This is a genomic window from Cellulomonas sp. ES6 (assembly GCF_030053835.1).
Taxonomy (GTDB): Bacteria; Actinomycetota; Actinomycetes; order Actinomycetales; family Cellulomonadaceae; genus Cellulomonas.
The window spans coordinates 1593118-1707683 of record NZ_CP125655.1 but is presented as its reverse complement, the minus strand read 5'-3'; the positions used below and the strand labels follow the sequence as shown (position 1 = coordinate 1707683).

Here is a 114566-nt window from a genome sequence, read left to right as displayed (position 1 = left end):
GCGTGCGCGAGCCAGCGGGTGCGGCCGCTGGTCAGCACCAGCTGCTCCTCCTCGAGCTTGAACAGCAGCAGCTCGAGCAGTCGGCGCTCGGTCCACAGGACGTCGGACAGCTCGCTCAGGGCCATGGCCGTGAGCCCCCCCTTTCCGTGTGGTGGTGCGTCGCCGGTCGCCGCGGCGGTCGCCGGGCGGCACCTCCCTCCTATCGGGACGGCGGGTGAGGACCTGAGCGAAATCGGACAGGCGTGTGCCGGCCCGCGTGAGGCCCCAGGTCAGCGCGTGCGGAACGTGCGCCATACAGGTTGTCGGCGCCGCAGAGGGTGCGTTCGATGTGATCTGTGTCACACCTGGGACCAACGTCGCGGAGCTATGGGGGTCCATGTCCGGTTTGTCGGTCCGGAACGTCCGAAATGGCCGCCCAAGTCGGATAAATCGGATACCCAGGAACTTTCTGGGAATCGCTCAAGCCCGGATTCAGCGGGGCCGAGAACCGGTCCGTGAACAGCTCCGCAGCCGCCCCCGCCGCCGACGACCTCGTCGTCGCGCACATGCCGATCGTCGGCTACCACGTCAGCGAGGTCCTGGCCCGGGTCCCCGCCACGGTCAGCCGCGAGGACCTCGTGTCCGCCGGCCACCTCGCCCTCGTGCTCGCCGCCCGCGCGTACGACCCGGAGACCGGGGTGCCGTTCGCCCGGTACGCCGCGCTGCGCATCCGCGGCGCCCTCATCGACGAGCTGCGCTCGATGGACTGGGCGTCGCGCGGCGCCCGGCACCGTGCCCGCGAGCTGTCCGCCGCGAGCGACCGGCTCACCGCCGCGCTCGGCCGCACCCCCTCGCGCGAGGAGCTCGCGTCGGCGCTCGGCACCGACCTCGCCGCGGTCGACCAGGCCCGGCAGGACGCCGAGCGGCGCGTGCTGTCCATCGACGCGACCGTGCACCCGGTGGCCGAGCTCGTCCGCGACGAGGCGCCCGGCCCGGAGGAGAACGTGCTGACCGGGGAGCGGCTGCGCTACCTGCGCGCCGCGGTCGAGACGCTGCCCGACCGGCTGCGCACCGTGATCGAGGGCCTGTTCCTGCAGGACCGGTCCGTCGCGGAGCTGGCCGACGAGCTCGGCGTCACGCAGTCCCGCATCAGCCAGCTGCGCACCGAGGGCCTCGCGCTCATGCGGGACGGCCTCAACGCGAGCCTCGACCCCGACCTGGTGCCCGCGGCCGAGCGCCCCGACGGCGTGGCGGAGCGCCGCCGCCGGACGTACTTCGCCGCCGTGGCGTCCCGCGCCGCGATGACCGCCGCCAGCCACCAGGCGGACGTCGTGCGGGCCGTCCCCACGCCGTACGAGGACGACGCCCGCCGGACCGCGGCGGTCTGACGGACGCCACCGGAGCAGCTCACACGGCGCAGGGCGCCGGCCGCACACCCGCGGCCGGCGCCCTGCGTCGTCCCCGGCGCACGCGCGCGGCTGCGGCGGACGGGCGCGGGGCGGCGGCGGACGGGTGCCCACCCGGACGGGTGAACCGGCGCGAATCCCTCAGGCCGCCCCGTCGGCGGTCGAAGGTCAGGGGTGAGCCCACGGATGGGCCACTTCGACCCGAATCAAGGAGGAAGAGAACCATGGGTCTCTCCGTCAACACCAACATCGCGGCGCTGAACGCGTACCGCAACCTGTCCAGCACCCAGAACGACCTGAGCAAGTCCCTCGAGAAGCTCTCGAGCGGCCTGCGCATCAACCGGGCTGCGGACGACGCTGCTGGTCTGGCGATCTCCGAGGGTCTGCGCGCCCAGATCGGCGGCACCACCCAGGCCGTGCGCAACGCCCAGGACGGCATCTCGGTCGTCCAGACCGCTGAAGGTGCGCTCACCGAGACGCACTCGATCCTGCAGCGCATGCGGACCCTGTCCGTCCAGGCGTCCAACGACGGTGGTCTGTCCTCCACCGCCAAGGGCAACATCCAGGACGAGATCGGCGAGCTCAAGAAGGAGCTCACCCGCATCTCGGACACCACGCAGTTCAACGGCAAGACGCTGCTGAACGGCTCCTACGAGGGCGTGTTCCAGGTCGGCGCCAACACCTCGAGCGCCGACTCGATCACGGTCGACCTGACCGCGAAGTCCATGAGCGCGGCCGGCCTCGGCGTCGACAACATCGACGTCACCTCCGGTGGCTCGACCTGGACCTTCGGCCCGGGCACGGTGGACTACGCGGGTGCGGCCCCGGCCGCCGACCTGTCGTTCGCCTTCGGCGGCAAGACCTACACGGTCGACGCCGCGTCGATCACCTGGGCCGGTGGCGGTACCGCCAACGCCACCCAGGCGGAGGCCAACCGCAACGCGCTGCAGTCCGCCGTCGACTCCGCGCTGTCGGGCTCCGGCCTGTCGGTGAAGTTCGGCGCCTACGGCGACGTCACGGTCCAGGGCCCGGAGAAGAACGCGGCCGGTAACGCGATCGTCACCGGTGACCTGGTGGCGGACGTGGACGGCGCCGCCGGTGCCGACACCGCCACGTTCAACAACATCGCGTCCAACGCGGGTGCGACCTCGGCGATCGACGCCATCGACGCGGCCATCCAGTCCGTGTCGAAGGTCCGCTCGCAGCTCGGTGCGGTCCAGAACCGCTTCGACCACACCATCAACAACCTGAACGTCGCGGTGGAGAACCTCTCCGCGTCGGACAGCCGGATCCGTGACACGGACATGGCCTCGGAGATGGTGTCGTACACGCGGGCGTCGATCCTGTCGCAGGCCGGCACCGCGATGCTCGCCCAGGCCAAGTCGCTGCCGCAGAGCGTGCTCCAGCTCCTGCAGTGACCTGACCGCCGCCCGTCCCCGTGACGGGTGGCACCGCACGACCGGCCAGGCGGTGGGTGGACGACCGTCCGCCCACCGCCTGGCCGCATCACCACGACCGCCGACCAGCACAGCGAGGGACTGCAGACGATGGCGAGCAGCATCGGGATCGACGGCCTGATCTCCGGCCTGGACACCACCGCGATCATCGACAAGCTGATGGCGGTCGAGGCGAACCAGCAGAAGCTGCTGGCGAGCAAGAAGTCCGGCCTGCAGTCGGTGGTCTCCGCGCTGCAGTCGCTGAACACCAAGGTGTCCTCGCTCGGCACGGCCGCCGGCGCCGCCGCGAAGACGGAGTCCTGGCAGGCGGCGAAGGCGACCTCCTCGTCGACCGCCGTCACCGCCGTCACCTCGACCGGTGCGCAGCCGTCGTCGCTCGCGTTCACCGTCGACGCGGTCGCGGCCTCGCAGTCCACGCTCTACACGCTGCCCGCGCAGTACACGGACCTGCAGCCGTCGTTCACGCTGACGCGCGGCGGCGAGACCACGACCATCACGGCCCTGAGCTCGAACATCGGGGACGTCGTCGCCGCCTTCAACGCGGAGGGCACCGGCGTCACCGCGACCGCGGTCAACGTGGGCACCGCGGCCGCCCCCGTCTACAAGCTGCAGCTCACGGGCACCGAGACGGGCACCGCCAACGGGTTCACCGTCGCCGTCGGGAACCCGGCGGCGGGCCAGACCCTCACGTCGCAGCAGCTGCGCGCGGCGTCGGACGCGTCCATCACGCTCTGGCCCGACACCGCCGGCGCGACGACGGTCACCTCCGCGAGCAACACGTTCGAGGGGCTGCTCACCGGCGTCGACGTCACCGTCTCGGCCACCACCGAGGAGCCGGTCACGCTCACGGTGGCCCGGGACGCCAAGGCGATGAGCACGCTGGCGCAGAACCTCGTGACCAACCTCAACCTGGTGCTCAGCGAGATCACCAGCCGCACCACCTCGGGCACCGGCACCGCCGCCGACGGCAGCTCGATCATCACCGCCGGCCTGCTGTCCGGCGACACCACCATCCGGCTCCTGCAGCAGCAGCTGCTCGCCGCGGGTTCGACCGCGGCCGACGGCACCGACGTGGCCAGCACCGGCATCGTGCTCGGCAAGGACGGCACGTTCAGCTTCGACGCGGAGAAGTTCGCCGCGGCGTACACCGCCGACCCCACGGCGGTGCAGGACGTCGTCCAGAAGATCGCCGCCTCGCTCGAGACGGCCGCGAAGGACGCCTCCGACGCGACGGACGGCACGCTGACGACCTCCATCAAGGTCCGCGAGGACGAGGTCAAGGACCTCACCGACCGGATCGCGAGCTGGGACGACCGGCTGGCCACGCGCCGCGCCGCGCTGGTCAAGACCTACGCCGCCATGGAGGTCGCCATGTCGCAGATGCAGTCGACCTCGAACTTCCTGACCCAGCAGCTCGCGCAGCTCAACGCGAACAACTCGGCGAGCTGAGCCGCCCGATCCCGAACGGAGGGCCGTCGTGTACGACGTCCGGACCCGGTACCTCGCCGACGCGGTCGCCACCGCGGGCCCCGCGAAGCTCCTCACCATGCTCTACGACCGGCTGCTGCTCGACATGGACCGCGCCGAGGAGCGGTTCCGCGCGGGCGACCGCGTCGGCGGCACCACCCAGCTCGGCCACGCGCAGGAGATCGTCGCGGAGCTGATGGCGAACCTCGACGTCGACGCGTGGGACGGCGCGGAGCGGCTGCTGTCGGTGTACACGTTCCTGCTGTCCGAGCTGATCGGCGCCGCCACCTCCGGCGACGCCGACCGGGTCGCGGCCTGCCGCGGCGTCGTCGCGCCGCTCGCCGAGACGTGGCGGGAGGCCGCCGCGGTGGTCGCGCAGGACGTGCCCGCCCCGCGGCCGGCGTCCCCGTTCGACACCGCCCCCGGCGGCCCGGCCGGCTCCGGGGTGCTCGGTGTCGGCTGAGGCGCCCGCGGTCGGTGCCGTGACGGCGCTGACCGAGGGCTCCGCGGTCGACGGGTACGCCGACCCCGGCACGGGCGCCGGTGGCGGCCACCGCGGGCAGGACGAGCGGGAGGCGGCCTGGGCGCGCGCACTGGCCGAGATGGAGTCGGTCGCGGACCGGGCCGAGGCGCTGCTGCGCGCCGCCCGGTCGCCCGAGGTCGCCGCCGGGCTGGACGTCGCGGTGACGGAGCCGTGGCGCACGCCCCGCGGGCTCGGCCCCCTGCCGCTGGACCTCGCCCCCCGTGCCGCCGCCCTGGTGGAGCGGCAGCGCGACCTGGTGCGCCGCACCGCCGAGCAGCTCGGCGAGCACCGCCGCAGCCTGCGCCTCGCCGAGTCGATGCGCACCCGTCCCGCCGCGGTCCCGGTCTACCTCGACGCCGAGGCCTGACCGCCGGTCGGGCGACCCCCGGAACCCCCTCGCACCCCGCGCGGCTGGGGACGGGAGCGGGCGAAGCGGACAGACCGCGCGTATCGGCTCCCTCGCGCGGGTGACGTGGCAAGAAGTCCGCCCCGGAGCCTCAGCGTGGTCCCGTCGCCGCCGATGGGGGCAGTGAGCAGGGATCGCTCGCGCAGCAGGCCACGGACAGGCCGATCAGGACCAACCTCGGTGAGGGTGACCCTGCCATGGGCATGTTCGACTCCGTGAGCTACGTCGCGCTGAACAGCGCGCTGGACGGGCTGGCCCTGCGCCAGCGCGCGATCGCCGAGAACGTGGCGAACATCCAGACGCCCGGCTACCAGGCCAAGAAGGTCCAGTTCGAGGACGCCCTGGCCCGCGCGGTCGAGGGCGGTTCCGGGGCGGCCTCCGCCACCGTCGCCCGGTCGCTCGAGCCCACCCGCACCGACGGCAACAACGTCAACCTCGACGAGGAGACGCTGCTCAACGTCGACACGAACCTGCGCTACCAGCTCGCGACCCAGGCCGTCGACGGCACGTTCTCCGGCGTGCGCGCCGCGATGCGGACCTCCTGATGACGACCTTCGGGGCGATCGGGGTCGCCAGCACCGGCATGACCGTCTACCGCAAGTGGATCGACGCGGTCAGCGACAACCTCGCGAACATGAACAACGCGACCTCTACCACGGAGGCCGCGTACCAGGCCAAGTACGTCGTGGCGAGCGAGATCCCCACGGAGAACGGCGGCGGTGCGCAGGTCTCCGGCATCGCGCTGGGGTCCGCCGAGGGCCGCGTCGTGTACGAGCCCACCAACCCGCTGGCCGACGAGGACGGGTACGTGCGCTACCCCGACGTCGACATGGCCAGCCAGATGACCCAGCTCATCATGGCGCAGCGCGGCTACCAGGCGAACGCGGCGGTCGTGGACCGCGCGCGGGCGTCCTACGAGGCCGCGCTGCAGATCGGACGGACCTCGTGAGCATCCAGCCCGTCGGCGGCGTCTCCGGCGTCAGCCCCACCACCTACCTGTCGGCGCTGTCCGACCTGTCGGGCGCCTCCGCCACGCCGGGGGCGTCCGCCACCGGCGCCGCCGGGCTCGACGGCGGGTTCGCCGCCGCCCTCGGCGCGGTCGACCAGGTCCAGCAGCTCCAGTCCACCAGCCAGGCGCTCGCGGTCCAGGCCGTCACCGGCGACCTCGACGACGTCCACGACTACACGGTGGCGTCGTCCGAGGCGAAGCTCGCGCTCGAGCTCACCGCCGCCGTGCGCAACAAGGCCGTCGACGCGTTCACCGAGATCATGAGGATGCAGGCCTGATGCCCGCCCAGGTGAAGTCCCTGTTCGGCCGCATGAGCGGGGCCGTCAAGCAGTTCTCGCTGCCCCAGAAGACCTTCGCGGTCATCGCGGTCGCCGCGATCCTGCTCGGCGGGTTCGCCGTGTACTCGTGGGCCAGCAAGCCGACGCTCGCGCCGCTGTTCTCCGGCCTGTCCGCCACCGACGCCTCGGCCGTGGTCGACCAGCTCTCCGCGGAGGGCGTGTCCTACGAGCTCACCGACGGCGGCAGCACCGTCATGGTCCCGCAGGACAAGCTGTACGCGATGCGGCTCAAGCTCGCCGCCGCCGGGCTGCCGGCCAACGCGGAGGGCGACGGCTACTCGCTGCTCGACGGCATGTCCATGACGTCCAGCGAGTTCCAGCAGCAGACCACCTACCAGCGCGCGCTGGAGGGCGAGCTCGCCAAGACCATCGGCGCGATGTCCGGCGTCGAGGCGGCCTCCGTCAAGCTCGCGCTCCCGCAGGAGACCGTGTTCGTCTCCGAGAAGCAGGACCCGACGGCGTCGGTGTTCGTGCGCACCCGCACCGGCACCGAGCTGACCACCGACCAGGTCGAGGCGATCGTGCACCTGGTGTCCGCCGGCATCGAGGGCATGAAGGCCACGGACGTCGCGGTCGTCGACTCCACGGGCAAGGTGCTCTCCGAGGTCGGCACGGGCATCACCGCCGGCTCCGGCGACGAGGCGACGTCGGCCTACGAGCAGCGCGTCACCGGAGCGGTGCAGGCGCTGCTCGACCAGGTGGTCGGCGCCGGCAAGTCGGCCGTGACCGTCACGGCCGAGCTGAACCAGGACCAGACGCAGCGCACGACGGAGGAGTTCTCCATCGCGGAGGACGTCCCGCCGCTGGTGTCCTCCACCACCGAGGAGACCTACACCGGCGCCGGGTCCGGCAACGCCACGGGCGTGCTCGGCCCCGACAACATCGCGGTGCCGAACGGCTCCGACGGCACCGGCGAGTACTCCAAGACCACCGAGGACGTCAGCAACGCCGTCAACAAGGTCACCGAGGTGACGAGCGTCGCCCCCGGCACGGTCCAGCGCCAGTCGCTCGCCGTCCTGGTGGACCAGACGGCCGCCGCCGGGATCGACCTCAACCAGCTCACGGCGACGCTGACCGCCGCCGCCGGCATCGACACCGAGCGGGGCGACACGATCGCGGTCCAGGCCATGGCCTTCGACACGACGAGCGCGGACGCCGCCGCCGACGCGCTCGCCGCGGCCGACGCGCAGGCCGCCGCCGACCAGCGGGCGAGCCTGCTCCGGCAGGCCGTCGTCGCCGGCGCCCTGCTGCTGCTGGTGGTCGTGATCGCGATCGTGCTGGCTCGCCGGTCCCGGCGCAGCCGGCGCGAGGCGCTCGACATCGGCGAGCTGCCGCTCGTCGACGGGCCGTCCGAGGCCGCCGAGCTCGAGGCCCCGGCGGACATCCCGCCGGCGCTGCCGGGCCCCGCCGAGGTGGACCCCGTCGCCGCGTCGCTCGCGGTCAAGCGCGCCGAGATCGCGGCGCTCGCGGACGAGCAGCCCGACGAGGTCGCGGACCTCCTGCGCGGCTGGCTGACCCCGGCCGGACGGCGCTGATGGCCGCCACGACGCTCACCGGCACGCAGAAGGCCGCCATGCTGCTGCTGCAGCTCGGCCGCGAGCGCGCCGCCCGGGTGATGGCGCAGCTCGACGTCGCGGAGATCGAGGAGCTCACGGCCGAGATCATGCGGCTGGAGCGCGTCGACCAGACGATGGCCGACGAGGTCGTCGAGGAGTTCTACTCCGCGTCGATGATCGGCCCCGGCGTCAACGGCGGCCTCGGGCTGGCGACCCAGCTCCTCGAGGGCGCCCTCGGGCGCGACCAGGCGGCCGGCGTCATCGAGCGGCTGCAGACCTCCATGGCGGGGCAGCCGTTCGAGTTCCTCCAGAACGCCGACGCCCGGCAGGTGCTGTCGCTGCTGAACGGCGAGCACCCGCAGGCCGTGGCGCTCGTGCTCGCGCACCTGCGCCCCGAGCACGCCTCCGCGATCATGGCGGGCCTGCCCCCGGAGCAGCAGTCCGAGGTCGCGCACCGCATCGCGCTCATGGAGCGGGCCTCGCCGGACGTCGTGCAGGTGATCGCCGAGTCGATGCAGCGCAAGGCCTCGACGGTCCTGACGCCCAACGAGCTGTCCGCCGTCGGCGGCGTGCAGCCGCTGGTCGAGATCATCAACCGGGCCGACCCGACCACCGAGAAGCTCATCCTCGAGGGCCTGCAGAGCCGCGACGAGGCCCTGGCCGACGAGGTGCGCAGCCGGATGTTCGTGTTCGGCGACATCGTGCTGCTCGAGGACCGCGCGATGCAGCTCGTCCTGCGCCAGGTCGAGACCAACGAGCTGTCCGTGGCGCTCAAGGGCGCGACGCCCGAGGTGCGCGACAAGACGCTGCGCAACCTGTCCGAGCGCGCCCGCGAGAACCTCGAGGAGGAGATCGAGCTGCTCGGCCCGGTGCGCCTCTCGCAGGTCGAGGAGGCCCGCGCCGGCATCGTCCAGGTGATCCGCCGCCTCGAGGAGTCCGGCCAGATCGTGATCCGGCGCGAGGGGGAGGACGAGTATGTCTCCTGAGCACCGGTTCACCCAGGTGTTCGGCGGCGCCGCCGTCGCCGAGCCGTCGTCCCGCGCGGAGGGCTACGCCGCGGGGTACGCGGCCGGCTACGCCGCGGGCGCCCGCGAGGCCGCCCGCGCCGCCGAGGTCGAGGCCGCCCGCGTGCAGCGCGAGCGCGCCGAGGCCGACGCCCGTCGCGCCGCCGAGCACGCCGACGCCCTCGCCGTGCTCGCGGCCGCCGCCCGCGCCGCCGCCGAGCGCACCGCCCCCGTGCTCGCCGCGTCCGAGGCGGCCCTGCACGCCGCGGCGCTCGAGCTCGCGGCCGTCGTGCTCGGGCAGGAGGTCGCCGACGCGCCCACCGCGGCGCGCGCCGCGCTGCGCCGGCTGCGCGAGCAGGACCCGCGCCGCGAGGTGCACACCGTCCGGCTGCACCCGCGCGACCTCGCGACCGTGCGGGCCGCGCTCGCGGCGCCGGCCGCGGCCGGCGACGTGCCGGCCGGTGACGTGCTCGGCGGGCTGCCGGACCTCACGGGCGTCGAGCTCGTGGCCGACCCGGCGCTCGAGCCCGGCGACGCCGTCGGCGAGCTGCCGGACGGCTACCTCGACGCGCGCATCGGCGCGGCGCTGGACCGCGCCCGGGCGGCGCTCGCCGCGTCCGCGCAGGCGGATGGTGCGGCGTGACCGCGACGACGACGGGCCTGCTGCCGACGCCGCGCACGGGCGTCGCCGGGAGCACGGGCGCCGGGGCACCGGGTGCCGCGGGGGCTGCCGGCGACGGCACGCACCCCGGCGGTCCGGCGTGGGCCGCGGCCCTGACCGCCGCCCGCCCGGAGCGCGTCGGCCAGGTGCGCGGCGTCGTCGGCCTGACGGTCGAGGTCGCCGGCACGGGCGCGGCCGTGGGCGAGCTCGTCACCATCGAGACCGCCGACGGCCTGGTCCCCGCCGAGGTGGTCGCCACCGGCCGGGGCTCGGCCCACGCCATGCCGCTCGGGCCGACGCACGGCCTGCGCGCCGGGATGCGCGTCCGCCCGCGCGGGTCCGCGCTGACGGCCCCGGTCGGCCCCGGGCTGCTCGGGCGGGTGCTCGACGGCCTCGGGCGCCCCATCGACGGCCTCGGCCCGCTCACCGGCGTCGGCCGCGTCGAGGTCACCGGCCAGGCGCCGCACCCGCTGGCGCGCGCCCGCGTCGAGCGGCCGCTGGACCTCGGGGTCCGCGTGCTCGACACGCTCGTCACCGCCGGCCGCGGCCAGCGCCTCGGCCTCTTCGCCGGCTCCGGCGTCGGCAAGTCGAGCCTGCTGTCGATGATCGCGCGCGGCACGGACGCGCAGGTCTCCGTCATCGCCCTGGTCGGCGAGCGCGGGCGCGAGGTCCGGGAGTTCCTCGAGGACGACCTGGGGCCCGAGGGCCTCGCGCGGTCCGTCGTCGTGGTCGCGACCTCCGACGAGCCGCCGCTGGTGCGGCTGCGCTCCGCGTTCGTCGCCACCCGCATCGCGGAGTGGTTCCGCGACCGCGGGGACGACGTCGTGCTGATGATGGACTCGCTCACCCGCGTCGCGATGGCGCAGCGCGAGATCGGGCTGTCCGTCGGCGAGCCGCCCGCCACCCGCGGCTACCCGCCGAGCACGTTCGCGCTGCTCGCCCAGCTCCTCGAGCGCGCCGGCACCGGCGCGACCGGCTCCGTCACCGGCCTCTACACCGTGCTGGTGGACGGCGACGACCACAACGAGCCGATCGCCGACGCCGCGCGCTCGATCCTCGACGGGCACGTGGTGCTGGACCGCAGGCTCGCCGTGGCCGGTCACTTCCCGTCCGTCGACGCGCTCGGGTCCATCTCCCGCGTCGCGTCGCGCGTCCTGCGCCCCGAGCAGAAGGACCTCGCCACCCGGCTGCGCCGCGTCATGGCGGCGCGGCGGCAGGCGCAGGACCTGCTCGACGTGGGCGCCTACGTCACGGGGTCGAACCCCCTGGTCGACGCCGCCGTCACGCACGGCACGGCCATCGACGCCTTCCTGCGGCAGGGCATGGACGAGCGCGCGCCCGCCGCCGACTCCTGGGGCCGGCTCGCCGCCCTCGTCGCCGCGATGGGGGACCTGCCGTGAGCCGCGCCTTCCGCCTGGCCGGGCTGCTGCGGCTGCGCACCCTCGCCGAGGAGCAGGCCGCCGCCCGCCTCGGCGACGCCACCCGCACCCGCGACGCCGCCGCCGCCCGCCGCGACGCCACCCAGGCCGCGCTCGGGGACGCCCGGTTCCCGTCCGGCACGGACGCGCTCGGCATGCAGGCGGTCGTCGCCAGCCGCATGGCGCTGTCCGCGCTGCTGGTCGACCAGCGCGTCGCGGCCACCGCCGCGCAGGACGTCGTCGAGGCCGCGGACGCCGCCTGGTCGCAGGCCCGCACCCGCACCCGCACGCTCGAGAAGCTCCAGGAGAAGCACGACGAGACGGTGCGGGTCGAGGACCAGCGCGCCGAGCAGGTCGTCCTGGACGAGGTCGCGGGGCGCCGCAGCGTCGCGCCGTCGCCGGGGGAGCTCCGGTGACCGGCGCGGTGGCCGCGGTGCAGGCGCGCATCGCGCAGATCCAGCAGTCCGTCGTGCCCGTCGCCACCCCGGTGCTCGGCAGCGTCGGCGCGGTCGGGGGGACGACGTCCGGCGCGTCCGCCGCGGGGGCGTCGTCCGCCGCGGGGGCGTCGTCCGCGAGCGACGCGACGTTCGCGGCGGCGCTCGCGGAGCTCACCGGCACCGGGTCCGCCGTCGGAGCCTCCGACGCGGGCGCGGTGGTGGCCGGCGCCGGGGGCGCCGGTGCGGCCACCGGGGAGGACCTCGTCGCCGCCGCCCGCCAGTACCTCGGCGTGCCGTACGTGTGGGGCGGGGAGTCCCTCGACGAGGGCGGCCTCGACTGCTCCGGGCTGGTGCTGCGCTCGCTCGCCGACCTCGGCGTCACGGGCGTCCCGCGCGTCGCCCGGGACCAGGCGACCCTCGGCACGGAGGTCCCGTCGCTCGACCAGGCGCTCCCGGGCGACCTCGTCGTGCTGTCCGGCGGCTCGCACATCGGCATCTACGTGGGCGACGGGAAGATGATCGACGCCCCGAAGCCCGGCGCGAGCGTGACCGTGCGCGACGTCTACGCCGAGCCGACCACCATCCGGCGGGTCCTGCCGCAGTCCGGGGCACCCTCCGCCACGACCGCGCTCACCGGCGCGCTCGCCTCCTCCAGCGCCGGGCGCACCGCCCTCACGCTGCTCGCGGGCTCCGGCTCGACCTCGTCCCTGACCTCGTCCCTGTGGGGGGCTGCCTCGTGACCACGACCACCCTGACCGCCCTGCCCGCGCGCGCGACCGCCACCGCCGGCGGCACGGGCGCGGGCTCCGGATCCCGGACCGCCGCGAGCGGGTTCGACGCCGTGCTCGCCGGCGCGATCGCGGAGTCGCCGCAGGAGCGCGCCACCGGCCGGACGGCCGACCGGACGGCCGACCGGACGGCCGACCGGGCCGCCGACCGGGCTGCTGCCGCGCGCGCCGACGACCGCGGGCGTGCGGACGCCCGGGCCGCCGACCGGGCCGCCGACCGCGCGCGCGCCGATCGTGCGCGGGCCGACCGCCGCGACCGCGCCGCGGGGACGGACCGCCCCGACCGCGCCGACCGGACGGACCGCGCCGAGCGCACCGGCCGGACGGAGCGCACCGACCGCGCCGACCGCACCGACGGGGCGCAGGCGCGCGATCGCGCCGACGCCACCCCCGGCGCGGACGGCCCCGACGCGACGCCCGCCACGCAGGCGCCCGCGGACGCGCCCGCAGCGACGACGACCGACCCGGCGGCGGCGACCGAACCCGCGGCGACCCCGGCGCCTGCCACGCCCGCGCCGACCGTGACCGTCGCAGCGGCCGTCGCGGCACCGGCCGTCGCGGTCCCGGGCGCCCCGGGCGCCTCGTCCGTCGACCCGGCCGCGGTCGCCGCCGTGGACGCCGCCGCGCCGGCCGCGACCGCCCCGGCCCCGGCCGCCGCCGGCGCACCGGCCGCTGCCGCCCCCTCGACGACGGCGCCGGCCGCCCCGGCCGCCGGGGAGGCCGCCACCACGCCCGCCCCCGCGGGTGCCGGCACCGTCCCCGCCGGGACGACGGCCCCCGCCACCACGCAGGCCGGCCCGGCCGGGCCGCCGCCCGCCGCCGCGTCCGTCGCGGTGGAGCCCGCCGGCCCGGGCGCCGCGCCCACCGCCGCCACGACCACGCCCGCCGGCGGTGCCGCTCCCGCGCCGACCGCGCTCACGGGCGCGGCGCAGCCGTCCGCCGGCTCCGCGGCGCCGGGCACGGCCGCCGCGGCCACCGACCCGGCGGGCGACGCGGCGGCCCCCGCGCCGGCACCGACCGCTCCCGCCGCGCTGCAGGTCGGCAGCGTGCAGCACCGCGCCCCCGTCGCCGCCGCGCCGGCCGCAGGGGTGCCGCTGTCCGACCAGATCGCCGCGAAGCTCGGCGAGCAGCTGCCGGCCCTGCGGTCGCTCGGCGGAGGCTCCCACGTGCTGACGCTCCGGGTGGACCCGGAGCACTTCGGGCCCGTGACCGTCGTCGCGCACATCTCGCCCGAGTCCGTGCGGGTCGAGCTCGTCGGCGCGACCGACTCCGCACGCGACGCGCTGCGGCAGTCGCTGCCCGACCTGCGGCGGGACCTCGCCTCCACCGGGCTGTCGTCCGACGTCAGCCTCGGCGGGGGTGACGCCTCGGGCGCCACCGGCGGCGAGACCCGGCGCGACTCCCTCGCGGCGGCCCTGCCCCTGGGCGCCGCACCCGCCGGCACCGCACCCGGACCGGCCACCGACCTGCCCGCCGCCCGTCCGTCGACCGCCGCCGGCGGCCTCGACCTGCTCGTCTGAGGAGACCCGCGTGTCCATCGACGTCTCGTACATCACCAACCAGAGCGCCGCCGCGACCGAGAGCACGTCCACGCCGAGCAAGACCCTCGACAAGGACACGTTCCTCAAGCTGCTGGTGGCCCAGCTGTCCAACCAGGACCCGAGCAGCCCCATGGACACCAGCGACATGATGGCGCAGACCACGCAGCTGTCGATGATGGAGTCCCTCTCCGAGATCCAGGCGTCCGCCCGCGAGCAGTTCGCCCTGCAGATGCGCATGGCCTCCGCGGACCTCGTCGGCAAGCAGGTCACCTGGACCGACGCCGACGGCACGACGCAGACCGGCGTGGTCGGCTCGGTCGACTACTCCGCCACCGTCCCCGTGCTCCAGGTCGGCGAGACGAAGCTCCCGCTCGACGCCGTCGCGGGCATCAGCCCCGTGCCCGCCACCACCCCCACGACCACCGCCTGACCGCGGTCCGGCTCCACCACCCCGAAGGGATCCACCATGCTCCGCTCCCTCTTCTCCGGCATCAGCGGTCTGCGCAGCCACCAGACGATGCTCGACGTCACGGGCAACAACATCGCCAACGTCAACACCACCGGCTTCAAGGCGTCCCAGATCCAGTTCCAGGACACGCTCAGCCAGATGCTCAACGCCGCCTCGGGCGCGCAGGACGGCGTCGGCGGCCAGAACCCCGCGCAGGTCGGCCTCGGCGTGCAGGTCGCCGGCATCACGACCAACTTCAAGCAGGGCGCCGCGCAGCTCACGGGCCGCAGCACCGACATGATGATCTCCGGCGACGGGTTCTTCGTCGTCCGCCAGGGGAACCAGCAGTTCTACACGCGCGCCGGGTCCTTCGACTTCGACTCGACCGGCCAGATGGTCCTGCCGGGTGCGGGCGCCATGGTGCAGGGCTGGGCCGCCGTCAACGGCGTCATCGACACCACCAAGCCGGTCGGCGACATCAAGGTCGCCGTCGGCACCGTGATGCCGGCGCGCGCCACCACGAACGCCCCGTTCGCCGGCAACCTCAAGGCCGACGCCGAGGACGGCACGGTCCAGACCGTCACCACCAAGGCGTACGACGCGCTCGGCAACGAGCGGGAGCTCTCGCTGACCTTCACCAAGACCGCCACCGGCTGGACGATGGCCGCCTCGGACGGCATCAGCACCGTCGCGGCGGCGCCGCTGACGTTCGACGGGTCCGGCAACCTCACGGGCGCCGGCACCTTCACGCTCGGCGGCGTGAACGTCGACATCTCCGGCCTCACGAGCATGGCCGGCGTCGACACCGTCGCGGCGGGCAAGCAGGACGGCTACGCGGCCGGCATCCTGCAGTCCTTCACGCTCGGGTCCGACGGCACCATCAACGGCGCGTTCTCGAACGGCCTCAAGCAGGACCTCGGGCGCATCGCGATGGCGTCGTTCACCAACCCCGCGGGTCTGTCGAAGGCCGGTGGCTCGCTGTTCACCACCACGGTGAACTCCGGCGACGCGCAGATCGGCGCCGCGGGCGTCGGCGGCCGCGGGACGCTGTCCTCCGGCTCGCTCGAGATGAGCAACGTGGACCTGTCCACGGAGTTCACGCAGCTGATCATCGCCCAGCGCGGGTTCCAGGCGAACTCCCGCGTCATCACGACGTCCGACGAGGTGCTCCAGGAGCTGGTCAACCTCAAGCGCTGACCCACGCCGGTCGAGAGGCCAGCACCCGGGCACCCGTCCCCACCGGGACGCCCGGGTGCTGGCCTCTCGCGCACGCGCGGCGGGAGCGGGCGCGGCGGGCGCGGGGTCAGGGGTGCGGGAGGGCGCGCTCGTCGTCGACCAGGGCCCAGCGGCCGTCGCGGCGGTGCGCGATCCCCGCGCGCTCCAGCCGCGCGAGGTACGCCGCCATGCCGCGCTCGCCCCGGCGCCGGAACAGCCGCATCAGCCGGGGCAGGGCGTTCGGCACGAGCATCGCGGTCTTCACGAGCACCGCCTCGGACGGCCGCGGGTAGCGCTCGAGCGCGGGCCGGTCGAGCATCCGCATCATCGTGCGCGCGACGACCTCGGGCGGCTGCGGCGGGTCCTGGAACTGCAGGGAGTTGCCGCCCTCGACGGCCTCCCGGCGCAGCATCCGGGTGTCCGTCGCGGACGGCAGCACGGAGCCGGCGGTGATGCCCTTCGCCCGCAGGTCCAGCCCGATGGCCAGCATCGCGCCGCGCAGCCCGAACTTCGACGCCGTGTAGATGGGCGTCTCGCCGAGCGGGAAGATCCCGCCGAGCGACACCGTCGTGACGACGCGCGGGTCCGGCGCGGCGCGCAGCAGCGGCACGGCGAGCCGGGTCAGCACCAGCGGGGACAGCAGGTTGACCTCCAGCTCGGTGCGGATGGACTCGACGCTGCGCTCGTCGAACCGGTCGGCGCTGGTCATCCCGACGTTGTTCACGAGCACGTCGATCCGCCCGTGCTCCGCGCCGACCCGCGTCAGCAGCGCCTCGACCTGCGCCTGGTCCGTCAGGTCGCAGCCGTACCCCGCGTGCCCGGCGCCGGGCAGGGCGGCGGCGGTGCGCTCGGCCGCCTCGGTCCGGATGTCGACCACCGCGCACGTCGCGCCCAGCGACGCCACCGGGCCCAGGAACGCGCGCGCGATGCCGCCGGCCCCGCCGGTCACCAGGACGACCTTGCCCCGGTAGTCGTACGTCACGCCCGCACCGCCGCCGTCGCGGACGACCCCCGCGCCCTCGCCGCGCGCGGCGGGTCGGACTCCAGCCGCCAGCCCAGCGTCCGGCCGACCCTGCGCAGGTACGCCACGTAGGCGTCCGAGTCGACGTAGCCGCGGTGCCGGGGCGAGGAGTCGAACCGCAGGCCGTTCGACAGGTCCGGCCGGTCGGTCGCGATCATCCGCGTGAACCGCTCGGCGGACGGGCTGTGCGTCTCCAGCGCGTCCAGGTACGCCGCGAGCAGGTGCGCCTGCTGGTCGAACAGCCCGTACGCCCCGCTGTTGGTCTCGACGTACCCGACGCCGAACAGCCCGGGGTGCTCGCGGGACACGAAGTTCAGGTACAGGTCGGGGTGCTGCTCGTCGCCGACGTACTGCTGCGCGACCGGGACGCGGTGCCGGTAGCCGGTGGCGAGCAGCACCAGGTCGAACTCGTCGGAGGTGCCGTCGGTGAACGTCACGGTCCGGCCCGCGGTGTCCCGGACGCCCGGCCGGGCGGTGATGTCGCCGTGCTGCAGGTGGTGCAGCAGCATCGAGTTGACGATCGGGTGCGTCTCGAACAGCTTGTGGTCCGGCTTCGGCAGGCCCAGCCGGCGCAGGTCCCCGACGAGGAGGCGCAGCAGCGGCTGGATGAGTGCCCGCTCGGCGCGCTTCGGCAGGAACGACCCGGCCCCGCCGACCACGTCGGACGGCACCCCGAACACGTGCTTCGGGATGAACCAGTACCCGCGCCGCGTGCTGATGACGGCGTGGTCGGCGCTGCGGGCGGCGTCGCACGCGATGTCGCAGCCCGAGTTGCCCGCCCCGACGACGAGCACCCGCTTGCCGGCGAGCTCGCCCGGGCTGCGGTACGTGCTGCTGTGCCGGACCTCCCCGGTGAACGACCCGGGCAGCGCGGGCTCGTTGGGGAACCACTGCGAGCCGGTCGCGACGACGACCGCCGCGTGCCGGGACGCCGTGCCGTCCGCGCGGGTCACCAGCCAGCCGTCGCCGTCGCGGCGGACCTCGGTGACCTCGACGCCGGTCTCGACGTGCTCCGTCAGCCCGTACGCGTCGGCGAACGCCCGCAGGTACGCGAGCACCTGCCGGTGGCCGGGGTAGTCCGGGTAGTCGTCCGGCATCGGGAACCCGCTGAACCCCGACCGCGTGCGGCTCGAGATGAGGTGCGCCGACTCGTACATCGGTCCGCCCGGGTTGTCGATGTCCCAGGCCCCGCCGACGCCGGTGTGCCGCTCCAGGTGCACGTACTCGAGGCTGCGTTCCCGCAGCGCACGCGCCACCGCCAGGCCGGCCGGGCCGGCCCCGATCACGCAGACGTCCGCGGTCACGGCTCACGCTCCTTCGCGCTCGGTGCCAGCGATGCTAAGCAGCCGCACCCCCGCGGCGGCGGACCCGGCGAGCCGACTTCCCGGACCCGACAGGCCACCCGCCGCGGCCCCCCGGCGCCCGCCCCGCCGCCCCGCCCACCCGCTCTGCCGTCCCGCCCACTCGCTCTGCCGCCCCGCCCACCCGCTCTGCCGTCGAGGTCGTCATGTCCGGCCGAGGTCGTCCTTCCCACCTGACGACCTCGGCCGGACCTGACGACCTCGCGCCCGGAGCGGCGGCCTCGCGCCCGCGACCGGCACCGACGGCGCGGCCGGCGCGGCGGGCGCGGCGCCGGCGCGGCGTCAGGGGGCGCGGCGGAGGGCGGCGGGGGAGCGGCCGTACCAGCGGTGGACCGACCGGCGCAGGGAGCGCTCGTCGGTGTAGCCGACGCGGGTCGCGACCTCCGCGAGCGGGACGTCGCCGTGCCGCACGAGACGCCCCACCAGCCGCCGCCGCACCTCGTCGACCACGTCGGAGTACGTCGTCGCGACGTCCGCGAGCCGCCGTCGCAGCGTCCGCTCGCTCATCGCGAGCGCCCGCGCGTGCGCGGCGAGCGGCAGCACCTCGGGCAGCGCGGCCTCGACCCGGGCGGACAGCAGCGCCACGAGCTCCTGCCGGTCGACGACCTCGGCCGTCTGCTCGTCCAGCAGCCCCCGCACCAGCGCGAGCGTCCACCGGTCCGCCGTCGGGACGGGCCGGCGCCACTGCTCGGGCGCGAGCACCCAGGCGTTGCGCGCCGAGCCGAACGCGACGTCGGGCCCGAACACCGACGTCCACGGCCCCGGGTCCGACGGTGCCGGCCGGGCGAGCTCCACCCGGTGCGGCCGGAACTCCGCGCCGGCGGCGTCGCGCGCCGACCGGGTGATGCTCGCGAACCCCTCGTCCACCAGGAACTCGTCGACGCGCCCGGAGTCCCCGTGCACCTGGGCGACGACCGTCAGCAGGTCGCCGTCCCGCTCCGCGGCCCAGTGCACCATCGACCCCGCGAGGCGCTGGTACCGCACGCCCAGCGCCACGCCGTCGGCGACCGTCGGGGACGTCAGCCACCCCAGCCCGAGCACGCCCGCGGACGTGATCGGCTGCCGCGACCCCACCACCAGCCCGAGCGCCGGCATCCCGAGCGCGTCGACCGCCGCCTCGATGACCGCCCGCCCCTGCCGGAACGACACCCGCAGCGCCGGGGCCTCCACCGCCTCCCGCGTGAGCCCGCCGGCGCGCAGCGCGTCGTCGAACGGCACACCGCGTTCGTCCGCCACGAGCATGAGGTACCGCACGAGGTGCGGGGCCACGGTCGCGGAGGTCCCGCCCGCGGCGGCGTGTGCCGGCACGGGGCCACGGTAGGGTGCGCGCACCGCGCGTGGTCAAGGCCGACCGGGCGCTCGGGGCCCCGGAGGGATCATGGCGACGGCGGATGGGGAGCGGGCGGCGGTGAGGTCAGGCAGTCCGTTCGAGGCCTTGATGGCGCAGGTGGGTCCGCCGGAGGTCGAGCTCGAGCCCGGAGGGACGGAGGAGCACGTCGTCCGCTGGGACGTCTACTCGCGCGCACTCGCCGCCGGCCGCTACGCCGGTGTCCTCCGGGCGCTGGCGGACGAGCCCGACGCGTTCCTCGCCCGCGCGGTCGCGTGGGAGCTGGTGGAGCGACCGGAGCACCGCACCGCGGCGATCGACGCCCTGGTGCCCGGACCTCACCGGGACGAGGTCGTGCGGCACGCGGCGGACGCGGGGCTGCGGGACCTCGTCGTCGAGGGCGGTGAGCTGTCCGACGTCCCGGTCGCGGACATGAGCGCGTGGTTGCAGGCGCAGTGCATCGCGTCGACGTCGAGCGAGGCGTTCCTCACGCGGCTCGCACAGGAGGGGGCCCGCAGGAACCGGCACGCGGCGCGCGAACGGCTCCGGCAGGTCACTGGTGAGACCGGTCGCCAGCAGGGGTCCACCTCGTGGGTGGTCCGAGGCGTGGGCGCGGCGATCGGCCCCGGATGGGACGGGGCGCCGGAGGTGAGGGGATGACGCCGGGTCGTGCGCTCGGTGCTGCGCAGGTCGTGGGGCGGGTGTCCGCATCTGCGGAGCCGTGTGCGACGCCAACGGGCGTCCTGGCTCGGGTATAGCGTGCGCGACGTGGCGCTTCTCTCCACCGCGTCGGCCCGCAGGGTCCTCATCAAGGAGCTGGGGGCGCGTCTCGTCGAGGTCGGCTGCGTGCGGTTCGCCGGAAGGCGGATCGGGTGGGGTCTGCCTGACGCTGCGCGTCCGAATGCAGGAACAGGCGTGTGGCTCCAGATCGCGGGTTGGAGCCGAGCTTACGACCTTGAAGGAGTTCCGGCGACCATGGCATCCGCCGTTCGCTGCCAGGTCGGACGCGGTGACTTTGCTCCGGACATGTACGAGCAGATCGTCACTAGGCCCGGATCTATGCCGTCGATCCTCCACATCGTCGAGGGGTCCGCCCGTCGTGCGCTTGCGGAGCATGCGTGGAGCGTGTCTTTCGCCAGGGTGTACGGCCGTGATATCCGGAGCGAAGTGGACTGGCTCTTCACGCAATGGGTGGAGGCCGATGACGCGTTCTTCCCGCTCTCTGACCCGAGCGATGTGGAGTTCTGGGTGGACTCCGTCTGGCCCGATCTCCGGGACTACCGGGTGGACATGCCCGGGCGATCTCCCGTGGTCGGGCCCTAGGGTGGCGAGCGTGAGTCAGCTGTCGACGGCCGTCGCTCGCCGGATACTCGTCAAGTCGCTGGGGAGCCGCCTGGTGGGCGTGGGGTTCGCGCGGTTCGCGGGGAGTCGGATCGGGTGGGGGCTGCCCGATGCCGCGCGTCCGCATGCGGGAACGGGCGTGTGGCTCCAGGTCGAGGGGTGGAGCCGGGCCTACGGGATAGAAGGGGTTCCCGCGACTGCAGCGTCCACGGTCCGTTGCGAGGTCGGACGCGGCGACTTTGCGCCCGACATGTACGACCGGATCGCCACTCGGCCTGGATCGATGCCGACGCTTCTGAACATCGTCGACGGGTCGACTCGCGCAGCGCTTGCGAAGCATGCGTGGAACGTGTCGTTCGCCAGAGTCTTCGGCCGTGATATCCGGGGTGAGGCGGACTGGTATCTCACTCAGCAGGTCGAGGCTGACGACGGGTTCTTCCCGCTCTCTGACCCGAGCGACGTGGAGTTCTGGGTGGACTCCGTCTGGCCTGATCTCCGGGACTACCTGCGGTCCCTGGACGCCTCCGCCTGAGCTCCGTCTGATGAGGGGCTGTTCTCGGTCTCCGCGAGGAACGTGGGCGTGCCGGCGCACCCCGGCCCGCGCCGACCGGGCGAAGTCCCGCAAACGCCTCAGCCCCTCCGGGCCGCGTCCGATGGGCTGGGGTGAGCGGCACACGGACGGGCCGCCGCGGCGCACTCCGCCGCAGACGCACCACCAGGGACGGGAACCGCTGTGATCATCGTGACGCGCCTGAACGGGGCCCAGTTCGGGGTCAACCCGGACCTGCTCCAGCGCGTCGACAGCGCTCCCGACACCATCCTGACCCTCATCGACGGGACGAAGTACATCGTCCGGGAGTCGATGGCCGAGGTCATCGCGCGGGTCAACGAGCACCGCGCGCAGCTCCTGGCCCGCGCCCAGGAGATCCAGGCCGCGCCGTCGCCGGCGGTCGAGCTGGTCCGGGACGCCGACGAGGCGCCGGCCGGTGACGACCCGGGTGACGAGGGCGACGGCCCGCTCGCCGACCCTGTCCCCCTGAGACCCAGGAGCCGCTGATGGATCCCGCCGGCTTCATCGGGCTGGTCGTCGCCTTCGGTGCGATCTTCGGCGCCCTCATCATGGAGGGCGCCGACCCGATGTCGATCTTCCTTCCCGCACCGCTGCTGCTGGTGTGGGTCGGCACGATCGGCGTCGGCATCGCCGGGCACACGGTCAAGGACGTCATCGAGTCGTACAAGGCGGTGCCCCGGGCGCTGATGAGCAAGGTCCCGGACCCGACGACGACGGTCGACACGCTGGTGGAGCTGGCGGACCGGGCGCGGCGCGAGGGCCTGCTGGCGCTGGAGGACGCGGCGAAGGACATCGACGACCCGTTCCTGCGCGGCGGCCTGCAGGCCGCGATCGACGGCACGGACCCGGACGACCTGCGGATGATCCTCGAGGACAAGATCGCGACCAAGCGGACCCGCGAGAAGACGCACGCGAAGTACTTCCAGGACATGGGCGGCTACGCCCCGACGATCGGCATCATCGGCACGGTCATCTCCCTGGTGCACGTGCTGGAGAACCTGTCCGACCCGTCGTCGCTGGGCCACTCCATCGCCGCGGCGTTCGTCGCGACCCTGTGGGGCATCCTGTCCGCGAACGTCGTCTGGCTGCCGCTCGGCACCCGCATCAAGCGGTTCTCCGACCTGGAGTGCGCGCAGATGGAGGTGACCCTCGAGGGCCTGCTGGCCGTGCAGGCCGGCGCCAACCCGCGCCTGGTCGGCGAGCGCCTCCGCAGCCTGCTGCCGGACACGCCCGCCGCGAAGGAGGCGGCGTGAGCGGCCACGGCGGGCGCGGCCGGAGCCGGCGCGGCGGGGGGCACGACGAGGAGCACGTGAACCACGAGCGCTGGCTCGTGTCGTACTCCGACATGATCACCGTGCTCATGGCGCTGTTCATCGTGCTGTTCGCGATCAGCCAGGTGGACCAGCAGAAGTACGTGCAGCTGCGGGCGTCCCTCGCGGCGGGGTTCGGCGACGGCTCGGTGAACCAGTCGGTGCTGGACGGCAGCGACGGCACGATGGACGGCCTGACGCCCGCCACGGAGCAGCAGCCGGACACGAGCACGGCCGGCATCGTGAGCGCCGACGAGGGCCTCGGCCTGCAGGCGTCCGACCCGTCCCCGGAGGCGGTGAAGGACCCCGCGCAGGTCGACGCGTCCACCCTGGCGGCGGCGCAGGCGGAGGCCGCGCACCTCGACGAGGTGAAGCAGCACATCCTCGCCGCGCTCGGCTCGGCGGGCCTGCAGGACGCCGTGCGGTTCCGGATGGACGAGCGCGGGCTGGTGCTGGGCCTGGTGGCCGACGACGTGTTCTTCGCGCAGGGGTCGGCGCAGCTCACCGCCACCGCGATGCAGGTGCTGGACCTCGCGGCCCCGACCCTCGTGGGCCTGCAGGAGCAGATCTCGGTCGAGGGGCACGCGAACACCGTGCCCATCTCCGGCCGGTACGCGACCAACTGGGAGCTGTCCTCGGACCGCGCCACCCAGGTGCTGCGGCACCTCGTGGAGAGCGACGGCATGCCGGGCAACCGCATCCAGGCGGTCGGCTACGGCGACACCCGCCCCCTGGTGCAGGGGAGCGGCGACGACGCGATGACCGCCAACCGGCGGGTCGACATGGTGATCCTGAGCGCGGCCCCGGAGGCGGTCCGCGCCCTGCTGCCCGCGGTGGCAGCCGGAAGTGCGACGGGAGGGTGAGGACGAGATGCCCATCGAGCAGCGTGTGATCGGCGGCGGCCAGAAGATCGGCGGCGGTCAGAAGATCGGCGGGTCCAAGGACGCCCCGGCGCCCGAGCCGGAGGAGCCGAAGAAGAAGAGCAAGAAGATGCTGGTCGTGATCATCGCCCTCGTGCTGGTGGTCGGCGGCGGTGCGGCGTACTTCTTCCTGTTCGCCAAGGGCGGCGGCGACGCGGAGCCGGCGGCAGAGCCGGAGCCGGTGCCGGGCGCCGTCGTGGCCGTCGAGCCGATCAGCCTGAACCTGGCCGACGGGCACTACCTGCGCCTCGGCTTCGACCTGCAGCTGACCGAGGAGGTCGGCGAGGAGGCTCCCGACACGGGCAAGGCGGTGGACGCCGCGATCGCGCTGTTCTCCGGCCGGTCCGTGTCGGAGGTCAGCGACCCGGAGAAGCGCGAGGAGCTCAAGAAGAAGCTCCTGCACCAGGTCGAGGAGCTCTACGAGGGGGAGGTGATGGACCTCTACCTGACGAACTACGTCACGCAGTGAGGGGGAGCGCGGCGACGCGCCTCCCTCCGGCCGGGACCCGGGCCAGCAGCGTCCGGGGCCGGTGAACCACGGCGCCACGGAGGGCGCCACATCGCTCCGCAGCACGACGGCCCACGACGGGCCGAGGGCGGAGGAAGTTCCGGGCACGACCCCTCACATCACCCGTTCGCGCGCCGATGAGGGTGGGCGTGACGGTCCACACCCAGGGTCAGCCCCCTGCGCGCTCGCGGCGGCGGACGCACGTGCCCGAGCCCTACGACTTCCGGCGCCCGATGACGATGGCGCGTGAGCACGCCCGCGTCCTCGAGATGGCGTTCGAGACCTTCGCCCGGCAGTGGGGCAACCAGCTCACCGCCCGGCTCCGCGCGATGGCGCAGGTCACGCTCGACGGGCTGAGCCTGACGTCGTACGACGAGTACGTCCGCACCCTGCCCGGCACCACGGCGATGATGCTGTGCACGATCGAGCAGACCCGGCAGACCGCCGTCGTGCAGGTGCCGGTGAGCACCACGATGGTCTGGATCGACTTCCTGCTCGGCGGCCCCGGCAGCGGCGACCCCCGCGAGGACCGCGAGCTGACCGAGATCGAGCTCACCCTGCTGCGCGGCGTCATGCAGGCCGCGCTCGGCGACCTCGGCTACGCGTTCTCCGCGCTGGCCCCGCTGGACGTCACGTTCCGGTCCGTGCAGTACAACCCGCAGTTCGTGCAGGCCGTGCCGGCCTCCGACGCGGTGCTCGTCGCGACGTTCCAGATGCGCGTCGGTGAGCGCGAGGACCTCGCGACCGTGATGTTCCCGGCGGAGCTGCTGCTGGCGGCCGTCCGCCAGGCCGACGGCTCCACCGGCCGGTCGCTGGAGGACCAGCGCGCCCACGAGGTCGCGCTGGCCGACCTGGAGGCCGCCGTCGAGGAGGTCCCCGTGGAGGTGGCCGTGCGGTTCGCGCCGGTCGTCGTCCGCCCCCGTGACGTGGTCGACCTGGCGGTCGGCGACGTCGTGCCCCTGTCCCACCCGTCGTCCCAGCCGCTCGACGTGGTGGTGGACGGCGTCGTGCTCGCCCGAGCCGCCGCCGGGAACAACGGCTCCCGCCTGGCCTGCATGGTCGTCACCGTCGAGGAGAAGCCCTGATGAACGCCCCCACCGCCGAGACCACGGACGCCGCGGTCGCGCTCGCCGCGGCCACCGCCGCCGCCCGGCTGCTGCCCGCCGCCGCGCCCCTCGTGCCCGCGCCCGCCCCGGCGGGTGCCCGCCCCGACCCGGCCGCCCTCGCGGTCGTCGCGTCGTTCGTCGGCCCGAACAGCGCGGACCTCGTGCTCGTCGCCGACGCGGCCGTCAGCGAGGCGCTCGCCGCCGGTGCGCCCGACGGCAGCCCGCTGGACCTCGCCGCCGCCCTGCGCCCCGCGCTGGAGGCCGCTGTCGCCGAGCTCGGCGCCGGCGTGCTCGAGGCCGCCCGCACCGAGCCGGTCGCGACCGCGCTGCCCGCGGACGCCCACCTGGTGGCGCTCACCACGGACGACGGCGTGCAGGCCTGGTTCGCGCTGCGGCTGCGCACCGAGCCGACGCCCCGCACGCCCGGCGTCCCGACGCAGCGCGCCAGCCTGCAGGTGCTCTACGACGTGGAGATGACCCTGACCGCCGAGCTCGGCCGCACCAAGCTGCCGGTCCGCCAGGTGCTGGAGCTGACCCCGGGCGCCGTGCTCGAGCTGGACCGCGCCGCCGGCAGCCCCGCCGACGTCATGGTCAACGGCCGCCTCATCGCCCGCGGCGAGGTCGTCGTGATCGACGAGGAGTTCGGCATCCGCATCACCGAGATCGCCCGGGGCGAGGACGGCGCCCTCTGATGGACTCCGTCGTCCTGGGGCTGCGCGTCCTCCTGGCGCTGGCGTGCGTGATCGGGCTCATCTGGGTCCTCGCGCGCCGCGCCGGGTGGGGTGCGCGCCGCCGTCCCGCGGGCCCGGCGGTCGAGGTGGTGGGGCGCCAGGCGCTCGGCCGCCACGCCGGCGTCGCGGTGGTGGCCGTCGGCAACCGCCGGCTGCTCCTCGGGTACGGCGAGCAGAACGTCACGATGCTGACCGAGCTGGCGCCCGCCCCGGCCGAGGCCCCCGCCTCCCCGGCGACGACCGCGCCGACCGCCGCGGACCGCGCGCCGGTCACGCTCGGCTCGCTCGCCGCGGCCGTGCTGCCGACGCCCCGGCGTGCGCGGGCCGCCCGGCCCTCGGCGACCTCGCCCGCGGTGCCGGCGTCGCCCGCGGTGCCGCCCGCGCCCGCGTCCGCCGCCCCGCAGGTGCCGTCCGCACAGCCCGCCGCCGGGTCGGCCGAGCAGCGCGAGCGCGTGTTCGCCCAGGCCCTGGCCACCGCGAGCAGCGCCCCCGCGCCGACCGCACCGACCGCGCCGACCGCGCCGACGACCCCCGGCTCCGTCTCCGGCCCCGCGCGCGACGCCGCCGCTGCCTCCGCCGCGTCGGCCGCCGCCGCCCTCGCCGCCGCCGCGGCGATCCCCGTCGAGCCCGTCGGCAGCGAGCCGGTGCCCGGCCTCGCCGGCCTGGAGGTCGCCGAGGTCGACGCCGCGCGGCTGGAGCTCGCCGCCCACCCGGCGGAGGCCACCGGTGCCCTGCACGGCTCCGTGCTGGCCCCGTCCACGTGGAAGCAGGCCGTCGCGGCGCTGCGCGAGCGGACGGTGCGCCGGTGACCACCGACCTGCGGGTGCGTCCCGCCGCCGTGCGGCCGGCCCTGACCGCCGCCCCCACCACTCCCCGCGCCCCCCGCCGCACCTGGCCGCTCGTGCTGGCCGCCGTGCTGGCGCTCGCCGTCGTCCTCGTCGTGCTCGGCTCGGGCGTCGCGCACGCCGCGCCGGTCCCGCCGGACGGCCCCGCCGCCCCCACCGGCCCGGCCGACCCCTCGGGCGGCGGCGAGGTGTCCGTCGCGATCAACGGCGTCAACGGCTCGCCGAGCAGCTCGATCGTCGTGCTCATCGGCATCACGCTGCTGTCCGTCGCGCCGGCGCTGCTGCTGATGATGACGGGCTTCACCAAGATCTTCGTGGTGCTGTCCCTGACCCGGAACGCCCTGGGCCTGACGACGGTGCCGCCGAACCAGGTCATCGCGGGCCTCGCCCTGTTCCTCAGCCTGTTCGTCATGGCGCCGGTGCTGTCGGACGTCAACCAGGACGCGGTGCAGCCGTACCTGGACGGCAGCATGGACTTCCAGACCGCGCTCGACGCCGGGTCGGCGCCGATGCGCGACTACATGCTGGGACACACCCGGGAGGCCGACCTCGCCCTGCTGACGCGGGCCGCGGACCAGCCGAACCCCGAGGACCCGGCGTCCGTGCCGATGCTCACGCTCATCCCGGCGTTCATGCTCTCGGAGCTGCGCTCGGCGTTCATCATCGGGTTCGTCATCTTCGTGCCGTTCCTCGTCATCGACCTGGTCGTGTCCTCGGTCCTGATGAGCATGGGCATGATGATGCTGCCGCCGGTCATGGTGTCCCTGCCGTTCAAGCTGCTGCTGTTCGTGCTGGTGGACGGCTGGGGCCTCATCGTCACCGCCCTCGTGGGCGCGGCGTCGGCGGGGGGTGGCTGATGGACACCGCGGCCGTCCTCGACATCGGGCTGGACGCCCTGATCCTCACCGCGAAGCTCGCGGCGCCGGTGCTCGTCACCGCGCTGGTCGTCGGGTTCGCCGTGTCCCTCGTGCAGTCCGTGACGCAGATCCAGGAGGTCACGCTGTCGTTCGTCCCCAAGGCGATCGCGGCGGCCGTGGCGCTGCTGGTGTGCGGGAACTGGATGATCTCGGAGCTCGTGTCGTTCACGCAGGAGCTCTTCGAGCGCATCCCCAGCCTGCTCGGGGGCTGACCCGGGATGGACGTCACGCTCTCCCTGGCGGCCGTGCAGACCGCGATGCTCGCGGGCGTCCGGTTCGCGGCGTTCTTCGTGGTCGCGCCGCCGTTCGCGCACCGCGGCATCCCGGGGACGGTCAAGGCGATGCTGTCGGTCGGCCTCGCGCTGGCCGTCCTGCCGCGGCTCGACGTCGTCGCCACCACGTCGACGGGGGAGTTCGTCGGGGCCCTGGTGCTGGAGGCCGTCGTCGGCGCCGCGCTCGGGTTCCTGGTGTCGCTGGTGTTCGCGGCCGTGCAGGCGGCGGGCAACCTCATCGACCTGTTCGGCGGGTTCCAGCTCGCGCAGGCGTTCGACCCGCAGAACATGACGTCCGGCGCCCAGTTCGCCCGCCTGTACAACTGGACGTGCCTGGTGCTGCTGTTCGTCTCGGGCGCCTACCAGGTGCTCATCGGAGGGCTGGCCCGGTCGTTCGACGCCGTGCCGCCGGGGGCGGGCCTGGACCTCGCCGCGCTCGCGTCGGTGGCGACCACCGGGCTGACGCAGATGTTCCTGGCGGCGCTGCAGATCGGCGGACCGCTGCTGGTCGTGCTGTTCCTCACCGACGTCGGCCTGGGGCTGCTCACCCGCGTGTCGCCCGCGCTGAACGCCTTCGCGATGGGCTTCCCGCTGAAGATCTTGATGACCGTGACGTTCGCCGGCTTCGCGTACCTCGCGATGCCCGGCGTCATCGACGACCTGGCGGGCCGCGCGCTCGAGGCGATGCTGGGGGTCGCGTCGTGAGCGGCGGCGGGGACAGCGGGGAGAAGTCCGAGAAGGCCACAGCCCAGCGGATGAAGCAGGTCCACCGGGACGGGAAGCTCTCCCGGTCCCAGGACCTCACCGCCTGGGTCGGGCTGGCTGCCGCGGCGATCATGCTGCCCGGCACCGCGAGCCGGGCGGCCGACGCGGCGTTCGAGCAGCTCGGGTCGGTGCGCGAGGCCATCGCGTCGCCCGACGCCGGCACCGTCACGCAGCTGCTCGGGGACGGCCTCTGGTCGGTCGTCGGCACGATCGGCCCGATGCTCGCGGTCGTCGCGGGCGTCGTGATCGCGGTCGCGGTCGCGCAGGGCGGCGTGCACGTCAAGAAGTTCAAGCCGAACGTGCAGCAGTTCAACCCGGTGTCGGGCGTGAAGCGGCTTTTCGGGGCGCACGCGTGGTGGGAGGGCGCCAAGACGCTGCTCAAGACCGCCGTCGTCGGCACCGTGCTGTACCTCGCGGTGCAGGCCCTCGTGCCGCAGCTCATGGGCACCGGCCGCATCCCGCTCGCGCACATGCTCGGCGTGGCCGGGTCCGGCGTGAAGCAGCTCCTGGTGTGGGGCGTCTCCGCGGGCGTGCTGCTCGCGGCGGTCGACCTGCTCGTCGTCATCCGCCGCAACCGGAAGCAGACGCGCATGTCCCGCCAGGAGATCAAGGAGGAGAACAAGCGCACCGAGGGCGACCCGCTGGTCAAGGGGCAGATCCGGTCCAAGCAGATGGCGATGAGCCGCAACCGCATGATGGCGGCCGTCGCCGACGCGGACGTCGTGATCGTCAACCCCACCCACGTCGCCGTCGCCCTGAAGTACGTGCCGGGCACCGGCGCGCCCCGCCTCGTCGCGAAGGGCGCCGGCGCCGTCGCGGCCCGCATCCGCGCGCAGGCGACCGAGCACCGGGTCCCGATGGTCGAGGACGTCCCCCTGGCGCGGGCGCTGCACGCGGCCTGCGCCGTCGACCAGGAGATCCCCGCGTACCTGTTCACCGCGGTGGCCCGCGTGCTGGCGTTCGTCATGCAGCTCAAGCGCCGCGGCGCCGCGATGGGCCGCCACACCATGCCCGGCGGCTCCGTCGCCCCGGACGACGTCCCGACCACCGTCGCCGCCGCCCGCCGGCGGATGCGTGCGGAGAAGGCCGCATGACCCGGCCCCGCCTGCCGATGACCAAGGGAGGGGACCGCCGTGCGCCGTGCCCTGCCGATCGTGTCCGCCCCGCCGACCGACCCGACACCCCCGAGGACCTGTGATGAAGAACCGGCAGATCTCGCAGCTCGCCGTCCCGGTCGGCGTCGTCGGCATCGTCCTGCTGCTCGTCGTGCCGCTGCCCGCGGCGATGCTCGACGTGCTCATCGCCGTCAACATCACGGCGTCGCTCGTCATCCTGCTCACCAGCATGTACGTGCAGCGGCCGCTGGACTTCAGCGTCTTCCCGTCGCTGATCCTCGTGTTCACGCTGTTCCGGCTGGGCCTCAACGTCGCGTCCACCCGCCTGGTGCTGCGCGACGGCTACGCCGGGGCCGTCATCGACGCGTTCGGGCACTTCGTGGTCGGCGGCTCGCTGGTCATCGGGCTCGTGATCTTCCTGATCCTCGTGGTCATCCAGTTCGTCGTCATCACCAACGGCGCCGGGCGCGTCGCGGAGGTCGGGGCCCGGTTCACCCTCGACGCGATGCCCGGCAAGCAGATGGCGATCGACGCGGACCTGAACTCCGGCCTCATCGACGAGGACACGGCCCGCAAGCGCCGCGCGGACGTGGCGGCCGAGGCGGACTTCTACGGCGCGATGGACGGCGGGTCGAAGTTCGTCAAGGGCGACGCCATCGCCGGCATCATCATCACGCTCATCAACCTCATCGGCGGGTTCGTCATCGGCATGGTCCAGATGGGCCTGTCGATGCCGGAGGCGCTCGAGCGCTTCAGCCTGCTGACCATCGGCGACGGGCTGGTCACGCAGATCCCCGCCCTGCTGCTGTCGGTGTCCACCGGCATCGTCGTGACCCGCGCGACCGCCGAGGGCGACATGGGCACGGCCGCCTCCAAGCAGCTGCTGCAGTCCCGCACGGCCCTGATGATCGCCGGCTCCGGCGCCCTCGCGCTCGCGCTGCTGCCCGGCATGCCGAAGCTGCCGTTCGTCCTGGTCGGCGCCGGCCTGCTGGTGGTCGGGCAGCGCCTCAAGGCCACGCAGGCCCGGGAGGCCGCCGCCGCCGAGCTCGCCGCCGCGTCCACCGCGACCGCCGCACCCACGAGCAACGACACGCCCGAGGCGCTCATCGAGCAGATGCGCGTCCACACCCTGGAGATCCTGCTGGCGCCCGACCTGGTCGACATGGTCGGCAACGGCCCGGACCAGGACCTGCTGCACCGCGTCCGGGGCCTGCGCCGCAAGATCGCGATGGAGCTCGGCATCGTCGTGCCCCCGGTCCGCACCCGCGACTCCGTCGACCTGCCGCGGTCCACCTACGTCGTGCGGATCGCCGGCGTGGAGGTCGGCCGCGGCGAGGTCCCGCCCGGGCGCATCCTGGCGCTCGGCGACGACCTGGCCGCCCTCCCCGGGCAGGCGGTCGTCGAGCCCGTCTTCGGCCTGCCCGGCAAGTGGGTGGCCGCCGAGCTGCGGCACGCCGCCGAGATGGCCGGGGCCACCGTGGTCGACCGGGTGTCCGTGCTCATCACGCACCTCGGCGCGATCATCACCGCGAACGCCCCGCGCCTGCTGGGCCGGGAGGACGTCCGGGTGCTCACCGAGGGCGTCAAGCAGGTCAACCCGTCCGTGGTCGAGGAGCTCGTGCCCGGGCTGCTGTCGCTCGGTGAGGTGCAGCGCGTGCTCCAGGGGCTGCTCGCGGAGGAGGTGCCGATCCGCGACCTCGGCCGCATCTACGAGGCGCTGACGCTGCGCGCGAAGGTCAGCACCGACCCGGAGGGCCTCGTCGAGGCCGCCCGCGGCGCGCTCGGCCCGGCGCTGTGCGCGCAGCACGTGCAGGACGGCGTCCTGCGCGTGCTCACCCTCGACCCGGTGTTCGAGCAGTCGCTCGTCGAGTCGCTGCGCCCGTCGGACAGCGGCACGCAGGTCGTCACCGACCCGAGCCGGCTGGAGGCCATGCTCGAGCGGCTGCGCGTGGCCGTCACGGACGCCGAGGCGACCGGCCGGTCCGTGGTGCTGGTCTGCGCGCCCGCGCTGCGGCCCGCCCTGCGCAAGGTGGTCGTGCTGGGCCTGGAGCGGCTCCCGGTGCTGTCCTACGCCGAGGTGACCGGCGGAGGGGTGCGCATCGAGACCGTCGGGGTGGTGAGCGGTGCCCACGCGATTGCTGCTTGAGGGTGCCGACCTCGCCGAGCTGATGGTGCACGTGCGGGAGGAGTTCGGCCCCACCGCGCGCATCGTCCGCGCCGAGCGGGTGCGCAGCGGCGGCATCGCGGGGTTCTTCGCGCGCGAGCGGTACGAGCTGACGATCGACGTGCCCGACGCGGCGCCGGTGCCCACCGCCGGGCTGCCGCGGCGCCGTGGGGCCGGGCAGGTGGTGACCGCCGGGGGCATCGACGCGCTGCTCGCGGCGGCGGACGCCGGGGACGCCGCCCCCGACGGCACGCTGGTGCCGTCGCCCGCCGTCCCCGCCGGGCTCCCCGAGCAGCGCGCGCCGCGGGTGTCGACCGGCGAGCAGGCGTTCGCGTCCGTGCTCGAGCAGATGCGAGCCATGACGGGCCTGCCGCCGGAGCACCACCTGGAGGTGGCGCCCGAGCCGGTGGCCGCGGCCGAGCGGACGTTCGAGCCGCTGGGCGTGCCCGCCGCGTCGGTGGCGCCCGCTGCGGCGCCGGCGGTGACGGGCGCGTCGTCGCCGGCGGGTGCGGCCGGGCCCGCGCCGGCCGGCGGGGCGCCCGGTGGCTCCGCGCCCGACGCCACCCCCGAGGCGGCGACCCCCGTGGCACCCGGCGTGCCGCGCGCCGTGCTCGCCGAGCTCGGCGTCCCGGCCGAGATGCTCACCGGCGACGGCCCCGTCGAGCTGTCCCGCCTGCTCGCGGCCGTGCCCCCGCCCCACCTCTGCCGCGCGACCCCGGCACCGTGGTCGTCGTGGCGGGCCCCCGGCGGACGCCACGCGCGTCGCGGACCTGCTCGCCCTGCGCACCGGCAGCACGACGGTCGTGGCGGCCGGCGACGCCGAGCCCGTCGGCGGCGGACGCCGGCTGACCACCGCGACCGCCGCGCAGCGCTGGCGCGCCGAGCACCACGACCCCGACGGCGTGACCGTCGTCGCGCTCGGCGTGCGCCCGGGCCGCGTGCGCGAGGAGTCGGCGGCCGAGCTGCTCGCGGCCCTCGCGCCCGACCAGGCCTGGGGCGTCGTCGACGCGCGCAGCAAGCGCCGCGACTGCACCCGGTGGATCGCCGCGGTCGGCGCGCGGCGGCCCCTCGACGCGCTCGCGGTCGGCGGGCTGTTCGACACCAGCGAGCCCGGGACGGTGCTCGGGCTCGGCGTCCCGGTGGCGTGGATCGACGGCGTGCCGGCGTCTCGCGTCGCGTGGGCGGCCGCCCTCGCCGAGCACCTCCCCGAGGGCACGACCTGGGCCTGACCCGGGGCTCCGCGTCCGGGCAGCGGCGACGGCCGGCGCGGGGACGGCGGCGCGGTCGGCGTGGTCGGCGGGTTGACGGCGTTGGGATGGCGGCGCGGTCGGCGCGGGCCGGTGGGGTGGCGGGCGCGGGGACGGCGGCGCGGTCGGCGCGGGCCGGCGGGGTGGCGGGCGCGGGGATGGCGGCGCGGCCGGAGTGTGCACCACGGCGCGGTCGGCGTGTGCACCGCGGCGCGCGCGGGACGGCGGGCCGGCCGGCCGGCCGGTGGCGCACTGCGGGTAGGCGGTCGGCGGGCGTGGGCGGGGTGGCACCGCCCGGGTCGCGACGTCGCCGTCGACGACGTGCCGCGCGCGGGTGCCGGGCGCTTGCGTGCGGCGGGTAGGGTCGGCGCCATGCTGGTGCTGAGCAGGCGGGTCGGGGAGCGACTCGTGATCGGGGACGACATCGTCGTGACCGTGATCGAGGTGCGCAGCGACGGCGTCCGCCTGGGCATCGACGCCCCGCGCTCCGTGTCCGTGCACCGCGCGGAGGTCCTCGAGGCCGTCACCGCAGCCAACGTCGCCGCGACCGACGCCGGCGACGACGCCGTCGAGTCGCTCCGCGGCCTCATCCCGCCCACCCCGGAGGACCCGGAGCAAGGCCCCCGCCGCCCCCGCTGACCGTCCCGCCCCCGCGCTTCGCGCCCGGCCGGCTGCGCCGGCCAGCCGCGCCGCGGGTCGCGCCCGCCGGCCGCGCCGAGAGGCCAGGACACGCCGGCGCCGGACCGGGATCCCGGGCGTGTCCTGGACTCTCGGCGGGTCTGTGCTCGCGCGGGAGCGCAGAGCTGCGTTCGCGCGCGGCCTCGTCCGTGCCGGCTCCCGGGCGGTGAGAAGCCAGGACACGCGGGCGGCGGGCCGAGATCCCGGGCATGTCCTGGACTCTCGGCGGGGTGGTGAGCCACGGGGGCTGCCGGGGGAGTCCTGGGGCTGCGCGTGAGTCCTGGGGTCGCGTGAGCCCTGGGGCTGCGGGGGAGTCGTGGGCTGCGCGTGAGCCGTGGGGCTGCGCGTGAATCGTGGGGCTGCGCGTGAGAGAGGGGCTGCGGGGAGTCGCGGGCTGCGCGGGAGTCGTGGGGCTGTGCGGGAGGTCGTGGGGTTGTGCGGGACGGGTGAGGGGGAGTTCACCCCGTCCGACGGGGGTCGCGTGGCGGAATGCCTCACGCAGCGGTGCTCGCCGCCGATCCTCACGTCAGACGGTGCACCCGCGAGGAGGCTGCAGTGGAGGACATGGACGACATCGTCCGCGAGTTCCTGGTCGAGAGCCACGAGAACCTCGACCAGCTCGACCAGGACCTGGTCGCGCTCGAGAGCGAACCCGGATCCCGGGCGCTCATCGCGAGCGTGTTCCGGACGATCCACACGATCAAGGGGACCAGCGGGTTCCTCGCGTTCTCCCACCTGGAGCGCGTGGCGCACGCCGGCGAGAACCTGCTCGTCGAGCTGCGCGACGGTCGCCGCTCGATGGACCAGGCGACGACGGACGTGCTGCTGCGGCTCGTGGACACGATCCGCGAGATCCTGCGCGCCATCGAGGCCGAGGGCGGTGAGGGCGCGGTGGAGATCGACGCGGTGATCGCGGCGATCGAGGCCATCCAGGCGACCGACCCGTCCGCCGCCCCGGCGCCCGTCGCCGAGACGCCGGCCGCGCCCGCGGCAGCGGTCGAGCCCGCGGAGCCCCGCGCCCGCCGCGCCCGGGCCCGTGCCCGCCGCGGAGGCCGCCGCCCCGCAGCCCGGGCCCGCTGCGCCCGCGACGCCGTCCGAGCCGGCCGCGCCCGCGGCGCGTGCCATCGGCGAGTCGCCGTCGGCCCCGTCCACCCCGTCCGCCGTGGCGCCGACCCCGGTGCCGGAGCCCGCCCCCGCGGCCCCGGCACCGGCCCCCGCGGCCCCGGCACCGGCCGCCGCCACCCCGGCACCGGCCGCCGCGACCCCGGCGCCGCCCGCCGCGGCAGCCGCCGAGGGTCGGCACCCTCCGGGGCGGCGCCGCCGACGCGTCGATCCGCGTGGACGTCGACCTGCTCGACGCCCTCATGCGGCAGGTGGGCGAGCTGGTGCTGGCCCGCAACCAGATCAGCCGCCTGGCCACCGGCACGGACGACGTGGACCTCGCGCGGTCCGCGCAGCGCCTCAACCTCATCGCCGGTGAGCTGCAGGAGGGGGTCATGAAGACCCGCATGCAGCCCATCGAGCACCTGTGGTCGAAGATGCCGCGGATGGTGCGTGACGTCGCGGCGGCGTGCCACCGCGAGGTGCAGCTGGAGCTGTCCGGCGGCGACACCGAGCTGGACCGCAGCCTGCTGGAGGCCGTGAAGGACCCGCTGACGCACCTGGTGCGCAACGCCGTCGACCACGGCATCGAGTCGGCCGCTGACCGTGCCGCCGCCGGCAAGCCCGCGAAGGGCGTCCTGGCGCTGCGCGCGTACCACGCGAGCGGTCAGGTCGTCGTGGAGGTGGCCGACGACGGCCGCGGCATCGACCCCGACAAGATCGGCGCGAAGGCGGTCCAGAAGGGCCTGCGCACCGCGGACCAGGTCGCCGTCATGAGCGCGGCGGACCTGCTGCAGCTGCTGTTCCTGCCGGGGTTCTCCACGGCGGAGGTCGTCTCGAACGTCTCCGGCCGCGGTGTCGGCATGGACGTCGTGCGGACCAAGATCGAGTCGATCGGCGGCGCGGTGGACGTGGAGTCCGTCGTCGGCCGGGGCACGACGTGGCGGCTGCGCATCCCGCTGACGCTGGCGATCATGCCGGCGCTGACGGTGGAGTGCTCCGGGGACCTGTACGCGATCCCGCAGGTGAACCTGCTGGAGCTCGTCGCGCTGGACTCGCAGCGCTCGGAGTCGGGCATCGAGCACATCCACGAGGCGCCGGTGTACCGGTTGCGCGGGAGCTGCTGCCGCTGGTGTCGCTGTCCTCCGTGCTGGAGGTCGGCGGGGAGCGCCCGGACAACGCGGTCATCGCGGTGGTGCAGTCCGACCACCAGCGGTTCGGGCTGCTGGTCGACCGGGTGCTGAACACCGAGGAGATCGTGGTCAAGCCGCTGTCGGCCCGTCTCAAGGCGATCGGCGCGTACGCCGGCGCGACGGTGCTGGGTGACGGGCACGTCGCGCTGATCCTCGACGTGCAGGCGATCGCCCGCCGCGCGCTGGCCGGGGAGCTGGACGCCGCCGCGCGTGACGCGCACAGCAGCAACGCCGCCGGGCTGGCCCACGAGGTGCAGCAGGTGCTCGTCGTCGGGATCGGCGGCGGCCGGCGGCAGGTCGCGATGCCGCTGGCGTCCGTGGCCCGCCTGGAGCACGTGCAGGCCGAGCAGGTCGAGTACGTCGGCGGCCGCGAGGTCGTGCAGTACCGCGGCACGATCCTGCCGCTGGCGCGCCTGGACCGGATCCTCGGCGCGTACGGCGAGGAGGACAGCTCCGAGCTGCTGCTGGTGGTCTACAGCCGTGCGGGACGCAGCGTCGGCCTGGTGGTCCGGGAGATCGTCGACATCGTCGACGACGACTCGGCGCGGCACTCCGACATCGAGGACGCCGGCCTGGTCGGCTCGACGGTGCTCGGCGACCGCGTGACGGAGCTGCTGGACGTGCGGCGCGCGATCCTCGCCGCCGACGCGGCGTTCTACGACGAGCGGAGCGAGCACCGCTCCACGTTCGACGACGTCCCGACGCAGGTCGCCGGGACCGAGCTGGTGGGAGCCCTGCGATGAGCCAGTACGTCACGTTCTCCCTGGGCGGCAGCCTGTACGGGGTCGACGTCACGCGGGTGCAGGAGGCGCTGCGGTCGCACGTGCGCACCCGCGTGCCCCTCGCCCCGCCGGGGGTCGCCGGGCTGGTGAACCTGCGCGGTCAGGTCGTGCTGACGGTCGACCTGCGCCCGCGCCTGGGCCTGGAGGCGCTGGGCGAGGACGCCGAGCCGATGATGGTGGTCGTGCAGGTGGCCGGGGAGCCGGTGAGCCTGCTGGTCGACGAGATCGGCGACGTGATGGAGGTCGGTCCGGAGACGTTCGAGGCGCCGCCGGAGACGCTCGACGCCGCGCTGCGCCCGCTGATCCTCGGGGCGCACAAGCTCGACGGCCGGCTGCTGCTCGTGCTCGACGTGGACCAGGCCACCGCGGCCTGACGGTCCGCCGCACCGCGCCGCGGGGCGCCCCACCCGGTCCGCCGGGAGGGGCGCCCCGCGCGCGTTCCCCGGCTGACGAACCGGTTCACCCGGCCGGGCGATCACACGGACGGCCAGGTGGTCGATGAGGCGTCAGGAACCCCCGGTCCGTCCTGCGAGGAGATCAGCATGTCCCAGCCGTCCGCCGCCACCACTCGTCCCCGGCGGGGCTGAGGTCGTCGATCGCCGCGAAGGTGCTCGGCCTGCTGGCCGCGGCCGGCCTCGTGGCCGTGCTCGTCGTGCTGGCCGCCGCCGTGAGCCTGGGGCAGCTCCGGGGCGACGTGCAGGCGTCCGCGGCCAACGTGGCGCAGCTCGGGCAGGTGAGCGACCTGCAGCGCGCCCTGCAGGCCGGGCGCGCGCGGATGGTGGAGTACCCGGCCGCGGCGGACGACGTGCGCGCCGACCTGCGCACCCAGCTCGACGAGTACGAGGCGAGCATCGCCGAGCAGCAGGCCGCCTACGACGACCTCGCGGTGGACGCGCAGGCGTGGGCGGACTTCGACTCGGGCTGGTCCGAGATGGTGCGCCTCGCGGAGGAGGAGCTGTTCCCGCTCGCGGACTCCGGTGACGTCACCGGCGCGGCGGCGCTCTACCGGGAGCAGATCCTGCCGCAGACGACGGTCGCGGCCGAGGCGATCGTCCAGGAGAACGCCGCGGTCGCCGCCGTGGCCGCCGCGAACGCCGAGGACTCCGAGGCGACGGTGTCCCGCACCCTGCTGATCGTGGTGGGCCTGGTCGTGGTGGGGCTGGCCGTGGTGCTGGTGGTGGGCCTGCGGGTCGCGCGCCGGCTGTCGCGGGACGCCCGGGAGGTGCAGCAGGCGCTCGAGGCGATGGCCGAGGGCGACCTGACGGTCCGCGCGGACGTGCACAGCGTGGACGAGCTGGGCGCGATGGCGCGGTCGCTCGACACCGCCCAGGACAGCCTGCGCGGCGTCGTGTCGGGCGTCGCCGAGACCGCGCACACGGTCGCCGCGGCGGCCGAGGAGCTGTCGGCGGCCTCCACGCAGGTGGTCGCGGGCTCGGACGAGACCTCGGCGCAGGCGGGTGTGGTCGCCGCGGCGGCCGAGCAGGTGTCGCGCAACGTGCAGACCGTCGCCGCGGGCGCGGAGCAGATGGGCGCCAGCATCCGCGAGATCGCCCAGAACGCGTCGCAGGCGGCGAAGGTCGCGGCGCAGGCCACGGGCGTCGCGCAGGCGACCAACGAGCAGGTGTCGCGGCTCGGCGTCTCGAGCCAGGAGATCGGCAACGTCGTCAAGGTCATCACGTCGATCGCGGAGCAGACGAACCTGCTGGCGCTGAACGCGACCATCGAGGCGGCGCGGGCCGGTGAGGCCGGCAAGGGCTTCGCGGTCGTGGCGGGCGAGGTCAAGGAGCTGGCCCAGGAGACCGCCAAGGCGACGGAGGACATCGCCCGGCGCGTCGAGGCGATCCAGACCGACACCGGGTCGGCTGTGACCGCGATCGGGGAGATCTCGGAGATCATCGCGTCGATCAACGACTACCAGCTCACGATCGCGTCGGCGGTCGAGGAGCAGACGGCGACGACCACGGAGATGTCCCGGTCGGTGGCGGAGGCGGCCACCGGCTCCGGCGAGATCGCGTCGAACATCACCGGCGTCGCGTCCGCGACCGCCACCTCCTCGCAGACGCTCGGCCAGATGGGCGGGGCGGTCGCCGAGCTCGCGCGGCTGTCGGAGGACCTGCGCGGCCGGGTGTCCCGCTTCACGTACTGACCGCACCGACGACGCGCCGCGCGGCCCCGGGGGTGGGGCGGCGCGGCGCGTCGTCGTGCGTCAATCACCCGCTGCCGGGCTCAGGGGGTGGCGCGTGCGGACGATCGGTGGGGCAGCAGGGGACGGACAGGAAGGACCCACCATGAGCGTCACCACGACGACGGTGTCGACGCCCACGCGGGTGCCGACGGTCGACCGGGTGCCCACCCAGCGCGGCCACGGCGAGCCGCCTGCGTCCGGGCACCGTCCTCGCGGCACCCGCCGCGGCACCGCCTGGTTCGCGAACCGCGGCGTGCGCACCAAGATCATGCAGCTGCTCGCGCTGGTGGTCGTGATGGTCGCGGCCACCGGCACCTTCGCCGTGATGCGGCTGGACGACCTCGCGGCGAGCACCGCGACCGTGCAGGAGGTCAACGCGGACGTCGTGACCCCGCTCGCCGTGGTGCACCAGGAGGAGCTCAAGGCGCGGATGCTCGTCGCCCAGGCGGGCGCGAGCCTGACCGAGACCGAGGAGCAGCGGCAGGCGGCGCTGGACGCCATCGCCGCGACGGACGCCGACCTGCAGGCCGCCGCGGACGCGTTCGAGCAGGGCATCGGTGAGAACGTCGTCGAGGGCTGGGACGACTTCGTCACCGGCTGGGCCGCGTGGACGCAGATCCGCGACGACCAGCTGGTGCCCGCCGCCCTGGACAACGACCAGGTGACGTTCGGCGAGGTGACGCAGGGCGAGGCCAAGGCGGCGCTCGACGGCATGATCGCCGGGCTGGAGACCGCCGAGAAGACGGTCGCCGCGTACCTCGAGTCCGTGGCGGACCAGGCGCACGCCGAGGCGCGCGGTCGAGCACCGTCGTGCTGGTCGTCGTGCTCGTCGCCGGCGTGGCGCTGGTCTCCGCCGTCGGCATGGTGATCGCCGGCATGATCCGGCGCCAGGTGACCGAGGTGCAGCGCGCGGTCGAGGCGCTCGCGGACGGCGACCTGACGGTCACCCCGCAGGTGGACTCCGACGACGAGCTCGGGCGCATGGCCCGGGCGCTCACCCGGGCGCAGGGGAACCTGCGTGGCGCGATCTCCGGCGTGGTGGAGACGGCGCAGACGGTGGCGGCCGCGGCCGAGGAGCTGTCGGCGGCGTCGAACCAGGTGGTGGCCGGCTCCGACGAGACGTCCGCGCAGGCGGGTGTGGTGGCGGCGGCCGCGGAGCAGGTGTCGCGCAACGTCCAGACGGTCGCGGCGGGTGCCGAGCAGATGGGCGCCAGCATCCGGGAGATCGCGCAGAACTCCTCCCAGGCGGCGAAGGTCGCCGGGCAGGCCACCGAGGTCGCGGCGAGCACCAACGACCAGGTGTCGCGGCTCGGCGTCTCCAGCCAGGAGATCGGGAACGTGGTCAAGGTGATCACGTCGATCGCGGAGCAGACCAACCTGCTGGCGCTGAACGCGACGATCGAGGCGGCCCGGGCCGGTGAGGCGGGCAAGGGCTTCGCGGTCGTGGCGGGCGAGGTGAAGGAGCTGGCGCAGGAGACCGCCAAGGCGACCGAGGACATCGCCCGGCGGGTCGAGGCGATCCAGGGCGACACCACGGGTGCGGTGGCGGCGATCGGGGAGATCTCCCAGATCATCGCGAGCATCAACGACTACCAGCTCACCATCGCGAGCGCGGTGGAGGAGCAGACGGCGACCACGAACGAGATGTCCCGCTCGGTCGCCGAGGCCGCCACGGGGTCGGGGGAGATCGCCACGAACATCACCGGCGTCGCCTCCGCGGCCTCCGAGGCCAGCCAGACGCTCAACCAGATGGGCGGGGCCATCGCCGAGCTCGCCCGGATGTCGGAGGACCTGCGCGCGCAGGTCAGCGGGTTCCGCCTCTAGGCCCGTGCGACGAGCGCCCCGGGGAGCCTGCTCCCCGGGGCGCTCGTCGTGCTCCCGCCGCGCTCGTCGACGGCCCGGCACCCGCGCACCGTGCGGCGGAAAGCGCTTCGGTCCCGCCGTGCGCCGCCGATAGGTGGGGCGACCGACTCCGTACCGAAGGGCGACCCGACCACGATGAGCGCGCAGCACGACGCCACCCCCGCAGGCTCTGGGCCGACCGGCCCGTCCTCGTCAAGATCATGACCGCCGTCGCCGTGATGGCGGCCATGACCGCCGTCGTGACGGCCGTCGCGGTCGGCTCGCTGCGGACCGTGCGGGCGGACGCCGCCGAGATGTACGCGGGCAACGTCGTCCCGCTCCAGCAGCTCACGGAGATCCAGCGGTCCTACCAGGGCGACCGCGCCCGCGTGATCCAGTACGGCATCGCCGACGACGAGACCCGCGCGACCCTGCTGCAGGAGCTGACCGAGCGCCAGCAGGACCTGGACGCCCAGCTCGACGAGTACCGGGCGGGCGCCGTCGACGGGGCGCAGGTCGACGCGATCGTCGCCGCGCTGGACGCGTACTACGCGGCCGCGCAGGACACGCTGTTCCCGCTGGCCGACGAGGGGGACGACGCCGGGTTCGCGGCGTACTTCGACGCGACGATCCGGCCGCTGACCACCGCGGTCATGGACGCCCTCCAGGTCGAGACCGCGGCCCAGGGCGAGCAGGCGGAGGCGCTGGCCGCCGAGACCGACGCGGTCGCGGAGCGCTCCGTGCTGGTGACCGTGCTCGTCGCCGTCCTCGGCGCGCTCGCGGCGGCCGCCCTGGCGGTGGCGGTCGCGCGCGGCATCGTGCGCCGGCTCGGCGGGGTGTCCCGCAGCCTGGCCGCAGCCGGGGACGGCGACCTGACCGTGCCCTCGGGTGTGACGGGCGGCGACGAGCTCGGCCGGCTCGCGGTCGACCTCGAGCGCACCCAGCGGAGCCTGCGCGCTCTGGTGGGGGGCGTCGCGGAGACCGCGCACACCGTCGCCGCGGCGGCGGAGGAGCTGTCGGCGGCGTCCAACCAGGTGGTGGCCGGCTCCGACGAGACGTCCGCGCAGGCGGGGGTCGTCGCGGCGGCCGCGGAGCAGGTGTCCCGCAACGTGCAGACCGTCGCCGCCGGCGCCGAGCAGATGGGGGCGAGCATCCGGGAGATCGCCCAGAACGCGTCGCAGGCGGCGAAGGTCGCCGGGCAGGCCACGGAGGCCGCCGCCGTCACGAACGAGCAGGTCGCGCGCCTCGGGTCCTCCTCGCAGGAGATCGGGAACGTCGTCAAGGTCATCACGTCGATCGCGGAGCAGACGAACCTGCTGGCGCTGAACGCGACGATCGAGGCCGCGCGCGCCGGTGAGGCGGGGGCAAGGGCTTCGCGGTCGTCGCGGGCGAGGTCAAGGAGCTCGCGCAGGAGACCGCGAAGGCCACGGAGGACATCGCCCGGCGGGTCGAGGCGATCCAGACCGACACCGGGTCGGCCGTGACCGCGATCGGGGAGATCTCGCAGATCATCGCGTCGATCAACGACTACCAGCTCACCATCGCCAGCGCGGTGGAGGAGCAGACCGCCACCACCACGGAGATGTCCCGGTCGGTCGCCGAGGCCGCCACGGGCTCGGGGAGATCGCCACGAACATCACCGGGGTGGCGTCAGCCGCGGCGACCTCGTCGCAGACGCTCGGCCAGATGGGCGGGGCCGTCGCGGAGCTCGCGCGGCTCTCGGAGGACCTGCGCGGCCGGGTGTCGCAGTTCTCCTACTGAACGCCGGGTGTTCACCCGCGGGACTGCTCCGGTCGGGCCACGTGGCCGCGGGAGCGCTCACAACCGCGGGCCCCCGTCCGATCCAGACGGCACGGCGACGACGGGCAGTGTCGCGCCGCACAGACGAAGGAGTCCACATGAGGCAGGGGATGCGCCGACCGGCCGCCACCGCCGCCGCGGTCGCGGTGGCCGGGGTGCTCGCCGGGTGCGCGTCGGCGACCGGCGCGGCGGGCGACGGGGACCGGCCGCTGGTCGGGGTCGCGATGCCGACGACGACCTCCGAGCGCTGGATCGCCGACGGCGAGAACGTGCAGGACCAGCTGCGCGCGCTCGGGTACGACGTCGACCTGGAGTACGCCGAGAACGACGTGCCCACGCAGGTCGCGCAGCTCGAGGACATGATCGCGGCCGGCGCGGACGCGCTCGTCATCGGGTCCATCGACGGGGTGGCGCTCAAGGACGTGCTGGGGGAGGCCGCCGCGGCGGACATCCCGGTGATCGCCTACGACCGCCTGATCCGCGAGTCCGGCGACGTCGACTACTACGCGACGTTCGACAACGCGCGCGTCGGGGTGCAGCAGGCGACCACCCTGCTGCAGGGCCTCGGCCTGCTCGACGAGGCGGGCGACCGCACGGACGTCACCGGCCCGTTCGCGATCGAGCTGTTCGCCGGCTCGACGGACGACAACAACGCGACCGTGTTCTTCGACGGCGCGATGGGCGTCCTGCAGCCGTACCTCGACTCGGGGGTGCTGACGGTGCCGTCCGGCGAGACGGGCTTCGAGGAGGTCGCCACCGACAAGTGGGACCCGAAGAACGCCACGGCCCGCATGGACACGCTGCTGCCGCTGTACGCCGACCGCCGGCTGGACGGGGTGCTGTCGCCGTACGACGGCATCTCGATCGCGGTGCTCGACGCCGTCAAGACCATCGGCTACGGGACGGACGCCCAGCCGCTGCCCGTCGTGACCGGGCAGGACGCCGAGCTCGCCTCCGCCAAGTCCATCGCCGCCGGCGAGCAGTACGCGACCGTCTACAAGGACACCCGGCAGCTCGCCGAGGTGACGGTCGCGATGGTCCGGGCGCTGCTGGACGGCGCCGAGCCGGAGACGAACGACAGCCGGTCCTACGACAACGGCGTGAAGGTCGTCCCCTCGTACCTGCTGACCCCGCAGGTCGTCACCGAGCAGAACCTCCGCCAGGTCCTCGTGGCCGGCGGCTACTACACCGCCGAGGAGCTGGGCTGATGGCCACCGACCGCACCGCCGCGCAGCAGTCCCCCGGCGCCGCGCGTCCTGGTTCTGGGACCGCCCGGTCGCCCTGAAGATCGCCGTCTCCCTGCTGGTGCTCGGCGGCACGTTCGCCGTGGTCGGCGGGGCCGGCGCGATCGCCCTGTTCCGCGCCGGGCAGCACCTGGAGGAGATGTCGGGCCTGACGGGCGACCTGCAGTCGGCCATGTCGGAGCTGCGCACCGCGCAGACCCGCAGCCACCTGCTGGTGCACCGCGCCGCCGAGGCCACCGACGACTCCGTGCGGGCCCAGCTCCTGGAGTCCTCCGCGTGGACCGACCGGGACGTCGCCGCGCAGATCGACGCGATCTCCGCGTTCCCGCAGTCGGAGACCCGGCAGTGGTCGGACTTCGTCGACCGCTGGGACGCCTGGGTCGCCTACCGCGACGCCACGCTGCTGCCGCTCGTCGAGGACGGCGACCTCGTCGGCCTGCGGACCGCGCTCGCCGCGGACGCGTCCGCCGACCCCGACTGGGCGGGCCGGGCCCTGGCCCTCGCGCAGGGCCAGGTCGACGCGCAGGTCGACGACATCCTGGCGGCCAGCCGCGCCGAGGTGAACCGGACGATCATCGCGCTCGTCATCGCGTTCGTCGTCGGTGCCGCGCTGTCCGGGATCCTCGCCGTGCTCGTGATCCGGCGCATCACCACCGCCGTGCGCAGCGTGCAGGGCTCGCTCGAGGCCATGGCCGACGGCGACCTCACGGTGCCGGCCGAGGTGCCCTGGCAGGACGAGACGGGGCGGATGGCCGCCGCGCTCGCGCAGGCCCAGGAGTCGCTGCGCACGACGCTGTCCGGCGTCGTCACGGCGGCCGGTTCCGTGGAGCGGACGGCAGCGAGCCTCGCGGCCTCCAACGGCACCGTGGTGGAGGGCTCCCAGGAGACCTCCGCGCAGGCGGGCGTCGTGGCGGCCGCCGCCGAGGAGGTCTCCCGCAACGTGCAGGCCGTCGCGGCCGGCGCCGAGCAGATGGGGGCGTCGATCCGCGAGATCGCCCAGAACGCCTCGGAGGCCGCGAAGGTCGCCGGCCAGGCCACCGACGTCGCCGCCGCGACCAACGAGCAGGTCGCCCGCCTGGGCGTGTCCTCGCAGGAGATCGGCAACGTGGTGAAGGTGATCACCTCCATCGCGGAGCAGACGAACCTGCTCGCGCTGAACGCCACGATCGAGGCGGCGCGGGCCGGCGAGGCCGGCAAGGGCTTCGCGGTCGTCGCCGGGGAGGTCAAGGAGCTCGCGCAGGAGACCGCGCGCGCGACCGACGACATCGCCCGCCGCGTCGAGGCCATCCAGAACGACACGGGCGCCGCCGTCGTGGCCATCGGGCAGATCGCGCAGATCATCGCGTCGATCAACGACTACCAGCTGACCATCGCCTCGGCCGTGGAGGAGCAGACCGCCACGACCAACGAGATGTCCCGGTCGGTCGCCGAGGCCGCCACGGGCTCGGGGAGATCGCCACCAACATCACCGGGGTCGCGGGCGCCGCGTCCCGCTCGGCGGGCGTGCTGGGCGAGGTCTCGACCCACGTGGCCGAGCTCGCGACGTTGTCCGCCGACCTGCACGACAGGGTCGCGCGTTTCACCTACTGACGGCCCGCTCCGGCGCCGTGCGCCGCTCAGGAACCGGCCGCACCGACCGATCAGAACCTCGAACCGGCCGGTGCGGCCGGTCCATCGCGTCCCAGGGGAGCCCATGACCAGGATCCGTGTGCTGGTGGTCGACGACTCGGTCGTCGTCCGCCGGCTGGTGACGGACTCGCTCTCACGCGACCCCGACATCGAGGTGGTGGGCTTCGCGTCCAACGGCCGCATCGCGCTGGCCAAGGTCGAGCAGCTCGGGCCGGACCTCGTCACCATGGACATCGAGATGCCGGAGATGAACGGCATCGAGGCGGTCCGTGCGCTGCGGCGGGGCCGGCAGACCATGCCGATCATCATGTTCTCGACGCTCACCGAGCGGGGCGCGTCCGCCACCCTGGACGCGCTCGTCGCGGGCGCCACGGACTACGTGACGAAGCCGGCGAACGTCGGCAGCGTCCAGGAGTCGCTGGACCGGGTCGCGAGCGAGCTGATCCCCAAGATCAAGGCGCTCGTGCCGCGCCGGGGCTCCCGGGCGGCGGCGCCGCAACGGCGGGCCCGGCCGGCGCGGGCGCGGCGCAGCCCGCGCCGGCCGGCGCCGGTCGTGCGCCGGCGTCCGGCCCGGTCGCCGGTGCCGCGTCCGCCCGGCGACCCGTCGTGCTGCGCCCCGCGCCCGCGCCGCACCCGGTGTCGGCCGTCGTCCTCGGGTCGTCCACCGGCGGCCCCGAGGCGCTGTCCCGCGTGCTCGGCGCGCTGTCCGCCCCGCCGCCCGTGCCGGTGCTCGTCGTGCAGCACATGCCCCCGGTGTTCACCCGCCAGCTCGCGGCCCGGCTCGACCGGCTCGGCCCGGCGACCGTCGTGGAGGCCACCGACGGCGAGGCGCTGCGGCCGGGCACCGTCTACGTCGCGGCCGGCGACCACCACCTGGAGGTCAGCCGCACCGCCGGCGCCCTGCGCACCGTGCTCACCGACGGCCCGCCCGTGAACTTCTGCCGCCCCGCGGTGGACGTGCTGTTCCGCTCCGCGGTCCGCGAGCTCGGCGGTCAGCTCCTGGCGGTCGTGCTCACCGGCATGGGTGCCGACGGCCGCACCGGCTGCGAGGACGTCGTCGCCGCCGGCGGCACCGTGCTCGTCCAGGACGAGGCCACCAGCGTCGTCTGGGGCATGCCGGGCGCCGTCGCCACGGCCGGCCTCGCCCACCGCGTCCTGCCTCTCGGGAGGTAGCCCCCGCCCTCGAGGCCGTGCTCGCCCGTGCGGGCAGCCGGCCGCCCGCACCGATCGGAGGTCGGCCATGAGCCTGACCCAGGACACGTTCGCCTTCGTCGCCGATGTCGTGCGTCGTCGCAGCGCCATCCAGCTGGAGGCCGGCAAGGAGTACCTCGTGGAGAGCCGGCTGCTGCCGCTCGCGCGCGAGGGCGGCCACGCCGGCGTCGACGCCTACGTCCGGGAGGTCCGCGCGGGTCGCCGCGAGTCCGACCTCGCGCAGATCGTGGAGGCGCTCACCACCAACGAGACGTCCTGGTTCCGGGACGCCACGCCGTTCTCCGCGCTGCGCACCCACGTGGTGCCCACGCTGCGGGCCGAGCGGCCGGTGCTGGACTCGGTGCGTGTCTGGTCGGCGGCGTGCTCGACCGGCCAGGAGCCGTACTCGATCGCGATGACCCTCGCGGACGTGCTCGGCCCCGGCGTCCGCGTCGAGATCACCGCGACCGACCTGTCCGACCAGGTGCTCGCCCAGGCGCGCTCCGGCCGGTACTCCCAGCTCGAGGTCAACCGCGGCCTGCCCGCCCCCATGCTGGTGCGGCACTTCCAGCGCTCCGGCGCGGACTGGCAGATCTCCGACGCGCTGCGCCGGGCGGTGACGTTCCAGAAGCACAACCTGCTGGACCTGCCGCCCGCCGGGCCGTTCGACATCGTGTTCCTGCGCAACGTGCTCATCTACTTCGACCTCGAGACGAAGCGCTCGATCCTGTCGCGCGTGCACCGCGTGCTCAAGCCCGGCGGGTTCCTCGTGCTCGGCGCCGCGGAGACCACGATCGGCGTCGACGGGGACTGGGAGCGCGTGCCCGTCGAGCGCGGCTCGGTGTACCGGCCCGTGCACGGCGGCCTCGTGCCCCGCCCGCGTCCCGCCCCGGCCGCCGCGGTGCCCGTCGCCGCGGCAGCCGCACCCGCGCACACCGCCGCCGCCTGGCCCACCAGCACCCCGCTCCCGCCCGCGCGACCGCGCGTGGGAGCCCCCGTCTTCCCCACCGCCCCGGCCGGCCGCCCCGGCACACCCGAACAAGGAGTGACGCGATGAGAGCCCTCGTCATCGACGACTCGCGGACCATGCGCCGCATCGTCGCGAGCGCCCTGGAGGACCTCGGCTTCGCCACGGTCCAGGCCGGTGACGGCCAGCAGGCGCTCGACGTGCTGGAGTCCGGGGAGCAGGTGGACCTCGCCTGCATCGACTGGAACATGCCGGTCATGGACGGGCTGACGTTCGTCACCCGCGTCCGCGCCGTCCCCGCGTGGCGGAACATCACGCTGATGATGGTCACGACGGAGAGCGAGCACGGGCAGATCGTCCGGGCCCTCGCGGCGGGCGCCCACGAGTACCTCATCAAGCCGTTCACCATCGACGCCATCCGCGACAAGCTCGACCTGCTCGGGCTCGTCCCTGCCGAGGAGCCCGTATGACCGCCGCCGTGGAGCACGACCAGGTGTACGCGATCGCCGAGGAGGTGTTCGCCGCCATGATCGACGGCGAGCCCGGCTACCTGCGCCCCTGGGAGGGCGACGTGCCGGTGCCCGCCGAGCCGCTGGTCGCCTGGGTGGACGTGCACGGCGAGCTCGCCGGCCGCGCCGCCGTCACCACGGACGTCCCCACCGCGCACGAGCTCACCCGGGCGCTGCTCGGGATGGACGCCGGCGAGCCGGTCGGCCCGGAGGACCTCGTGGACGCGTTCGGGGAGGTCGCGAACGTCGTCGGCGGCAACGTCAAGGCGCTGCTGCCGTCGCAGGGCACGCTGAGCCTGCCGCAGGTCGCCGCCGAGCTGCCGGTCGTCCCCGGTACCTCGCTCACCCACGAGCTGCGCCTGGACTGGCGTGGACGTCCCGTCGTCGTCGTGGTCTGGTTGTTCCCGTGACCGCAGCGCCGACCGCCCGACCCGCCGCGGCCCTGGCCCGGCACCCCGACCCGAAGGGAAGTGACGAGCATGATCCGCGTGCTCATCGCCGACGACAGCCGCGTCATGCGGCAGATCGTGATCCGCACGCTGCGCCAGGCCGGCTACGACTGGGACGTCCGCGAGGCGTCCGACGGCCAGGAGGCGCTCGAGGCGGTCCGCGCCGACGAGCCGGACGTCGTGCTCTCGGACTGGAACATGCCGAACCTCACCGGCATCGACCTGCTGCGCCGGCTGCGTGCGGAGGGCTTCTCGACGCCGTTCGGCTTCGTCACCTCGGAGGGGTCGGACGAGATGCGCACGCTCGCCGACGAGGCGGGTGCCCTGTTCCTCATCGCCAAGCCGTTCACCGCGGACACGTTCCGCGACGCGATCGAGCCGGTGCTGGCATGAGCGGGACGCCGCTGCCCAGCGCCCTGGAGGTCCGCGAGCTCTGGGAGGGCCTCGTCGGCCGGGACATCGAGGTCGCCACGGGCGGCCCGATGGTCGACCCCGTGCTGAACGGCGGCGCGCTCGTGGGCGTCTTCGTCGACCGGCTCATGAAGCTGTCCGCGCTCGTGCTGTTCGACCTGCCGCTCGCCGCCCACCTCGGTGCGGCGATCGCCCTGGTGCCGGCCCGCACGGCGCAGACCGCCGTGGAGGAGGAGACCCTGCCCGCCGCGCTCGCGGAGAACGCCGGGAGAGATCCTCAACGTCACCGCCGCGCTGTTCAACGTCGGCGACGCCCCGCACCTCAAGCTCGACGCCGTCTACGCGCCGCGCGACCCGCTGCCCGCCGACGTGGCGCAGTGGGTGCTCGCGTACGTGCGGCGGCTCGACCTGGAGGTCGAGGTGTCGGGGTACGGGCGGGGCTGCGCGTCGGTGCTCGTCATCTGACCGTGCCCGGGGCGGGCCGCCGGGCGCGCCGTGTTTCCGGGGGTAAACGTTTCACGGACGGGGGCGCAGCGGCCTTCACGGTTCTGCCACACTTCGCCCCATGTCCACCACCTCCACGGGGCGCCCGCGTCTGCGCCCGTCCAGCCGCGGAACGCGATCGACCGGTTCTTCAAGATCTCCGAGCGCGGCTCGACGATCGGGACCGAGATCCGCGGCGGCCTCGTCACCTTCTTCACGATGAGCTACATCATCGTGCTGAACCCGCTGATCATCGGCACCGTGCAGGACGGCTCCGGGTCGTTCCTCGGCGGCGGGTCCGAGCCCAACATCGGCATGATCGCCGCCACCACGGCCCTCGTCGCCGGCGTGATGTCCATCCTCATGGGCGTCGTCGCGAACTTCCCGCTGGCGCTCGCCGCCGGCCTCGGCCTGAACGCCGTGGTCGCCTACTCCATCGCCTCGCTGCCCGACATGACGTGGGCCGACGCGATGGGCATCGTCGTGCTCGAGGGCCTCATCATCCTGGTGCTCGTGCTCACCGGGTTCCGGGAGGCGGTCTTCAAGGCCGTCCCGATGGAGCTCAAGACGGCCATCAGCGTCGGCATCGGCCTGTTCATCGCCTTCATCGGGCTGGTGGACTCCGGCTTCGTCCGCATCCCGCTCAGCCAGGCCACGCCCGTGGAGCTCGGCATCGCCGGCTCGCTGGGCTCCTGGCCGCTGCTCGTCTTCGTCGTCGGCCTGTTCCTCGCGATCATCCTCATGGCCCGCAAGGTCAAGGGCGCCATCCTCATCGCGATCGCCTCCGCGACCGTGCTCGCGATCGTCGTCGAGGCCGTCGGGTCCATCGGCGGGCAGAGCGCGGAGAACCCGGGCGGCTGGGAGCTCAACGTCCCGCAGCTGCCCGACAGCGTCGTGGCCACGCCGGACTTCTCGCTGCTCGGCCAGTTCTCGCTGTTCGGCTCGATCGAGAAGATCGGCCTGGTCGCCGTGATCCTGCTGGTGTTCTCGGTGATGATCGCGGACTTCTTCGACACGATGGGCACGATGGTGGCCGTCGGCGGCGAGGCCGGGCTGCTCGACGAGCAGGGCAACCCGCCGCGCACCAAGCAGATCCTCGTGGTCGACTCCCTGGCCGCCGCGGCCGGCGGTGCCGCCTCGGTGTCGTCCAACACGTCCTACGTCGAGTCCGCCGCGGGCGTCGGCGACGGTGCCCGCACCGGTCTCGCGTCGGTGACCACCGGCATCGCGTTCCTGCTGGCGACGTTCCTGTCCCCGCTGGTCGACATGGTGCCGTTCGAGGCCGCGACCCCCGCGCTCGTCGTGGTCGGCTTCCTCATGGTCATGCAGGTCTCGGGCATCGACTGGAAGAACTTCGAGGTCGCCGTCCCCGCGTTCCTCACGATCGTGCTCATGCCGTTCAGCTACTCGATCACCGTCGGCATCGGCGCGGGCGTCATCTCGTTCATCGTCATCAAGCTCGCGATGGGCAAGGCCCGCCGCGTGCACCCGCTGATGTGGGTGGCCGGCGCGCTGTTCGTCGTGTACTTCCTCATCGGCCCGATCAAGGGCTGGCTCGGCCTCTAGGCCCGACGTCCCAGACCGGTCGACGCCGGCCCCGTGAGACTCGCGGGGCCGGCGTTCCCGTTTTGTCCTGTGTGCCAGCGCGGCACCCCGCAGGGTAGGTTCGACGCCGTCCCCACGTGTCGGTCGAAGGAGCAGTCATGCGCGTGTCGGTCATCGGGTGCGGCTACCTGGGAGCCGTGCACGCGGCCAGCATGGCCAAGCTCGGTCACACCGTCGTCGGGGTCGACGTCGTCCCCGCGAAGATCGAGATGCTCGCCGCGGGCAAGGCGCCGTTCTACGAGCCCGGCCTGCCCGAGCTGCTGACGGAGTCGCAGGGCACCGGCCGGCTCGAGTTCACCACCGACACCGCCGCCGTCGCCGGGGCGCAGGTCCACTTCCTCTGCGTCGGGACCCCGCAGAAGCACGGCGAGTTCCGCGCCGACCTCAGCTACGTCGAGGACGCGTTCGCGGCGCTGCTCCCGCACCTGCAGCCCGGCGACCTCGTGGTCGGCAAGTCCACCGTCCCCGTCGGCACCGCGGAGGCGCTCGCCGAGCGGCTCGCCGGCACCGGCGCGACGCTCGTCTGGAACCCCGAGTTCCTGCGCGAGGGCTTCGCGGTCCAGGACACCCTGCACCCCGACCGCCTCGTCTACGGCCTCCCGACCGACGACGACGGCGAGCCCACCCCGGAGGGCGAGCGCGCCCGGCTCCTGCTCGACGAGGTGTACGCGACGCCGCTCGCCGACGACACGCCGCTGGTCGTCACCGACTACGCCACCGCGCAGCTCGTGAAGGTCGCCGCGAACTCGTTCCTCGCGACCAAGATCTCGTTCATCAACGCCATGGCCGAGCTGTGCGAGGCGACCGGCGCCGACGTCACCCGCCTCGCCGACGCCATCGGCTACGACGCCCGCATCGGCCGCCGGTTCCTCAACGCCGGCCTCGGGTTCGGCGGCGGCTGCCTGCCCAAGGACATCCGGGCGTTCATGGCCCGCGCCGGCGAGCTCGGCGTCGACCAGGCGCTGTCGTTCCTGCGCGAGGTCGACGCGATCAACATGCGCCGCCGGGTCCGCATGGTCGACCTGGCCCGCGAGGTCTGCGACGGGTCCATCGTCGGCCGCCGCATCGCCGTGCTGGGTGCCGCGTTCAAGCCCGACTCGGACGACATCCGCGACTCGCCGGCCCTGTCGGTCGCCGCGCAGATGCAGCTCCAGGGCGCGCACGTCACGGTCACCGACCCGCAGGCCGTCGACAACGCCCGCGCCGCCTGGCCGGGCCTGGCGTTCGCGCCGACCGTCGAGGAGGCCGTGACCGGCGCGGACGTCGTGCTGCTCGCGACCGAGTGGGCCGAGTACCGCGCGCTCGACCCGGACTCGATCGCGGGCCTCGTCGCGGAGCGCCGCATCCTCGACGGCCGCAACGTGCTGGACCCGGCCCGCTGGCGCGCGGCCGGCTGGACGTACCGCGCCCTCGGCCGCCCCTGACCCGCGGCCGTCCGCCGTCCCTGACCTTCACCGCCCGCCCGCGCCTCGCGTCGAGATTGCAGCAGATGCGGGGTTCGTCGCGCTGAACCCCGCATCTGCTGCAACCTCGTGGGGCCGGGCGAGGCCGTGGGTCAGGGCCGCGCGGATCCAGGTGAGTGTCCGGGCGGGGCGTCGGAGGTCGTCCGCGGTGCACGTGACGACCCGCCAGCCGAGCGCCTCCATCGCCTGGCGCCGGCCGATGTCCCGCCGCCAGGTCGTGCGGTCCGTCCGGTGCACGTCCCCGTCGTACTCGATCGCGACCTTCGACGCCGGGTAGCTGAGGTCCGGCAGCGCGACGAACGTCCCGGAGCCCGACAGCACCGGCACGTTGACGACCGGCTCGGGGAGGCCGCCCCTGACGACCAGGAGGCGCAGCCGCGTCTCCATCGGCGAGTCCGTGCGAGGTCGGACCCGCGACAGCGCCGCGCGCAGCCGTCGCCGGCCACGTGCCCTCGGCGGCAGGAGCGCGAGGGCGTCCTCGAGCCCGCCGACGGACGACAGCGGGGCGCGTCGGCGGGTGAGCGCGTCGCCGAGCACGACGAGCTCCTCCTCGTCGAGCTCGCCGCCCATCCGGGTCCACACCACCTCGGGCGGCAGCACCCGCACGCCGCCCGCGAGCAACCGCGTGGGGACCCCGGGCTCGCTACGGCGATGGCCCCGGACACCCGGCCGACGCGGCGGCGTGGTGCCCGGGCCGACCTCGACGTGCAGAGCGCCCGCCGGGTCGACGCCTCGCGGCAGGTCCACGTGCAGCAGCGCGAGTGCCGTCGCACCGCAGAACACCGCGTCCGCCGGTAGCCACGGCAAGGCCTCGCGGCACCGGGCCAGGACGTCGACCGCCTCCGGAGGTGGTCCGGTGGCGCGGAAGCCGCGGGTCGGCGCCCGGAGGGACTCACGACGGAGCTGCGCCGGTGTCATGCCCGCGGCCCGGCCCTCACGGACGCTGAACGCCGCCCCGAGCCCTGACGGCACAGGAGCGGGGCGTTGCGGCATGCAGCCACGGTGATGCGTCGGGCCCGCGAAGGGCAGTACCGGGGTGGTCGTCCTGGGGACCGGACCATCCGGTTGGCCCTGTGGAGGACCCGTCCCCGCTGACCGACCCGTCCGGACCGCTCAGACCCGTGCGGTCCGCTCGACCTGCCCGTCCCGCTCGACCTCCCGCCCGTGCTGCCGCACGAGAGTGCAGTCGTTGCGGGGTTCAGAGCGGCGAAACCCGCAACGACTGCACTCTCGACGAGCCGACCGGCCCGCGGGTGCGGCGGTCGAGAGGGCGGCGGTGTCGTTAGCGAAGGTAATGAGTTAGGGTAAGGACATGCCTGCCGATGCCCCCGAGGAGCCGCGTGTGGCCGCGGCGCAGTGCCGGCCGTCGACGCTCGCCGGTGAGCTGCGCGTCGCGCTCGCCAAGTCCACGCGACGCATCCGCTCACGGCGCGGCGCCGCCGACCTGCCGGACCCGCAGTTCAACGTCCTCGCGATCCTGCTGCGCGAGGGCCCGCTGACGCCCGGCGCGCTCGCCGAGGCCGAGCACGTGCAGCCGCCGTCGATGACCCGCACCGTGAACGCCCTGGTCGGGCTGGGGTTCGTCGCGAAGTCGGAGCACCCCACCGACGGGCGGCAGGTCGTCGTGAGCCTGACGGACGCGGGGAGGCCGAGGTCCGGGAGACCCGCCGCCGCCGCGACGCGTGGCTCGCCGACCAGCTCGAACCTGACCCCCGACGAACGCCGGACCCTGGCGCAGGCCGCCGTGCTGCTGCGCCGGATCGCGGCAGGATGAGGCCCCTGCATGAACTCCACCTTCGCCTCGCTGAGGTACGTCAACTACCGGCTGTGGTTCGCCGGCGCGCTGGTCGCGAACATCGGCACCTGGATGCAGCGTGTCGGGCAGGACTGGCTCGTGCTCACCGACCTGTCCGACGACTCGGGGCTGGCGGTCGGCATCACGACCGCGCTGCAGTTCGCCCCGACGCTGCTGCTGTCGGCCTGGGCCGGCCTGCTCGCGGACCGGGTGAACCGCCGCAAGCTGCTGATGATCACGCAGGCCGCGCAGGGCGTGCTCGCGTTCGGCCTGGGTGCGCTGGTGCTCTCGGGTCACGCCGAGCTCTGGCACGTCTACGTCTTCGCGGCGCTGCTGGGGGCGGTCGCCGCGGTCGACCAGCCGGTGCGGCAGACGTTCGTGGCGGAGCTGGTGCCCGCGGGCCGGCTGTCGAACGCGGTGGGGCTCAACAGCACGTCCTTCAACGCGGCGCGCCTGATCGGGCCGGGGCTCGCGGGGCTGCTGATCGCGGCGGTCGGCACGGGCTGGGTGTTCGTCATCAACGGGGTGTCGTTCGCGGCGACGATCCTGGCGCTCGTGGCGATGCGGACGTCCGAGCTGCACGCGATGCCGGTCGCCCGGCGCGCGAAGGGCCAGATCCGCGAGGGCGTCCGCTACGTGCGCGGGCGCAGCGACATCCTCGTGATCATGGCGGTGATCGGCGTGGTGTCGACGTTCGGCCTCAACTTCCAGATGACGTCGGCCCTCATGGCGCGTGCCGAGTTCGGCAAGGGCGCAGGGGAGTACGGGATCCTCGGGTCGGTGCTGGCCATCGGCTCGCTCGGCGGGGCGCTGCTGGCCGCGCGGCGGGAGCGGCCGCGGGTGCGTCTCGTGATCGGGGCGGCGTTCGCGTTCGGCGTGGCGACGGGGGTGCAGGCGCTGATGCCGACGTACGCCTCGTACGCGGTCGCGTGCATCCCGGTGGGCCTGGCGTCCCTGACGATGCTGACGGCGGCCAACACGACCATCCAGATGTCGACGGACCCCACCGTGCGTGGTCGGGTGATGTCGCTCTACATGATCGTCATGCTCGGGGCGACGCCGATCGGGTCGCCGATCGTGGGGTGGATCGGTGAGACGTTCGGCCCGCGCTGGTCGATCGGCATCGGCTCGATCACGGCGCTGCTCGTCTCGGCGCTCGCCGCGGTGTGGGCGAAGCGGCGCTGGCAGGTGGAGCTGCGGTACCACGTGCGGACGCGCCCCCACCTCGAGGTGCTGCACCCGGACGTGCCCGCGCCTCGCCGTGCGGCGGCCGACCAGCTCGCCGCGCGGAGGCCGCCGACGCGTCGGTGTGACACCACCCGGGTGAACTTGGCCCCCTGCGGGCCGGTCGATTTGTCCGGTATGTGACGATCGGTCGATGACCATCCGGCGGCGTGTGCTCCTGGCCGCCGCCGTGCTGCTCACCGCGGTGCTGCTGGTCGGCGGGTGGCTGGCATACCGGGCCTGGCAGGCCGCGGACGCCGCCCGCGACCTGCAGGCCGCCGCGTCCGGCGCCGGCGAGGAGGTCGCGCGGCTCGACGTCGCGGCGCTGCGCCACCGGCTCGACGCGGTGCAGGACGCCGCCGCCCGGGTGCACGCCGCCGGGCAGGACCCGGTGTGGCGCGTGGCCGAGCACCTGCCGGTCGTCGGGGACGACCTCGCCGCCGTCTCGGCGATCGGCCGGGCCGCGGACGCGCTCGCGGGCGACGCCGCGCCCGACCTCCTCGACGCCCTCGACTCGCTCGCCGAGCCGTCCGGCGGCGCAGGCGCGTCGGCCGGCGGGGGCACCGTGCCCGACGGCTGGGTCGACCTGCAGGCGCTCGCCGACGCGGCACCGGCGCTCGACCGCGCGGCGGCCACCGTCGAGCGGCTGCGCACCGACCTCGGCGCCGTCGACCCCGACGGGCTGGTCGGGCCGCTCGCCGGTCCCGTGGCCGGGCTCCGTGACGCCGTCGACCGCGCGGCCGGGCCGCTGCAGACGGTCCGCGAGCTCGCACCCGTGCTGCCCGGCCTCCTCGGCGCGGACGGCCCGCGCACGTACCTGCTGCTGTCCCTCAACCCGGCGGAGCTGCGCGCGCAGGGCGGCATCGTCGGTGCCGTCAGCGTGCTCCAGGCCCGCGACGGCGCCGTGGGGCTCGTCGGGCAGCGCAGCACCGCGGACCTGCCCGAGCTCGCCGAGTCCGCGCTGCCGCTGAGCGACGCCGAGCTCGCGCTGTTCGGCGACCGGCTCGGCCGGTGGGTGCAGGACACCGTGCTCACGCCCGACTTCCCGCGTGCGGCCGAGGCCGCCTCCGCGTTCTGGACCGCGTCCACCGGGCAGCGGGTTGATGGGGTGCTCGCCACCGACCCGGTGGTCGTCGCGGACCTCCTCGGCGCGACCGGGCGGACCGTGAGCGCGGACGGCACCGAGCTCGGCGGGGACGACCTGCTGCGGGGCCTGCTGCGCGACGCCTACCTCGCGTACGGCGACCCCAAGGCGGGCGACGCGTTCTACGCCCAGGTCGCGGCGGAGGCGTTCGGCGTCCTGCGCGACGCCGCCGCCGACCCGGCGACCGCGGGGGCGGCGGTGCAGGTCGCGGCCGACGCCGTGGAGCAGCGCCGGGTCGCGGTGTGGTCGGCGGACCCCGTCGAGCAGGCGGGGATCGCCGCGTCCGTGCTCGGCGGGGCGTTCCTCACGGGCGACCCGCCGACGCCGACCGGCACGGCGGGGCAGGCCGTCGGCGTGTTCCTCGACGACGCGACGGCCGGCAAGCTCGACGTCGACCTCGACGCCCAGGTCGCCGTGACCCTGACCGGGTGCGGGTCACCGGACGTGCAGGCCCGCATCGACCTGACGCTCGGCTACCGGCCGCCCGCCGACGTCGCGACCTTCCCGGCGCAGGTGCTCGGGGACGGCGGGTCCGGGCTGCCGCCCGGGTGGTTGGCGACGAACGTGTCGTTCTACTCCGCGCGTGACGGCCGGCTCGGCGAGATCCGGCGCGACGACGCCGTGGTCGGCGGGCAGACCGCCCGCACCGCGCGCCGCGACGTCGCCGTGGTGACCTCCCGCCTCGAGCCGGGCGGGGCGGAGACCTACACCCTGACGGTGCCGGCCACGGCGAGCGGGATCACCGTCTGGACCACCCCCACCCTGACGGGCCCGGGCCTCGTCGAGTCCCACTGCCCCGCCCCCTGACCCCCACCCCCGCACCCACCCCACCCCCGCACCCACCCCACCCCCGCACCCACCCCACCCCCGCACCCACCCCACCCCCGCACCCACCCCACCCCCGCACCCACCCCACCCCCGCACCCACCCCACCCCCGCACCCACCCCACCCCCGCACCCACCCCCCCCTCTGAGCCCGTCGGAGGCTCCGACGGGCCATCGTGGTGGTCCGGGGAGCACCACGACGGCGCGCGGCCACCTCCGAGCGCGTTCGGAGCCTCCGACCGAGGGTGCGCGTGACCGCGAACCGCACGGCACCCCGCACCCCGCGCAGAGCCGAACTCCGTCCCCGTCGGAGGCTCCGAACGGTGATCGTGGTGGTCCGTGGACCACCACGACGGCGCGCGGCCACCTCCGAGCGCGGTGGGAGCCTCCGAACGGGTGGGGCGGGTGGGGGCGGCGAGTGCCGGTGGGTCGGTGGGTCGGTGGGTCGGTGCGTGGGGTGTCGTGGCTGGTCGGGGGCTTCGGGGGTGCTCTTCCGCGTGATCATGCGGATTTCACCCGGCCCTCCGGTCGGCGCGTCGGGCCCCGGTGGCCGTAGCATGGGCGAAATGTCCGATTTGTACGAATCGGTGAGGCGAGCCCGGCGATGGCGTCGGGCGGGTGGAGGTGTGACATGGCACGGACGCGACGAGCGCTCGCCGGGCTCCTGCTGACGGCGCTGGCCGTGACGGCGGGAGCGGCTCCGGCGTTCGCGTCGCCGGCTCCCGCGACGCCGGGACCGGCTCGCGCTCCGGCCGGCGGCCGACGACCCGGCCGCGGACGACCCGGCGGCCGGCCCGGACGCGACCGACCCCGGCCCGGACGCCGGCGCGACCGACCCCGACGCCGCGTGCACGACGCCCTCCGACGGCTACGCCCCGGCCGGTCGCTGCGAGCTGGTCATCGCCCGCGCGACCGCGCTCTGCGTCGGCGACGCCCCCGTGCTCGACTACGCCGTCGAGCCGTACGGGACGTCGAACGACACGGTCACGCTCACGTGGGTCAACCCCGACGGCGACGCGGTGGTCCAGTCGGGCCTGCCGCTCAGCGGCCGGGTGTACTGGCCCGGCACCGTGCTCGACGGCGACCAGGTCGTCGACTGGCCCGGCTGGTCGCAGCAGCCGGACGGCACGTGGGTGCAGCACGACGAGTTCGACTTCTCCCGGCCGGCGGTGCGGGTCGAGTTCGAGGTGAACCCGTCGGCGTCGACCGTCGTGGCCTACCCGCCGCCGACGTCGGCGTGCGCGGGGCCGCAGGAGGAGGTCGACGGCGTGGTCGTGACGCCCCCGGACTCGGAGGTCTCCGGCGTCGTGACGACCTCCGAGGTGCTCGCCGCGCCCGCGACGGAGGTCCGCTACCAGTCGGCGGTGCTCGCCGTGACCGGGGCGAACTCGTGGCAGCTGCTGGCCGCCGCGGGTGGCGCGGTGCTGCTGGGTGCCGGACTGGTCGTGGTCGCGTCCCGCCGGACCCACCGGGCCCGCTGACCCCGTCCCGCCCACCGGGCGGGATCGCACGGCACCGGCCGGGCCCCGTGCCCGGCCGGTGCCGTCGGTCGCGTGCCCGGCCGGTGCCGTCCGTCGCGTCGGCCGTGCGCGCGGGGAGCGCGCCCCGGTCGTCAGAGCAGCCGGTCCACCACGTGGTCGATGCAGGCGGTGAGCGCCAGCACGTCGTCCGGCTCCACCGACGGGAACATCGCGACCCGCAGCTGGTTGCGCCCGAGCTTGCGGTAGGGCTCGACGTCGACGATGCCGTGCGCCCGCAGGATGCGCGCCACGGTCGGCGCCTCGATCTCGGGCGCGAGGTCCACGGTGCCGACGACGGGTGAGCGCTGCCCGGGGTCGGTGACGAACGGGCGGGCCCAGTCGCGGGCGTCCGCCCAGCCGTACAGGTGCCCGGCGGAGGTCGCGGTCCGCGCGGCGCACCAGTCGAGGCCGCCGTTCGCCAGCATCCAGTCGACCTGCTCCGCGAGCAGCACGAGCGTGGCGATCGCGGGGGTGTTGAGGGTCTGGTCCGCGCGTGAGCTGCGCACGGCCGCGCTCAGGGACAGGAACTCGGGCACCCAGCGGCCGGACTCGACGCGCTCGGCGCGCTCGACCGCGGCGGGGGACAGCACGGCCAGCCACAGGCCGCCGTCGGACGAGAACGACTTCTGCGGCGCGAAGTAGTAGGCGTCGGTCTGCGCGACGTCGACGGCGAGGCCCCCGGCGCCCGAGGTGGCGTCGACCAGCACCAGCGCGCCCTGGTCGGCGGAGCCCGGCACGCGGCGGACGGGCGCGACGGCGCCGGTGGACGTCTCGTTGTGCGCCCACGCGTAGGCGTCGACGCCGTCGGCGGCCGCGGGCGTCGCCGAGGACCCGGCGGGCACCTCGGTGACGACGGGGTCCTCGAGGAACGGGGCGCGCGCCGCGGCGGCCGCGAACTTGCCGCCGAACTCCCCGAAGACGGCGTGGGCCGACCGGCGCTCCACGAGGCACAGCGTCGCGACGTCCCAGAAGGCCGTCGAGCCGCCGTTCCCGAGCGCGACCTCGTACCCGTCCGGGAGGGAGAACAGCTCGCCGAGCCCGGCGCGCACGCGGCCGACGAGCGAGCGGACGGGGGCCTGGCGGTGCGAGGTGCCGAGGAGGCTGCGGCCGACCTCGGCGAGCGCCCGGACCTGCGCGTCGCGGACCTTCGCGGGCCCGGAGCCGAACCGGCCGTCCGACGGCAGGAGCTCCTCGGGGATGGTCACGGTGGCGGGCGTCACGGTCACGCGCCGCACCCTACGCGCCCGACGCCGCCCGGCGGCAGGACCACTAGCCTGTGGACGGACGTCTGCGTACACAGGAGGGCACCGGCGTGAGTGACCTGATCGACACGACCGAGATGTATCTGAAGACCATCTACGAGCTCACCGAGGAGGGCATCACGCCGCTGCGCGCCCGCATCGCCGAGCGGCTCGGGCACAGCGGTCCCACGGTGTCCCAGACCGTCGCCCGCATGGAGCGGGACGGGCTCGTCGTCGTGTCCGGTGACCGCCACCTGGAGCTGACCGAGGCGGGCCGCACGAAGGCGATGCGCGTGATGCGCAAGCACCGGCTGGCCGAGCGGCTGCTGGTCGACGTCATCGGGCTGGACTGGGAGTACGTCCACGAGGAGGCGTGCCGCTGGGAGCACGTCATGAGCGAGCGGGTGGAGCGCCGGCTCGCCGGCCTGCTCGACCACCCGCACTTCGACCCGTACGGCAACCCGATCCCCGGTCTCGACGAGATCGGGGAGGAGCGCACGCCGGTCGGGTTCCTCGACGGCGTGGAGTCGCTCGTCGCCGTCGCGGCGGCCGCGACCGGCCCGACCACGGGGGTCGTCGCCCGGCTGGGTGAGCCCATCCAGACGGACGTGGACCTGCTCGCCCGCCTCGCGCAGGCCGGCGTGCGTCCCGGCCAGGAGGTCACGGTCGAGAAGGGCGCCGGCGTCGTCACGGTCGGGAGGCCCGGCGCGGAGACGGTGCTCGACCTGCCGCAGGAGGTCGCGCGCCACGTGTTCCTCGGGGTCGGCTGAGGCCCTCGCCCCGCGCCGGTGACGGCGCCCGGCACCGACGGCCCCGCGGTGTGGCACGCGCCACCCGCGGGGCCTCGTCGTGTGCGTGACCAGGGTCCTCGTGGGGGCGTCCGGGTGATCGGCAAACGGATCGTGACCGGAACGTGACAATCGGCTCGGGGGTCGGGTACGGTCGGTCCTGCTCGACGGAACCCTCCTCCGTCAGAGCCCTTGGACGGTACGCCGAGCCCTGCCGCCGCCCGAGGTCCGTACGACTCGCCGGCAGGGGCGGGGAACCACTTGTGGGCACCGGAGACGGTGTCCTTGGGGTGAAGCCGCGCGACGTGACCGGGACCTCCCGGGAGCGTCACGCGGCCGGGTATCTCCACCCGAACCCGACAGCTCACCTCGTAGGCGCCAGGAGAGGCTGTACGTGTCCGCAAGTGCTGTGCGCGCCCGACACCGTTCTGCGCGTCGCCCCGTCACCCCCTGACCGACCTCGCCACCGCCGCCACGGGCACCCTCGCCCAGGCCGGTCGCCGCACCGCCGTCGTCGCGGCCACCACGGGGCTCATGGTCTCCGCGGTCGCCGTCCCGGCCGGTGCCGCGACGACCTCCGGCGACCAGGCCGCGCTGCCGTCGGTCGACACCACCGCGCTGACCGCCTCCGCGAAGACGGTCCTCGACACCGCGCCGGTCGTCACCGCCCCGGCCGACGCCGCGTGGACCTTCGAGGCCCCCGCCGCGACCGCCGTGGTCCCGGAGCCCGAGCCGGAGCCGGAGCCCGAGCCGGTCGTCTCCCGCAGCGCCCAGCGCGCCACGGTCGAGGCCGCCCCGGTCGAGGTCGCCGCCGCTGCCGTGCCGCAGTCGGTCGCCGGCAACGCCGTCCTCGAGATCGCGGCCCGCTACGTCGGCACGCCGTACGTCTCCGGCGGCACGACCCCGGACGGCTTCGACTGCTCCGGCTTCGTGTCCGTGTACGCGCAGCTCGGCATCTCGCTGCCCCGCACGTCGTCGGCGATCCGCGACGCGGGCACGGTCATCTCGGCCGCCGAGGCCCAGCCGGGTGACCTCATCTGGAGCCCCGGCCACATCTCGATCTACGCCGGCGGCGACCAGCAGATCGACTCCCCGCGCCCCGGCAAGACGGTGCAGTTCCGCGCCATCTGGCAGAGCTCGCCGACGTTCATCCGCATCGGCTGAGTCTCCCGGGCACGCACGACGCCTCCAGGACCCCCGCACCCGCCCCGGGTGCGGGGGTCCTGCCGTCCCCGGGGGTCCGCACGCCGCGCACCGGCGCGGCCGGCGCGAAAGACCGGGCCGGTTCCCGGGGTGGGCGCGTACGCTGGCGCTGCTCGCTCCCCAGCGGACCCGTCAGCCAGACGGGCCCCCGGTCAAGGAGTTCGCCGTGCTGCTCCCTGCGCCACCCCGGACGTTGCTCCTCAACGCCAGCCTGGAACCGCTGTGCGTCGTCGCACTGCCGCGCGCCGTCACGCTCGTGATGTCGGGCAAGGCGACGGTGCTCGAGTCGGACGGGCGGGTGCTGCACTCCGAGCACGTCGCCGTCCCGATGCCCGTGGTGCTGTCGCTGACCCGCTACGTGCACGTCCCCGTGCGCCGGCCGCTGCCGCCGACGCGCCGCACCGTGCTCCAGCGCGACGACCACCGGTGCGCGTACTGCGGCTCGCACGCCGACACCGTGGACCACGTGCACCCCGCTCGCGCGGCGGCCGGCACGAGTGGACCAACGTCGTCGCGGCGTGCCGGCGGTGCAACCACCGCAAGGCCGACCACCTGCTCCATGAGATCGGGTGGGAGCTGGCCTGGACGCCGTCGGCCCCGCGGGGTGCGACGGCGTTCCTGCGCGGGGTGGCCGCCGACGAGCCCGCCTGGTCCGCGTACCTCGCCGCCTGAGCGACGGAGCGGGTCAAGGGGACGGCAAGGAAACGCCACGCCCTGCTCCGTGGCAGGTGCGGATCCGGCATGATCGGGGGCACACTGGGGTGTGCCACCAAGGAGGTCGGAGCCATGAAGCGGGACGCGGAGATCCTGGTCGGGGTGGACGGGTCGGCGGCGAGCATGCACGCGCTCGACTGGGCTGCCGGGGAGGCGCGTACGCGACGGCGCCCGCTGCACGTGGTGTGCTCCTACACGCTGCCGTCGTTCACGGCCGCCTCGCTGGACGGCGGGTACGCGGCCCTCGACGACACCGCCATCCAGCAGGGCGCCCGCGCGGTGCTCGCGGAGGCGCAGCAGCGCGTCGCCGGGCCGGACCTCCAGGTCACGACCACCGTGGCGACCGGCGACGCGGCGGCCGTCCTGGTCGAGATGTCACGGGACGCCTCGCTCGTCGTCGTCGGCACCAGGGGCAAGGGCGGGTTCGCGGACCGGCTGCTCGGGACCGTCTCGTCGACGCTGCCGGCGCACGCGTACTGCCCGACCGTCGTCGTGCCGCTGCGCGACCAGCGCCGGGGCGGCATCGTGCCGAGCGACGAGTCCGCGCCGGTGGTCCGGCCCGTGCGGCGCATGGTCGTCGGCGTGGACGGCTCCCCGCAGGCGGACCTCGCCCTGCGCCACGCGATCGAGGAGGCGCAGGCGTGGGGCGCCGAGCTCACGGCCGTCGCCGGCGTGCCCGTCGGCAGCGGCTCGGGCGTCATGGCGTGGCTGCCCGCGACGATCGACCAGACGCAGGTGCTCGCGGACGTCACGGAGGGGCTCAACGTCGTCGTCGACCGCGCGCTGGCCGACCACCCCGGCGCCACGGTGCGGAGGGCCGTGCTGGACGGCACCGGCGCGGAGCTGCTCACCGAGTTCTCGGCCGCGACCGACCTCATCGTCGTGGGCTCCCGGGGGCGGGGCGGGTTCACGGGGCTGCTGCTCGGCTCCACGAGCCAGGCCGTGCTGCACCACTCGGCGTGCCCGGTGATGGTGGTCACGAACCGGTGCGCGGAGCGGGTGGCGGCCGCCGGGGCCGGCGGCGCCGAGGGGACCGCAGGCGCCGCGGGGACGGCCGGGGCCGGGGCGGACGGCGGCGCGGCGGGCTGACGGAAGCGGCGGGCTGACGCGGCGCGGGCGGCTCAGGCGGGGGCGGCACGTCCGGTCGCCGCACCAGCGCCGACAGCACGACCGTGGAGCGCGTCCGCGACACGAACGGCTCGGCGGCGAGGCGCTCGACCACCTGCTCCAGGTGCCGCATGTCCCGGGCGCGCACCTGCACGACCAGGTCGACGTCGCCCGTGACGGTGCTGGCGGCGACGACCTCCGGGTAGCGCTCGACGGCTGAGCGCATCGTGGCCGGGCTCGTCGAGCCGTGGCAGAACAGCTCGACGAAGGCCTCGGTGGCCCACCCGAGGGCGGCCGGGTCCAGCAGGACGGTGAACCCGCGGACGACGCCGCGCTCCCGCAGGCGGTCCACGCGCCGCTTCACCGCCGGGGCGGACAGCGACACGACCGCGCCGAGGTCCGCGTACGACGCGCGGGCGTCGACGGCCAGCTCGCGCAGCAGCGCCTCGTCGATCGGGTCCAGGTCGCCGGAGTAGGTGGGCACGGGCCCATCTTCGCGCACGGTGCGGACGGCCTCCGCGGTCGTCCGGGTGCTGGGGAACCACCGGCGGCCCCTCACGCGGGCCGCAGCCGGGCCGGTCGTCGGAGGCGATCTTCGGCGACACCCTTCAGGCCGCCGCGCCGCGCGCCGATGACACCGGGGAGAGATCGTCATCGAGCAGATGGGGGCAGGCGGATGCCGGCACCGCACGCCGGGCGGACGGCGCCCGGACCCGCGCCCGCAGCGACCGCGACCGAGCCGGCGCCGGCGCCCGCCGGGCCGCTCGCACCGGAGCTGGCGCCCGACCCGCGCCTCGGGCCGCCCCGCACCCGTTCGGAGGCTCCCACCGGGACGATCCCCACGCAGCGCACGCGCGCGCTCGACCCGGCGCCCTCCCCGGCGCCCTCCCCGGCGTCGTCGCCGGCCTCGCCGGTCGCGCCGGCCGCGCCCGCCCGTGCGGTCCGTCGGGCGGTCGCCGTGACGGTGCTCTGCCTGCTGCTCGTCGGCGTGGTCGCGACGGCCGTCGTGCTGCAGCTGCGGGCGGATGCCCGGGCCACCGCCTGGGCGCACGCCCAGCAGCGGGTCGCGGCGCAGGTCGCCGCGGACCGCGCGGACGCCGCCGTCTCCGCGTCGGCCCGTGCGGACGCCGTCGCGGCGTCGTACGCCGCCGCGAGCGAGGCCGCGGTCGCCGGGGCCGAGCGGGTGCTCGCGGACGCCCGGGCCGCGGCGGACGCGTCCCCGCACGCCGGGGACGAGGCCCTGGGCGCGCTGCGCTCGGCGACGCAGGCCGTGGAGGCGGCGTCGGTCGGCCTCGGCGACGGCACCAGCGTCGCCGCGCTGCGGGCGACCGCGCAGGCCGTGGCCGCCCCCAGCGGGCCGTCGTCGAGGCGCAGGCGGCGTGGCAGGCGGCGGAGGACGCGCGGATCGAGGCCGAGCGGGTCGCGGCCGAGCGCGCCGCTGCGGAGGCCGCCGCCCGCGCCGCAGCCGCACGCCCGACCGGTGGGTCACGGCCCGTCACCACGACCACCGGCGGCGGCGCCGCAGCCCCGGCCGCGGCCGCCCCTGCGAGCGCGTGGGTCGCGGGCGTGTCCTCCTACGGCGTCGGCGGGCTCGGCGCCTCGATCAACGCGGCCGGGCGGCGAACGGCCTGCCCGCGCTCGCGGTGGTCGGGTCGTCCTCCCTGGCGGACCACGCCGCGGCGATGGCGGCGGCCGGCAGCATCTGGCACTCCGGCAGCGACCACATCGTCGGGTGGGTGCAGCCCGTCAGCGACGAGCAGATGATCCAGGCGTACCTGAACTCCCCGCCGCACCGCGCGTGGATCCTCAAGGACGGGGTGTCGACCGTCTCGATCGGCGCGGTGACGTACGGCGGGCGGCTCTACACCGCGATGCTGTTCTCCTGACGCCGGCGGCGCGCCCGACGACGACGCCCGCCGCGCGCGGCCGTCAGCGCAGCGCCTGCGTCAGGCGGTCCAGCGCCAGGTCCAGGTCGTCCTCGTCGATGACGAGCGGCGGCGCCAGGCGGATCGTCGAGCCGTGGGTGTCCTTGGCCAGCACGCCGAGCGCGAGCAGCCGCTCGCACAGCTGCCGGCCGGTCATCCGGGCCGGGTCGACGTCGAGCCCCGCCCACAGCCCGACGCCGCGGGCGCCGACCAGCAGCCCCGTGTCGACCAGGGTCGCGAGCCGGGCGTGCAGCCGCTCGCCCAGCACCCGCGCGCGCTCCTGGTGCGTGCCGGTGCGCAGCAGGTCCACCACCGCGATGCCCACGGCGCACGCCAGCGGGTTGCCGCCGAAGGTCGACCCGTGCGTGCCCGCGGTGAGCACCCCCAGCACGTCCGGCCGCCCCACGACCGCGGACACGGGCAGCACCCCGCCGCCGAGCGCCTTCCCGAGCGTGACGAGGTCCGCTCGCACGCCCCACAGCTCCAGCGCGAACGTCGTCCCCGTGCGCCCGAGGCCCGACTGGATCTCGTCCGCGACGAGCAGCACGCCGGCGTCGGTGCAGATGTCCCGGACGGCCGGCCAGTAGGTCTCCGGCGGGACCACGACCCCCTGCTCGCCCTGGATCGGCTCGAGCAGCACGGCGACCGTGGTGTCGTCGACCGCGGCACGCAGCGCCTCGGCGTCGCCGAACGGCACGACGCGGAACCCGGGCGTGTGCGGGGCGAACCCCTCGCGCGCCTCCGGGTCGGTGGAGAACGACACGATCGTCGTCGTGCGGCCGTGGAAGTTCCCCGACGCGACGACGATCGTGGCCTGCTCCGGTGCGACGCCCCGGACCTCGTACCCCCACTTGCGCGCGGCCTTGATCGCGGTCTCGACGGCCTCCGCGCCGGTGTTCATCGGCAGCACCATCGGGACGACGCCGTCGTCCTCGGCGCCCGCGACCACCGGGCGGGCCAGGTCGGACAGCGCGGTCGCGAACGGGTGCAGCAGGTCGTGGTCGAACGCCCGCGACGACAGCGTGAGCCGGTCCAGCTGCGCGTGGGCCGCAGCCGTCAGCGCCGGGTGCCGGTGCCCGAAGTTCAGCGCCGAGTAGCCGGCCAGCAGGTCGAGGTAGGTGCGGCCCTCGACGTCCCGCACCCACGCGCCCTCGCCCGTCGTGAGCGTGACGGGCAGCGGGTGGTAGTTCTGCGCGAGCGGCCCGGCGGCGGCGCCCCCGGCGTGGCGGGCGGGGATAGTGGCGGTCATGGCGTCACCTCGGCGGGCGGGCGCCCCGGGTGTCCGCAGGGCGCGGGTGGAGCGGTGCGGGGTCGGGTGGTGCGGGTTCGGGCCGGGCGGACGGCCGCCCGACCCGGAGGGGTCAGCGGGCGGCGCGGATCTCCAGCGTGCAGCACTTCGCGCCGCCGCCGCCCTTGAGCAGCTCGCTGGTGTCGACGGGGTGCGGGCGGTAGCCGCGCTCGGTGAGCTGGGCCGCCAGGTCGACGGCACCGGGCGCGACGACGACGTTCAGGCCGTCGCTGACGGCGTTCAGCCCGAGGCAGGCGGCGTCGCGCTCGGAGGCGATGACGGCGTCCGGGAACCGGCGCTCCAGCTCGGCCCGGGAGGCGTCGTAGAACGCCGGCGGGAAGTACGCGACCTGCTCGGCGCCGGGCTCGGAGCCCAGCACGGCCAGCGCGGTGTCGAGGTGGTAGTAGTGCGGGTCGACCAGCTCGAGCGACACGACCTCGCGGCCGGTGACCCGGGCGATCTCGTCGTGCGCGGCGCGGTCGGTGCGGAACCCGGTGCCCGCCAGCAGCACGTCCCCGACGGACAGGATGTCGCCCTCGCCCTCGTTCACCTGCTCCGCGGTGTGCGTGACGTAGCCGTGGTCCGCGAACCACTTCTCGTACGCCGGGCCCTCGGGCTGGCGCTCGGGGTGGCGGAACCGGGCGGAGTACACCAGGCCGTCGACGACCGTGGCGCCGTTCGCGGCGTACACCATGTCCGGCAGCCCGGGGATCGGGTCGATGGTCTCGACGACGTGCCCGAGCGACTCGAACGTCTCCCGCAGGGTCCGCCACTGCTGCACCGCGAGGCCGGCGTCCGTGTACCGGGTCGAGTCCATCCACGGGTTGATCTCGTACGAGACGGTGTAGTGGGTCGGCTCGCACATCAGGTAGTGCCGGGTCGTGGCGCGGGGCGTGACGGTCATGGGTGCTCCTCGAAGGTGCGGGTGCGGTCGGGTCCACGGGACGTCGGCCGCCTCGTCGGGGCACGTCCCGCACAGCCTACGAGTCGTCCGGGCTGCACATCACGGCGCGATGTTGCGCAGCGACCGGTGCTTCGTTGCGCGGATCGGGCCTCATCCGGCGTTTCGTTGCGTCTCGCGGGCCGCGCGGCCCAGCACCAGGGCGATCATCCGGTCGGTGCCGGCGGCCCCCGCCCACGCCGTCAGCGCAGGTGGTAGCCCCCTCAGGTGCACCTGCTCGGACCACGTGACGCGCGAGCGGCCCGGGCCGGCGTCGGCGACCTCGATGCGCGCCGACCCGAGCAGCACGGGCCCGAGCTTGACGAGCACCGCCACGCCCGGCGCGGCACCCAGCGGCGGGTCGAACCGCTCGATGCGCATCCGGTCGACCAGCCCGCCGCCACCGCGACGCGCGCGCGGTCCGGTCACGGCCACCACCAGGTCCCCCGGCTCCGGGGGTGACGACGGTGCGCAGGGCCGCCACCCGGCGCCGTCCGGGCGGTGGAGGGTCACCCGCGTGGCCGGCACCCAGCGGCCGTGGTGGCGGACGTCGGCGACCAGCGCCCAGGCCTCGTCGGCACCGAGCGCGAGCGTCCGCTGCACGCGCGCCCACGGGAGCGACCGGGGCGGATGAGACGGTCCTGCGGGCACCGGACACCCCCTCGTGCGGCGCTGGCCCGATCCGGGCGCAGGGACCATCTTGCTCCCCGGAACGCCCGGCGGGGCGGTGGCGGGGCCGACGCGTCGCCGCAGTCCCGGGCGCGCGGCACCCCCGCCGCCGCGGGTAGCCTCGCGGCCATGCAGACGAGGACGCTGGGCAGGACCGGACGGGACGTCGGGGTCGTGGGGCTGGGCTGCTGGCAGCTCGGCGCGGACTGGGGCGAGGTCGCCGAGGACGACGCGCTCGCCGTGCTCGCCGCCGCAGCCGACGCGGGCGTGACGTTCTTCGACACCGCCGACGTGTACGGCGACGGCCGCAGCGAGACGCTCATCGGGCGGTTCCTGGCGGACCGGCCCGCGGACGCCGCGCGGATCACCGTCGCGACGAAGATGGGCCGCCGCGCGGACCCGCACGTCGCGGAGGCGTACACGCTCGACGCGTTCCGGGCCTGGACGGACCGTTCCCGCGCCAACCTCGGCGTGGACACCCTCGACCTGGTGCAGCTGCACTGCCCGCCGAGCGTCGTGCTCGACCGGGACGCCACGTACGACGCGCTCGACACGCTGGTCGACGAGGGCCGCGTCGCCGCCTACGGGGTGTCCGTCGAGACCGTCGACGAGGCGCTCGCGGCGATCGCCCGCCCGCACGTCGCGACGGTGCAGATCATCCTCAACGCGTTCCGGCGCAAGCCGCTCGAGCGGGTGCTGCCCGCCGCCGCGCAGGCCGGCGTCGGGATCATCGCGAGGGTCCCGCTCGCGAGCGGCCTGCTGTCCGGGAAGTACGACGAGCACACGCAGTTCGCCGCCACGGACCACCGCGCCTACAACCGGCACGGCGAGGCGTTCGACGTCGGCGAGACGTTCTCGGGCGTGCCGTACGAGGTCGGCGTGGCGGCGGCCCGCGAGGTCGCGGCGCTGACCCCCGAGGGCGCGACGACCGCCCAGCTCGCGCTGCGGTGGATCGTCGACCAGCCCGGGGTCTCGACCGTCATCCCCGGCGCCCGCAACCCCGAGCAGGCGCGCGCCAACGCCGCCGCGGCGTCGCTGCCCGCGCTGGACGAGGCGACCCAGGACGCCCTGCGGGCGATCTACGACGACCGCATCCGGGAGCACGTCCACACCCGCTGGTGACCCGGCCCGGGCCCGCCCGCGACGCGGGCCCGGCCCGGGTGCGTCCGCGTCGTCCTGCCATCGAGGTTGCAGTAGTTGCGGGGTTCGCGCGTCGCAACCCCGCATCTGCTGCAACGTCGATGGGTCTGGGCCCAGGTGCGGGTGGTGAGAGGCCAGGAAACGGCGGTCGCGCGGCGGTTCGGTGCCCGGGTACTGGCCTCTCGATGCGTCTGGCGGGTGTGTGCTCGGGGCGTGGCCTCTGGCTGCACGCGGCCCGGGTGCGTCCGCGTCGTCCTGTCGTCGAGGTTGCCGTCGTTGCGAGGTTCGCGCGTCGGAACCCCGCATCTGCTGCAACGTCGATGGGTCTGGGCCCAGGTGCGGGTGGTGAGAGGCCAGGAAACGGCGGTCGCGCGGCGGTTCGGTGCCCGGGTGCTGGCCTCTCGATGCGCCCCGCGGGTGTGCGCTCGCGGCGGGCAGGGGGTCGGTCCGCGGGGGCGGGTCGCGGACGGGCGGGCGGCGGGCGCGCGGCCGTGTGCCGGGGTGCGCGGCCCGGGCCGCGGGGCGGCCCGCGGGGTCAGCGCGGCGGGGCCGGGGTGCCCTCGGGGAGCAGGCGGGGTCAGCGCGGAGGGACCCGGGTGCCCTCGGGGAGCAGGCGGGGCTCGGCGCCGGTCTCGACGACCAGGACGCGGTCGCCGAACGCCGCGGGTGCCGGGCCGAAGGCCTGCTGGGCGCCCTCGATGACGGTGCGCGCGAGCGCCCGCGCGCCGGCCACGCCGATCACGGCCCCGATGCCGAACGGCACGAGCCTCCCGAACGCGAGGCCGCTCTGCCGGGCGAGCTGCCGCCGGAACAGCTGCCGGGTCAGCCGGGTGTTGACGCGGCGGATCGTGCCGGTCGGCATCCGGGTCAGCAGGGCGCGGGCGACGGAGACGGTGCGGATGCCGCCGGCGTCGGCCACGGCCTTGACGCCGGTCTCCCCGAGGATCGTGGCGAGCAGCAGCGCCCGGCGGCGCTCCGCGTCCTGGACGTCGATGCCGTGCACGCTCGCGACGGCCAGGGAGAACGCCGCGGACGCACCGAAGAACGTCGCCACGTCGCCGAGCGTCAGGGCCAGCGCGACGCCCGTGCCGACCGCCGGGGCGGCGGCCGCCGCGCCGACGGCGCCACCGGTGCCCTGGACGAGCAGCAGGTACTCGCGCTCGAGCAGCCCGACGAGCTGCTGCGGCGTGGCGTCGGGGTGCTTGCGCCGGAGCTGGTCGACGTGCGCGTGGACGGTCGCGGACGGGATCGTCACGGCCCGGTCCAGGGCCGCGTCGACCAGCGGGGTGCGGCGCGTCACGGGCTGACGACCTCGAGGTCGACCGTCGCGCCGTGCTTGAGGGTGCGGCCCACGGTGCAGTGCTGGTCGACGGCCCGCTGCACGACGCGCAGCAGCCGGTCGCGCGTGGCCTCGTCGAGGCCGCTGAGGTCGACGACCATCCGCTCCTGCAGCGCGGGGTAGCGGTCCTCGGTGGGGTGGTTCGCGCCCTCGACCTCGACGGTGACCTCGACGTCCGGGCCGAGCCGGTGGCTCAACGCCGTGTCGGCGGACATGCCGGAGCACCCGGCGAGCGCGATCTTCAGCAGCTCGCCGGGCGTGAACACCGCGCCGGCCTCGACGGGGCCGATGCTGACCTCAGCGCCGCGGCTGTTGCGACCGGTGTACGTGCGGGTGCCGGTCCGCTCGACCCAGAGCCGGGTGGACTGCGCGGGGGCCGTGGACGGGACGTGCGCCGTGGCGTCCGGCGCGGACGGGGTCTCCATGACGCCCGATCCTCGCACGCACCCGCGCGTGCGGCAGACCGTGCGGCAGACCGTGCGGCGGTCGGTGCGGCGCCGCGACGGGCCGCCGCCGGCGCCTCGGCGCTCGCGGCGGGCACCCGCGGCAGGTCCGCCGGCCCGCCGTGCGTCCGGTCCGCTCCGGAGGGTGCGGCCCGTCGCGCGGCGGCGACGGCGACGGGGGAGGACCGGGCCGGGTGCTTGACCCCCGCAGCCCGAGGGCTTAATTTGTGACTAAAGGTAGTCATGAACGAAGGAGTTCGCGTGTCCGTCACGGCGCGGGGAGAACAGGTCCCGGCGGCAACGCTCGCCCTGCTGGGCACGCGGGGCCCGCTGGGCCGCGCGGAGATCGCGCGGCTGCTCGGCGTCAGCCCGGCGACCATCACCCAGGTGACGCGCGAGCTGGTGGAGCGCGGCATGGTCGTCGAGCTCGACACGGCCCCGAGCCAGGGCGGTCGCCCGGCCCGGCTGCTGGGGCTCAGCGGCGCCCAGGCCCGGGCGATCGGCGCGAAGGTCACCAACGACCACGTCGCGGTCGTCTCCGTCGGGTTCGACGGCGAGGTCCGCGGCCAGGCCACCTACCCGTTCGACCCGTCCCGGCCGGACGCCCTCGACGCGCTCGGCCACGTGCTGCGGGAGGCCGTCGCGGCCGAGGACGGCCCGGTGCTGGGAGTGGGGATCGGTCTGCCCGGCTCGGTGGACGCGCAGGACTCCGGCGTCGTCACCGCGCCGACCCTCGGCTGGACGGCGGTGCCGGTCGGCGCGGCCCTGCGGCACGCGCTCGGGGTCCCCGTGCTGGTCGAGAACGACGTCAACGCCCTCGCGGTCGCCGAGCGGCTGTACGGCACCGGCCGGGGGCACCGGACGTTCCTGGTCCTGACGATCGGCCGCGGCATCGGCTGCGGCCTGGTGGTCGACGGCGGCATCTGCCGCGGGGCCGGCGGCGGCGCCGGGGAGATCGGCCACGTGCCGGTGGCCGAGGACGGGCCGGTGTGCGAGTGCGGCAACCGGGCGTGCCTCGAGGCCGTCATCGGCGACGCCGCCCTGCTGGCCCGGGCGGTCGAGCGCGGCGTGGTCGCGCCGGGGGACGGCGTCGCCGGGCTGGTCGCCGCCGCCGACGCGGGGGACGCGGTCGCGCAGGAGGTCTACCGGGAGGCCGGGGCGCTGCTCGCCCGCACGCTGGCGGGCGTCGTGCACGTGATCGACCCGGAGGTCGTCGTGCTGCTCGGCGAGGGGATCCGCGCCTGGCGGCACTGGGAGCGCGGGTTCGACCCGGTGTTCCGCGCGCACCTGCTGCCGTCGCGGCGCTCGCTGCCGTTCGTGGTGGAGCCGTGGGCGGAGGACAAGTGGGCGCTCGGCGCCGCGACGCTCGTGCTCGCCACCCCCTTCGACGTCAGCGGGGCGTCCGGCGACCAGGGCCGGCTGGTGCTGGCGCGGCTGCAGGAGGCGACGTCGTGACGACGACCAGCCCTGCTGCGGCCGCCCGCGAGGTCGCCCGGCCCGCCACCACCCGCCCCGTGCGGTCCTCCGACGGCCGCACCGCCCGCACCCGTCGCTGGCGGAACCGCGCGTGGGTGCTGTTCTTCCTGCTGCCCAGCGCCGTGCCGCTCGCGGTGTTCACGCTCGCGCCCATGGTGTCGTCGCTGTGGGTGAGCCTGCACTCCTGGAACCTCATCTCCCCGATGGAGTGGGTGGGGCTGGGCAACTACACGGAGCTGCTGACGTCGCCGACCACCTGGAAGGTGCTGGGCCACACGCTCGGGTACATCGTCGGGTACCTGCCGCTGGTGTACGCCGGCGGCCTGGGGCTGGCGGTGCTGCTCAACCGGGCGATGCGGGGCCGGGCGTTCTTCCGGGCCGCGTACTTCCTGCCCGTCGTGACGTCGTGGGTCGTCGTCGCGCTGGTGTGGCAGTGGCTGCTCAACCCGTCGAACGGCCTGGTGAACCAGCTCCTGGCGCCCGTGCTCGACGCGGTGAACGGCGTGCTCGGCACCGAGCTCGCGCCGCCGGGGTGGTGGACGGACCCGCAGTGGGCGATGCCCTCGGTGGTCCTGGCGTCCGCGTGGAAGGACCTCGGCTTCGTCATGGTCATCCTGCTGGCGGGGCTCCAGGCGATCCCCGGCGACGTGCTGGAGGCCGCGCGGGTCGACGGCGCGAGCGCGTGGCAGCGGTTCTGGCGGATCACGTTCCCGCTGCTGTCCCCGTCGACGTTCTTCGTGGTCGTCATCTCGCTCATCAACGGGTTCCAGGTGTTCGACCAGGTGTTCGTCATGACGGGCGGCGGGCCGTCCGGCGCCAGCCAGGTCGTCGTCGGGCAGATCTACGACCTGACGTTCCGGTACGGCCGGGCGGGGGAGGCGTCCGCGCTGTCCTGGATCCTCTTCGTCCTGATCCTCCTCGTCACCGCCGTGCAGATGCGCGGCCAGCGGAAGTGGGTGACCCATGCCTGACACGCTCGCCCCCGCCGCGCCGCCCGCCCCCGCGGCGCCCGCCGCCGGTCCGGCACCCGCCCGCCGCCCGCGCCGCGGCGCCCGCCACGCGCTCGGCCGCGTCGGCCTGTACCTGTCCGTCGCCGTCGGCGCCGGGGTGATGCTGTTCCCGTTCCTGTGGACCGTGGTCACGTCGATCACCCCGAGCGGCTCGCTGTCCGGCGGCCCGTCGCTGCTGGTCGAGGACCCCACGCTCGACGCGTACCGCACCCTGGGGGAGTCCCTGCCGATCTGGCGGATCGTCGCGAACTCGTTCCTCGTCGCGATCGTCTCGACGGTGCTGCAGCTCGTCACCGCGTCGATGGCGGCGTACGCGTTCGGGCGGATGGAGTTCCGGGCGAAGCCGGTGGTGTTCGCCGCCTACCTCGCGACGCTGATGATCCCGCTGCAGGTGCTCGTCGTCCCGCTGTTCATCCAGATGACGCGGCTGCGGCTCAACGACACGTACTTCGCGCTGCTCGCCCCGACGATCGCGTCGGCGTTCGGCATCTTCCTGCTGCGGCAGGCCGTCGAGGGCGTGCCGCGGGAGCTCGACGAGGCCGCGACGCTCGACGGCGCGGGGCACCTGCGCATCTTCGGCACCGTCGTCCTCCCGCTGGTGCGGCCGGCCCTCGCGACGCTCGCGGTGTTCGCGTTCATGGGCTCGTGGAACTCGTTCCTCTGGCCGCTCGTCGTCATCCGCTCCCCGGAGCTCATGACGCTGCCGCTCGGCCTGGCGACCCTCCAGGGGCAGTTCACCACCCAGTGGGACGTCGTCATGGCCGGGTCCGTGGTCTCGATCCTGCCGATCGCCCTCGTCTACCTCGTGGCCCAGCGCCACATCATCGCCGGCATGGCACACACCGGCCTCAAGTAAGCACCACCCACACCCCCACTGGAAGGAGAGGCTCCCATGGCCTCCAGCATCTCCGGGCGCAAGGTCGCGCTCGTCCCGCTCGCCCTCGCCGGGGCGGTGGTGATGGCCGGGTGCGCACAGGGCTCCGCCACCTCGGGCGGCGCCGCGACCGACGGGCAGACGGTCGTCCGCTACATGAACTTCACGTCGAACGACGGCCACGAGGAGGACCTCGACGCGATCGTCGCCGCCTACGAGGAGGAGCACCCGGACGTCGACGTCCAGGTCGAGACCCTCCCGTACGCCGACTACTTCACGAAGCTGCAGACCGCGTTCGCGGGGCAGACCGTCGCGGACGTCGTCGACCTCAACTACGAGAACTTCGTGTCGTACGCCGAGGCCGGCAGCCTCGCGCCGCTGGAGGACGTCGACACCGCGCCGTACCAGGGCAGCCTGCTCGAGTCGTTCCAGCTCGACGGCACGCAGTACGGCCTGCCGTCGTCGTACTCGAACGTCGTGCTGTTCTACAACAAGGGCCTGTTCGACGCCGCCGGCCTGGACTACCCGACCGCCGACTGGACGTGGGAGGACGAGCAGGCCGCGGCCACCGCGCTCACCGACGCGGGCGCCGGGGTGTGGGGCGACTACCAGCCGGTGTCGTTCCACGAGTTCTACAAGGCGCTGGCCCAGGCGGGCGGGGAGTTCTTCACCGAGGACGGCTCCGCCACGGCGTTCGACAGCCCCGAGGGCCTGCGCGCGGCGCAGTGGCTCGTGTCCAAGCCCGGCACCGTCATGCCCACGGAGGCGGACGGCGCGGGGACGCCGGACTTCGACACCGACCTGTTCAAGGCCGGCAAGCTCGCGATGTGGCACTCGGGCATCTGGATGTTCGGCGGCCTCGCGGAGGTCGACGGGCTGGACTGGGACATCGTCGTCGAGCCGGGGGAGACCACCCACGCGTCCGCGCTGTTCACGAACGGCGTCGCCGTCGCGGCGTCGTCGGAGGTCAAGGAGGCCGCGCAGGACTTCGCGCAGTTCCTCACGGCGTCCTCGACGGCGGTCGACACCCGCGTGGCGTCCTCGTGGGAGCTGCCGCCGGTGGACGACGCCGACGCGCTCGCCCCGTACCTGGAGCAGACGCCGCCGGCCAACCGCCAGGCCGTCCTCGACGCGCTCGACACCGTCGCGCTGCCGCCGGTCATCGCCTCGCAGCAGGAGATGCAGGACGCGGTGAACGAGGAGCTCTCGAACGCCGCCGCCGGCCGCAAGACCGTCGAGCAGGCGCTCACCGACGCCGCCTCGCGCGTCGACGCGCTGCTCGGCTGACGCGCCGTCCGCCCGCCGCCCGCCGCCCTGCCGGCGCGCGGCGGGCGGGCCCCGCCCCCTTCTCGATCCGCACCACCCCCGGGACCGTTCCATGACCCTCACCGCCCGGCCGGCCACCGCGTCGTCCACCCCGTCGACGGAGCGCCTGCGCGCGCTCGTCCGCACCTCCGCCGAGGTGATCGCCCGGCACCAGGACCCCGGCGGCGCCTACCCGGCGTCGCCCACGTTCAGCGCCTACCGCGGGTACGCGTGGCTGCGGGACGGCTCGTTCACGGCCGAGGGCATGTCCCGGTACGGCGACGCGGCCGGCGTCGACCGGTTCCACGCGTGGGCTGCCGGGGTGCTGACGAGCCGCCGCGCCCAGGTCGCGGACGTGCTCGCCCGCCGCGACGCCGGTGAGGAGGTGCCGCTGACCGACCTGCTGCCGACGCGGTTCCGGCTGGACGGCTCCGACGGCCAGGACCCGTGGTGGGACTTCCAGACCGACGGGTACGGCATGTGGCTGTGGCAGCTCGTCACGCACGCCGCCCGGCACGACCGGCCCCTCGAGCCGTACCGCGAGGCCGTGGCGGTGGCCGTCGACTACCTGTGCGCCACGTGGGACCGGCCCTGCTACGACTGGTGGGAGGAGCACGTCGAGCAGCGGCACCCCTCGACGCTCGCCGCCGTCCGCGCCGGCCTGCTCGCCGCGGCGGGGGCGACGGGCGACGACGGCGCCCCGCTGCTGGACGCCGGCAGGTCCGCCCGCGCCAGGGAGGCCGCCGAGGCCGCCGCCGCGCTGGTCGCGACCGCCGGCGTCACGGCCGGGCGCGCCGCCGACCCGGACGCGCCGCACCTCGCGAAGTGGTGCGGCTCGGACGCCGTGGACGCCTCGCTCGCGTCCTGCGTCGTGCCGTTCGGCCTGGTGCCCGTCGGCTCGCCCGTCGCGGAGGCGACGCTGGACGCCGTCGCCCGGGACCTCGACGTCGACGGCGGGGTGCACCGGTTCCGCGCCGACGTGTTCTACGGCGGCGGCCAGTGGCTGCTGCTGTCCGCCCTGCTCGGCTGGAACCACGCCGCCGCCGGCCGCACCGACGCCGCGTGGGCGCACCTGCGCTGGATCGCGGCGCACGCCGACCCGGCGACGGGGGAGATGCCCGAGCAGGTGCCCGACCACCTGCTGCACCCCGGTTCCCGCGACGAGTGGGTGGACCGCTGGGGGACCGTCGCGCAGCCGCTGCTGTGGTCGCACGGCATGTACCTGATCCTCGCCGACGAGCTCGGCCTGCTCGGCCGGCCCGACCAGTCCGGCACCGACGACGCCCCGGAGGCTTCCCGATGACCTCGACCGACGACCGCGCCGCCGCCCGCACCGAGGCGGCGGCCCCCGCGCGGCCCGTGCTCGCCCACCGCCCTGTGCTCGCCCACCGCCCCGCCGGCATCGGCCACCCGTACGCCGCGTCCGCCGACCAGCGCCTTCCCGTGCACCCGGGCGTCGGCGACCGGCCCGCGCTCGGCGTCGTCGCGACCGGCCTGCCCGCGGGCGCGTCCGTGGTCTGCGAGTGGGCCGCCGGCGACGAGGTCACCGTGCTGCCGTGCGAGCCCGGGTCCGTCTCGCCCGCCGACGCCGCGGCGCTCGCGGGCGGGGACGGGCACCTCGCGGCCGCGCAGGCGGGCCAGCTCGCCGCCGACGGCGCCTGGCACGTGACCGGCCCGGCGCTCGCGGCGGGGGTGCGGTACCGGTACCGGTTCGTCGTGACGGGCGCCGACGCGGCCGCGGACGACATCGTCGCGACGCCGTGGTCCGAGGTCTCGGCGGGCGCGTGGGCCGACGTCCCGGACGCCCCCGTCACGGTCGGCGGCGTCCCGGCCGCCGCGCACCCGCGCGTCGTGCCCGGGTCCGTGCGGGTGTGGCGCGACCTCGACGGCGCGCGCCGGGTGCGGTTCGCGTTCCGGCTCGCCCCGTCCGAGCACGTCGTCGGGTTCGGCGAGCGGTTCGACGCCGTCGACCAGCGCGGCCGCCGCCTGGACGCCGTGGTGTTCGAGCAGTACAAGTCGCAGGGCGCGACCGGCCGCACCTACCTGCCCATGCCGTTCGCGCACGTCGTGGGCGGCGACGGCTGGGGGTTCCACGTCCGCACGTCGCGGCGCACCTGGTTCGACGTCGGGGCGTCCACACCCGACGAGCTGGTGGTGGAGGCGCTGGTCGGGCCGGACGCGGCGCTCGACGTCGCGGTCTACGACGGCACCCCGGCGCAGGTGCTGCGGGCGTTCGGCGACGAGGTCGGCCGCGCCGAGGAGCTCCCGGACTGGGTGCTGCGCCTGTGGGCGTCCGGCAACGAGTGGAACACCCAGGCGATCGTCATGGACCGCATGGACGCCCACCGCGACCTGGGCATCCCCGTCGGCGTCGTCGTCATCGAGGCGTGGTCGGACGAGGAGGGCATCACGATCTTCCGCGACGCCCGGTACGACGTGCACCCGGACGGCGCACCGCACCGCGCGGCCGACTTCACCTACCCGCCGGACGGCGCCTGGCCGGACCCGCGCGCGATGGTCGACGAGCTGCACGCCCGCGGCACCAAGGTCGTGCTCTGGCAGATCCCGCTGCTCAAGACGGAGCACGACCTGGGCCCGGACGTCCCGCACGACGCGCAGGTGCTCGCCGACGGCCGCGCGATGGTGGCCGCCGGGCACGCGGTCCGGGAGGCCGACGGCACGCCGTACCACAACCGCGGCTGGTGGTTCCCGCAGGCGCTGATGGCCGACCTGTCCACGCCCGAGGGCCGCGCGTGGTGGACCGAGCGACGGCGCTACCTGGTCGAGGACTACGACGTCGACGGCTTCAAGACCGACGGCGGCGAGCACGCGTGGGGCGACGACCTGCGGTACGCCGACGGCCGCCGCGGCGACGAGGGCAACAACCTCAACCCGGTGCACTACGCCCGCGCGTTCGGCGACCTGCTGCGGTCTGCCGGCAAGGCTCCGGTGACGTTCTCCCGCGCCGGGTTCACCGGCTCGCAGGCGCACGGCCTGCACTGGGCGGGCGACGAGAACTCCACGTGGGAGGCGTTCCGCTGGTCGATGACCGCGGGCATCACCGCGTCGGCGTCCGGCATCGTCTACTGGGGCTGGGACCTCGCCGGGTTCTCCGGGCCGGTGCCCGACGCCGAGCTGTACGTGCGGGCGGTCGCCGCGGCGACGTTCTGCCCGGTCATGCAGTACCACTCGGAGTTCAACCACCACCGGCTCCCGCTGCGGGACCGCACGCCGTGGTTCGTGGCCGAGGTGAACGACGACCCCACGGTGGTCGACGTGTTCCGGCGCTACGCGCTGCTGCGCGAGCGGCTGGTCCCGTACCTGGCCGCGGGCGCCCGGGCGGCCATCGCGACCGGCGCGCCCCTGATGCGCGGGCTGTTCGTCGACCACCCGCACGACCCGGCCGTGTGGGAGCGGCCCGGGCAGTTCCTGCTGGGCGACGACCTGCTGGTGCACCCCGTCACGGAGCCCGGAGCCACCACCTGGGACACCTACCTGCCGGCGGGCGACTGGGTCGACGTGTGGACCGGGGAGCCCGCCGCCGGGGTGCCGCACGGCGACGGCGAGGTCGTCACCCGGGAGGTGCCGCGGGACGTCGTGCCGGTGTACGCGCGGGCGTCGGCCTGGGACGGTCTCGCGGCGGTGTTCGGGGAGGGCTGAGCGCGGGGGCGCCCGGCCGGCCGGTCCGGCCCCGGCGCCCCCGCCCGGGGTTCAGGCGAGCGCGGCGGCCGCGGCGTCGAACTGGGCGACAGCCGCGTCGGTCAGCGGCTCCGCGAACAGCCCGCGCGCGACGTCCGGCGCCAGGGTGACGGCGTCCGCCCCCGCCTCGGCGAGCGTGACGACGTCGTCCGGCGTCCGGACGCTCGCGACGAGGGTGCCCGTGCCCGTGCCCGCGAGCACCCGGACCATCTGCGCCACCAGCGCGTGCCCGTCGCGGCCGGACTCGGTCATGCGGCCCAGGTAGGGCGCGATCCACCGGGCGCCCGCGGCGGCTGCGAGCACCGCCTGGCGGGGGTGGTACACGGCGGTGACGAGGACGGGCACCCCGTCGTCCGCGAGCCGTCGGGTCGCCGCCAGGCCCTCGCTCGTCGCGGGCACCTTCACGACGAGGCGGTCGGACAGCGCGCGCAGCTCGTGGCCCTCGCGGACCACGGCGTCCACGTCGTGCGCCGTGGTCTGCACGAACACCTCGCGGCTGCCGTGGCCGAGCAGCCAGCCCACCAGCTCCGGCACGCCGGACAGCCGGACGCCGCCGCGCTGCAGGATGAGCGGGTTGGTGGTGACGCCCCGGAACAGGCCGGTCGCGAGCAGCGGCTCCAGGGCGGTGGTGTCCGCGGCGTCCAGGTACAGCAGCATGCTCACTCCTCGCTCGGGTCCCCGGTGGGCGACGTGCCCCCGGGCTGCGGCTCGTCCGGCTGGCGCGTGTCGGCCAGCGCCCGGTAGCGGCGCGCGACCTCGGGGTCGGGGGCACGCCGCGGCTCGACGACACCGGTGGTCGCGGGCGCCCACGCGTCCCGCACGTCCCGCACGTCCGCGCCCGCGAGCACCGCGGCGGCCTGGACGGCGGCTCCGCGGGCGGTGGCCTCGTCGACCGCGCGGGTCTCGACCGGGGTGCCGAGCGTGTCGGCGAGCACCTGCCGGTACGCGGCCGACCGCGCGCCGCCGCCGGCCACGACGACGGGTCCGTCGGCGGTGGCTCCGGCCGCGCGGATCGCCTCGTGCCCGCGCACGAGCCCCAGCACGACGCCCTCGACTGCCGCGAGCGCCAGCTCCTCGCGGGTGCTGTCCGAGCGCAGCCCGGCGAGCAGCCCGCGCGCGGCGGGGCGGTCCGGGGAACGCTCGCCGTCCAGGAACGCGGCCAGCAGCGGCCGGTCCGCGCGGGCGGGGGCGGCGAGCGCGAGCGCCGAGAGCCCCGCGTGGTCCACGCCGAGCAGCCGCGCCATCGTGTCGGTGACCTTGGTGCAGTTGAGGGTGCAGACGAGCGGCAGCCACCCGCCCGCGGCGTCGGCCACGCCGTCGACCCACGCCGACGGGTCGTGCACCGGGGTGGGGGAGGTCGTCATGACGACCCCGGACGTGCCGAGGCTGTAGAGGACCTGGTGCGGGGCGAGCCCCGTGCCGAGCGCGCCCGCGTGCTGGTCGCCCGCGCCGGCGCCGACCACCACGTCGGGCCGAAGGCCGAGCCGGCGGGCGTCCGCGGTGCTCGCCGTGCCGGCGGCCTCGGACGGCGCGAGCACCTCCGGGAGCAGCTCCGGCCACGGCAGGTCGTCGCGCACCCAGCGCCGCAGGTGGTCGACGAGGTACCGGCCCGTGTGCGCGGCGTAGTAGCCGGTGCCCGACGCCTCGGAGCGGTCGGTGGTCGCCCGGCCCGTCAGGCGGCGGGTCAGGTAGTCGTGGGGCAGCAGCACGGTACGCAGCGCGTCGAGGTGCCGCGGCTCGTGCTCGGCGACCCACGCGAGCTTGGTGATCGTGAACGCCGCGGTCGGCACGGACCCGACGGCGTCGGCCCAGCAGGCCGCGCCGAGCTCGCGCACCAGCGCCGCGGCCTGCGGGCTGGACGTCGTGTCGTTCCAGAGCTTCGCCGGGCGCAGCACGCGACCGTCGGCGCCCAGCATGACGAGGCCGTGGCACTGAGCCGCCACGGAGACCGCATCGACGTCCCGCGCCGCGAGCCCCGCGGCGGCCAGGGCGGCGGCGAGCGCCTGCTCCAGCGCCCGCCACCACGCGTCCGGGTGCTGCTCGCTGACCGGCGGCGACGTCGGCGGGTGCGGGCTGCGCCCCGTGCCCAGCAGCCGCCCGTCGTCCGCGTCGCGCAGCTCGACGGTGCAGGACTGGGTCGAGGAGTCGACCCCCGCGACGACGCCCGTCACGGCTGCACGGCCCCGGGGGCCGGCGCGGCGGCGGTCGCCGCGGGGGTCCCGAGCGCCGGCAGCGCCGGGGGCAGGGTCTCGAGGCGGCCGACGGCGCCGGCGGGGTGCGTGGAGAGCACCTGCTCCCAGCCGTAGCCCCGCTGCTGCATGAGCACCGCGGCGAGCGCGTCGCCCCACACGGCGGTCGCCAGCGTGGACCCCATCGCGATGACGCCCCCGGGGTCGACGTCCGGCCCGGGGTCCACCACCACGGTCAGGTCCGCGAGCCGCCCGAGCGACGACCCGGGCACGGCGGTGAGCGCGATGACGGGGACGTCGCGCTGCTGCACGCGCCGGGACAGGTCGTTGAGCTCGTCGGACTCGCCGCCGCGGGAGATGGTGATCAGGAGGTCGCCGCGCACCACGGCACCCATGGTGCCGTGCAGGGCGTCCATCCCCGGCAGGAACAGCGATGGCGTGCCGCAGACCGACAGCAGGTGCGCCATGCGGCGTGCGACCGCCCCGGACGTCCCCGAGCCGGTGACGAAGACCTTGCCCGTGACCCGGCCGATCATCTCGACGGCCGTCACGAACGTCGCGTCGAGCTGGTCGGCGACGTCGGCCACGCCCCGGCCCTCACGCCGCACGATCGCGCGGGCGGTCTCGAGGCTGTCGGCGGCTGTCGTCATCGTGCTGTCCTCCGGGGGTGTGGGGCGGTCGGGGCGGGCGCGGGTCACGCGGCGTCCCAGGCGGCGTGCCGCAGGGCCTGCGGCGTGCGGTGCTCGGCGGGGACCCGCCCGCCGGTGCTGCGGCCGTGCGAGACGACGACGATGTCGTCGGCGACCTCGCACACCTCGTCCTCCTCGGAGGAGACGAGCAGCACCGTCAGCCCCGCGTCGTGCGCGAGCGAGCGGACGATGCGGTGGATCTCGGCCTTCACGCCCAGGTCGACGCCCTTCGTGGGCTCGTCGAGCAGCAGGACGCGGGGGCGCTGGGCGATCGCGCGCGCCAGCAGCACCTTCTGCTGGTTGCCGCCGGACAGGCTGACCACCGGACCGTGGCGGTCCCCACGCACCCGCAGGCTGCCCAGCAGGTCGTCCGCGTCCCGCAGCATGCGGCGGGTGTCCAGCAGCCCGGCGCGGCGGTAGCGGCGCAGGACGGGCAGCGCGACGTTCATCGGGGAGTCGAGGCCCGGCACGATGCCGTCGCTCTTGCGCTCCTCGGTCACGTACACCACGCCCTCCCGCTGCGCGTGGGCGGGGTTGCCGGGGCGGTACGGGCGGCCGTCGAGGGTGATCGAGCCGCCGGACACGGGCGCCAGGCCGACGAGCGCGCGCAGCAGCTCGGTCCGCCCGGCCCCCACGAGCCCGTACAGGCCGAGCACGCGGCCGGGCTCGGCGGTGAGGGTCACGCCGGCGACGCCGGGGGCGCGCAGGTCGCGGACCTCCAGGAGGGGCCCGGGCGTGGCGTCAGGGAACCACGCCCGGGTGTCGGGGACGGCGCGCGCGGGCGCGACGCCGGCGGCCCCGTGCGCGAGGGCGGACCTCTCGCCGGGGGCGGCCGCTCCGGTGGGGGCCGGGGCGCCGACGGGGGACGTCGCGGGGGCCGCGTGCTCGGCGGCCTCGTCCCCCGCGATGGCCGCGACCACGTCGTGCCGGCCGACCTCGTCGACGTGCGCGTCGATGCGCACCCGCCCGTCGACGAGCGCCACGACGCGGTTGCACACCGCGTAGAGCTCGTCGAGCTTGTGGTCGACGAACACGATGCCCAGGCCGCGGTCGGCGGCCAGCGAGCGGACGACGTCGAGCAGCCGCTCGACCTGCCCGCCCTCGAGGCTGGTGGTCGGCTCGTCCAGCAGCAGGTACCGGGCGTCGCGGTGGGTGGCGACCGCGATCTCGAGCATCTGCCGGGTGGCGACGGGGTAGTCGCCGAGCCTGCGGTCGACGTCCACCTCGATCCCGAACGACGCGACGAGCTCGCGGGCCGCCGCGCGCATCTCCTCCCGGCGCAGCAGGCCCGCGCGGGACCGCTCCTGCCCGAGGAAGACGTTCTGCGCCACCGTGAGGTTCGGCAGCAGCGCCAGCTCCTGGTAGACGGTCGCGATGCCCGCGGCGATGGCGGCCGCGGGCGAGTCGATCGCCGCGGGGCGCCCGTCCACCACGATGCGCCCGCCGTCCGGGGCGGTGGCCCCGGAGACGGTGCGCAGCAGCGTGGACTTGCCCGCGCCGTTGTGGCCGACGAGCCCGACGACGTCGCCCGGCCGGACGTCGACCGAGACGCCGTGCAGCACCGACACACCCGAGTACGTCTTGGTGATCCCTCGGACGCTCAGCCCAGCCGGCGTCCCGGTCGACGTCGTCATGTCAGCCGACCTCGCCCGGTCCGGGGGTCTCGCCGACCGTGAACAGCTTGAGCGGCTTGAGGATCTCGGGCTCCGGGGTGGCGCCGTCGGCCCACGCGCGGATCTGCTCGACGACCTCGGTGCCGTACACGTTCGGCTCCTGGGCGACGCACGCGGGGTACTGCTCGGTGAGCGTGACCTCGGCGGCGCAGAACCCGTAGACCTGCACGTCGCTGCCGGCGCCGAGCGCCTGGAGCGCGCCGTACGCGGCGGGCCCGGTGGAGGCGAAGATGACGTTGATGCCCGGGTTGCCGGACAGCATCTCCGTGGTGGCGCGCAGGCTGTCGTCGGGCTTGACGTTGCCGTCCACGCGGGCGACGACCTCCGCGTTCGGGTTCGACGCGATCTCGTCCTCGAAGCCCTGGTCGCGCATCTGGGTGGGCGTCTCGTCCGGCTCGGTGACGAACCCGATGGTCAGCTCGGCGTCGGCGCCCAGGTCGGTGAGCACCTGCTCGGCGGTCTGCTGACCGCCGGCGACGTTGTCCGCGCCGAGGTACTGCACGATGCTCGCGCCCTGCGACTCGAGGGCGTCGGGGTCGATGCCGACGTTCACCGTGAACACCGGCACGCCGGCGTCGTTCGCGGCCTTGACGATCGCGGCGCCGGGCTCCGACTTCACCGCGTTGAGCGCGAGGGCGCACGGCTGCTTCTGGAGCATCGCCTGGACCTGCGCGAGCTGGTTGGCGTCGTCGTCGTCGGCGATCTGCACCTCGACGTCGAACCCGTTGGCCTCGCCCGCGTCCTCGAAGCCCTGCTTCATGGCGACGTAGTACGGGTTGGTGAGGTTCGGCAGCGCGACCGCGACGTAGGGGGTGTCGTCGTCGCACGAGTCGGGGCGGGGGATCCCGGACGAGGCGGCGGACGAGCCAGAGCCGTCGTCGGTCCCGCCGCCGGAGGACCCGGTGCCGGTGTCGACGGCGCTGCACGCCGCGAGGGTGAGGCCGGCGGCGCAGAGGCCGGCGGCGAGGACGGGGGCACGGAGCTTCATCGCTTCTTCTCCTGGTGGACGGGGTTGGCTGCGGTCGGGGTGGTCAGGGGGCCGCGGTGCCCGGCGGTGCGGCCGGTGCGGCGCCGGAGGGGACGGCTGCCGGGGCTGCCGGGGCGGTGCTCCCGGGCCCGTCGGTGCCGTCGGTGCCGCTGCGTCCGGGGAGGTGGGCCCGGATCAGCGCGGTGAGCGAGGACTGGCGGCGGTAGGTGTCGACGATGACGCCGCCGAGGATGATCAGGCCGATGACGAGCGGCTGCCAGTACGACTGGACGCCGACGACGTTCATGCCGTTGGAGACGGTCGCGATCAGCACCGCGCCGAGCAGGGCCCCGGGCAGGGTGCCGATGCCGCCGAACAGGCTGACCCCGCCGACGACGGCGGCCGCGATCGAGTAGAACAGCTCGTTGCCGGAGCCCGCGGACGGGTAGCCGACCATGAGGCGGGAGGTGACGATGAGGCCGCCCATGCCGGCGCACAGGCCGGACAGCGCGTAGACCAGCATCGTGACGCGGCCGATGGGGATGCCCGACAGCCGGGAGGTCTCGCGGTTGCCGCCGACCGCGTAGATCCGCACGCCGGTGGGGGTGAGCTTGAGCAGCACGGTCAGCACGACGGCGAACACCGCGACGAGCACGACGGGCATCGGCACGCCGAACAGCGACCCGCGGCCGATCACCGCGAACATCGGGTCGGCGACGTTGACGGAGCTGGCGCCGGTGAGGATCAGGGGGATGCTCGCGGCGACGCCGAAGGCGGCGAACGTGACGATGAACGGTGGCAGGCGCAGGTAGTGGATCAGCGCGCCGTTGATGGTGCCGACCAGCGCGCCGACGGCCAGTGCCGCGAGCGCGGCGAGCCACCACGGCAGCCCCGAGCGCATGAGGAGCGCCGCGACCATGCCGGTGAGCGCGATGTTCGAGCCCGTCGACAGGTCGATGCCGCCGGTGAGCAGCACGAACGCCTGCCCCATCGCGAGGAACGCGATCACCGTGCCGTTGAGCAGCAGCAGGTTCGCGTTGTCGAACGTGCGGAACGTCGGCGACATCAGGCTGAAGATCGCGGCGACGAGCACGATCACCACACCGATGCCGAGCTCCTCCGGGATCCGGCGTCGCCTGACCATGGACTGCCTCCTTGCAGTTTGCTCATCTGAGCACCGAGCCGTGCTCATCTGCGACGACCGTACGGTGCGGTCTGCGAGTCTGGCAACCCGGTTCCAGATCACGGTTTGGAAACGTTCGAGCGCGCTACAGTGCTCACATGAGCGAGGAGGCAGACGCGCGGGGGAGCTCGCCGGACGAGCGCGGCCTGATGGTCCTGGCCGCGCGCCGCTACTACGTGGACGACGTGTCCAAGGTGCAGATCGCCCAGGAGATGGGCCTGTCGCGCTTCAAGGTCGCGCGCCTGCTCGAGCAGGCCAGGGCCGAGGGCGTCGTGACCATCACGGTCCACGCCGACGGTCTGCGCGACCCCGCGCTCGCGGCGCGGCTGCGCGAGCACCTGGGTCTGGCGGAGGTCACGGTCGTGGAGTCCGGCGGCGACGCCGACGCCGTGCGGCGCCAGGTGGGCGAGGCCGCCGCGCAGGTGCTCAGCGCGACGCTCCGTCCCGGCGAGGTCCTCGGCCTGGCGTGGGGCCGCACGCTGACCGCCATGAGCGCGGCCCTGCCGCCGCTGCCGCGTGTGGACGTCGTGCAGCTCACCGGCGCCATCGGCACGGACCTCGCCGAGTCACCGGTCGAGATCGTCCGCCGCGTCGCCCTGCGCTCCGGCGGCGTGGCGCGGCCGATCTTCGCGCCCCTGGTCGTGGACGACGCCCGCACCGCGGCCGCGCTGCGGCGGCAGCCGGACGTCGCCGCGGCGCTGCAGATGTTCGGCTCCGTGACCACCGCCGTCGTGTCCGTCGGGTCCTGGGACCCGCCCGACTCCCAGCTCCTGCGCACCATCGGGGAGGACGAGCGGCAGGCGCTGCTCGAGGCCGGCGTGCGCGCCGAGGTCGCCTCGCTGCTGGTCTCCGACGACGGCCACCTCGTGGCCCCCGGGTTCCAGGACCGCTGCGTCACCATCGCCTACGAGCAGATGCGCGCCGTGCCGCGGATCGTCGCGGCCGCGGGCGGGGCGCGCAAGGCGCGGGCCGTGGCGGCGATCGTGCGCGCGGGGCTGTGCACGGAGCTCGTCACGGATCGCGCGCTCGCCGAGGCGCTGCTCGCGCTGCCGCCGGTGGCGCGGGGCCTGACGCGGTGACCCTGCTGGTCGCCGCGTCGCTCTGGTCCACCCCGCGCGACCGGCTCGACACCGAGGCCGGCCGGCTCGCGGCCGCCGGCCTGCGACGGTGGCACTGGGACGCCTCCGACGGCGTGCTCGCCGCGCCCGGCGGGTTCGACGTCGCGACCGCGGCGCGCCTGATGCGCCGTACCGGGCTGCCCGGCGAGGCCCACCTCATGGTCACGGACCCGCTCGCGCACGTCGACGACTGGGCGGAGGTCTGCGACACGGTCGTCGTGCACGCCGAGGCGCGGGGCTGGCAGGAGGCCGTGGAGCGGGTGCGCCGGCGCGGCCGCCGGCCGGGCGTGGCGGTGGCGCCCGGCACCCGGCCCGCGGTGGTCGACGGGCTCCCCGACGACGTCGCGGTGCTCGTGATGTCGATCGTGCCCGGCCGGGCCGGCGCGGCGTTCGAGCCGGCGACGCTGCCGCGGCTGGACGCGCTGGCCGGGCGTGCGGCGCTCGGGGTCGACGGCGGCGTCACGCTCGACCGCGCCCGCGACTGCGCCGCCCACGGCGCGACCTGGGTGGTCAGCGGCTCCGCGCTGTGCGGGTCCCCGGACCCGGCGGCGTGGCTGGAGGAGGCGCAGAGCGGGCCGCGACCGCGCTGAGCCGGTCCCGCCGCAAGTCGTGGCAACCGGTTGTCCCGCCCCCGCCGGGGCGGGGAGCATGCCAGGCATGAGCAGCGTCGCCACCCGGGTCCACCTGCACGAGGACCGCCTCCTCCCGTCGGCGCCGGAGGTCCGCGCGATCGCCCGGGAGATCCACGCGGCGGTGCGCGACCTGCCGGTGCTGTCCCCGCACGGGCACGTCGACGCCGCGCTGCTCCTGGAGGACCGGCCGTTCCGCGACGCGACCTCGCTGCTGGTGTCCAAGGACCACTACGTCACGCGGCTGCTGCACGCCGCCGGCGTGCCGCTGGACCGGCTCGGCGTCGGCCGCGACGACCTGGACGAGGCGGAGGCGCGCGCGGCGTGGCGCCTGCTCTGCGAGCACTGGGACGTGTTCCGCGGCACCCCGGTCGCGTACTGGACCACCTACGTCCTCACGGAGGTGTTCGGCCTCGACCGGCGCCCGTCCGGCGCGTCCGCCGACGACCTGTTCGACGGCGTCCAGGCGGCCCTGGCCCGCCCGGAGTTCCGGCCGCGCGCCCTGTTCCGGCGGTTCGGCATCGAGCTGCTCGCGACGACCGACGACCCCGCCGACGACCTGGCGGCGCACGCGGCGCTCGCGGCGGACCCCGCGTGGGACGGGCGCGTCGTCCCGACGTTCCGCCCCGACCGCTACCTCGAGCCCGCCGCGCCCGGCTGGGCGGACGCGGTGGCGGGGCTCGGCGCGGTGGCGGACGTCGACACGCGGACCTGGCCCGGCTGGGTGGCCGCGATGGAGCGCCGCCGCGAGGTCTTCCGCGCGCACGGCGCGCTGTCGGCCGACCACAGCCACGCGGACGTGCGCGCGTACCCGCTCGGGGACGAGGAGGCCGCGCGGGTCTACCGCGACGCGGTCGCCGGCACCGCGACGCCCGCCGCGGCCGCCGCGCTGCGCGGGCACATGCTGCTGGAGATGGCGCGCATGTCGGCCGACGACGGGCTGACCATGACGCTGCACACGGGCGTGCGCCGCGGGCACCACCCGCCGACGACGCGGCGCTTCGGCCCGGACACGGGGCACGACGTGCCGGCGGCGGCCGAGTTCACCGACGCGCTGGCGCCGCTGCTCGAGCGGTTCGGGACCGATCCCGGGTTCACGGTCGTGCTGTTCTCGCTCGACGAGGCGACGTACGCGCGCGACGTCGCGCCGCTCGCCGGCTTCTACCCGTCGGTGTACGCTGGGGCGCCCTGGTGGTTCTACGACGCGCCCGACGCGATCCGCCGGTGGCGCGACGCGGTCACGGAGACCGCCGGCTTCCGGAAGACGGCGGGCTTCGTCGACGACACGCGGGCGTTCTGCTCCATCCCGGCGCGGCACGACATGAGCCGCCGGATCGACGCGGGCCACCTCGCGCGGCTCGTCGCGGAGCACCGCCTGGAGCTGGACGAGGCCGTCGACACCGCGGTGGACCTCGTGGTCGGCCGGCCCCGTGAGGTGTTCGGCCTGTGAGCCGTCCCGTCCGGCGCCGTCCGGCGCCGCCGGTGCGTCACGTCCACCTCGGCCTCGGCAACTTCTTCCGCGCCCACCAGGCCTGGTACACCCACCGCGCGCCCGACGGCGCAGGGTGGGGGATCGCCGCGTTCAGCGGGATGGGGGAGGGTGCCGCGCCGGTGCTGGCCGCCCAGGACGGCGTCTACACCCTGGTGGCGCGCGGGCAGCGGGACGACGTGGAGCTCGTGGAGTCCGTGGTGCGCGCCCACGTGGCCGGCGACGCGCAGGCGTGGGCCGCCTACCTCGCGGACCCGGCGGTCACGCTGCTCACCTGCACGGTCACCGAGGCCGGGTACCGGCTCGGCGCCGACGGCCGCCCGGTGCCCGGGGACCCGGCGGTCGAGGCGGACGTCGCCGCCCTCCGGTCGGGTGCGGGGGCCCCGGCGACGGCGGCCGGCCGGGTCGTCGCGGGCCTGGCCGCCCGTCGCGCCGCGGACGCCGGGCGGCTCGACGTGGTGTCCTGCGACAACCTGCCCGGCAACGGCGCTGCCGTCGCGGCCGCCGTGCTCGGGATCGCCGAGCAGGTCGACCCGGGGCTGCACGCGTGGGCCCGCGAGCACGTGACGTTCGTCGGCACGATGGTCGACCGGATCACGCCCCGCCCGACGCCCGCGGACGTCGAGCGCCTGCGCGCGCTGACCGGGGTGGACGACCCCGCGGTCGTCGTCACCGAGCCGTACGCGGAGTGGGTGCTGGACGCGGCCCTGACGCGGGAGCGACCCGCCTGGGAGGCCGCGGGAGCGCTCGTGACGCCGGACGTCGAGCGCTTCGAGACCCGCAAGCTGCGCCTGCTGAACGGCGCGCACAGCCTGCTCGCGTACGCCGGCCTGGTCCGGGGGCACACGACGGTCGCCGAGGCCGTCGCGGACGACGCGCTGGTGGACGACGTCCGGCGGTGGTGGTCCGACGCCGCACGGCACCTGGACTTCCCGCCCGCCGAGGTCGCGGCCTACACCGACCGGCTGCTGGAGCGGTTCGGCAACCCGGCGATCGTGCACCGCCTCGACCAGATCGCCGCGGACGGGTCGCAGAAGATCCCGGCCCGGTTCGGGGCGACGCTGGTGGTGGAGCGCGCGGCCGGCCGGGAGGGGGCGGGCGCGCTGCAGGCGGTCGCCGCGTGGCTCCGGTACCTGCGCACCACCGACGCGCCGGTGGCCGACGTGGCCGCGGACCGCGTCGTGGCGGCGGCCCGCACCGGCGGCTGGCACGACGCGGCGCGGGCGCTGCTGGCCGAGGTCGACGGGGCGCTCGCCGACGACCGCGGTGCGGTGGAGGCCGTCGCGGAGCGCGCCCGGGCCCTGGCGGTGCCGGCCGGCCGGACGTCCGGCACGCGCTGACGCGCCCGCGGCGCGACGTCGGCCGGGGTCGGCCCGGTGTCGGCCGGAGTGGCCCGGCGGTCAGCGCGGGGCGGCGGTCGAGTCCCGCACGATGAGCTGCACCGGCAGCACGACCGGCGTCGTCGGCGCACCGCCACCCGGCCGCGTCCGGGCGTCCGCACCGAGCGCGTCCAGCAGCGTCTGGACGGCGAGCGCCCCGAGCTGCCGCAGCGGCGCGGCCACGGTCGTCAGGGGCGGGGTGCAGAAGTCCGACCCGAAGATGTTGTCGAACCCGGTCACGGACCGGTCGCCGGGCACGTCGAGCCCGAGCCGCGTCAGCCCGCGCATCAGCCCGATCGCCATGAGGTCGTTGTAGGCGATCGCCGCTGTCGCGTCCTCCGCGGCGACCACCTGCGCGGCGGCGAGCCCGCCGGCCTGCGTCGGGGGGAACGCGCCGGCCTGCCGCACGCGGACCCCGGCGTCCGTGGCGGTCTCGAGCACCGCGCGCCAGCGCATCCCGTTGGCCCACGACGCCTCGGGGCCGCCGACGTACGTGAGGGACGTGTGCCCCAGGGAGACGAGGTGCCGGACGAGCTGGCGGGCGCCGTCGGCGTTGTCGGTGACGATGCTGGGGATGTCCGGCAGCACGCGGTTCAGCACGACCGTCGGGCGTTCCCGGGCGCCCACGCGGATGGCCGAGTGCGACATCCGCGCCGTCGCGAGCGCGACGCCCTCGACGAGCGGCACCGTGCGGTCGACGGCGTTGCGCTCGGCCTCGCCGGACTCGTGCACGTCCGCGACGAGCAGGGTGTACCCGGCCTTGACGGCGACCGCCTCGGCGCCGCGCAGGATGTCGAAGAAGAACGGGTTGGTCACGTCCGACACCACGACCGCCAGCAGCGACGTCCGCCCCGTGGGCAGGGCGCGGGCGAGCGGGTTGGTGCGGTAGCCCAGGCGCTCGGCGGCCTCGCGGATGCGGCGGGCGGTGTCGGCGTTGACGCGGCCGGGCCGGGAGAACGCCCGGGACACCGTGGACGGCGCGACCCCGCACGCGCGGGCGACGTCGTAGATCGTGGGTGCGGCCGGCCTGCGGCGGACCCCGGCGTCGTCGCTCACAGCGCGAGCATACGAGCCCGCGCGCCGCGCGGGACGTCCCACGGCAAACGGTGGCAACCGCTTGCACCGCGCGCCGTGCGCACTGGACGGTCGGGCGACCGTCCGGTTCCGGCCGGTCGACGAGGGGACGGGACGGCGGGGCTGCGTGGCGGGTGCGAGCGGTGGGGGTGGGGCAGGTTCCGGCGTCGGGGCGGTGCCGGTCGTCGTCGACCCCGGGGACGCGTCCTCGCAGGTGGAGGCGGCCGAGTCCGAGCTGAGGCGCCTCGGTCTGCCGGGCATGCGCGTGCGCGCGGACGGCCGGGCGGCGCGGCTGCTCGTCCCCGGGGACGACGTGGTCGCGCTGGCCGCCGAGCCCCTGCGCCGCGAGGTCTACGACGCCGTGCGGTCGGCCGGCTTCGCGACCGTGCTCGTCGACCTGGGGGCGACGCTGCGTCCCGCCCGGGGCGCGAGGGGCAACTGATGGCAACCGATTGCACCGCCCCCGTCGGCGCTGTGAAGGTGGGCCTGCCAGGACGCCGACGGGCAGCGGTGCCGGGCACGTGAACCCGTCGCTGCGCGGCAACGACCGCCGCCGCAGCCGAGACAGAGGAACCAGACGATGAAGTCTCGTACCACGGCGGCAGCCGCGCTCGCCGCCACCGCGGCGCTGGCGCTGGCCGCCTGCAGCGCCGGATCGGACGACAACGGCTCCACCGGCGGGGACTCCGCCGGCGGGGCGACGCTCACCCTGGGGATCCTCGGGGAGCCGACCTCCTGGGACCCGGCGCAGGCCCACGTCGGCCACGCGCTGCAGCCCTACCAGGCGGTCTACGACTCGCTGATCCTGCGCGAGCCCGACGGCACGCTCTCCCCGATGCTCGCCACGCAGTGGGAGTGGACCGACGACGCGCGCACGGTGCTCACCATGGACCTGCGCACGGACGTGACGTTCTCCGACGGCGCGGCGTTCGACGCCGACGCGGTGGTCGCGAACATCACGCACTTCCAGGAGGACAACGGCCCGCAGGCCAACCAGGCGGCCTCCCTCGAGGAGGTCGTGGCGGTCGACGAGGACACCGTCGAGTTCACGCTGTCCCGCCCGGACGCCTCCTTCGAGTACTTCCTCAGCCAGGCGCTCGGCCTCATGGGCAGCCCCGAGGCGCTCGGGACCGACGACATGGACACGCTGCCGGTCGGAACGGGCCCCTACGTCATGGACGGTGGGCAGTCGATCCCCGGCTCGCAGTACGTCATGACCGCCCGCGACGGCTACTGGGGCGCCGACCTGCAGAAGTGGGACCAGATCACCCTGCGCGTGCTCGTCGACTCGGCGGCCCGGGCGAACGCCGTCTCGGCCGGCGAGGTGGACGCGGTGCTGCTGGACGCCACCACCTACGACCAGGGGGAGCAGTCGGGCTACACGCTGCTCGAGTACCCCACCGACTGGTCCGGGATGATGCTCTTCGACCGTGAGGGCGTGCTGAACCCCGCGCTGGCGGACGTGCGCGTCCGCCAGGCGATCAACTACGCGTTCGACCGGCAGGCGCTGCTCGACCAGGTCGCCGGCGGGTTCGGCGAGGTGACGAGCCAGGTGTTCGGCCCGGACAGCTCCGCGTACCTGCCCGAGCTCGACGACTACTACGCGTACGACCCGGACAAGGCTCGCGAGCTGCTCGCCGAGGCCGGCTACGCGGACGGCCTGACCATCACGATGCCGCTGCTCGCCCCGAACTTCGAGACCCTCACGGCGTTCGTCGTGCAGCAGCTCGGCGACGTGGGCATCACGGTGGAGACCACCGCGGTGACCCAGCAGGAGTACCTGGACGTGCTGCGGGCCGGCAAGTACCCGATGGCGGTGTTCAACCTGTTCCAGGGCCCGACGTCGGTGGCGTACACGCAGCTGCTCGCGACCGGCGCGGCGTACAACCCGTTCGCCACCACGACGCCGGAGATCGACGCGGCGGCCGAGGCGATCAACGCGGGCGGTGACGACGCGGACTCCGCCGCGCAGGACCTCAACCGGTACATCACCGAGAACGCGTGGTTCGTGCCGTGGTACCGCCCGAGCCAGCTGTACTTCTACGACGCCGACAAGGTGCAGGTCGAGGCGCAGATCCAGATGGCCGTGCCGTCGATCTACAACTACACGCCCGCCTCCTGAGCCACGCCGGGGTGCGCCGTCCCGCGGCGCACCCCGGCCCCGCACCCGCACCCGGAGCCCGCCATGATCTCCCTGGTCCTGCGACGCCTCGGCGCCGGCATCGCCGTGCTGCTGTGCGTCACCGTGCTGACCTTCGTCCTGCTCTACTCGTCCTCCGGCAGCATCGCCCGCAACATCCTGGGCGACCAGGCCACCGACGAGGCCGTCGCCGCCAAGGAGGTCGCGCTCGGCCTCGACCAGCCGCTGCTGACCCGCCTGGGCGACTGGTTCGCCCACGCCGCGCAGGGCGACTTCGGCCGGTCCTGGTTCACCAACGAGCCGGTCGTCGGCTCGATCCTCGGCCGGCTGCCCGTGACGTTCGCGATGGTCATCACGTCGATCCTGCTGATCGCGCTCGTCGCGACCGTGCTCGGGATGGTCGCCGCGGTCCGCCGCGGCTGGGTGGACCGGGTCGTGCAGGTCGCGGCCGTCGTCGGCAACGCGGTCCCCGGCTTCATCATCGGCATCGTCCTGGTGCTGACCCTCGCCATCAACGCGGGCTGGTTCCCGGCGATCTCCGCGATCTCGCCCGGCGCACGGCTCGGCGTGTGGATCACGTCGCTGACGCTGCCGGTGCTCGCGCTCGTCGTGAACGGCGTCGGCGGCACCGCCCAGCAGATCCGCAGCGCGTTCATCAAGCAGCTCGAGCTCGACTACGTGCGCACGCTGCGCTCGCGGGGGATCAGCGAGCGGGAGGTGCTGTTCCGGCACGTGCTCCGCTCGGCCGCGCCCGCGGGCCTGACGGTGCTGTCGCTGCAGTTCATCTCCCTGCTCGGCGGCGTCGTCATCATCGAGTCCCTGTTCGCCATCCCCGGCATGGGCTCGCTCGCCGTCAACGCGACGGCGCGCGCCGACCTGCCCGTGGTGATGGGGGTCGTCGTCTACACGGTGCTCATCGTCATCGTGGTGAACCTGCTCGTGGACATCCTCAACGGATGGCTCAACCCCAAGGTGCGTGTGTCGTGACCGAGGTGACCGCCCAGCCCCAGGCCCTCGCGGCCCCCACCCGCTCGTCGGCCACCGGCCGGCTGCTGAAGAACCCGATGGGGCTCGCCAGCCTGGTGGTGCTCGCGCTGCTCGTGCTCGTGGCGCTGTTCGCCCCGCTCATCGCGGGCCAGGACCCCGGCCGCTCGGACCTCGGCAGCGTGCTGCTGCCCCCCGGCGGGGAGCACCTGCTCGGCACGGACAGCGCGGGCCGCGACATCTTCGCGCGCCTCGTGCACGGCACCCGCCTGACGCTGCTGTCCGCCGCGCTCGCGGCAGGTGTCGCGGTGGTCATCGGCGTGCCCGCCGGCCTGCTGGCCGGGTACTACGGGAAGCTCTTCGACTCGGCGTCGAGCTGGGTCGCGAACATCCTGCTCGCCCTGCCGGCGATGATCGTCCTGCTCGCGGTGCGCAGCGCCGTCGGGCCGTCGACGTGGATCACGATGATCGTGTTCGGCGTGCTGCTCAGCCCCGGGTACTTCCGGCTGACCCGCACGACGGTGCAGGCGGTGCGCGGCGAGCTGTACGTCGACGCCGCCCGGGTCGCGGGGCTGTCGGACGCCCGGATCGTCGGCCGCCACATCCTGTCGGTGGTGCGGGCGCCGATCATCATCCAGACGGCGGGCGTCGCGGGCGTGGCCATCGCGATCCAGTCGTCCCTGGAGTTCCTGGGTCTCGGCGACCCGAACACGCCGACCTGGGGCGTCATGGTCAACGACGGCTTCCGGTCCATCTACCGCCAGCCGCTCAACCTGCTGTGGCCGTCGCTCGCCATCGCCGTGACCATCGCGACGTTCGTGCTGCTCGGCAACGCGGTGCGCGACTCCCTCGAGGACCTCGAGAAGGTCACCGTGCGGCGCCGCGACCGGCGGACCCTCGAGGCCGCGGCCGCCGCGGCGGCGGGTGCCGCGGAGCCGGTCGCCGGTGACGACGCCCACCTGCTGTCCGTGCGGGACCTGCGGCTCGGGTACCCGCAGGCGGACGGCTCGGTGAAGCTCGTCGTCGACGGCGTCACCCTGCACGTGGACCGCAACGAGGTGCTCGGGATCGTCGGGGAGTCCGGCTCGGGCAAGACGCAGACCGCGTTCGCCGTCCTCGGCCTGCTGCCCGGCAACGCCGTCATCACCGGCGGCTCGATCCTGTTCGACGGGACGGCGCTCGTGCCGGCCGGCGCGCGGCAGGTCGACCAGGGGCGGGTGCGCCCGCTGCGGGGCCGGCGGATCTCGTACATCCCGCAGGAGCCCATGAGCAACCTGGACCCGGCGTTCACGGTCGGCGCCCAGCTCACGCGGCCGCTGGTGAAGGTGCTCGGCCTCTCGCGGCAGGAGGCCCGGGCGCGCGCCCTGGACCTGCTCGCGAGCGTCGGCATCGCGGACCCGGAGCGCACGTTCGCGGCCTACCCGCACGAGATCTCGGGCGGCATGGCGCAGCGGGTGCTGATCGCGGGGGCCATCTCCTGCGAGCCGGACCTCATCATCGCGGACGAGCCCACGACCGCCCTGGACGTGACCGTGCAGGCCGAGGTGCTGGACCTGCTGCGGGACCTCCAGCAGCGCCTGGGCGTGGGCATCGTGCTCGTCACCCACAACTTCGGCGTCGTGGCCGACCTGTGCGACCGGGTCGCGGTCATGCAGTCCGGGCGGATCGTCGAGGAGGGCCCCGTGCGCGACATCCTGCGGGCCCCCGCGCACCCCTACACGCGGATGCTGCTGTCCGCCACGCTCGAAGGGAAGGAACCCATGACGCCGCTGCTGGCGACCGGAGACGCGGCGGTGATCCGGTGACCGGCCCGCTGCTCACCGCGACCGACGTCGTCGTCGAGTACGGGCGCCGCCGCTGGCGCAGCCGGCCCTTCCGGGCGCTGCACGGCGTCTCGATCGAGATCGGCGAGGGGGAGACGCTCGGCCTGGTCGGCGAGTCCGGGTCCGGCAAGACCACGCTCGGCCGGGCCGTGCTCGGGCTGGCGCCCGTGACCGCGGGCCGCATCGAGTTCCAGGGCCAGGACATCACGCACGCCACCCGCCAGGACCGCAAGGCGCTCAGCCGGGACCTCCAGGTCGTGTTCCAGGACCCGTACACCTCGCTGAACCCGTCGCTGACGATCGGCCAGATCCTCGCCGAGCCGCTGCAGGTGCAGCGCGTCGGCGGCTCCGAGGCCCGGCAGCGGGTGCGCGAGCTGCTCGACCGCGTGCACCTGCCGCAGGACGCGATGGGGCGCCTGCCGCGCGAGTTCTCCGGCGGTCAGCGCCAGCGCATCGCCATCGCGCGGGCCCTGGCGCTGCGGCCCCGGCTGATCGTGTGCGACGAGCCCGTCAGCGCGCTCGACCTGTCGACGCAGGCGCGCGTGCTGGACCTGCTGCTGGAGATCCAGGCGGACACGCAGGTCTCGTACCTGTTCGTGTCGCACGACCTCGACGTGGTGCGGCACGTCAGCCACCGCGTCGCGGTCATGTACCAGGGCGAGATCGTCGAGACCGGGCCGGCGCTCGCGGTCACCACCGAGCCCGCGCACCCGTACACCCGGCGGCTGCTGCTGGCGTCGCCCGTGCCCGACCCCGACCGGCAGGCCGAGCGCCGCGCCGCCCGGCACGAGCAGGCCGTCGCCGCCCGCTGACGGCGGCGGCGCACCCCGCCGCGACCCCGCGACCACCCGTCCCGACGACCCGAGCCCCACCCGCATCCCCGAGCGAGGAGACCCGATGCTGCGCCCCTCCGACACCGCCACCCGCGAGCGCAAGAGCCTGGACGGCCTCTGGCGGTTCCGGACCGACCCCGCCGGCGAGGGGCGGGACTCCCGGTGGTTCGCCCGGGAGCTGCCCGACGCCGGCTGGATGCCGGTGCCGGCGAGCTTCAACGACGTCCTGGCGGACCCGGCCGTCCGCGACCACGTCGGCGAGGTCTGGTACCAGACGACGGTGCGGGTCCCGGCCGGCTGGGACGGGTCGCGCGTGCTGCTGCGGTTCGGCGCCGCGACCCACGCGGCGAGCGTCTGGGTCGGGGACGTCCTGGTCGCGGAGCACGTGGGCGGCTACACGCCGTTCGAGGCCGACCTCACCGCGATCGCCGCCGCCGGGCAGGAGCTCCGCGTGACCGTCGCGGTGGACAACCGGCTGTCGTTCCAGACGATCCCGCCGGGCCACGTGCGCGACACGCCGCACGGTCCGCGGCAGCTCTACTTCCACGACTTCTACAACTACGCCGGGCTGCACCGCACCGTGTGGCTGCACCGGACGCCCGCCACCGCGGTGGACGACGTCACGGTGCGCACCGGGCGGGACGGCACGACGGGGCTCGTCGACTACGACGTGGTGACCGTCGGGGACGCGCCGCACACCGTGCGGGTGCGGCTGGTCGACGAGGCCGGCGCCGAGGTCGGGCGGGCGACCGGGGCCTCCGGGCGGGTCGAGGTGCCGGACGCCCACCTGTGGCAGCCGGGGGCCGCGTACCTGTACACCGCGCACGTCGAGCTGCTCGACGGGGCGGGGGAGCTGCTGGACGTCTACGAGCAGACGGTCGGCATCCGCACCGTGCGCGTCGACGGCACCCGGCTGCTGATCAACGACGAGCCGTTCCGGTTCCGCGGCTTCGGCAAGCACGAGGACGTCGCGGTGCGCGGCAAGGGCCACGACGACGTGATGCTCGTGCACGACTTCGCGCTCATGGACTGGATCGGCGCGAACTCGTTCCGCACCTCCCACTACCCGTACGCGGAGGAGGTCTACGACTACGCCGACCGCACCGGCGTGGTCGTGATCGACGAGACGGCGGCCGTCGGCCTCAACATGGGCCTCGGCGGCGGCATCTTCGGCAACCAGGGGTGGACGACGTTCTCCGCGGAGACGATCGACGGCCGCACCCAGGAGGTGCACCGGCAGGCCATCCGCGAGCTCGTCGCCCGGGACAAGAACCACCCGTGCGTCGTGCTGTGGTCCATCGCCAACGAGCCGGAGTCGCACACCGAGGAGGCGCGCGCGTACTTCGAGCCGCTGTTCACCCTCACGCGCGAGCTCGACCCGACGCGCCCCGTCGGGTTCGTGAACGTCGGTCTGTCGCCCCACGGCGCGTGCCTGGTCTCGCAGTACGCCGACGTCCTCATGCTCAACCGCTACTACGGCTGGTACGAGAACACCGGTGACCTGGCGCCGGCCGAGGACGCGTGGCGCCGCGAGCTCGAGGCCTGGGCGACGGAGGGCAAGCCGATCATCATCACGGAGTACGGGGCCGACACCGTCGCGGGCCTGCACACCGTGGTGCCGACCCCGTGGTCGGAGGAGTACCAGGTCGAGTACCTCGACATGAACCACCGCGTCTTCGACTCGGTCCCCGCGGTCATCGGCGAGCACGTGTGGAACTTCGCGGACTTCGCGACCAGCTCCACCTCGATCGTGCGGGTCGACGGCAACAAGAAGGGCGTCTTCACGCGGGACCGCCGGCCCAAGGCCGCCGCCCACCTGCTGCGCCGCCGCTGGCGCGGCTGACCCGGCCCGGCCCGCAGCACGCACAGCACACAGAGCAGGAGCACCCGTGGAGCACACCTGGCGCTGGTTCGGCCCGCGCGACCCGATCACCCTCGCCGAGATCCGGCAGACCGACGCCACCGGCATCGTCACGGCGCTGCACGAGATACCGAACGGCGAGGTCTGGCCCGTCGACGCGATCCAGGCCCGGCAGGCCGAGATCGAGCGGGCCGGCCTCACCTGGTCGGTCGTCGAGAGCGTCCCCGTGCACGAGGACGTCAAGCGCGGCGGCCCGCTGCGCGACGCGGCGATCGAGAGCTACCGCGCGACGCTGCGGAACCTCGCGGCGTGCGGGCTCGACGTCGTCTGCTACAACTTCATGCCCGTCCTGGACTGGACCCGCACGGACCTGCGGTTCCCGCTCGCGAACGGCGGGCGGACCCTGCGGTTCGACATCGCGGCGGCGGCGGCGTTCGACCTGTTCCTGCTGGAGCGGCCGGGGGCCGAGGAGTCGTACACCCCCGACGAGGTGGCGCGCGCGACGGCGCTGCTCGCCGGGATGGACGCCGACGCCCGCGCCACGCTGACCCGCACGATCATCGCGGGGCTGCCCGGTGCGGAGGAGGGGTACGACCTGCCGGAGTTCCGGGCCGCGCTCGACGCGTACCGCGACGTCGACGCCGCCACCCTGCGGGGCAACCTGGCCCACTTCCTCCGGGAGGTCGTGCCGACGGCGCAGGAGGTCGGAGTCCGCCTCGCCATCCACCCGGACGACCCGCCGCGCCCGCTGTTCGGCCTGCCGCGCGTCGTCTCGACCGCCGAGGACGCGCAGGCGGTGCTCGACGCGGCGCCCTCCGAGGCGAACGGCCTCACGATGTGCATCGGCTCGTACGGCTCGGGCCGCGGGAACGACGTCGTCGCCATGACCCGCCGGTTCGCGCGGAGCATCTACTTCGCGCACCTGCGGTCGGTCCGCCTCGACGCGGACGGCAGCAGCTTCGTCGAGGCGCCGCACATCGCGGGCGACGCCGACATGGTCGCGGTCGTCGACGCGCTGGTCGCGGAGCAGCGCCGCCGGGCCGCCGAGGGCGGGCCCCGCATCCCCATGCGGCCCGACCACGGGCACGAGCTGCTGGACGACGTCCGGCGGGCCACGAACCCGGGGTACTCGCTGATCGGCCGGCTCAAGGGGCTCGCCGAGCTGCGGGGGATCGAGCTGGCGGTCACCGCCCGGTACGACGCCGCGGACGGTTCAGCGGCCTGAGCCGACCCGGGGCGCGACCGGCGCGGGTCACCAGCCCGCGCCGGCGCGCTCCGTCAGCACGCGGCGCAGCGCGGCCTCGCGGCCGGCACCCACGCGGTCGGCCAGGCGGTCCGCCCGGGCGGACCGCGCCGCGCGGGCGCCGGGGTCGCGCGGCGTCGGTCCGCCGTCCCGCAGCCGGCGCACCGACAGGTAGGGCAGCCGCAGCCGCACGGGGCGCAGCCCGTAGGTCACGTCGAACGTCACGGTGGTCATGTCAGTCCTCCTGCGGCGCGGTCGTGGACGCCGGCGCGGGTGCCGGCGCAGGTGCGTGGGCGAGGTCGGGGTTGGCGGTCGTGAACAGCCGCATCAGCCGGGCGCCGGCCGGACGGCGCGCCGGGTCCGCGGCGCGGCCCGCGAAGCGCTCCGTCAGCGCGGTGAGCTCCGCGAGCAGCGCGGTCGCCTCGTCGCGGGTGGCCCAGAACGCTGCCTGCGACACCTGCGTCAGCCGGACGAGGTCGGGGTCCTGCTGCGCCGCGGTGGCGGACTGGCGCAGGTGGGCGATGAACCGCTCGGCCTCCCGGCGGACCTGCACCTCGCCGAGCTCGGCGACGGCCTGCAGGCCCGCCGCGTCGGTGGCGTCGCTGGCGAAGGACCGCTCGCGGGCGACGGCCCGCCACGGCCGCTCGCGGCCCCGTCGGGGTGCCGGTTCCACCAGCCCCGCCTTCGCGAGGGTGCGCAGGTGGAACGAGCAGTTCGCGACGGTCTGGCCCAGGTGGGCGGCGCACTCGGTGGCGGTGGCCTCGCCGACGTCGTCGAGGTGGCTCAGCAGGTCCAGGCGCACGGGGTGCGCGAGGGCGCGCATCCGGGCGGGGTCGGAGATGTGCTGGGCGGCGGCGCGCGCCGGGTCGGGCGGCGCGGCGGTCGGCGGGGTCGGTTCCACGGGACGACCCTACGACGCGCAACAACTCTTGCGCAACAACTCTTGCGAATGGAGTGGGCGCCGGACAGGGAGAGGTCCCTCGTCCGGCGCCCGTCGCGGTGCTGCCGGTCAGCCCAGCTCCGCGAGCACCGCCCGCAGGTCCGCCCCCGCGCCGTCCCGCCCGAACAGCGGGATGACGTGCCGCGGGGCGTCGACGCGCACGGTCGTGCCCCCGGCGTGCTCGGCGCCGGACCACAGGTCCGTCCACGTCGCACCGTGCGGCAGGTAGACCTCGCGCGCGCCGACGCCGGCCTCCATGACCGGCGCCACCAGCAGGTCCGCGCCCAGCAGGTACTGGTCGGGGACGGACCAGGCGCGCGCGTCGTCCGGGAACTCGTGGAACAGCCCGCGGACCACCGGCTGCCCGTGCTCGTGCGCCTCGGCCATGAGCCGGCGCAGCAGCGGCCGCATCGCCTCCCGCAGCCGCAGGTAGCCGGACAGCACGCCGTACACCTCCTCGCCGAAGCTCCACAGCTCGTTGCCGGCACCCGTGGGGGACCGCCGGGAGCCGTCCGCGGCGGTCACCTCCTGGCCGGGCCGGCGGTCGCCGTGCATCCGCAGCACCGGGCTGAACGTGCCGACCTGGAACCACCGGACCAGCAGCTCGTGGAACCCCGGGTCGGTGACGTCGCCGCCGTGGAACCCGCCGATGTCGGTGGTGAACCACGGGATGCCGGCGACGCCCATGTGCACCCCGGCGACGACCTGCCGGCGCAGCGCCTCCCACGTGGAGGAGATGTCCCCGGACCACACGAGCGCGCCGTATCGCTGGCTGCCCGCCCACGCGCACCGCACCAGGTTGACGACGTCGCCCTGGCCGGCGGCGGTCTGCCCGTCGTGGAACGCCCGCGAGAAGTGCTGCGGGTACAGGTTGGTGACCTGCGCGCCCGGGCCGGCGTGGTAGCGGTAGTTGTCCAGGTCGTAGCGCCCGTACTCCGGCTCGGCCTCGTCCAGCCAGAACAGCCGGACGCCGTGGTCGTGGTAGTTCCGCCGGCACAGGTCCCACAGCGTCTCGCGGGCGCCGGGGTGGGTGACGTCCACGAACATGCTCGGGCCCTCGAACGACATCTGGACCTCGAGCCCCCGGTCGGTGCGCACCAGGTGGTTGTCCCGCCGCAGCCGGTCGAAGTTCTCCGACTCGACTGACACCTGCGGCCAGACGGACACCATGAGCTCCATGCCCAGCTCCCGCAGCTCCGCGACCATCGCGGCGGGGTCCGGCCAGAACTCCTCCTCGAACCGGTAGTCGCCCATGTGCGGCCAGTGGAAGAAGTCCGCCACGATCACGTCGACCGGCAGCCCGCGGCGGTGGTACTCGCGCGCCGTCGTCAGCAGCTCCTCCTGCGAGGCGTACCGGAGCTTGCTCTGCCACAGCCCGAGGCCGTGCTCGGGCATCGGCGGGACGTGGCCGGTCGCGTCGGCGTACGCCGCGAGGATCTGGGCAGGGGTGTCGCCGGCCGTGACCCAGTAGTCGAGCTGCCGGGTGGACTCCGCGACCCACTCGGTGCGGTTGACGCCGAACGTCGCCCGGCCGATCGCGGGGTTGTGCCAGAGCATCCCGTAGCCGGCGCTCGACAGCACGAACGGCACCGACGCCTGGGAGTTGCGGTGCGCCAGCTCCAGGGTGCTGCCCTTGAGGTCGGCCAGGTCCTGCTGGTAGAGGCCCATGCCGGCCAGGTGCTCGTCCGCGGGGGACTCGAACGCCGCGGTGAGCCGGTGGTCGCCGCCGACGATCGCGCGGTAGTCGCGCGCCTTCTGCTTGAGGGCGCCCCCGGACTCGAGCTCGCGCAGCAGCACGCGGCCCGAGGCGTCGCGGAACGTCAGCCGGCAGCGGGACACGGAGTACCCGGTCTGCCAGTCGTGCTCCTGCCCGGCCTCGAGCTCGACGGTCAGGCGGCCCTGGACGAGCCGCGCGGTGGCGCCGTCCGGGGAGACCTCGACGGCGGGCGGCGGGGTGGCGGGCGCGGGCAGCAGCGCCCACGCCGTGTCGAGGACGTCACCGGCCGGCACGGCGCGCACGCGCACGGCGTCCGCGCCCCACGGCTCGACGAGCAGGGTCTCGCCGTCGCCGGTCCAGCGCAGGTGGTGTCCGTCGGTCTGGAAGAAGCTCACAGGATCTCCGATGTCGCAGGGTCGTTCGAGGTGGGGTGGGGTCGGGTGGGGTCAGTCCTTGACCGCGCCGGCCGTGACGCCGGCGGCGACGTACCGCTGGGCGACGACGAGCAGGACAGCGGCCGGGACGGAGGCGAGCACGGCGGTGGCCATGACGCCGTTCCAGTTGGTGGCCTCCGCGCCGACGAACCGGAACAGCGCCAGCGTCATCGGCGTGATGCTGTTGCCCGTCGTGAGCGTCTTGGCGTTGAGGAAGTCGCCCCACGAGAAGAGGAAGGCGAACAGCGCGGCGGTCACCACGGCGTTGCGGCTCAGGGGGACGACGATCGACCCGAAGGTCCGCAGGCGCCCGGCGCCGTCGATGCGGGCGGCCTCGAGCAGCTCGTCGGGGATGGTCCGCATGAACGCCTGCAGCAGGATGATCGCGAACGGCACGGACGCCGTCGCGTTCGCCAGCATGAGCCCCGGGTAGGAGTCCAGCAGGCCGAGCTGCTTGTAGAGCGCGAACAGGGCGGTCACGACCACGACGCTCGGGATCATCTGCGCGAGCAGGAACGCGAACATCACGGCCCCGGTGCCCGGCGCGCGCAGCTTGCTCATCCCGTACGCCGCCGGCAGCGCGATCACCAGCGTGATCGCCACGGTGCCGAGGGCGATCACCATGCTGGTGCCCATCGAGCTGAGGTTCCGGTCGATCGCGAGCGCGTAGCCGTCGAACGTGGGGTCCAGCGGGAACAGGGCCGGGCGTGAGCGGATGAGGTCCTGCGGGCGGGTGAGCGACACCGCGACCATCCAGTAGAGCGGGAACAGCAGCGCCCCGCACAGCACGGCGCCGATCGCGACGCGGACGGCGGACCGGGTCCGGGAGCGGGTCATGCCGCGGCCTCCTTGCGCTGCGTGCGGATGTACAGCAGCCCGAACACCAGCGCGACCACGAACAGCAGCGACGCCACCGTCGCGCCCATGCTCAGGCTCTGGTCGGTGCCGCCCTCGAACGAGAGCTTGTACGACCAGGTCGCGAGGGTCTGGGAGCTGTCGACCGGGCCGCCCTCGGTGATCACCCAGATCACGTCGAACGCCTTGATCGTGTAGACGAGGCCGAGCAGCAGCGTCACCGCGGTGACGGGGCGCAGCAGGGGCCAGGTGATCGACCGGAACCGTCGCCACGCGCCCGCCCCGTCGAGAGCGGCGGCCTCGTACAGCGTCCCGGGGATGCCCTGGAGGCCGCCGTACAGCAGGACGAGGTTGAACGGGATCCCGAGCCAGATGTTCGCGATGATGACCGCCCACAGCGACCACTGCGGGTCCGACAGCCACCCGATGTGCGTCCCGAGCAGCGCGTTGACGATGCCGTAGTCCTTGTAGAACATCCAGCGCCACGTGGTCGCCGAGACGACGACCGGCAGCAGCCACGGGATGAGGATGAGCGCGCGGAACGTCGCGGACAGCGGGAACGTCCGCTGGAAGAACACCGCCAGCGCCAGCCCGATGACGAACTGGAACACCAGGCTCACGACGGTGAACAGCACCGTGTTGCGGACCACCGGCGCGAACAGCCGGTCCTGCACCAGCGTCACGTAGTTGGCGAACCCGACGAAGTCGGCCTGGCCCGTGAAGTACGACTGGAACGTGTAGTCCTGCAGGCTGAGCTGGAGCGTGCGGACGATGGGGTACGCGAAGAACAGCGCGATGAACACGACCACGGGCGCGATGAACCCGAAGGCCGCGAGGCGGGAGGCGCGCCGCGCCCGGCGCCGGCTCGCCTCACGCGCATCCGCGTGGGGGGAGCCGGCGCCGGCGGGCGCCGGGGCGGTGGCCGGCAGCGTCACGGTCGTCCGTCCGCCGGGCTCACTGCGCGGCGTCGGCGAGGGCCGTGGCCGGGTCGGTCTGACCCGCCACCGCTCCGGAGAGCGCCTCACCGAGCCGGGTCGCGACGGACGCGAACGACGAGCCGAGGTCCTCGGTGCGGCTGCGGGCCGCGCCGACGGCCTCCACCCAGGGAACCAGCCGCGGGTCGTCCGCCGCCTGCTCCTCGGCCTGGTCCGCGTACGGGGAGATGTACGTCTGGCCCTCGAGCCAGCCCGCGAGGTTCTCGCGCGAGGTGAAGCAGGACGCGAACTCGCCGGCCGCGGTCACGATCGCCGGGTCCTCGTTCTGGACGACGTTGATGAACTCGCCGCCGAGCGGGCTGGGGGCGGCGCCGCCGTCCGGGGCGGGGATCGGCACGACGGCGTAGTTCACGTCGCTGTCGTCGAGCGTGTTGAGCTGCCAGGTGCCGTTGACCATCATCGCGGCGTGGCCGGCGGTGAACTGGTCGCGGATCTCCTGCTGGTTGAGCGTGACGTTCTCGCCGGAGGCGTACCCGTCGGCCACCAGGTCCGTCCAGAGCGTCAGCGCCTCGACGGCCTCGGGGGAGTCGACGTCCGTGAGCTCGGCGCCCGCACCCCAGAAGAACGGCAGGAACTGGAACGTGCCCTCCTGGTCGGGGCGGGCGGAGAACGCGATGCCGTAGCGCCCGGCGGCCGGGTCGGTCAGCGCCTGCGCGGCGGACCGCAGGGAGTCCCAGTCGGTGGGCGGCTCGAGGCCGGCCTCCGCGAACGCGTCGACGTCGTAGAACAGCGCGAGGGTGTTGGACCCGAACGGGGCGCCGTACGTCTTCCCCTCGTAGATGCCGGACGCCACGATGTTCGGCTGCATCTCGCTGGTGTCGATCCCGGCGGCCTCGTTGTCCGCGAGGATCCCGGTCTCCGCGAACTGCGCGACGTTCGGGTTGTCGAGGATGAGCAGGTCGGGCAGGTCACCGGTCGAGGCTGCACGCGTGTACTTGTCGTAGATGTTGTCGCTGACGGTGCGCTCGATGGTGATGCCGGTCTCGTCCTCGCAGGTCGCGATGAGCTCCTCGAACGGCGAGCCGCCGGTGTTGTACTGCGTGAACCCGTCCCAGAACGTCAGCTGCGTGGGGTCGCCCCCCGACTCGTCGCCACCGCCGGAACCACAGGCGGTCGCGAGCAGGGCGAGGGGGAGGGCGAGGGCGGCGGCAGAGGCCAAGCGTCGTTGCTTCACGGTCATCCTCTCTGATGAGCGGCGGTGCGGTACCCCATGTGGAGAACCGGTTCACCGATGCGCGGCACCGTATCCTCGGCGCGCTCGGCGGATCAAGGGGGTGAGGTGAACCGGTTCACCGATCGTGACCGGATCGTGACCTGACGCCGCCGTGGGAGCGCGCCCGCCGCCGGAAGGCCCCGCCGCCCGCCGTCCCGCGCACCGCCGCCCCCCACACGCTCGCGCGAGGTCGTCATCTCGGGCCGAGGTCGTCAGCTCGGCGTGACGACCTCGGCCCTACCTGACGACCTCGGCAGGCCCCCGAGGGCGGCGCTCCCGGAGGGCGGCGGGGCCGCGTGTCAGGCGCGCAGGCCGCGGCCCGCGGGGCCCGTCGACCCGTGCTCGTGCAGGACCGCCGGCAGCAGGTCCACCGCCCCGCCCGCGGCGCCCGCCAGCTCGTCCAGCGCGCGCTCGACCGCGCGGGACACCATCGCCCGTCCCGGCAGGTCCACGAGCGTGGTCCCCGGGTGCAGCGGCAGGAACTGCTCCGCCGGCGCCAGCGCCAGCACGGACACGTCGCCGGGCACCGAGCGGCCGCGCCGCGCGAGCTCCGCCGTCAGGTCGTCGAACGACGCGAGGCCCAGCACCAGGACGCCGGTCAGGCCGGGGAGCTCGGTCAGCACCTTGTCCAGCCACCGCCCCGCCGCCCCCGGCCCGGGCAGGCACGAGACGACGGCCCCGCGCAGGCCGAGCTCCGCGCACGTCTGCGCGAACGCCGTCCGGTACCGGTACCGGAACGCCAGCTCGTCCACGTTGTCGTCGGGGTGCACCAGCACCGCGACCTCGCGGTGCCCCAGGGACGCCAGGTGGCGCACCATCACGCGGGCCGCCTCCGCGAAGTCCAGGTCGACCGCGCTCATGCCCGCCGGGTCCGCGGGCCAGCCGATCAGCACCGTCGGCAGCCCCCGCTCCCGCAGCACCGGCAGCCGCCGGTCGTGCAGCCGGATGTCCATGACCACGAGGGCGTCCGCCAGCATGTCGCCCGCCAGCTCGTCGTCGCCGCGGCCCATCACGAGCACGTCGTAGCCGCGCGGCTGCGCCGTGTACATCGCGGCGCGGACGAACCGCATGAACACGTCGACGTCCGGCTCCGGCGTCGCCGGGGAGTACGACGCGAGCATCCCGAGGATGTTCGTGCGGCCCAGCGCGAGCGCCCGCGCGGCCGGTGACGGCCGGTACCCGAGGCGCGCGACGCTCTCCAGCACGCGCTGCACGGTGGCGTCCGGCAGCTTCTTGCGGCCCGACAGGACGTAGGACACGGTGCTCGGCGCGACCCCGGCGTCCGAGGCGACGTCCCTGATCGTGGCCATGCGCCCAGCGTAGAGCGGCGGCCTGCCCCGCAGAGCGTGTCCGGGGGCCGGCCGCCGCCGCGCACTCAGCCGAGCGCCACCTCCACGCCGCCCGAGAACGGCGAGTCGTGCAGCTCGAGCCGGGTCAGCGCCGCGTCGGCCGGGATGTCGAACACGACGGTGCCCGTCACGGAGTTGCCCGGGTTGATCTGGTTGAGGAACGAGTTCGCGTCCCCGAGGTACACCGCGGCGGTGCCGTCCGCGGACAGCTCGCGGCCCTGGGCGTCGAACGCCTTCTGCGAGGAGCCGTCGAAGTACTGGGCCTCCTCGCCGATGTTCGTCACCGTGAGGTGGACGAGCACGAACTGGCCCTGCGCGTCCTGCCCGAGCATGTCGTCGCCGATGCGGGCGACGCCGGGCTCGACGCCGGTGACGGTGAACTCGAACTTGCCGTCGCGGACCGGGGTGCCGATCCCGGCGGGCTGCTCGGCGGCGGGGGCGGCGTCGTCGCCCGCGTCGTCGGCCGCCGGGTCGTCGGCGGGAGCCGCGGGGTCGCCGCCGCCGCCGGCCGTGCTGCCACCGGCGGCCGGGGCGGAGGCGTCGGGCGCGTCGGAGCCTCCGGACGTGGCCGACGCGATCGCGACGACGGCGACGACCAGCACGCCGAGCGTGGTGAGCACCTTGTGGCGGGCGAACCACGACCGCTTCCGCGTCGGAGGCTCCGACGGGGGCGGCGTGGGCGCGCCGGGGACGGGGTACGAGCCGGGCGGGGGGACCTGGGACATGGTGCTGCTCCTCGTGGGCGCCGCGGACGCGGACGGATCGGGTGGTGCGGACCGGCGGTGACGGGCACCGCCGTGACGTGCACCGACGCTCCCGGACCGGCCCCGGGCGCGGCGTCGGCCGGCCGGGCAGGACCGGTGTGCCCGATCGGGCAGCACCGACGCGGTCGGACCGCCCGGTCGGCGGACGTGGGGTGTCCCCGGTCGTCCGTACCCTGTGCGGCATGTCCCTGGTCCCCGGCTCGCAGCGCCCTGTGCCGTCGGGTGCCGTGCCGCCGGGCCCGGTGCCGCAGCGCCCCGTGCCGCCGGGGCCGGAGCCTCGGGGCCCGCTGCCGTCGGGCCCGGTGCCGCCGGGTCCGGCCGCCGCGCCGTGGTTCCCCGGCGCCCCGCCCGCGGGTGGGGCCCGCACCTCCGCGCCGCGCCCGGGCCGGCCGTGGTGGTCGCGGGCCGGGACGGTCGGTGCCGTGACCGTCGCCGCGTTCAGCGCGATGGTCGCCTCGTCCTTCAGCGGCAACGCCCGGGTGCCGGACGACCCGCGCGTCGCGCTCGACATCGCGGCGATGCTCGTCGGCCTGGTCGGGGCGGGGTTCCTGGTGGCGCGCCGGTCCGCCGCCGTGCCGCTGACGCTCGCCGCCTCGGCGCTGCCCGTGGTGCTGCCGCTCGACTCCGTCACCGCGCTGATCGCCCTGCCGTGGGTGTTCGCGACCGCCACCCGCCGGGTCGCGTGGTGGTGCACCGCGGCGGTGGCGGCCGGGACCGGGGCGGCGCTGTGGCGGGACGCGGTGCGGCCGCCGGAGCACCGGGTGCTGAGCCTCACCGACCAGGTCACCGGGCAGATCTCCACGGCGAGCCCGCTCGGCATCGTCGTCGTGGGGCTGCTGTGCCTGGCCGCGTCCGTCGCCGCCGGGCTGGTCCGCGCGTCCCGGGCGCGCGCCGAGCGCGCGGTGGCCGACATGGAGGGGCAGGTCGCGCGCGCCGACACCCTGCGGGACCGGATGTCCCGGCAGGAGGAGCGCGAGCTGATCGCCCGCGAGGTCCACGACACCGTCGCCCACCACATCTCGCGCATCTCGTTGCAGGCCTCCGCGCTCGAGGTGCAGCGCGGCGCCACCGACGCGCAGGTGCAGGCCGCCGCCCAGCAGGTCCGCTCCTCCGCGCAGCAGGCGATCGCCGAGATGCGCGGCCTCATCTCCACGCTCCGCACGGGGGACGACCCCCACGCGCCCGGCGCGACGCTCGACGAGCTCGCCGGGCTGCTCGACGGCGCCCGGCGGCAGGGCCGGTGGGTCACCAGCACGGTGTTCGTCACCGACGGCCGCGACGCCTCGCCGGCCCTCACCCGGGCGGCGTTCCGCATCGTGCAGGAGGGCCTGACCAACGCGCTCAAGCACGCCCCGGGCCGCCCGGTCGAGGTGACCGTCCGCGCGTCGCCCGCCGAGGGCGTCCACCTGCGCGTGGCGAACCTCGTGGCCGCCGGGGTGCGGCCGGCCGCGCCGGGCACCGGCTCCGGGCTGGTCGGCATGCGGGAGCGGGCCGCGCTGCTCGGCGGCACCGTGCAGGCCGGCGTGCACCAGGGCTGGCACGTGCTCGACGCGCGACTGCCCTGGCAGTCCCGGACGGACGACGGCCAGGCCCTACGCTCGTCGGTGTGATCCGGGTCCTCGTCGTCGACGACGACGCGCTGGTGCGCACGCTGCTCACGACGATCCTGGCCGCGCAGGACCTCACGGTCGTCGCGCAGGCCGCCGACGGCGACGAGGTCGTCCCCGCGGTGCAGGCCCACCACCCGGACGTCGTGCTGCTCGACCTGCACATGCCGCGCATGTCCGGGCTCGACGCGCTGGCCGCCCTGCGCGAGCTGCCGTCACCGCCGGGTGTCATCGCGCTGACGTCCTTCGGCACCGACGAGACGGTGGTCGCCGCGGTCCGTGCCGGCGCCTCGGGGTTCCTGGCCAAGGACGCCGACCCGGCGCAGATCGCCGAGGCCGTCCGCCGCGTCGCCGACGGGGACGGCGCGCTCGGCCGGGCCGCCGCCGGGTCGCTGCTGCGGCACGTCGCCGCCGACCCCGACCGCGGCCGGCGCGAGGAGGCGCAGCGCGCCCTGGAGGTGCTGACCGAGGCGGAGCTCGAGGTCGCCGCGTACGTGCCCGCCGGGCTGTCGAACCAGGCGATCGGCGAGCTGACCTACCGCTCGGACTCCACGGTCAAGGCGCACCTCAGCCGCGCGATGGCCAAGCTCGGGGTGACGACGCGGTCGCAGCTCGCGGTCATCGTGGACCGGGCGGGTCTGCGGCCGGGCTGATGCGCGGCGCCCGCGCGGGAGACCGGAACGCACCAGCCACCGGGCCGCCCGGACCGCGCGTGGGTAGCGTGGCGGGCATGGGGGCGGGACCCGGGGACGACGACGCGGCGGACCAGGTCCTCGACGCGCTGCGCGCCGGGACCGGGGCGCTGCTGACCGGCGTCGCGGGCTCGGGGGCGGGCGCGCTCGCCGAGCGGGCCGCGGGTGCGCTCGCGGAGGACGGCTGGCAGGTGCTCCGGGTGCCGGGTCGTCCGGGCGTCCGCGGACGGCCGCTCGCCGCGCTCGCGCTGGCCGGGTGGGCGGCGCGCCCGGCACCGGGTGACCCGCTCGGGCCGGCGACCGCGCGCGTGCTGGAGGCCGTCGGTGCCGGCCGCGCGGTGCTGCTGTCACGCCGTGCGGACCTGCTGGACGAGGAGTCCCGCGCGGTCCTCGCGACGGTCGCCGAGCAGACCGGGTCGCTGCCGCTGCTGACCTCCCGGCCGGCCCGCGCGAACCGGGTCGCCGCGTCTCGGGTCGCCGGCGCGGTGCCGTTGGCGGGCGTCGCCGTGCCGCCGCTGCGGTTCGACGCGCTGCTGGCGGTGCTGACCGAGGAGCTCGGCGGGCCGCCGGCGCCGGACGCCGCCGCCCGGGTGTACGCCCTGTCGGCCGGGGTGCCGGGCGTCGCGCGCGCGGTGGTCGCGGGGGCGCGCCGGGCCGGGCGGCTGGTGCTCGTCGACGGAGTGTGGACGGCGGTGGCCGACCTGCGCACGCCGGGACTGGTGACGGTCGTCGACGCGCTGCTGGAGGGACTCGACGGTCCGGCGCGGTCGGCGCTCGCGGTGCTGGCGACGCTCGGGCCCGCGAGCCCTGCCGTCGTGCGCCGGGTGCTCGAGTGGGACGACCTGGCCGCGCTCGAGGACGCCGGCGTCGTGCGCGTGGTCGACGCGGGCGACCGGACCGAGGTGGTCGTGGTGCCGCCGCTCGTGGCCGAGCACCTGCTGGCGGTGGGTGGACGCGTCGAGGCGGCGCGGGCCCGTGAGCAGGTGGAGCGGGCGCTGGCCGCGACCCCGGCCGGCGCCGGTGCCGCCGCGGGGGACGCCCGGGTGGCCGCCCCGGTCAGCGGGGTCGCCGGGGTGGCCGCCCCGGCGTCCGTCCCCGCAGCCGCGCCCGTTCCCGCCCCCGGGGGCGTCCCCGCAGCCGGCGCGCAGCCCGACGGCCCCGCTGCGCGGCCCGACCGCCGCGGCGCGCAGCCCGACGGCAGCGGTGCGCGGTGGGCCGAGTCCCGGGAGGGCGTCGCGGTGCTGGGGCGCGCGCTGCGTCGCGCCGCCGCCACCCGGCTCGCGGTGCGAAGGGCCGAGTGGGAGGACGAGCCGGACGCGGGCACGGCGGTGCCGTTCCTCGACGCGCTCGCCCGCGCCGGCGCCGACCGGCGCGAGGTGGAGGCCGCCGTCGCCGCCGCCCGGGACCGGGTCGGGTCGGCCGGTCGCGCGGCCGTGGACGAGTGGCACGCGCGCTACCTCGGCCTGGCGTGCGGCGAGGTGGACGCGGCGCTCGCGGTGCCGGTGCCGGAGGACGCCGCGGGACGGCGGTCGCGGCGGCGCCTCGAGCTGCTGCTGGGCGTGGGCGCCGGCGCGCAGCACGCGGGCGAGGACGCGGGCGCGGAGCGGGACGACGGGACGGGCACGGAGCGGCCCGACGGCTGGCTGCTGCTCGCCCGGGGCCGCGCGCTCGACGCGCTGGACGCCCTCGACGCGACCGACCCGCCGGCCGGGCCCGCCGCGCCCGACCCCGACGAGCACGCCGCCCGCTGGCTGGCGGTGCTGCTGGCGGGTCGCATCGACGAGGCGGTCCGTGACGCGTCGCGGGCGCTGGACGAGGCGCGCGCCGCGCTGGACGGTCCCGCGATCGAGCTCGGGGCGGCGGTCGTCGCGCTGGGGCTGGCGCTCGCGGGGCGGTCGCGGGAGCTGCGCGAGCACCTGCCGGGCGCCCTGGCGCTGGGGTCGACGGCCCCGTTGCAGCCGTGGGCGCGCGCCGGGCTGCTGTGCATCGGGTCGTCCCTGGCCGCGGCGGACGGCCGGGTGGTCGCCGCGCAGGCGCTGCGGGACGGCCTGGTCGCGATGCGGCTGCCGGTCGGGCCGGTCCCGCTGACGTCGGCGACGCTGGCGAGCACGCGGGTCACGGTCGCGTCGGGCACCGACCCGCGGCGGGACGCGGAGGCGCTGTGGGCGGAGGTCGAGCTGGACCTGGACCGCGGGTTCGTCCCCGCCGCGGTGCTGTCCGGGTCCGCCGCCGCCGAGGTGCTGCCCGACCACCCGTCGGCCGACCGGGTCGCGGCGGCCGCGTCGCAGGCCCAGGGGACGCTGCTGCCGGTGCTCGGGCGCTACGTCGCGGCGCTCGCCTCCGGCAGCCCG

107 protein-coding genes, 4 pseudogenes and 1 riboswitch (2 of these 112 only partly in view) are annotated in these 114566 nt (G+C 75.3%); of the genes and pseudogenes, 84 read left to right on the top strand and 27 right to left on the bottom strand.

All coding sequences use genetic code 11. The features are described 5' to 3' along the window. On the bottom strand, positions 1-125 hold the 5' portion of the coding sequence (gene flgN, locus P9841_RS08030) for a flagellar export chaperone FlgN (RefSeq protein WP_283321532.1). Its footprint begins 361 nt before the window's first position; the window shows 125 of its 486 coding nt (coding positions 1-125); the start codon lies at positions 123-125; its stop codon lies off the left edge, out of view. A 369-nt stretch (positions 126-494) separates the two neighbouring features. Here flgN and P9841_RS08025 point away from each other — a divergent pair, with 369 nt between their 5' ends. From P9841_RS08025 to P9841_RS07945, 17 genes are all read left to right on the top strand, one after another. Continuing rightward, positions 495-1367, top strand: a complete 873-nt coding sequence (locus P9841_RS08025; protein WP_283321531.1) for a sigma-70 family RNA polymerase sigma factor — start codon at positions 495-497, stop codon at positions 1365-1367. Positions 1368-1609: 242 nt separating this feature from the next. Further along, on the top strand, positions 1610-2803 hold the full coding sequence (locus P9841_RS08020) for a flagellin N-terminal helical domain-containing protein (RefSeq protein WP_283321530.1): 1194 nt from the start codon (positions 1610-1612) through the stop codon (positions 2801-2803). A 129-nt stretch (positions 2804-2932) separates the two neighbouring features. After that, positions 2933-4291: a flagellar filament capping protein FliD gene (gene fliD, locus P9841_RS08015; protein WP_283321529.1), complete on the top strand. Its 1359-nt coding sequence runs from the start codon at positions 2933-2935 to the stop codon at positions 4289-4291. Between the two features lie 28 nt (positions 4292-4319). Next, positions 4320-4772 carry a flagellar export chaperone FliS gene (locus P9841_RS08010; protein ID WP_283321527.1) on the top strand — a complete coding sequence of 151 codons (453 nt, stop codon included), beginning with the start codon at positions 4320-4322 and terminating at the stop codon, positions 4770-4772. 19 nt (positions 4773-4791) lie between these two features. Beyond that, positions 4792-5199: a hypothetical protein gene (locus tag P9841_RS08005; protein ID WP_283321526.1), complete on the top strand. Its 408-nt coding sequence runs from the start codon at positions 4792-4794 to the stop codon at positions 5197-5199. A 242-nt stretch (positions 5200-5441) separates the two neighbouring features. Then, positions 5442-5783 carry a flagellar basal body rod protein FlgB gene (locus tag P9841_RS08000; RefSeq protein ID WP_283321897.1) on the top strand — a complete coding sequence of 114 codons (342 nt, stop codon included), beginning with the start codon at positions 5442-5444 and terminating at the stop codon, positions 5781-5783. Continuing rightward, the gene (locus P9841_RS07995) at positions 5783-6187 is read left to right on the top strand and encodes a flagellar basal body rod protein FlgC (RefSeq protein ID WP_283321525.1); all 405 of its coding nucleotides are present in this window, start codon (positions 5783-5785) and stop codon (positions 6185-6187) included. The genes P9841_RS08000 and P9841_RS07995 overlap by 1 nt, the downstream gene beginning before the upstream one ends. Further along, positions 6184-6525, top strand: coding sequence for a flagellar hook-basal body complex protein FliE (gene fliE / locus P9841_RS07990; protein WP_283321524.1), 342 nt, complete (start codon positions 6184-6186; stop codon positions 6523-6525). The genes P9841_RS07995 and fliE overlap by 4 nt, the downstream gene beginning before the upstream one ends. Then, the gene (gene fliF, locus P9841_RS07985) at positions 6525-8120 is read left to right on the top strand and encodes a flagellar basal-body MS-ring/collar protein FliF (protein ID WP_283321523.1); all 1596 of its coding nucleotides are present in this window, start codon (positions 6525-6527) and stop codon (positions 8118-8120) included. The genes fliE and fliF overlap by 1 nt, the downstream gene beginning before the upstream one ends. Next, positions 8120-9127, top strand: coding sequence for a flagellar motor switch protein FliG (gene fliG / locus P9841_RS07980; protein WP_283321522.1), 1008 nt, complete (start codon positions 8120-8122; stop codon positions 9125-9127). Before fliF ends, fliG begins: the two co-directional genes overlap by 1 nt. Beyond that, on the top strand, positions 9117-9788 hold the full coding sequence (locus tag P9841_RS07975) for a FliH/SctL family protein (RefSeq protein WP_283321521.1): 672 nt from the start codon (positions 9117-9119) through the stop codon (positions 9786-9788). Before fliG ends, P9841_RS07975 begins: the two co-directional genes overlap by 11 nt. 131 nt (positions 9789-9919) lie before the next feature. Continuing rightward, entirely contained in the window at positions 9920-11206 is a 1287-nt protein-coding gene (locus P9841_RS07970) for a FliI/YscN family ATPase (protein ID WP_283321896.1), read from the top strand. Continuing rightward, positions 11203-11640, top strand: a complete 438-nt coding sequence (locus P9841_RS07965) for a flagellar export protein FliJ (RefSeq protein ID WP_283321520.1) — start codon at positions 11203-11205, stop codon at positions 11638-11640. Before P9841_RS07970 ends, P9841_RS07965 begins: the two co-directional genes overlap by 4 nt. Continuing rightward, on the top strand, positions 11637-12401 hold the full coding sequence (locus P9841_RS07960) for a C40 family peptidase (RefSeq protein ID WP_283321519.1): 765 nt from the start codon (positions 11637-11639) through the stop codon (positions 12399-12401). The genes P9841_RS07965 and P9841_RS07960 overlap by 4 nt, the downstream gene beginning before the upstream one ends. Next, entirely contained in the window at positions 12398-13969 is a 1572-nt protein-coding gene (locus P9841_RS07955; protein ID WP_283321518.1) for a flagellar hook-length control protein FliK, read from the top strand. The genes P9841_RS07960 and P9841_RS07955 overlap by 4 nt, the downstream gene beginning before the upstream one ends. Before the next feature lie 10 nt (positions 13970-13979). Then, positions 13980-14420: a flagellar hook assembly protein FlgD gene (locus P9841_RS07950; RefSeq protein ID WP_283321517.1), complete on the top strand. Its 441-nt coding sequence runs from the start codon at positions 13980-13982 to the stop codon at positions 14418-14420. A 36-nt stretch (positions 14421-14456) separates the two neighbouring features. Next, positions 14457-15635 carry a flagellar hook protein FlgE gene (locus P9841_RS07945; RefSeq protein WP_283321516.1) on the top strand — a complete coding sequence of 393 codons (1179 nt, stop codon included), beginning with the start codon at positions 14457-14459 and terminating at the stop codon, positions 15633-15635. A gap of 106 nt (positions 15636-15741) precedes the next feature. Here the strand turns inward: P9841_RS07945 and P9841_RS07940 are convergent, their stop codons facing one another. From P9841_RS07940 to P9841_RS07930, 3 genes are all read right to left on the bottom strand, one after another. Continuing rightward, on the bottom strand, positions 15742-16635 hold the full coding sequence (locus tag P9841_RS07940; RefSeq protein ID WP_283321515.1) for an SDR family NAD(P)-dependent oxidoreductase: 894 nt from the start codon (positions 16633-16635) through the stop codon (positions 15742-15744). Then, positions 16632-17978 carry a flavin-containing monooxygenase gene (locus tag P9841_RS07935; RefSeq protein ID WP_283321514.1) on the bottom strand — a complete coding sequence of 449 codons (1347 nt, stop codon included), beginning with the start codon at positions 17976-17978 and terminating at the stop codon, positions 16632-16634. The genes P9841_RS07940 and P9841_RS07935 overlap by 4 nt, the downstream gene beginning before the upstream one ends. Positions 17979-18317: 339 nt before the next feature. Further along, entirely contained in the window at positions 18318-19343 is a 1026-nt protein-coding gene (locus tag P9841_RS07930) for an AraC family transcriptional regulator (protein ID WP_283321513.1), read from the bottom strand. Between the two features lie 130 nt (positions 19344-19473). Between P9841_RS07930 and P9841_RS07925 the strand changes: the two genes are divergently transcribed. The 36 genes and pseudogenes from P9841_RS07925 (at position 19474) to P9841_RS07755 (ending at position 52667) form a co-directional block, all read left to right on the top strand. Next, positions 19474-20022 carry a hypothetical protein gene (locus tag P9841_RS07925; RefSeq protein ID WP_283321512.1) on the top strand — a complete coding sequence of 183 codons (549 nt, stop codon included), beginning with the start codon at positions 19474-19476 and terminating at the stop codon, positions 20020-20022. A 108-nt stretch (positions 20023-20130) separates the two neighbouring features. Continuing rightward, positions 20131-20685 (top strand): hypothetical protein, encoded by a 555-nt coding sequence (locus P9841_RS07920; RefSeq protein ID WP_283321511.1) that lies wholly within the window; start codon positions 20131-20133, stop codon positions 20683-20685. A gap of 10 nt (positions 20686-20695) precedes the next feature. Then, positions 20696-21235, top strand: coding sequence for a hypothetical protein (locus P9841_RS07915; protein WP_283321510.1), 540 nt, complete (start codon positions 20696-20698; stop codon positions 21233-21235). A 201-nt stretch (positions 21236-21436) separates the two neighbouring features. Further along, positions 21437-21760 carry a flagellar FlbD family protein gene (locus P9841_RS07910; protein ID WP_222171349.1) on the top strand — a complete coding sequence of 108 codons (324 nt, stop codon included), beginning with the start codon at positions 21437-21439 and terminating at the stop codon, positions 21758-21760. Further along, positions 21760-22527 carry a motility protein A gene (locus P9841_RS07905; protein WP_222171350.1) on the top strand — a complete coding sequence of 256 codons (768 nt, stop codon included), beginning with the start codon at positions 21760-21762 and terminating at the stop codon, positions 22525-22527. Before P9841_RS07910 ends, P9841_RS07905 begins: the two co-directional genes overlap by 1 nt. Continuing rightward, a complete protein-coding gene (locus tag P9841_RS07900) occupies positions 22524-23447 on the top strand; it encodes an OmpA/MotB family protein (RefSeq protein ID WP_283321509.1) in 924 nt (307 codons plus the stop codon). Before P9841_RS07905 ends, P9841_RS07900 begins: the two co-directional genes overlap by 4 nt. A gap of 7 nt (positions 23448-23454) precedes the next feature. Further along, positions 23455-23973 (top strand): flagellar basal body-associated FliL family protein, encoded by a 519-nt coding sequence (locus P9841_RS07895; protein WP_283321508.1) that lies wholly within the window; start codon positions 23455-23457, stop codon positions 23971-23973. Between the two features lie 242 nt (positions 23974-24215). Further along, positions 24216-25097, top strand: coding sequence for a FliM/FliN family flagellar motor switch protein (locus P9841_RS07890; protein WP_283321507.1), 882 nt, complete (start codon positions 24216-24218; stop codon positions 25095-25097). Next, a complete protein-coding gene (gene fliN / locus P9841_RS07885) occupies positions 25097-25810 on the top strand; it encodes a flagellar motor switch protein FliN (RefSeq protein WP_283321506.1) in 714 nt (237 codons plus the stop codon). The genes P9841_RS07890 and fliN overlap by 1 nt, the downstream gene beginning before the upstream one ends. After that, positions 25810-26658 (top strand): flagellar biosynthetic protein FliO, encoded by an 849-nt coding sequence (locus P9841_RS07880; protein ID WP_283321505.1) that lies wholly within the window; start codon positions 25810-25812, stop codon positions 26656-26658. Before fliN ends, P9841_RS07880 begins: the two co-directional genes overlap by 1 nt. Positions 26659-26699: 41 nt before the next feature. Further along, positions 26700-27551, top strand: a complete 852-nt coding sequence (gene fliP, locus P9841_RS07875; RefSeq protein ID WP_283321895.1) for a flagellar type III secretion system pore protein FliP — start codon at positions 26700-26702, stop codon at positions 27549-27551. Beyond that, positions 27551-27823 carry a flagellar biosynthesis protein FliQ gene (fliQ, locus tag P9841_RS07870; protein WP_222171357.1) on the top strand — a complete coding sequence of 91 codons (273 nt, stop codon included), beginning with the start codon at positions 27551-27553 and terminating at the stop codon, positions 27821-27823. Before fliP ends, fliQ begins: the two co-directional genes overlap by 1 nt. Before the next feature lie 6 nt (positions 27824-27829). Next, complete coding sequence (locus P9841_RS07865; protein ID WP_283321504.1) at positions 27830-28588, top strand: flagellar biosynthetic protein FliR; 759 nt, start codon at positions 27830-27832, stop codon at positions 28586-28588. Continuing rightward, complete coding sequence (locus P9841_RS07860) at positions 28585-29742, top strand: EscU/YscU/HrcU family type III secretion system export apparatus switch protein (protein ID WP_283321503.1); 1158 nt, start codon at positions 28585-28587, stop codon at positions 29740-29742. Before P9841_RS07865 ends, P9841_RS07860 begins: the two co-directional genes overlap by 4 nt. Before the next feature lie 103 nt (positions 29743-29845). Further along, complete coding sequence (flhA, locus tag P9841_RS07855; protein WP_283321502.1) at positions 29846-31909, top strand: flagellar biosynthesis protein FlhA; 2064 nt, start codon at positions 29846-29848, stop codon at positions 31907-31909. A gap of 821 nt (positions 31910-32730) precedes the next feature. Then, positions 32731-33156: a hypothetical protein gene (locus P9841_RS07850; RefSeq protein ID WP_283321501.1), complete on the top strand. Its 426-nt coding sequence runs from the start codon at positions 32731-32733 to the stop codon at positions 33154-33156. Positions 33157-33546: 390 nt separating this feature from the next. Next, positions 33547-33813 carry a carbon storage regulator CsrA gene (csrA, locus tag P9841_RS07845; protein WP_283321500.1) on the top strand — a complete coding sequence of 89 codons (267 nt, stop codon included), beginning with the start codon at positions 33547-33549 and terminating at the stop codon, positions 33811-33813. 603 nt (positions 33814-34416) lie between these two features. Beyond that, the gene (locus P9841_RS07840) at positions 34417-35352 is read left to right on the top strand and encodes an Hpt domain-containing protein (protein ID WP_283321499.1); all 936 of its coding nucleotides are present in this window, start codon (positions 34417-34419) and stop codon (positions 35350-35352) included. After that, positions 35235-36197, top strand: coding sequence for a chemotaxis protein CheA (locus tag P9841_RS07835; RefSeq protein WP_283321894.1), 963 nt, complete (start codon positions 35235-35237; stop codon positions 36195-36197). The genes P9841_RS07840 and P9841_RS07835 overlap by 118 nt, the downstream gene beginning before the upstream one ends. After that, positions 36086-36889 carry a chemotaxis protein CheW gene (locus P9841_RS07830; protein WP_283321498.1) on the top strand — a complete coding sequence of 268 codons (804 nt, stop codon included), beginning with the start codon at positions 36086-36088 and terminating at the stop codon, positions 36887-36889. Before P9841_RS07835 ends, P9841_RS07830 begins: the two co-directional genes overlap by 112 nt. Then, positions 36886-37302, top strand: a complete 417-nt coding sequence (locus P9841_RS07825; protein WP_283321497.1) for a chemotaxis protein CheW — start codon at positions 36886-36888, stop codon at positions 37300-37302. Before P9841_RS07830 ends, P9841_RS07825 begins: the two co-directional genes overlap by 4 nt. Before the next feature lie 233 nt (positions 37303-37535). Continuing rightward, positions 37536-39074, top strand: a complete 1539-nt coding sequence (locus P9841_RS07820) for a methyl-accepting chemotaxis protein (protein WP_283321496.1) — start codon at positions 37536-37538, stop codon at positions 39072-39074. A gap of 142 nt (positions 39075-39216) precedes the next feature. After that, the gene (locus P9841_RS19000; protein ID WP_349306944.1) at positions 39217-39981 is read left to right on the top strand and encodes an MCP four helix bundle domain-containing protein; all 765 of its coding nucleotides are present in this window, start codon (positions 39217-39219) and stop codon (positions 39979-39981) included. Beyond that, positions 39975-40073, top strand: a pseudogene (locus P9841_RS19105) (hypothetical protein); the annotation flags it as partial. The gene P9841_RS19000 and the pseudogene P9841_RS19105, both read left to right, overlap by 7 nt. 21 nt (positions 40074-40094) lie before the next feature. Beyond that, positions 40095-40937 carry a methyl-accepting chemotaxis protein gene (locus P9841_RS07815; RefSeq protein ID WP_502848871.1) on the top strand — a complete coding sequence of 281 codons (843 nt, stop codon included), beginning with the start codon at positions 40095-40097 and terminating at the stop codon, positions 40935-40937. A 239-nt stretch (positions 40938-41176) separates the two neighbouring features. Next, positions 41177-42716, top strand: a pseudogene (locus tag P9841_RS07810) (methyl-accepting chemotaxis protein). Between the two features lie 137 nt (positions 42717-42853). Continuing rightward, positions 42854-43963 carry a multiple monosaccharide ABC transporter substrate-binding protein gene (chvE, locus tag P9841_RS07805; protein ID WP_283321495.1) on the top strand — a complete coding sequence of 370 codons (1110 nt, stop codon included), beginning with the start codon at positions 42854-42856 and terminating at the stop codon, positions 43961-43963. Positions 43964-44138: 175 nt separating this feature from the next. Further along, positions 44139-45983, top strand: a pseudogene (locus P9841_RS07800) (methyl-accepting chemotaxis protein); the annotation flags it as partial. Positions 45984-46234: 251 nt separating this feature from the next. Beyond that, entirely contained in the window at positions 46235-46801 is a 567-nt protein-coding gene (locus P9841_RS07790) for a CheB methylesterase domain-containing protein (protein ID WP_349306941.1), read from the top strand. A 67-nt stretch (positions 46802-46868) separates the two neighbouring features. Further along, positions 46869-47876 carry a CheR family methyltransferase gene (locus P9841_RS07785; RefSeq protein WP_283321493.1) on the top strand — a complete coding sequence of 336 codons (1008 nt, stop codon included), beginning with the start codon at positions 46869-46871 and terminating at the stop codon, positions 47874-47876. Beyond that, positions 47873-48256: a response regulator gene (locus P9841_RS07780; RefSeq protein WP_283321492.1), complete on the top strand. Its 384-nt coding sequence runs from the start codon at positions 47873-47875 to the stop codon at positions 48254-48256. Before P9841_RS07785 ends, P9841_RS07780 begins: the two co-directional genes overlap by 4 nt. Then, positions 48253-48705 carry a chemotaxis protein CheX gene (locus tag P9841_RS07775; protein WP_283321491.1) on the top strand — a complete coding sequence of 151 codons (453 nt, stop codon included), beginning with the start codon at positions 48253-48255 and terminating at the stop codon, positions 48703-48705. Before P9841_RS07780 ends, P9841_RS07775 begins: the two co-directional genes overlap by 4 nt. Before the next feature lie 69 nt (positions 48706-48774). Next, positions 48775-49137: a response regulator gene (locus P9841_RS07770; protein ID WP_283321893.1), complete on the top strand. Its 363-nt coding sequence runs from the start codon at positions 48775-48777 to the stop codon at positions 49135-49137. 198 nt (positions 49138-49335) lie between these two features. Further along, positions 49336-49620, top strand: coding sequence for a hypothetical protein (locus P9841_RS07765; protein ID WP_283321490.1), 285 nt, complete (start codon positions 49336-49338; stop codon positions 49618-49620). Between the two features lie 156 nt (positions 49621-49776). Further along, positions 49777-51204: an NCS2 family permease gene (locus P9841_RS07760; RefSeq protein WP_283321892.1), complete on the top strand. Its 1428-nt coding sequence runs from the start codon at positions 49777-49779 to the stop codon at positions 51202-51204. Positions 51205-51341: 137 nt separating this feature from the next. After that, positions 51342-52667: a UDP-glucose dehydrogenase family protein gene (locus P9841_RS07755; protein ID WP_283321489.1), complete on the top strand. Its 1326-nt coding sequence runs from the start codon at positions 51342-51344 to the stop codon at positions 52665-52667. 27 nt (positions 52668-52694) lie between these two features. Here the strand turns inward: P9841_RS07755 and P9841_RS07750 are convergent, their stop codons facing one another. After that, positions 52695-53453, bottom strand: coding sequence for an endonuclease domain-containing protein (locus P9841_RS07750; protein WP_283321488.1), 759 nt, complete (start codon positions 53451-53453; stop codon positions 52695-52697). A 565-nt stretch (positions 53454-54018) separates the two neighbouring features. Here P9841_RS07750 and P9841_RS07745 point away from each other — a divergent pair. The 4 genes from P9841_RS07745 (at position 54019) to P9841_RS07730 (ending at position 59175) form a co-directional block, all read left to right on the top strand. Then, complete coding sequence (locus P9841_RS07745) at positions 54019-54480, top strand: MarR family winged helix-turn-helix transcriptional regulator (RefSeq protein ID WP_349306940.1); 462 nt, start codon at positions 54019-54021, stop codon at positions 54478-54480. Between the two features lie 9 nt (positions 54481-54489). After that, entirely contained in the window at positions 54490-55869 is a 1380-nt protein-coding gene (locus P9841_RS07740; RefSeq protein ID WP_283321486.1) for an MFS transporter, read from the top strand. Positions 55870-55879: 10 nt separating this feature from the next. Beyond that, on the top strand, positions 55880-57676 hold the full coding sequence (locus P9841_RS07735; protein ID WP_283321485.1) for a DUF4012 domain-containing protein: 1797 nt from the start codon (positions 55880-55882) through the stop codon (positions 57674-57676). Positions 57677-58632: 956 nt separating this feature from the next. Then, complete coding sequence (locus P9841_RS07730) at positions 58633-59175, top strand: LPXTG cell wall anchor domain-containing protein (RefSeq protein WP_283321484.1); 543 nt, start codon at positions 58633-58635, stop codon at positions 59173-59175. A 131-nt stretch (positions 59176-59306) separates the two neighbouring features. Here the strand turns inward: P9841_RS07730 and serC are convergent, their stop codons facing one another. Further along, positions 59307-60440, bottom strand: coding sequence for a phosphoserine transaminase (serC, locus tag P9841_RS07725; RefSeq protein ID WP_283321483.1), 1134 nt, complete (start codon positions 60438-60440; stop codon positions 59307-59309). An 86-nt stretch (positions 60441-60526) separates the two neighbouring features. On the opposite strand from serC, the gene P9841_RS07720 reads away from it, so the two are divergent. The 5 genes and pseudogenes from P9841_RS07720 (at position 60527) to P9841_RS07705 (ending at position 64249) form a co-directional block, all read left to right on the top strand. Continuing rightward, complete coding sequence (locus P9841_RS07720) at positions 60527-61225, top strand: iron-dependent transcriptional repressor DtxR (RefSeq protein ID WP_283321482.1); 699 nt, start codon at positions 60527-60529, stop codon at positions 61223-61225. 210 nt (positions 61226-61435) lie between these two features. Next, positions 61436-61635, top strand: a riboswitch (cyclic di-AMP (ydaO/yuaA leader). Between the two features lie 142 nt (positions 61636-61777). Continuing rightward, positions 61778-62407 (top strand): C40 family peptidase, encoded by a 630-nt coding sequence (locus P9841_RS07715; protein ID WP_349306939.1) that lies wholly within the window; start codon positions 61778-61780, stop codon positions 62405-62407. Positions 62408-62612: 205 nt separating this feature from the next. Next, positions 62613-62756: pseudogene (locus P9841_RS19100) on the top strand (HNH endonuclease); the annotation flags it as partial. 116 nt (positions 62757-62872) lie between these two features. Further along, positions 62873-63118, top strand: a complete 246-nt coding sequence (locus P9841_RS19095; RefSeq protein WP_502848695.1) for an HNH endonuclease — start codon at positions 62873-62875, stop codon at positions 63116-63118. A gap of 114 nt (positions 63119-63232) precedes the next feature. Beyond that, the gene (locus P9841_RS07705; protein WP_283321481.1) at positions 63233-64249 is read left to right on the top strand and encodes a universal stress protein; all 1017 of its coding nucleotides are present in this window, start codon (positions 63233-63235) and stop codon (positions 64247-64249) included. On the opposite strand, the gene P9841_RS07700 is transcribed toward P9841_RS07705, so the two are convergent. Then, positions 64137-64751 carry an Lrp/AsnC family transcriptional regulator gene (locus tag P9841_RS07700; protein ID WP_283321480.1) on the bottom strand — a complete coding sequence of 205 codons (615 nt, stop codon included), beginning with the start codon at positions 64749-64751 and terminating at the stop codon, positions 64137-64139. The genes P9841_RS07705 and P9841_RS07700 overlap by 113 nt on opposite strands. Before the next feature lie 1159 nt (positions 64752-65910). Here P9841_RS07700 and P9841_RS07695 point away from each other — a divergent pair. Further along, positions 65911-66153, top strand: coding sequence for a spore germination YkwD domain-containing protein (locus tag P9841_RS07695; RefSeq protein ID WP_283321479.1), 243 nt, complete (start codon positions 65911-65913; stop codon positions 66151-66153). Positions 66154-66196: 43 nt separating this feature from the next. Here the strand turns inward: P9841_RS07695 and rocD are convergent, their stop codons facing one another. The 3 genes from rocD to P9841_RS07680 form a co-directional block, all read right to left on the bottom strand. Beyond that, entirely contained in the window at positions 66197-67441 is a 1245-nt protein-coding gene (gene rocD / locus P9841_RS07690; RefSeq protein WP_283321478.1) for an ornithine--oxo-acid transaminase, read from the bottom strand. Positions 67442-67553: 112 nt separating this feature from the next. Then, complete coding sequence (ddaH, locus tag P9841_RS07685; RefSeq protein WP_283321477.1) at positions 67554-68384, bottom strand: dimethylargininase; 831 nt, start codon at positions 68382-68384, stop codon at positions 67554-67556. A gap of 150 nt (positions 68385-68534) precedes the next feature. Then, a complete protein-coding gene (locus P9841_RS07680) occupies positions 68535-69023 on the bottom strand; it encodes an SRPBCC family protein (protein ID WP_283321476.1) in 489 nt (162 codons plus the stop codon). Positions 69024-69218: 195 nt separating this feature from the next. On the opposite strand from P9841_RS07680, the gene P9841_RS07675 reads away from it, so the two are divergent. Beyond that, a complete protein-coding gene (locus P9841_RS07675; RefSeq protein WP_283321475.1) occupies positions 69219-70211 on the top strand; it encodes an aldo/keto reductase in 993 nt (330 codons plus the stop codon). 595 nt (positions 70212-70806) lie between these two features. On the opposite strand, the gene P9841_RS07670 is transcribed toward P9841_RS07675, so the two are convergent. Further along, positions 70807-71529, bottom strand: a complete 723-nt coding sequence (locus P9841_RS07670) for a hypothetical protein (protein ID WP_283321473.1) — start codon at positions 71527-71529, stop codon at positions 70807-70809. Then, positions 71526-71993, bottom strand: coding sequence for an OsmC family protein (locus P9841_RS07665; RefSeq protein ID WP_283321472.1), 468 nt, complete (start codon positions 71991-71993; stop codon positions 71526-71528). Before P9841_RS07665 ends, P9841_RS07670 begins: the two co-directional genes overlap by 4 nt. Before the next feature lie 279 nt (positions 71994-72272). Here P9841_RS07665 and P9841_RS07660 point away from each other — a divergent pair, with 279 nt between their 5' ends. From P9841_RS07660 to P9841_RS07635, 6 genes are all read left to right on the top strand, one after another. Then, a complete protein-coding gene (locus P9841_RS07660; RefSeq protein ID WP_283321471.1) occupies positions 72273-73466 on the top strand; it encodes an ROK family transcriptional regulator in 1194 nt (397 codons plus the stop codon). Further along, on the top strand, positions 73463-74458 hold the full coding sequence (locus P9841_RS07655) for a carbohydrate ABC transporter permease (protein WP_283321470.1): 996 nt from the start codon (positions 73463-73465) through the stop codon (positions 74456-74458). Before P9841_RS07660 ends, P9841_RS07655 begins: the two co-directional genes overlap by 4 nt. Beyond that, on the top strand, positions 74451-75353 hold the full coding sequence (locus P9841_RS07650) for a carbohydrate ABC transporter permease (protein WP_283321469.1): 903 nt from the start codon (positions 74451-74453) through the stop codon (positions 75351-75353). Before P9841_RS07655 ends, P9841_RS07650 begins: the two co-directional genes overlap by 8 nt. A gap of 36 nt (positions 75354-75389) precedes the next feature. After that, positions 75390-76658 carry an ABC transporter substrate-binding protein gene (locus P9841_RS07645; RefSeq protein WP_283321468.1) on the top strand — a complete coding sequence of 423 codons (1269 nt, stop codon included), beginning with the start codon at positions 75390-75392 and terminating at the stop codon, positions 76656-76658. A 91-nt stretch (positions 76659-76749) separates the two neighbouring features. Beyond that, on the top strand, positions 76750-77979 hold the full coding sequence (locus P9841_RS07640; RefSeq protein WP_283321467.1) for a glycoside hydrolase family 15 protein: 1230 nt from the start codon (positions 76750-76752) through the stop codon (positions 77977-77979). Beyond that, on the top strand, positions 77976-80336 hold the full coding sequence (locus P9841_RS07635) for a glycoside hydrolase family 31 protein (protein WP_283321466.1): 2361 nt from the start codon (positions 77976-77978) through the stop codon (positions 80334-80336). Before P9841_RS07640 ends, P9841_RS07635 begins: the two co-directional genes overlap by 4 nt. Before the next feature lie 51 nt (positions 80337-80387). Here P9841_RS07635 and P9841_RS07630 read toward each other — a convergent pair whose 3' ends face one another. Genes P9841_RS07630 through P9841_RS07605 form a run of 6 tightly spaced genes read right to left on the bottom strand, consistent with a single transcriptional unit; the run spans position 80388 to position 87037 of the window. After that, entirely contained in the window at positions 80388-81032 is a 645-nt protein-coding gene (locus P9841_RS07630; protein ID WP_283321465.1) for a transaldolase family protein, read from the bottom strand. 2 nt (positions 81033-81034) lie between these two features. After that, positions 81035-82546, bottom strand: coding sequence for a xylulokinase (gene xylB, locus P9841_RS07625; protein ID WP_283321464.1), 1512 nt, complete (start codon positions 82544-82546; stop codon positions 81035-81037). Then, on the bottom strand, positions 82543-83214 hold the full coding sequence (locus tag P9841_RS07620) for a KpsF/GutQ family sugar-phosphate isomerase (protein ID WP_283321463.1): 672 nt from the start codon (positions 83212-83214) through the stop codon (positions 82543-82545). Before P9841_RS07620 ends, xylB begins: the two co-directional genes overlap by 4 nt. A 44-nt stretch (positions 83215-83258) precedes the next feature. After that, positions 83259-84887, bottom strand: a complete 1629-nt coding sequence (locus P9841_RS07615; protein ID WP_283321462.1) for a sugar ABC transporter ATP-binding protein — start codon at positions 84885-84887, stop codon at positions 83259-83261. A 1-nt stretch (position 84888) separates the two neighbouring features. Then, positions 84889-85914, bottom strand: a complete 1026-nt coding sequence (locus P9841_RS07610) for a substrate-binding domain-containing protein (protein WP_283321461.1) — start codon at positions 85912-85914, stop codon at positions 84889-84891. Positions 85915-85957: 43 nt separating this feature from the next. Continuing rightward, a complete protein-coding gene (locus tag P9841_RS07605; protein ID WP_283321459.1) occupies positions 85958-87037 on the bottom strand; it encodes an ABC transporter permease in 1080 nt (359 codons plus the stop codon). 137 nt (positions 87038-87174) lie between these two features. Here P9841_RS07605 and P9841_RS07600 point away from each other — a divergent pair, with 137 nt between their 5' ends. From P9841_RS07600 to P9841_RS07585, 4 genes are all read left to right on the top strand, one after another. Beyond that, positions 87175-88155 (top strand): sugar-binding transcriptional regulator, encoded by a 981-nt coding sequence (locus tag P9841_RS07600; protein ID WP_283321458.1) that lies wholly within the window; start codon positions 87175-87177, stop codon positions 88153-88155. Next, positions 88152-88784 (top strand): beta/alpha barrel domain-containing protein, encoded by a 633-nt coding sequence (locus tag P9841_RS07595; RefSeq protein ID WP_283321457.1) that lies wholly within the window; start codon positions 88152-88154, stop codon positions 88782-88784. Before P9841_RS07600 ends, P9841_RS07595 begins: the two co-directional genes overlap by 4 nt. Before the next feature lie 67 nt (positions 88785-88851). Then, on the top strand, positions 88852-90273 hold the full coding sequence (gene uxaC / locus P9841_RS07590) for a glucuronate isomerase (RefSeq protein WP_283321456.1): 1422 nt from the start codon (positions 88852-88854) through the stop codon (positions 90271-90273). Continuing rightward, positions 90270-91652, top strand: coding sequence for a mannitol dehydrogenase family protein (locus tag P9841_RS07585; RefSeq protein WP_283321455.1), 1383 nt, complete (start codon positions 90270-90272; stop codon positions 91650-91652). Before uxaC ends, P9841_RS07585 begins: the two co-directional genes overlap by 4 nt. A 60-nt stretch (positions 91653-91712) precedes the next feature. Here the strand turns inward: P9841_RS07585 and P9841_RS07580 are convergent, their stop codons facing one another. Beyond that, a complete protein-coding gene (locus tag P9841_RS07580) occupies positions 91713-92747 on the bottom strand; it encodes a LacI family DNA-binding transcriptional regulator (RefSeq protein ID WP_283321454.1) in 1035 nt (344 codons plus the stop codon). A 193-nt stretch (positions 92748-92940) separates the two neighbouring features. On the opposite strand from P9841_RS07580, the gene P9841_RS07575 reads away from it, so the two are divergent. The 7 genes from P9841_RS07575 (at position 92941) to uxuA (ending at position 101631) form a co-directional block, all read left to right on the top strand. Next, on the top strand, positions 92941-93207 hold the full coding sequence (locus P9841_RS07575) for an adenine nucleotide alpha-hydrolase family protein (RefSeq protein WP_283321453.1): 267 nt from the start codon (positions 92941-92943) through the stop codon (positions 93205-93207). 138 nt (positions 93208-93345) lie between these two features. Continuing rightward, positions 93346-94887, top strand: a complete 1542-nt coding sequence (locus tag P9841_RS07570) for an ABC transporter substrate-binding protein (protein WP_283321452.1) — start codon at positions 93346-93348, stop codon at positions 94885-94887. A 63-nt stretch (positions 94888-94950) separates the two neighbouring features. Beyond that, positions 94951-95892 (top strand): ABC transporter permease, encoded by a 942-nt coding sequence (locus P9841_RS07565; protein WP_283321451.1) that lies wholly within the window; start codon positions 94951-94953, stop codon positions 95890-95892. After that, positions 95862-97694 (top strand): dipeptide/oligopeptide/nickel ABC transporter permease/ATP-binding protein, encoded by a 1833-nt coding sequence (locus tag P9841_RS07560; RefSeq protein WP_502848682.1) that lies wholly within the window; start codon positions 95862-95864, stop codon positions 97692-97694. The genes P9841_RS07565 and P9841_RS07560 overlap by 31 nt, the downstream gene beginning before the upstream one ends. After that, a complete protein-coding gene (locus tag P9841_RS07555; RefSeq protein ID WP_283321450.1) occupies positions 97691-98524 on the top strand; it encodes an ATP-binding cassette domain-containing protein in 834 nt (277 codons plus the stop codon). The genes P9841_RS07560 and P9841_RS07555 overlap by 4 nt, the downstream gene beginning before the upstream one ends. An 85-nt stretch (positions 98525-98609) precedes the next feature. Further along, complete coding sequence (gene uidA / locus P9841_RS07550; RefSeq protein WP_283321449.1) at positions 98610-100388, top strand: beta-glucuronidase; 1779 nt, start codon at positions 98610-98612, stop codon at positions 100386-100388. A 46-nt stretch (positions 100389-100434) separates the two neighbouring features. Next, positions 100435-101631 (top strand): mannonate dehydratase, encoded by a 1197-nt coding sequence (gene uxuA, locus P9841_RS07545; protein ID WP_283321448.1) that lies wholly within the window; start codon positions 100435-100437, stop codon positions 101629-101631. A gap of 27 nt (positions 101632-101658) precedes the next feature. Here the strand turns inward: uxuA and P9841_RS07540 are convergent, their stop codons facing one another. The 8 genes from P9841_RS07540 to P9841_RS07505 form a co-directional block, all read right to left on the bottom strand. Continuing rightward, positions 101659-101883, bottom strand: coding sequence for a hypothetical protein (locus tag P9841_RS07540; protein ID WP_283321447.1), 225 nt, complete (start codon positions 101881-101883; stop codon positions 101659-101661). 1 nt (position 101884) lies between these two features. Further along, positions 101885-102550: an ArsR/SmtB family transcription factor gene (locus P9841_RS07535; protein ID WP_283321445.1), complete on the bottom strand. Its 666-nt coding sequence runs from the start codon at positions 102548-102550 to the stop codon at positions 101885-101887. Between the two features lie 108 nt (positions 102551-102658). Then, positions 102659-104701, bottom strand: a complete 2043-nt coding sequence (locus P9841_RS07530) for a glycoside hydrolase family 31 protein (RefSeq protein WP_283321444.1) — start codon at positions 104699-104701, stop codon at positions 102659-102661. Positions 104702-104752: 51 nt separating this feature from the next. Beyond that, positions 104753-105577, bottom strand: coding sequence for a carbohydrate ABC transporter permease (locus P9841_RS07525; RefSeq protein ID WP_283321443.1), 825 nt, complete (start codon positions 105575-105577; stop codon positions 104753-104755). After that, positions 105574-106530 carry a carbohydrate ABC transporter permease gene (locus P9841_RS07520; RefSeq protein WP_283321442.1) on the bottom strand — a complete coding sequence of 319 codons (957 nt, stop codon included), beginning with the start codon at positions 106528-106530 and terminating at the stop codon, positions 105574-105576. Before P9841_RS07520 ends, P9841_RS07525 begins: the two co-directional genes overlap by 4 nt. Positions 106531-106549: 19 nt before the next feature. After that, the gene (locus tag P9841_RS07515; RefSeq protein ID WP_283321441.1) at positions 106550-107749 is read right to left on the bottom strand and encodes an ABC transporter substrate-binding protein; all 1200 of its coding nucleotides are present in this window, start codon (positions 107747-107749) and stop codon (positions 106550-106552) included. A 353-nt stretch (positions 107750-108102) separates the two neighbouring features. Then, the gene (locus tag P9841_RS07510) at positions 108103-109113 is read right to left on the bottom strand and encodes a LacI family DNA-binding transcriptional regulator (RefSeq protein WP_283321440.1); all 1011 of its coding nucleotides are present in this window, start codon (positions 109111-109113) and stop codon (positions 108103-108105) included. A gap of 65 nt (positions 109114-109178) precedes the next feature. Next, a complete protein-coding gene (locus P9841_RS07505; protein ID WP_283321439.1) occupies positions 109179-109877 on the bottom strand; it encodes a DUF4352 domain-containing protein in 699 nt (232 codons plus the stop codon). 461 nt (positions 109878-110338) lie between these two features. Between P9841_RS07505 and P9841_RS07500 the strand changes: the two genes are divergently transcribed. From P9841_RS07500 to P9841_RS07490, 3 genes are all read left to right on the top strand, one after another. Continuing rightward, on the top strand, positions 110339-111526 hold the full coding sequence (locus tag P9841_RS07500; protein ID WP_283321438.1) for a sensor histidine kinase: 1188 nt from the start codon (positions 110339-110341) through the stop codon (positions 111524-111526). Beyond that, positions 111523-112176, top strand: a complete 654-nt coding sequence (locus P9841_RS07495; RefSeq protein ID WP_283321437.1) for a response regulator transcription factor — start codon at positions 111523-111525, stop codon at positions 112174-112176. The genes P9841_RS07500 and P9841_RS07495 overlap by 4 nt, the downstream gene beginning before the upstream one ends. 77 nt (positions 112177-112253) lie before the next feature. Continuing rightward, a protein-coding gene (locus P9841_RS07490) for a helix-turn-helix transcriptional regulator (RefSeq protein WP_283321435.1) crosses the window boundary here: on the top strand, positions 112254-114566 show its 5' portion. 378 nt of this gene lie beyond the right edge of the window; 2313 of the gene's 2691 nt are visible here — the first part of the coding sequence; the start codon lies at positions 112254-112256; its stop codon lies beyond the right edge, outside the window.

Excerpts from the sequence above, each read along its gene's own strand:
- P9841_RS07975 (WP_283321521.1), top strand. The coding sequence starts at position 9,117 with ATGTCTCCTGAGCACCGGTTCACCCAGGTGTTCGGCGGCGCCGCCGTC.
- P9841_RS07610 (WP_283321461.1), bottom strand. The coding sequence starts at position 85,914 with ATGAAGCTCCGTGCCCCCGTCCTCGCCGCCGGCCTCTGCGCCGCCGGC.
- chvE (WP_283321495.1), top strand. The coding sequence starts at position 42,854 with ATGAGGCAGGGGATGCGCCGACCGGCCGCCACCGCCGCCGCGGTCGCG.
- P9841_RS07665 (WP_283321472.1), bottom strand. The coding sequence starts at position 71,993 with ATGGAGACCCCGTCCGCGCCGGACGCCACGGCGCACGTCCCGTCCACG.
- P9841_RS07705 (WP_283321481.1), top strand. The coding sequence starts at position 63,233 with ATGAAGCGGGACGCGGAGATCCTGGTCGGGGTGGACGGGTCGGCGGCG.
- P9841_RS07525 (WP_283321443.1), bottom strand. The coding sequence starts at position 105,577 with ATGACCCGCTCCCGGACCCGGTCCGCCGTCCGCGTCGCGATCGGCGCC.
- P9841_RS07605 (WP_283321459.1), bottom strand. The coding sequence starts at position 87,037 with ATGGTCAGGCGACGCCGGATCCCGGAGGAGCTCGGCATCGGTGTGGTG.
- P9841_RS07880 (WP_283321505.1), top strand. The coding sequence starts at position 25,810 with ATGGACTCCGTCGTCCTGGGGCTGCGCGTCCTCCTGGCGCTGGCGTGC.
- P9841_RS07785 (WP_283321493.1), top strand. The coding sequence starts at position 46,869 with ATGAGCCTGACCCAGGACACGTTCGCCTTCGTCGCCGATGTCGTGCGT.
- P9841_RS07540 (WP_283321447.1), bottom strand. The coding sequence starts at position 101,883 with ATGACCACCGTGACGTTCGACGTGACCTACGGGCTGCGCCCCGTGCGG.
- P9841_RS07560 (WP_502848682.1), top strand. The coding sequence starts at position 95,862 with ATGGCTCAACCCCAAGGTGCGTGTGTCGTGACCGAGGTGACCGCCCAG.
- fliQ (WP_222171357.1), top strand. The coding sequence starts at position 27,551 with ATGGACACCGCGGCCGTCCTCGACATCGGGCTGGACGCCCTGATCCTC.
- P9841_RS07865 (WP_283321504.1), top strand. The coding sequence starts at position 27,830 with ATGGACGTCACGCTCTCCCTGGCGGCCGTGCAGACCGCGATGCTCGCG.
- P9841_RS07770 (WP_283321893.1), top strand. The coding sequence starts at position 48,775 with ATGATCCGCGTGCTCATCGCCGACGACAGCCGCGTCATGCGGCAGATC.
- P9841_RS07825 (WP_283321497.1), top strand. The coding sequence starts at position 36,886 with ATGAGCCAGTACGTCACGTTCTCCCTGGGCGGCAGCCTGTACGGGGTC.
- P9841_RS07775 (WP_283321491.1), top strand. The coding sequence starts at position 48,253 with ATGACCGCCGCCGTGGAGCACGACCAGGTGTACGCGATCGCCGAGGAG.
- P9841_RS07895 (WP_283321508.1), top strand. The coding sequence starts at position 23,455 with ATGCCCATCGAGCAGCGTGTGATCGGCGGCGGCCAGAAGATCGGCGGC.
- P9841_RS07645 (WP_283321468.1), top strand. The coding sequence starts at position 75,390 with ATGGCCTCCAGCATCTCCGGGCGCAAGGTCGCGCTCGTCCCGCTCGCC.
- P9841_RS08020 (WP_283321530.1), top strand. The coding sequence starts at position 1,610 with ATGGGTCTCTCCGTCAACACCAACATCGCGGCGCTGAACGCGTACCGC.
- P9841_RS07510 (WP_283321440.1), bottom strand. The coding sequence starts at position 109,113 with ATGGCCACGATCAGGGACGTCGCCTCGGACGCCGGGGTCGCGCCGAGC.
- P9841_RS07715 (WP_349306939.1), top strand. The coding sequence starts at position 61,778 with ATGGTCTCCGCGGTCGCCGTCCCGGCCGGTGCCGCGACGACCTCCGGC.
- P9841_RS07755 (WP_283321489.1), top strand. The coding sequence starts at position 51,342 with ATGCGCGTGTCGGTCATCGGGTGCGGCTACCTGGGAGCCGTGCACGCG.
- P9841_RS07735 (WP_283321485.1), top strand. The coding sequence starts at position 55,880 with ATGACCATCCGGCGGCGTGTGCTCCTGGCCGCCGCCGTGCTGCTCACC.
- rocD (WP_283321478.1), bottom strand. The coding sequence starts at position 67,441 with ATGACCGCCACTATCCCCGCCCGCCACGCCGGGGGCGCCGCCGCCGGG.
- P9841_RS07995 (WP_283321525.1), top strand. The coding sequence starts at position 5,783 with ATGACGACCTTCGGGGCGATCGGGGTCGCCAGCACCGGCATGACCGTC.
- uxaC (WP_283321456.1), top strand. The coding sequence starts at position 88,852 with ATGAGCAGCGTCGCCACCCGGGTCCACCTGCACGAGGACCGCCTCCTC.
- P9841_RS07570 (WP_283321452.1), top strand. The coding sequence starts at position 93,346 with ATGAAGTCTCGTACCACGGCGGCAGCCGCGCTCGCCGCCACCGCGGCG.
- P9841_RS07840 (WP_283321499.1), top strand. The coding sequence starts at position 34,417 with ATGGACGACATCGTCCGCGAGTTCCTGGTCGAGAGCCACGAGAACCTC.
- P9841_RS07620 (WP_283321463.1), bottom strand. The coding sequence starts at position 83,214 with ATGACGACAGCCGCCGACAGCCTCGAGACCGCCCGCGCGATCGTGCGG.
- P9841_RS07745 (WP_349306940.1), top strand. The coding sequence starts at position 54,019 with ATGCCTGCCGATGCCCCCGAGGAGCCGCGTGTGGCCGCGGCGCAGTGC.
- P9841_RS07945 (WP_283321516.1), top strand. The coding sequence starts at position 14,457 with ATGCTCCGCTCCCTCTTCTCCGGCATCAGCGGTCTGCGCAGCCACCAG.
- P9841_RS07505 (WP_283321439.1), bottom strand. The coding sequence starts at position 109,877 with ATGTCCCAGGTCCCCCCGCCCGGCTCGTACCCCGTCCCCGGCGCGCCC.
- flhA (WP_283321502.1), top strand. The coding sequence starts at position 29,846 with ATGAAGAACCGGCAGATCTCGCAGCTCGCCGTCCCGGTCGGCGTCGTC.
- fliD (WP_283321529.1), top strand. The coding sequence starts at position 2,933 with ATGGCGAGCAGCATCGGGATCGACGGCCTGATCTCCGGCCTGGACACC.
- P9841_RS08000 (WP_283321897.1), top strand. The coding sequence starts at position 5,442 with ATGTTCGACTCCGTGAGCTACGTCGCGCTGAACAGCGCGCTGGACGGG.
- P9841_RS07815 (WP_502848871.1), top strand. The coding sequence starts at position 40,095 with ATGGCCCGGGCGCTCACCCGGGCGCAGGGGAACCTGCGTGGCGCGATC.
- P9841_RS07740 (WP_283321486.1), top strand. The coding sequence starts at position 54,490 with ATGAACTCCACCTTCGCCTCGCTGAGGTACGTCAACTACCGGCTGTGG.
- P9841_RS07925 (WP_283321512.1), top strand. The coding sequence starts at position 19,474 with ATGGCGCAGGTGGGTCCGCCGGAGGTCGAGCTCGAGCCCGGAGGGACG.
- P9841_RS07635 (WP_283321466.1), top strand. The coding sequence starts at position 77,976 with ATGACCTCGACCGACGACCGCGCCGCCGCCCGCACCGAGGCGGCGGCC.
- fliG (WP_283321522.1), top strand. The coding sequence starts at position 8,120 with ATGGCCGCCACGACGCTCACCGGCACGCAGAAGGCCGCCATGCTGCTG.
- fliF (WP_283321523.1), top strand. The coding sequence starts at position 6,525 with ATGCCCGCCCAGGTGAAGTCCCTGTTCGGCCGCATGAGCGGGGCCGTC.
- P9841_RS07615 (WP_283321462.1), bottom strand. The coding sequence starts at position 84,887 with ATGACGACGTCGACCGGGACGCCGGCTGGGCTGAGCGTCCGAGGGATC.
- P9841_RS07640 (WP_283321467.1), top strand. The coding sequence starts at position 76,750 with ATGACCCTCACCGCCCGGCCGGCCACCGCGTCGTCCACCCCGTCGACG.
- P9841_RS07565 (WP_283321451.1), top strand. The coding sequence starts at position 94,951 with ATGATCTCCCTGGTCCTGCGACGCCTCGGCGCCGGCATCGCCGTGCTG.
- P9841_RS07675 (WP_283321475.1), top strand. The coding sequence starts at position 69,219 with ATGCAGACGAGGACGCTGGGCAGGACCGGACGGGACGTCGGGGTCGTG.
- P9841_RS07600 (WP_283321458.1), top strand. The coding sequence starts at position 87,175 with ATGAGCGAGGAGGCAGACGCGCGGGGGAGCTCGCCGGACGAGCGCGGC.
- P9841_RS19000 (WP_349306944.1), top strand. The coding sequence starts at position 39,217 with ATGAGCGTCACCACGACGACGGTGTCGACGCCCACGCGGGTGCCGACG.
- P9841_RS07905 (WP_222171350.1), top strand. The coding sequence starts at position 21,760 with ATGGATCCCGCCGGCTTCATCGGGCTGGTCGTCGCCTTCGGTGCGATC.
- P9841_RS07630 (WP_283321465.1), bottom strand. The coding sequence starts at position 81,032 with ATGCTGCTGTACCTGGACGCCGCGGACACCACCGCCCTGGAGCCGCTG.
- fliN (WP_283321506.1), top strand. The coding sequence starts at position 25,097 with ATGAACGCCCCCACCGCCGAGACCACGGACGCCGCGGTCGCGCTCGCC.
- csrA (WP_283321500.1), top strand. The coding sequence starts at position 33,547 with ATGCTGGTGCTGAGCAGGCGGGTCGGGGAGCGACTCGTGATCGGGGAC.
- P9841_RS07780 (WP_283321492.1), top strand. The coding sequence starts at position 47,873 with ATGAGAGCCCTCGTCATCGACGACTCGCGGACCATGCGCCGCATCGTC.
- ddaH (WP_283321477.1), bottom strand. The coding sequence starts at position 68,384 with ATGACCGTCACGCCCCGCGCCACGACCCGGCACTACCTGATGTGCGAG.
- uidA (WP_283321449.1), top strand. The coding sequence starts at position 98,610 with ATGCTGCGCCCCTCCGACACCGCCACCCGCGAGCGCAAGAGCCTGGAC.
- P9841_RS07650 (WP_283321469.1), top strand. The coding sequence starts at position 74,451 with ATGCCTGACACGCTCGCCCCCGCCGCGCCGCCCGCCCCCGCGGCGCCC.